Genomic DNA, 115,343 nt, shown 5'->3' on the forward strand with positions numbered 1-115,343 from the left:
TCACACAACAAGAAGGCCGGTGCAGTCACAACAAAGATGCCGGGGGAAGGGTCGGCGGGTTTGGGGTCGTCTTCGTCGCAGCCGACCAGCCAAGCAGACAACACTCCGAGCAGAATCAACACTCTCCACATCATACTCACACCTCCAGTCTGCCGAAATGAGCCAGCCACAGGCCGTGCCGCAGTCCGCGCTCCGACACCTTGCCGGACTCGATACGAAGCACGTCAAACAACTCGCGCAGAAGCAATGTGCCGGCCAGAACAAATTTCCCGCGACCCGGCGGCATGGCGGGCAGAGCCTGCAGTTCATCGGGATGCCGACCCGCAAAGCGGCCAATCATCGTGTCGAGGTCCTCAATCGTCAATTCGACACCCGCGATTTTTTCCGGTTGATAGCGCGTTAGATTGATTTTCAGCATCGCGAGCGTCACCGGAGTTCCTCCGACCAGCACCCACGGCACGTTTTCATGCGTGTCGGGAGAGAACAAATTACCTTGCACGGTGCGCACTTCGTGGCGCAGACGCGTAATCTGCTCCGGCGCGGCGGGTTCGGTCAGCGAGAGGAAGCGCTTCGTCAGCGTCACGGCTCCGGCCTCCAGACTCACGCTCTGTCCGGGCTGCGTCCCCTGTCCACTAATGACTTCCGTGGATCCGCCGCCGATATCAATCACATTCACGCGCTCGTGCGGCAGCAACTCCATCGCGGAAACCGCTCCGGCGTAGGTCAACGTGGCCTCCTGCGAGCCGGAGAGAATGTGCATGTCAATCCCGACAATATCGCGCACCGCCTTCTGAAATTCTTCGCGATTCTTGGCCATGCGCATCACGGCGGTCGAGCACGCCACGACTTCCTGCGCGCCGTTTGCGCGAAACTCCCGCACAAGCTCGTGCAGCAAATTCACGTTCAGCAGAATCGAATCCGTGGGCAGCATCCCGTCCTCGGTCAGCGCTTCCCCCAAATGATTGGGAGTCAGCGAGTCCTTCACAGGCCGCAGCGTTTCACCTTCGCCTTCGGCCAGCAGGGCGAGCGTGGTATTCGTGCCAATATCAATTGCACCGGCTCTTATCATTCAAAAGTCTCCGTATAGAGCACTTCCATAACTGTTCTGCCGACCTCGCCCATACTGTGGGGCGAACACTTGTCCGGCGTGTCTTCCAGCGTATGCCAGTATTTGTAGTCCAAGTCAATTATGTCAACAACGGGGATTCCCTTTTCCAGAAATGGAATGTGGTCATCCATCACGGCTTGACCGGGTTCGCGCACAAACGACATGGCTTTCACACGCTCAGCGGCGGCGAACACCTTGTCCACAATCGGGCGCGCATAGACATACGAATTCAGCTCGTAGGGGATGCGCAAATCCTTCTCGGAAATCAAATCAAGCAGAATCCCGTAGCGCGGCTGGGGAATTGGCTGCGTGCGCACGAAGTGCCGCGAGCCGAGCAGATAGTCCTCTATGACTTCTTCGCGGCCGTAGTCCTCCCCATCGAAGAACACGATGTCCACTCCAAACTTCACCGGCTTTAAGTAAAGCTGCCGCGCGATTTCGAGCAGGATGGCAATCTGCCCCGCTCCGTCATTGGCTGCGGGAATCGGTTTGCTGTGATTCTTGGGATCGGGATCCCTGTCTGCCGTGGGCCGCGCGTCCCAGTGTCCGCAGAGCATCACACGGTCAGCGGCCTTTGGATTGATTTGTCCGATGATGTTATACAGGTTCAGCGTCACGCCGCGATCGACGCTCGTATACGTAAACGGCTGCACCCACGCCGTATCACACCAGAAACTCAACTCGCGCAACAGAAACTCGCGGCAGGAGTCTGCTTCCGGAGAATTCGGCACCCGAGGTCCGAACGCGACCTGCGTTTTCAAGAGCAGCATCGCGCGATCCTGATCGAAGGCGGATGCGCTGTTTCCCAAACTTAGAGTCGCAAGCACAAGCAATAATATTATTTTCACAGGTTACCCGCGAATGGCGATGGACACGTTGATACCGAATTCAAATAGGCGCGAACCGCGATCCGATACTTTATCCTTGGTCTGCTGGAATTGCAATTGCGCGCCGCCGTTCACCGTATTCGAGAAGCTGTAGTTCAAGCGCGGCTGAATCGACCACTGCACATCTTCGCGCTGCGGCGAGTAGCTCGTGCCGGACAAAGAGCGTTCCTGCTTGTTGGTCTGATAATCCACATTCAGCGAGAGTGTCGTCTGGTTCTGCAGACGCATGGCGCCAAACCACAGAATCGGCAGACGGAAACCCGTGCGCATGGTGTAACTGACTGTTGCGTTGGCCCCGCGCGTCGTCGTGCGTTGTGCGCTTCCCTGATTCTCAGCTTTGGTCAGCGCGTTCGCCGCATTGATGCGCACTTGTGTGTCAATGCTGTTCAGCCACGACACATTGACTCCGACCAGCGGACTCCACTGACGAGTATAGGTGCGCGTAATGATGTTGCTGCTCTTGTTTTGCCAGTCTTCCTTGACGGTGGACTGTAAACTGCTGGTCAACGAAACCGTGCGCGCGACTTTCGAGAGAAAACCGACCTTTTCGAACCCCGACCAGTCCACCGACACGTTGGCAAACGGCAGTACTGTTGCGGAACCCGAATCGGCGGTCATCCAGAACGCTGTCTGCTCAAGACTTCCGGTTCGCTGCGAGTTGGCGTCGTTCTCACTGTCTCGCATATTCCAAACAAAGGACGTGCGGATATTTCGAGTCAGACGTACGCCCGTGCGCGCGCTGTAGTCATCGGTGGTTCCAATCGCCGGTCGCGATTGTATCGTTAGTGACGTATCCACTTTCGGGTCATTTGAGAATCCGAGTCGATACGGCAGTTCCGCTTGCCCGAGCACGCCAGCCTGAGAGTGGCGATAGGTGTTATCATAACTTAACTGCACCGGATCGAGCGTCTGTAATGCAAGTTTGACCGGCTTGAAAGCATATCCGACTGTTCCCAACGGAGAGAATCCCGGACCGCGATCCGCGCGCCCGACGGCGCTCGAATCCGTGCCAGTCGAATCCCCTTCAGCTTTGGGTCGAGCCGGTTCCTTGGGCGGAGGAGCATCTCTCCGTCTTCCGCCGTCACGCCCGCCGCGACCACCACCGAACACTTGTTTGAAGTCGAGACTTAGATCTCCACCCACAACGCGGTTATTGGACACCGTTTGATTCTGCGAACTCTGCCGATTGCCATTCGTCCAGTTATACGTGCTGTTGTAGTTAAAGGTTGGCGCAAACCAGCGTGCCAGACTTGGCGCGTAGGAATTGGTCCAGTTCCAGCCTTCCGCATTCAAATCGCTGCGGCTGAGATTCGCCAAATCGCTCCACTTCTTCGCGACGGCGAAGGTCGTGTCCACATTCCCGCGATCATCATAAACGGTGTCCGTCCGCACCTGCGTCCAGCCGTAACTCTGGGACAGGCCGGTGCTGATCGCGTCTGTGATGTCGAACGCGATACTTCCCGAACCGGTCACTTGGAAATTCGGGGAATTGGTGCGCCTTCCTTCGCGCGTCTCGCTGTTCGCAAGCGATCGTTGCGCACTCATGGTTCCCGATAACTGTTTCGGTTTATAATAAAACTTCGGACTGCCAAGCAGAGACAGCAACGGCATATCCTTCAGGAAAAAGATCGGTGCCAGACCGCGCCCGCGTGCTGTGGGGAAGTTGTAGTCCGCACGCACACCCGTCTGCGACTGCTCTTGCCGGATGTAAGTGTAGTCTTTGCTCTGGACCTTGGAGTGATCCCAACTCAGCCGCAAGCGTTCCATTGTCCAGCGCACGAGCGGATTCGGTGAATTACCGGTCTTGGAAAAACTCGCCGTGTAGTTCGTGCGCGTTTCTTTCCGAACGACTGACGTGTCGGGATGATCCTGATCCACGCGGACGTCGGTATTGGGAATGTACTTCGGAACGCTCTCGTTTTCGGAACGAGTGACGACCACAGGCAGCGCGAAACCGTATTGATCCAGCCCGAACTTCGCCGCGTTCAGATTCATGGATCCCATGACGGTTTCCGAACTGTTTTGTCGGCCCGTGCGTTCGTTGACGTTGTGGAAATCCGCGTCCTGTTTGTTGAAGGTTCCCGAAAATGCCACGAGGTCCGCAATGCGCAGCGACGACGTGATTTCGCCCGCCGTGCCCGGATCTTTGTAGATGTCCGACACCCGCAACTCGTCCACCCAAATTTCGTCGCCGGCGTTATACGGATACTTTTTGGCGCGGATTCCCAACGCGATAAACCCGACGTTCTGCAAACTCGGAGTGCCGGCAATCACAAGACTGTCCGCCGGAAAACGCAGCGAGTCCAGCACGACGGCAAACCTTCGCAGGTTCGCCTGCGCACTCGAATCGCCGCTCATGCGCCCTGCATCCTCGCGCAGTTTGCGCAGGATTGAGAGATCGTTCATCCCGACATCAATGTGGTTGCGCGAATCCCAGCCCTTGTACACCGTCTTGACGATTTCGTAATAGTTCGTATTCGTATTCGTATACGACGTGCCGAGCCGCAGAATCAGCTGGTAGCGTTCGTCTTCGAAAAGTCCCTGATCAAAGCCTCCGCCGTGGATGAACATCTTGAGTCGTTTATACTCAATCATGTTGATCTGCTGATAGAGGTTTTTCGAGACGAAGAACTCGTCCGGCGCGCTCGAGCCGCCCAACTGCTCGATTTTCAGAACAAGGCTCTGCTCGCGCTGCCGCAGATTTGTGATCGGATCAATCTCGCCCTGCACACCCGGCGGGCTGATGTAGCCGGGGTTTTCATGGTTGTTGATGACGGCTGTGCTCACGAATTCGGTCGAGTCGGCGTCCACGTACTCCGGCAGCCATTCATTCGAGACGATATCGTTCTGCACGATTTCCACGCGCGTCGTGCGAGTCACGCCGGTCAAATACATGCGCGCCCACCGCACATTGGTCAAACTCGCCGCGCCGACTCTGCGGCGCACGGTCTCTTCGTCAATCGGAATCCGGAACAATCGCCAGTTGTTGTTATTATTCTGACCTCCGACGATGAAAGGACTGGTCAACGAAAGTTCGATATCATAGCTGTAGTAATCATTCGCCTGATCAAGGTTCTGATTCCCGTTCAGGTCTTCGCTGTCCGGGATATTTCCCCCCTCGTCGTTGAGACTGCCCTCCGATCCGTTGATCTTCTCGTAGTTGTTTGAGCCGACGGAATAGGACCAGTCATCCCACGAAGGAATCTTTGGACGATTCAAGCCGTTCCAATGCGCGGAGTCCGCGGGGTCTGTGGCGAAGAAGCCGTCAATACCTGTGTCTTCGTCCGGACTGAGCACGCCGTTGCCGTATTCACGTTTCGCCGAGCTGACGATTTCGTCCGGCATCGGCTTGTCTTCTGAGTCCATCGAGTCGTTGGGCAGCGCGTCTTCGGAAATCGAACCGATATCCACGACCAGCCGACCTTCCTGCTGACTCGGAACTTTGATCCAGAATTCAATGAACTGCGCTCTTGATTGATCCTCGTAACCGGCGCCGAGGTAGCGCATAACACCACCCCAACTTTGCTCGGGAAAGCCGGTGCTCTCATCCGGAGTGAATTCCAGCACAAGTGATTGCAGACGATCGGCGACCTGTGAATTGATCTCACGTTCCGGGAACACGTCTTTCACGCGCACCTGCTGATCCCCGACGGGATTCCACCACTTCAGCCGACCGCGCAGCGAATCTATGCCCGGGTCTTGCACGGGAATCGACGAAATGCTCCAGTTGCGGCGGAGCAGACCCAAGGGAGTCGAGCGGCGCGAGGCTTCAAAGTCGTCCAGAAACGCCACGCCGTTCGGATCGCCCGTCGCGTTATTCGACAGCGAATTCGGATTCGGATAGACTTTCGCGACTTCCGCGTCTATGACAAAATCTGATGCGGCGTTCGTCTTGACCAGCGGCAGGCGGTTGGCCACCGCCGTCAGGAAGTTCGGAGTGAACTTCAGACGAGAGTTTACGTCGTACAACGTATTGCTGATCGGTTCACTGCCGATGCGCACGCGGCGGTCGAGCGATTTTTCGTCGAGCTTCAGCACCATACCGCCGATGTATGAGTCCTGCCAAAGCTCGTATTCGGCACGCGCGCCCATCAGCGTCTTGCGGTCAAGCTGAAAGACCTGACCGGATTCATACGTAATCACCAGATTCGCATTGGGCGCTTTTGCCGCTTCATTGAGAATCCGCAACTGACCGGACAGATAATCAATCGTATAATCCGATCCGCGCGTCAGCGGCACACCATTGAGCGTAACCTCTTCGGAGCCCTCGAGCACGAGCGGTCCCAAATCGTATTGCGACGTCGAACCGACTGATTTCGTCACGAATTTCCACGCCGCGCCGCGCGTCACGACCTGCGAGTAGGGCAGCGTATAGAGTGATGAGTCCAACACGGCCGTCGAGTCGCCGTTGGCCCGCCTCGTGGAATCAATTTGCCGCAGTGGGAAAACCACCGTCTGTCCGGTGTTGACATCGAAGTAGCCGGAGGGGTTGAACGGGGTCAAGTCGAGAAAATGTAACTCGCCGTGCGTCCAGTTGACGATGGCACCGTAGTTGTCAAGATAGTTGTCGGCGCCGCTTGAACCGTTAGGGCCTTCGGTGTCAAACTGGAAGAACTGCAGGTAGGTTTGCGTATTGTCCGGGCCTGTTTCCGGAACGGACGAACCGGTCTCGCGGATGATTTCAAGCTCAAAATTATTCGGGCTGATGTTGGTCGCCTGCATCGAGTAGACGTGACGGAACATCAGATTCCACGTCGGGTCAATCAACGTATCGGGATTAGGCGCCGAACTGCGCAGCATGATTAACCGCAACTCGCCGGTCGGCGCACCGAGGCGACCGAATGTGTCACCCTGCACAGTCACAAACGAACAGGCCAGCACGTTGTCTCCCTGAATCTGCCTGCGCAGGCGGACGTAGCCGAAATTCGGTTCGAAGGTGTAATCCGTTTCAGGAATCAGCTTGCGGAATGTCTGGTCCACTTCATCCAACTGCGACAGGTCAATCAGCGACGGGTCGTGAAGCTTTTCAATCTTCCGCAACGACACCGCGAAACCGTTGTTCACGTTTACGTCATGCTGCGTACCGCCCGCCGACGTGCTCACCCACAGTTCGAGTTCGGCCACGGGAATCGGCGCAATCAGATGCTCGCGGAAGCTGATTAGCCGGTAGTTGTCGCGATAACCACTTACGGATAAAGTGTCGGGGCCGCTGCCGGTCTGCCGGACATACTGGAAGTCGTGTTCAGTCAGCCAGAAGTAGGTATTCTGCAGAAAGTCGTTTTCGCTCCACTGCGCGCGGCGTTGATCCTTGTTTGGCTCCTGTCGGTTCTTTTGACCGCGCTCCAAAGATGCGATACCGGTCAGTTTCAGCGCACCGACCTTGGCTTCGGTCTTTAACCCGAACAACCCCTTGTTCTGTCCCGAGAAGGTGGCAAGCCTCGTGCCCAGGCTGAGATTGACATTTCCGGCCTCAATCTTCTGGACAATCTCGTCGCGGTCGCCCGTATAGGTAAGTTTCAGCGAGTTTTCAAAGTCGAACAGACGTTCGGAGTCCTGATTGACGTCCACCTGCACCTTCTCGCCGATTTTTCCGGCGATGGTGAAGCGCTGCGTCATGTCAATGTTGAAATTCGTGTTGGTGTTGCGCTGATTTGCAGCCTGCAGCTCGTCAAACTTCTGCTGCCGGATTTTGCCGTCAATCGTGATATTGCCCTGCACGCGCAACCCGATATTGTCGCCGCCGAAGATTCTGCGGAAGGTCTTGGACTTGATGCGGAACGGGACGTCAATCGCGATTCCCTCTCCCGCACTTCGCTGCGCCTGCTGTTTGAAATTCTGAATCGTGGCAGCGGCCATGGCTCGTCGCACGTCCCATGTCATGCGCAGGTCGCGATAGTCTGCATAGTCCAGCACGAGCGGCGGGATCATATGGGTTTCGGCAACTCGGAAAGAGACAATCGCTCGCGTGAACAACGAGTCGAATTCCACGTATTCCCGAAGATTGGCCGCTCCGAGCTGCAGGATAGGACGCTCAACGATAGTCGTGATCCCCAACTGTGGCCGCTTGACCAGGCGATGTTGAGAGGCGTTGCTTTTTAGAGAGAACGAAAAGCCCACCTCAGCACGTGCGGGGAGTACGCATGCGCAGAAGCAGGCCAAAAAGAGAAACAGGACTCCTTGCGGGGTCTTCAAACTCCGTCCGATAGGTGTAATTTTATGGAGATCCGGGGAATTTATTGAAGGACATAACAGTCCCTGCCGAGATTTGCCCGGCCCCGGGGTAATCCGCCATTACGGCAGCCAAACCGTTCTCAAAAAATCCGCCCGCATCCTCCATAACTAATTGAAGACCCAAAGATTACTCAACTTATCAAAATCAAGGCAGAGTTGCAATAGCCTCGGGCAACGGTGGTGTTTTGCAGTCCGTTGCCGGATAGGCTTGCGAGGGCGGTTTCAGAGTAGTTATCGTCATAACTGACCCATAACTAAACTTCTGAGACCTCTTGACAAACTGAACAACGTTTATTATCATAAGTCAAGACAATACATTTTCAAACTGCCAGAACAACCTCAGATGTTCCCAACTCTCATCAAGAATACAGCCGTGGCCAACGTGTTCGCGGACGCAAAGCGCGTCACGGATGTGCCCCAGGTTTCCGGCGATGGGAGATTGCGCGCGAGCTGAAATCCTTGTAAGCTCAATATAATCAAGCCCATCGCACAACAACGCGATGGGTTTTTTGTTTGGAAAGTCCCATGTTATCCGTTATTGAATCGAAACTCCGCCGACCGATAGAGAAACTGACCTCGAATCAGGGGCCATCGCGCGAGTTTGCCACGCCTCCTGCGGGGCTGCAAAAGGTTCTCCTGCGGCGCGTGCTCGATATGGGCCTGCCGTCCATGGCGAGTTTCCTCCTGCTCAGCACCTATGATGCGGTCAATATCTTTTGGTTGGCTCAAATTGGCGCGGCTCCGGTTGCGGCGGTAACGGTGTTTGGCGCATTTTCGTGGGTGTTGACCTTCCCAAATCACATCATCGGGTCCGGAAGTGTGGCCGTCATCAGCCGCCGCTATGGCCAAGGCGGAGGAGATCCGACTGCACAGGCGATCCGGGCTACATTTTTTCTGAAGTTCTTCATTGGAACTTTGTTGGGACTACTGGGGCTGACGATTCTGCCGTTTGCGCTCAGTCTTTACGGCACGGAAGAGGATGTCTCGCGGCTGGCTTTTCAATATGGCATTTTGAACTGCCTGAGTCTCGGATTTGCGATGGTGAGCTTTTCGGTCTACACAGCGTTCCGGGGAATTGGGCGACCTCAGGCGGGGATGTGGGTGTCCGTCGTAGGTGTCGCGGTGAACATGATTCTGGATCCGTTTCTGATTTTTGGCATCGGCCCGTTTCCAAGATTGGAGATCATCGGTGCTTCGATTGCAAATTCGATTGGCTTTATGACGGTCGCGGTAATGGGTGCCTGGATGTTGTCGCGGCCTTCCTCTCCCGTTGTGGTCAAGTGGCGGTTGCGGCCGTTGCCGACCGCAGAGATGAAACGAATCATCCAGATAGGATTTCCCAGCGGGTTCAGCGCACTGAGTTTCGCATTAATGAATTCGACAGTCGTTGGCCTCTTCGCGCACTTCGGCACACTGGTCGTAGCGTTGTTCGGCATGGCTCAGCGGATTTTGAGGTTCGGCCACATGGTGAATGTGGGCCTCGGACTGGGAACCGGTGCACTGGTCGGGCAGTATCTGGGAGCACGCGAGCGGGAGAACGCATGGCACACGTCACAAGTGGCGATTCGCCTCTCGATGATCTGTATGTTCGTGTTTGTGGTTTTGATTTGGCTATTCAGCGAACCGCTGGTCAAGATGTTTTTCAACGAACCCGAAGCCTTGACTCTCGGCCAATGGTATTTGCGGATTCTGGTGCTCGCGCTGCCGTTTCGCGCCGCATTGGAAATGATGACCAATTCATACAATGGCGCGGGGCGTAACCTGCCACCGATGATATTTGGCATTCTGCAGGACTGGGGGCTGGTGGTCAGCTCCATGTTCATCTTCGGACGCTGGCTCGGCTGGGGGCCATACGGAATGCTGGCAGGTTACGCACTCGGTCATGCGTTGGGGAACGGCGTGTTTTATCTCATCTACCGGCGCGGCCACTGGCTGGTAGATGAGGAGTTGTAGCCATCGGGTGGCCGGAGTGACATCAGAGGTTGTCCTGCGACGCCCAGTTTTTTTGAGTTTCTCATTTTCCAAATATGTTACCGATAGTACCTTCAGATAAAATATCGAGAGTGATGACGCTGCCGCCGGAGGTGGCGGAGGTTGCACACATCTCAAAAGAGCAACGCCGCTCCATCATCAAGGAGGTGGTTGCCTACGGCATCCCATCGATGGGCGGATTTATGGTCGCCTCTTTCAACGAGATGGTTGACCTCTTCTGGCTGGCGAAAGTCGGCACGGAGCCGGTTGCCGCAGTGACGGTGTTCATGACCATCTATTGGATGATCATGACATTTAACATTATCACGGGAGTCGGCTCCAACACGATTATCGCTCGTCGCTTCGGAGAGGGAGCGCACGACAAGTCGGAGCTTGCGATTCGGGCGGCGTTCACGATGAAAATGGTGGTCGGGACCGCGATTGGTCTGGTGACGTGGAGTGTGATGCCGATATTTATGCCGTGGATGGGCGTAGAGCCTGCAGTAGAAGCAATGTGCTACACGTACGGCGGCTGGTTGCTGGCTTCGGCAGGAGTGGTGGGCTGTTCCTATTCGGTCTATTCGGCTTTTCGCTGCATCGGGATGCCGAAAATGGCGTGGTGGATGCAGGTACTGGGTGCGGGATTGAACATTGTGCTCGATCCGTTCTTGATTCTGGGTTGGGGTCCATTTCCGGCGATGGGGATTCAGGGCGCGGCCATCGCGACGGTGTTTTCATATTTTGTGGTGGTGGTCATTGGTCTACTGGTGCTCGCGAGTAAGACATCACCAGTGAGAATACGCTGGTTCAGCAGTCCGTGGCCGAGCATGACGGAATTCAAACTGATTTGGAGTATCGGTTGGCCGGTGGGCATCAACGTGTTGAGTTTCTCAACCGCCATGATGATCGGTGTGCGGCTGGTGGCAAGCTACGGGACGGACGTGGTGGCGATTTTCGGCGCGGCGCACAAGGTGCTGCACTTCGGTGTAATGTCGATTGTGGGATTCAATCTTGGGACGTCCGCGTTGATCGCACAGTTTCTTGGAGCCAAGGAGTTTGTCAAATCGTGGATCGCGGGTGTGCAGTCGATTCGACTGGCGGGCTATGTCATGTTGGCGTATGCGGCTTTCGTGTTCATCTTCGCGGAGTGGATTGTCGACGCTTTTTTCGACATGGCTGTTCTGCGGGACATGGGTGCGACGTTGATGCGGATTATGGCCATCTCGATTCCATTTGCGGGAATCCATGTCGGCGCGGAAACGGTGTTTGAAGGAGCGGGCCACAACCGTCCGATGATGCTGTTGAGCATCGCACACGCATGGATGCTGATGGTTCCGTTCATGTATGTGTTCGGGCACGTTCTGGGATGGGGTCCGGTGGGGATGATCAGCGGGGCGACGGTGGCTCACACGCTGGGTGGACTCATCGCGGTATGGCTGTTTTACAAAGGGTCGTGGCTGCGAATCACCGTGTAGGGTAATTCTCCTGCACCACAAGCAAGGCAAGATATTCAGGAGAGGGAACGGCGGCTCGCGAGGGTCGCCGTTTCAGTTTGCGTAGAGGGGAAACTGAGGCTTAGGTTAGGGGTTGCGATTTGTTATGGTTGTAATATAATACAATATTTACAGAAAGTCAAGATATTTCCGTAAAAATGTTGTAAACATTTGGGCAGAAAGCAGTTAGATTAGCTGGGCGGCTGCTCTGACACAACCTGCAGGGTAGGCACGCCAAACACGGTGGCTGGGAGGTGGAGAAACGAAGGATGGATGGATGGAGGATGGGCTGTGGGTGGAACATCCTGCCGACTCTATAGACAAAGCGGCCGCTCTCAGAAGAAAGCGGCCGCTTTTATACCCGGCGGGACCCATGATCGCCGATTGACAGAAGATACTACAACTCAGGCGCGGAGTAAAGAGGTAAAGCACACCTTTTTCAATTTGTTGAGGTAGAGTGGAGGTTTAAGATGTCATAGTAAAAGTACACAAAGCTGGCAATTGTTAGAGACCCACTTTGAAAGTGGTCCACTGTTTGAGTTAAGAGCTTTCCGAGGTCGTATGAACAGACTTAGGGAAAAGCATTACAGTGGCACGCAACACAATGGGTAAACAGCAGCTTAGACACATGTGGGCAATGTGTTTGTGGGTTAGCGTTCTTGCGATTGGCATGACCCCATTCCGCAACGCGTTGCAGGCTGCCGACGGTCAGGTTGATTACTTCGCACAATTCCAGCAGCAGGACTCAGCATTCAGAACGGTTTTTGACCCGAACGAGAGTCCGGGCAAAGGGATGGGTTGGAAGCCCTACAACCGGTTCATGTGGTTTTACGGCCAGCGGTTGACACCGGGAGTGGACATTGATCCGGTCGCACGCCGGATGGAAGCATGGGAAGTCAAGCAGGCGACGAGACAACCGAACTCGCCGCTGGATGAGAATTGGACTTCCATCGGCCCGACGAATTTCGCGGGCAGGATGCTGTGCATTGCGTGGCATCCGACGAATACGAGTATCATCTACGTTGGTTCGGCTTCGGGAGGATTGTGGAAGACGACCAACGGAGGCACGTCGTGGACTCCGCTGACGGACAATCTGCCCAGTCTTGCCATCGGCGCGGTGGCCCTTGACCCGAGCAATCCCAATATCATTTACATCGGCACGGGCGAAGGCTCGTTTAACGTGGACGCAGTGTACGGCGCAGGTGTATTCAAGTCGACGGACGGCGGAGCGACATGGAACACGACCGGTCTGTCGTGGACACAATCGCAGAGCCGCGCGGTCAACGAGATCGTGATTGACCCAACCAATACTCAGATTGTGTATGCCGCCTGCAACAGTTCCGTTGGCGGCATTTTTAAGTCTACCAACGGCGGCACGACGTGGACGCAGTATCACACGGGCGACGTGAAGGACTTAGCGATGCACCCCGATTCGTCGAACGTGCTGTATTGCGCACTGGGCTATCCGTGGGGCACGACGAACAACGGAATATACAAATCCACGAACGGGGGCGTGAACTGGACACAGCTTACGAGCGGCCTTCCGACCGGCACGGGTCACGGACGGGTCGAGCTTTCGATCAGCCGCAGCAATCCGCTGATCGTTTATGCGGGGATATCGCAGACGATATCGGCGGGTGCGGGACTGCTCGGCATCTATCGAACGACAGACGGCGGAGCAAATTGGTCGTTGCGTTCGACGTCCCCGAACATGTATTCGGGTCAGGGATGGTATAACCTGGTTTGTGAAGTTAATCCGACGAACTCGAACGAAGTGTGGTCGAACGGGTTGGACGCGTATAAGTCGACAGACGGCGGGGCGAACTGGACGCGGATGACGATTTGGAGTTATCCGGAGGGAAACAGTCAGTATGCGCATGCGGATCACCACGCGATGGCGTTCATGCCGGGCAATCCGAGCACGGTGCTGTTGGGGACTGACGGCGGGATATTCAAGTCCACGAACGGCGGAACCTCGTGGACGGGATTGAACAGCGGACTGGTAACGTATCAGTATTACGCCATCTGCAACGACGCATTACAGCCCAACGTGGCCTTTGGCGGCACGCAGGACAACGGCACCAACAAGTACAACAACTCTTCGACGCATACTCGTCCGCTGGGCGGCGACGGCGGCTATTGCAATGTAGACTTCACGAATTCGAACATCGTCTATGCCACGACACAGCGCGGCAATCACTATAAGTCCACGAACGGCGGCACGTCGTTTTCGGCGATTCAGTCAGGCATTTCGGGTGCGGGTGCGTGGGTCACTCCGCGTGTGATGGATCCCAGCAATCCGAACATTCTGTATACAGGCACGAACCTCGTGTACAAGACGACGAACGGAGGGTCGTCGTGGACGGCTATCTCGGGTGCTCTGGACGCATCATATATCAGTTGCCTTGCGGTAGCACCGTCTGATCCGCAGACAATTTATGTCGGCTATGAAGGATATGACGGGAAGGTATTCAAGACGAACAACGGCGGCACGAATTGGACGAATATCGAGAGCGGGATTCCGGAGCGCTATCCGACCTACTTGGCAGTCGATCCGCTCAATCGGGACATCGTCTACTGCACGGTGTCGGGATACGGCTCCGGTCATGTTTGGAAATCCACGAACGGCGGAGCGAGTTGGAGCAACAGCTCGACGGGACTGCCGGACATTCCGGTCAACTGCATTGTAATTGATCAGAGTGACGGGAACAAGCTCTATGCGGCGACGGACCTCGGAGTATATTACTCGAGCAACGCGGGCGGCAGTTGGTCGGATTATTCAACGGGATTGCCGAACGTGGTGGTGGACTTTCTGGCGCTGCATCCGACAAGCGGCAAGCTGCGGGCAGGAACTCACGGGCGCGGGATGTGGGAGACTCCGACGTCTGCACCGTCCATCACAGTACTGTCTCCGAACGGCGGGGAGCAGTGGAATACGTCGGTGCAGCAGACGATTACGTGGGCCACAGGAGGAATCGGCGGGAACGTTTCGATAGAAATCAATCGCAGCTACCCGACCGGTAGCTGGGAGAGCATTTCCTCATCCACGGCGAATGACGGAACGCATACATGGACACCGACGCTTGCCGCAAGCGCGGCGCGGATTCGCGTGATTTCGACATCACAGCCAAGCATCGGCGATACGTCGAACGCAAACTTCAGCATTGCGACGCCGTTTATCACGGTTATCTCTCCGAATGGCGGGGAGAATTGGACGGTCGGACAAACGCAGACAATCCGCTGGACGAAATCGCCGACGATCGGCAACGTGCAAGTGCGGATCAAGCGGGATTTCCCGAATGGTGTATGGGAGTTCATCGCTCTGACGTCGGACACGTTCTACAATTGGACAGTCAGCTCGCCCACAGGGAACAACTGTCGCATTTACGTTTATCAGGACGGCAATCAGTCGGTCGCAGATACGAGTAACAGCAATTTTGCGATCAGCGGGCCGTATCTGGTTGTGAATCAGCCGAACGGCGGAGAAGTTCTGTATCCCGGACAGAACTACAGCATCAAGTGGACACGCTACAATTTCAGCGGGATATGCAAAGCTGAGGTCAACTATGCATATCCGTCGGGTTCGTGGATACTGATTGACGATTCGGTCGCGGTGGACTCGCTGGTCTGGCCGGTCGGCGCGCAAGGCGGCAACAGCGTGCGGGTGCGCGTGACTTCACACCAGTATCCTACGGCGGGCGACACATCCAATGCGAATTTTGTCGTTCAATATCCATTCCTGCAGGTAACGTCTCCGAATACAGCCGTGACATGGTTGACGGGAACGACACAGAGCGTGACGTGGAATCACAGCAACATCATCGGTAATTTTAATGTTTATGTCAATCGAGCTTATCCGACGGGAAGTTGGGAGCTGATTGCATTGAATCAGTCGGGAACTTCGTTCGCCTGGCTGGTAGACGGCCCGCCGACGACAACGGCGCGGATTCGTGTGACGTCGGTCAATCTCCCGACTTACTATGACGAATCCAACGTAAACTTCACGATCGGTGACGGAACTCCGGGGATCACAGTGACGGCGCCGAACGGCGGAGAAAGCTGGATGGTCGGCACGAATCAGACAATCACGTGGTCGCGCAACGTCGCGGACGGACCGGTAACGGTTTCGTTGAATCGCGGCTATCCGACGGGCACCTGGGAAGATATTGTCACGAACAACACCGGCAACAGCCAAGGCTGGACAGTAACGGGTCCGGTGACCTCGAATGCGCGCATCCGTGTGACGCTGAATTCGAACGGCGCGATTACAGACGTTTCGAATTCAAATTTCTCCATTGTTCAGCCGTCGCTTTCGCTTAGCGTGCCGAACGGCGGCGAGAGTTACAACGTGGGAGCCACGATACCGGTGACGTTTATGCGCACGAACGCGACGGGTAACGTCACGGTTCAGTTGATGCGGAACTTTCCCGGAGGTTCATGGGAAACTCTGTCGACCACAGTTTCCACCTCATCGTATAACTGGGTGGCAACAGGCCCGGGCACGAGCACGGCACGGATGCGAATAACGCTCAACAGCGATCCGTCGGTGGGGGATACGAGCGCGGCAAACTTCACAATTGTTCAGCCGTCACTCACGCTGGTGACACCGAACGGCGGCGAAGTTTGGAGCATCGGAACGACGCAGACGATTCGTTGGACGCGGCAATCGGCTGCCGGCGGGGTGCGGGTGATGCTGAATCGCGATTACCCGACGGGAAGTTGGGAACAGCTCGCGAACTCCGTGACGGTGGATACGCTGTCGTGGGTCGTCAACTCACCGCAATCAAATGCGGCAAGAATTCGCATTTATGTGGTTAACACACCAACATTAGCGGATACGAGCGCTGCGAATTTCACGATTAACGCTCCGGCGTTGACGATTGTTTCACCGAACGGTGGAGAGAATCTGCTCATTAACGCACCGCATACGATTCGCTGGTCGCGACAGAACGCGAGCGGGAACGTCACCGTTCAGTTCATGCGGAACTATCCGAGCGGATCATGGGAACAACTGGCCAACAACGTCGCGGTTGACACGCTCGTCTGGACGCCAACCGGCGCGGCAAACAGCAACGTCCGTGTGCGCATTTTTCTAACGACGCAGAGTTCCACAGGCGACACGTCGAACGCCAACTTTGCGCTGGTAGCGCCATCGCTTACGGTAGCTTCGCCGAACGGCGGAGAAGTATGGCCAATCGGAACGCAACAGGTAGTGCGTTTCACCCGCAGTAACGCCGGCGGGAATGCAACGGTGCAGTTGAACCGCAACGGCGGAACAGGAGCATGGGAAACGCTCACGACGAATTGCGCAGTGGACACGTTTGCGTGGACAGTCACGGGAGCTGCGAGCACAAACTCCCTCGTACGAGTGCGTTTGAGTAGTGACACAACCATCACAGACGTTTCAAATGCGACATTCACGATCGCACAGCCCGCTCTTACGGTAGTTTCACCGAACGGCGGAGAGCAATTGACAGTCGGTGGGGCTTCAATCGTGAGATTCTCGCGCAGCTACGCGAGCGGTGCAGTCACCATAAAACTTAACCGGAACTATCCGGCCGGTGCCTGGGAAACGCTGACGAGTTCTTGCGTTGCCGACACATTCGTCTGGAATGTCAGCGGGGCGGCCAGCACAGCGGCGCGGATCAGCGTAGAGTTAACTGCAGGCGGCGCGACAACCGACGTATCGAACGCGAACTTCTCGATAGTGCAACGGACACTCGCACTAACTTCGCATCACAGTGGAACGTACTACGTCGGCACGACGAGTCCCGTTACTTTCACGCGCACGAATGCGGACGGTGCCGTCACAATTCAGCTAAACAGAAGCTATCCAAACGGAGCTTGGGAAACGCTGGCGACAGGCGTCACGGTTAACAGCCATAATTGGACGGTCACTTCTCCCGTTAGCGCGAGCGCGCGGATCCGTATCCTGCACGAGACTTATGCCTGGATCGGCGACACGAGTGACGCGAATTTCGCAATAGAAAATGCAAGTCTGGTGTTGATCACGCCGGCAGGCGGCGCGGTTTGGCCGGTTGGATCGCAGCAGAATGTTGCGTGGACAAAGACGGGAACGACCTCGCCGGTGAGAGTGGAGTTCATGCGCAGCTATCCCGGCGGAGCATGGGAAGTGCTGTCCGCATCCGAGACGGACACGATTTACACGTGGAGCGTCAGCGGTCCGGCAAGTACAACTGCGCGATTCCGCGTAGTTGCAACTGCAAATGCCGCTCTATCAGACACATCAGAAGCAGTAGAGATCGCTCAGCCGACACTGACCATCAGTGCACCGGCGGCAAACAGCACGCACAATATCGGCTTCCCTGTTGCAATCCGATGGAGCAGAACACTGGCACCCGGCAATGCTACCGTGCAGTTGAACCGTAACTATCCCGCCGGTGCATGGGAAACTCTTGGAGCAACGACAGCGGATTCGTTGCTTTGGACGGTGACAGGTCCTGCGAGCGCGGCTGCGCGATTCCGTGTCTATTTGACTGCTCAGACGAGTGTGGGTGATACATCGGGGAATCAAACGCTGTTCCTTCCGTCGCTGACTGTAACATCGCCGAACGGATCAGAACAGCTTCGATACGGGGTCACGGCCACGGTTACATGGACGCGGAACAATTTGAGTGGTCCGGTTCGCGTAGAGTATAACGGAAACTATCCGAGTGCTAACTGGAGTACGATTGCCAGCGGCCAGACGACGAACAGCTACGCGTGGACTGTTGACCAGACTCCGACCACAGCGGCGCGAATCCGCGTGGTTTCCGAGCAGGTGCCGAGTTACGGGGATACGTCGAACGCGAACTTTACAATCATTCGCCCGACTCTGACCTTGACTTCACCGAACGGCGGCGAAGTGTGGGCCACAGGTGGCGTTTACTCGATACAGTTTACCCGATCAGATCATCCGGATCCTGTGACGATTCGCCTGAATCGCAATTATCCAAACGGGAGTTGGGAAACCATCGCAACGAATGTCACGGGCAACAACTTCAATTGGACTGCTGCGGGAACACCAACGACCAGCGCGCGGTTACGGGTGGAAAGTTCTGTTTACAGCGGCGTTGGCGACACGACGGATTCAAACTTTTCTATTCTGAATCCGGGGGTCACGCTGTTGTCGCCAACCGGCGGGCAGACGTTTGCGATCGGACGTACAGAGGTCATCCGGTTCCAGCGCGTGCAGGTTAGTACTGTGGACATATTCCTGAATCGTAGTTATCCTGCCGGAAGCTGGGAAACACTCGCAACGAACGTGCAGGCTGACAGTTTTGTATGGACGGCCAGCGGCCCGGCCTCGGCCAGTTGCCGCGTGAAAGTCCAGAACACGGCAAATAGCTCACAGGCAGACATCTCAGCGAGCAATTTCTCGGTCTTGCAGCCGTCGATTTCGCTCCTGACACCGATTGCGGGCGACACGCTGGCAATCGGTCTTCCCAATCAGATCACCTTCTCGCGAAACGCTGCGGCAGCCGGCAACGTGCGAGTGGATGTCGCCCTTAACTATCCGAACGGGCCTTGGCAACAAATCGGAAACACGATGGCGAGTGAATTGTCGTGGACGCCGATGGTCGCGCCAACCAACAACGCCCGTTTGCGGATCGTGCACACAGAGATTCCAAACGTCAGCGACACGCTCGACTTTAACGTGCCCATCAATTATGCGTCGCTTGAGCTCGTACAGCCGGCGCTTCCGGGAAATCACTTCGTCGGTGACACGCTTCGACTCACGTGGCAACGGCTGCGAGTCGGGCTGGGAGTGCACGTTCAACTGAACCGCACGTTCCCTTCCGGTACCTGGGAGACGCTTGCGAGCAATGTTCAGACCGACAATTATGATTGGATCGTCAGCGGGCCTCGAAGCACTAATGCCGTGTTCCGTATCGTCTCTTCACGAAACGCTGCACTAGGGGACTCCACACCTGCACAGACGATATTGGTTCCCGCTGTTACTTTGAGCGCACCGAACAGCGGGACGCTCGGGATAGGCAATATCGAAACTATCAGCTTTGCGCGCACGGATTTCACTAGCGCGGTCGCAATTGACATCAATTACAGTTATCCGAACGGTGCGTGGCAGAACATCGCATCGGGAATCGTCGCGAACAGCTATCAGTGGACCGTTTCGGGCAACGAGACTGTCACAGCGAGGCTGCGCGTGCGTTCAGAGGAGTTTGGCGTTCTCGATATCTCAGAGAGTAACATTGCACTGGTTACACCTCGCATTCAGATAACAACTCTGAACAGCCCGCAGCTGTTCCAGATGGGCGATCCGGTTTCGGTAATCTGGACCAAGACCGCAGCACCCGGTGGGGTCACTCTTGAGCTGAATCGAGACTTTCCGGGCGGGGCATGGGAACAGCTGGCGACGAACGTAACTCAGAATAACTACACGTGGAACATTAACGGCAGCGGATTCGCGCACGGCCGTATCCGCGTGTCCATGACGGGACGCAGCGACGTGTTTGACGTCAACGATGCAGACTTCGGGACATTTCTGCCCGCCCTGCAAGTGCTGACACCGAACGGCGGTGATACCCTTACTCTCGGACGGACCCACACGATTCGATGGGCGCGCAATGGAGCGACCGGTTCCGCACGTGTCCAATTGAATCGCGATTGGCCTAACGGAAGCTGGGAAACTTTGCTATCACAAACCGCTGCGGACAGTTTTGTCTGGACAGTCAGCGGAACATCCACGCAGAATGCGCGGATACGCATACAACTTGTGTTCGACACGCAAGTCTACGATGTCAGCGACGAGAATTTCGCGATACTACCGGAATCACTAGTGCTGCTGTCACCGCAGAATCAAGACTCGATTGCAATCGGTGACACAGTAGTGTTCCGCTGGCAGCGCGTGGGAATCAATCCGGGTGTGACGATCTACGTGAAGCGTAATTATCCGTCGGGGCAGTGGGCAGCAATCGCGAACGCCGTTCAGGCGGATACGTTTGCCTGGGTCGCCACGGGGGATCCCGCACCGAACGCACACTTCCGCGTGCTGTCATCGTGGAACGCGCAATTGGGAGACACAGCGGGAAGCTGTCCGATTGGCACACCTGCTCTCTCGATCACTCAGCCTGCCTCTTCGCAGTTATATGTTGTCGGGAGCACCGCACAGATTGCGTGGTCCCGCAGTTTCGCTCAAGGTGCGGTGCGAGTTGAACTGTCCCGAAACGGAGTAAGCGGACCATGGACGCAGATTGGTGAGACGGCAGAGAGCACATTCGACTGGGTGGTGACTGAGCCGGTTACGTCGAATGCGCGATACCGAGTGACGCTTGTCAACAAGCCGTGGGTGCAAGGCGCAGTGACATTCAACAGCAGCATAGTGGTTCCGCGACTGCACATCGTGTCGCCTGCGCAAGGCGATACATTGGTTACGAATCGAGACATCACTTTGTCGTGGACTCGCGAGCATGTCAATGTGCCGGTAGATGTTTGGTTTGATCGCGGTTTGCCTGTAAGCGATATTGAGATCTTACGCGAAGGAGTTACGGGGGACTCGATTCACTGGACGGTAACACCTCCGCTTTCGGCCCACGCACGCTTCGTCCTGCGCACTTCGTCCGGAATCTTTGTTGAAGAGGATGGCGACCGGATGTTTATCATCGCGGACCCGCTGCTTTCTGTGCTCACGCCGAACGGATCCGAGCAGTGGACCGTCGGTCAGTCAGCCACAATCACATGGACTCGCGCTGCAGTGAACGATCCGGTTCGTGTAGAACTCAATCGGGACTACCCGAGCGGGAATTGGGAGAATCTGGCCTCGGCCGTCGCGGGAAGCGAATTGATTTGGACTGTCAACGGGTCGGCATCCACTAATGCGCGGGTTAGAGTTACCTCGACTGTAGACGAAAACCTCAAAGACGCATCTGACGGACCGTTTACGATTATCATGCCGGAGATCGCTTTTACATCCGCATTTCCGGAAAGGGTTCCGATTGGATTCGCGCAGAGTTTGAGTTGGCATACGGGTGATCTGACTGGAACCTTCAGTCTCTATCTTTCACGGAACGACGGTGCAAGTTACACAGAGACGATAGCTTCAGGCTTAAGCACAACACAGTTTAGCTGGACGCCCTCAGGTTCAACGGCGGCACAGGCGAGACTGAAGATCCAAAGCGATGCCTTCCCGCAAGCGTATGCGGAGTCGCCGAGCTTCGTCCTTGCACAGCCTGCCCTGACCGTGACTTCACCGCAGAGTGGGGAGACGTTTGCCTTGCGTGTTCCACTGACGATGCACTGGACGCGCACGGATCATCCGGCGGCAGTGAGAGTTGACCTGAACAGGAACTATCCGAGCGGCGCTTGGGAGACAATCGCAAGTTCCGTGAATGCCGATTCGTTCGTCTGGTCGGCAACTGGAGCCGCGACGGCCAACGCGCGCTTCCGTGTGACTTCACTCGTGAATGGAGCATGGAGTGACGTAGGCGACGGGAGCTTCGCACTTGCCGAAGCGAGCGTTTCGCTCGTATCACCAGAGTCGAGCACAGAGTTGGTGCTTGGTTCGCCGGTTCATATTGAATGGCAGCGCACGGCTTGGAGCGGAGCCGTGTCAGTGACTTTGAACAGGACAGGTGGCGCGCAGACCGTCATCAGTGCGTCTGCTGTTCTTGACACTCTAACATGGACAGTTGGCGGAGCAGCCGCCGAGAATTCCTGGCTCGTGGTTCGTGCCCTTGCACAACCGGACTGGGCAGATAGTGTCATGCTATTGGGTCCCTATTCACCGAGCCTCGGCATTTCAGATCCGAGACAGAATGAGCGCTGCATTATCGGGGAAGCACACACAATACGCTGGACACGAAGCCACCTGCCGGAAGGAGTCGAGGTCTACTTGAATAGCGGCAATGGCTTCACTTTGCTGGGAGTTACAATTGCGGACAGCTTGAGTTTCACACCGCAAACTGAGGAAACTGAGGACGCACGTGTGTTGATTCGATCTGTAGCGCGTCCGGATGTCACGGATACAAGCGGAGTATTCCGGCTTGTGGCTCCAAGGTTAACGCTGCTTGAAGGGACACCGCACGATTATCGCATCGGCATCGCCCGCGAGCTGTCGTGGCAGGCACATGAGATAGTCGGTGAAGTCTCAGTTCAGTTATCGCGGGACGGAGACTCGGGACCTTGGGATGAGCTATACCGAGGCACAGGATCATCACTTGAGTGGATTCCCGAGTTGCCCGAAACGGAAAGCGGGAGTATTCGAGTCATCAGTATCGAGGAGCCTCAATTCGCAGACACGCTCGATCAGATGATAACGCTCTATTGGCCGACGCTGGAGATTTCGAGGTCGCTCACAGCGGACACGCTATACACGGGTCAGACAGTTGATGTCCACGTAAGCGGCGCGCATATCTCAGAGCACATCAGCGAAACCGTGAGCATTGCGCTGGAGCGCAATGGCATTCCGGAAGTGTTGGGCGAAGTTGTGGTGCCGGGAACACTATCAGTATTGCTGACGGCACCTCTGAGCGATCACGTGCTCTTCCGGGCCTTTGTGGACGGAGACGCCGACTTGAATGCGGCGACACCAGAGTTCGTGCTGCGAATGCCGACACTTCAGTGGGAGTCCGCGCCTGAGGGCGAGGTGTTTGCTGGAGACGAGGTATTGATCACATGGAACATCGAAGGATTACCATATGCCGTCGAACTCCTGCGGTATGATGTCAATGGAGAAACGGTTATTGTGCAGAACCTGACGAATGATAACTTCACGTGGACGGTGGAGGGACCAAGAGGTGAGACACAATTGATTGTCCGAGTCCCCGACGACCCGCAATGGGCGGACACGACTTCGCCTTTTACGGTGCGAGTTCCGGAACTTCTGTGGGCAACTCCAGTCGAAAGCGGCACGGATACGTCTGGTCAGAGTCTGCTTCTAAGCTGGAGTGCTTTGGACGGAGCGTCACCTGTGCAACTTGAAGCGGCATTTGACGGTGTTTGGGAAACGCTTGAAGCAACGCAGCAGGATACGAGTTATCTGTACGAACTTCCCTATCGCTCAGCTGAAACTCTACAGTTCCGAGTAACTTCACTTGTGCATTCAGGAGTCGCCGCGCTGTCACCAATAAGGACACTCGTCGCACGTTCACTGGTTATTAATGCAGGCGGCGATGAAGTGTGGTACGTCGGAGAACAAAGGTGGATTCGCTGGTCACGCGAGCATGCGGAGGGTGAGGTTGAACTTGATGTAAGTTACGGAGATCGAGCAGAAGGCAGTTGGGTGGAACTTGCGACGAGTCAGTCGGACTCATTCCTCTGGACAGTTGAAGGTCCGGCAACTGAGTTTGCCGCGCTGAGAGTAAGGCTGGCAGGCGAGATTTCCGTTTTCGACACGACGGATGCTCCAATATCGATCAGATTGCCGAGCATCACAGTGATCGAACCAAACAATGGCGGCAGCTACGACATCGATCAGCAACTTCGTATTCGCTGGTCGAGCGAAGGCATTCCCGCGGGCGTGCACATCGGCTTGTGGCGTGGCGCGCCTGTGAATGCGCTCGATACGCTTTTCCTCGCAGTGGAAAACGACGGAGAGCAGAACTGGCAGATAACAGGCCCTGAGGCGGACAGCTGCTATATTATCATCGTCTCCGAAACGGATACAAGCATTCACGACATCAGCGACGCACCGTTCCGCATCACGGGTGGCGTTAGCGCAAATCCACGCAACGGCGAGCTGCCTACGGTGATCGCACTGGGTCAACCATACCCGAATCCGTTCAACGCGACGTTAACAGTACCTTTCGACTTGCCGCAACCAGCGCATGTCACGATTACCGTGTTCGATGTGTTGGGACGTGAAGTCACACAACTCGTGAATGAGCTTAGGCCTGCTGGCAACTTGCGCGCGCAGTGGCAGGCGATGCATGCGAGCAGCGGGATGTATTTTGTCCGCATGCAGGCTGCTGAATTCACAGATGTGAAGCGAGTCCAGCTAATAAAGTAAAGTGCCCGGGCCGCTCCTTTGCCCAGGAGTGGCCCACTTGCCCAGGTGCGTCGGATGCCCTCCCGACGCACCGCCCTTATCAAGAGAGCGGTTCACTCATGTGAACCGCTCTCTCCGTGCTAATGAGCAGATAACATATTATTGCGGCTAAAAAAAGGCGACTCAGAAGAGTCGCCTTTTCTCGAAGAACTTCAAAAGATTAGTTCACGGGCGGAGTGACATTAACGTAGGTCACTTGCGTCGCAGGCCCGCTTCCAAAGTCATGGAAGAGATGCAAGGAATCATCTGACGCGTAGAGTTGCGACTCCCATGTGAAGGTGGTGTCGGCGGCAACTCCGTCGATGTGGTCTACCATGAAGGTAATATCGCCGGCTGAGTTTGCGGAGTAGTCACCTTCCCAAAGCACGTTGGCATCAAGCAGCGTGAACCACTCTTGGTAGGTAAATGTTCCGGACGAGGTGAAGCGCACTTTGACGCTGTCTGAACCAAGCTGCGGGCCGGCGTCCGTCGCCTGCCAGAAGCCCACGAGTCGCTCGCTGTAGGTCGGGGTAGGCGGGTTATTGTTGTCTTCATCGTCGTCATTCGAACATCCGACGGCAACGGCGATAACAACGGACAGACCCAGCGTAAGCAGGATGCGGCTAAGTTTCTTATTCATATATGTTGTCTCCTTATTGACGTGTTAAAACAAGGCAATCAGCCTACATCTTGGCGAGTTCTTCAGCGGCCTTCTTCGCGGCGGCCGTATTCTTGTACTCTGCCTTGGCCACAAACTCTTGCAAGGCTTTCTTCTTGAGGGCAGGATTCTTGAGATTCATGATGCGCTTGAATTCGCTTTCGGCGGCAGTCTCGGCCATCCCAGCGGTCTCGCCCTTCGCCTTTTCGACCTGCTTCTTGGTGTCACTGATCTTCTTACCCATTGAATCAGCGGCCATGGCAAGCGAATCATTGAGCATTTCCTGCTGCTTCAATTTTGCCTGCAGAGCCGCAGGAGACTCAGGATAGCGTGCAATCACTTCGTCATACTTGCCTTCGGCAAGAAGTGCTTCGGCCAACTTGTTCTTGGCTTCGCGTGCCAAGCGGTGGTCGGGGTACATTTCGATGATCGAATTGTACTTGCCTTCATTAAACATCTTCTCCAGCAGCTTGTCGGTCGCCTGTTGAACAATGGCCGCAAGTTCGGGCTTGTCTTTAAACTTGGCGATCAATTGTTCGTACTGACCGGCATCCATCATTGACTGAGCTTCCTTCATCGGCGACGAGCATCCAACCAAGAATGCCATCACGGCGCCGGCCAGAAGCAGGGTAATCCATCCACGCTTCATATTCACCTCCGGGTGTTTGTATATAATAAACAAATGTTTAGGGTTAGCTATTGGCGTGGGCTATTCCCACCTGCTAACAATTTATAGCATTTTCTCACTAAAGTCAAGCCTTATCAAAGGGTTGAGTCCTCATGAATCGTGCCATCCTGCACTCTTAACACTCTCTGCATTGAGCGTGCGAGTTCCAAATTGTGTGTGGCAACGATCAACGTTGTACTGAGATCACGCGTTAAGGACAACAGAAGCTCTTGAACAGCATGTGCCGCTTCGCCATCGAGATTGCCAGTCGGCTCATCCGCAATGACTAACGCAGGTGAGTTGATGAGCGCGCGTGCGACAGCCACACGCTGGCATTCGCCGCCTGACAGCTCGCCGGGCCGATGATGCAGGCGATGGCCAAGTCCGACGAGAGTCAGAAGCTCTGTGGCGCGTGCCGAAGCACTATCGGCCGACTGACCGGCGAGTTGTGCAGGCATCAGCACATTTTCGAGCGCAGTGAACTCGGGCAACAGATGATGAGCCTGAAAAACGAAACCGACCTTGCGGCTTCGCAGTCCGGCGAGGCCATCGCTTGAAAGTTCAGAGAATGCCTGACCGTCCAGAGAAATTTCACCGGAAGTCGCACGATCGAGCGCACCGAGCAGATGGAGCAGCGTGCTCTTCCCCACTCCGCTGGGTCCGACCACGGCAATTTGTTCGCCGCGCTCGATTGACAGAGTCACGTCGTGCAATACCGGAACGATGACGGCACCGAGAGAATACGATTTAGAGAGACGTTGTGTGGACAGCAAACTCATGCGGACTTTCTCGCCACTCCGGCGTAGATGTACCCTTCGCTGCGCGGTATTCCTTGGGCAAAGAAGTTTTCGAGATGAACGATTTCGAGTCCTGAACTCTTGATGTATCCAGCGATCTGCCGATCAATCGTGCAGCCGTCGAAGAGATATCTTGTAACACGACTGATCCGGCGTTGCCACTTCTGTAATTCCGGATCGGGCGAGAGTCCGTGTTCGAAGAACACAAACTCTCCACCGGGTTTCAAGACTCGCACGACTTCCGAAAGAGCGCGGTCAATCTGTCGAATACTGCACAACGTCCAAGTCGAAACAACGCAGTCGAACTCTTGGTCATCGAACGACAGCGATTCGGCCCTCATGTCAAGAAGTGTGACCGGAAGTACCGACTCGTGAATGGCCTTGACGGCTATTCTGCGCAACCCGGGATTGGGTTCAATTCCAACGACGGATTTCACGTCGCTCGAGTAGTGCGGCAGATTCAACCCCGAACCGAAGCCGATTTCAAGAACACTTCCATGCGCACGTTCCACCGACTTTGCTCGATAGCGCTCGTGCCGATTGGCACGCATGGCCCGATGGCAGAGGCGGGGCCATAGGGAGTCGCGCCAAAACCCCATAACTACTCGAATTTGATTTCGATTGCTTTCGGTTCCGTCCCGATCTCGAACATCATGTCTTCCCACTTCGGCGGACCGAAGGTCTGTGCCTTTGCGCCGTTGGAGGCTGCACCCTTTTCTCGCGGCGGACCGTACCAATGGCGATCCATCTTCATGTTGGAGTTCTTATCGTGGTAAACCGTCACGGCATACTGCCCCGGCGCCAGGTTTTCCGCAGTCCACGTTGCGCCGCCATTCACGATCGGAACACTGTAACGGCCGAGAGGTTTCTTATCTTTCCAAGCGTCGGCACCGGGCCACACGGAAACCACGAATTGCCCTTTATCCGACTCCAGTCCGGAAATGTTGACGGTGAGTGTCGCTCCGTCTTGTGCGTACAGGCTCGTCACCAGAATCAAGCACAGCATTCCTATTCGCATGCTTTATCCTTTCAAGAGATGGTTTACTTTGTTTTGAAAGCGGGTTCGAATGTCCTCGACGCGTTTTCGGTTGACTCCAAGATCACCTCTCCCCAAACGGGAGGCAGAGCGAATCTCTATGCGCCCCGAAGTGTCATCGAGCCAGAATTCCGTGTCATCGCGAAATCCCCAGACCAACGAACGAAACTCCACATGCACATAGTCAACACGACTGACGAGCACATTAGCACGGGGAAGCTCGTTGATACACTCGAGGAGAATCTGATAGGCGACTCTGCGGTCCATACCGATGAAGGCAATCGGTTCAATCTTGTGCAAGTCATCAGTTGCCTGGGATGACACACAGTTCGGAGTATCCGGGCATGGCTGCAGTCGGCCGTAAAAGACACCGAGTTTGGGCGGCATCGGACTCATGGCCTTGATCGACAGCCGCACGCCGATGAACAGGACAATCACAAGGACGGTAAAAAGGAGCGAGATGGTCAGTCCTTGCTTGGTAAGCTTCATAAGTTGACTTGGTTCAAATTGCAATCCAAGGCAAATCTATGATTTTCGGAAGCATCCCCTGCGAACGTTGTTTGGAGAGATAAGAGCAATTTGACAACCTCTCTTACTGTCCCACTACGCGCTTGGCTCCCGAATCATGGTCAGAAGCATTTTCAGCGGTGTTAGGGCTTTGACCGCATGCGGGATGTTTGCAGGCATTACTACGAATTCACCCGCAGAGGCCCGAACAGGCATGCCGCCGATCAACAGTTCGACCTCTCCGTCCAAAACATGGACCATTGCATCAAAAGGTGCAGAGTGCTCAGAAAGTTCTTGACCCTTGTCAAAAGCGAATAGGGTGATTGTGCCTGTGGTTTTTTTGACCAAAGTCCGGCTGACAACAGCCTCTGTGTTGACCTGAATGGAATTTGCAAGACTCACTTTCTCTGTCATAGTAGCGCCTTCTGATGCCGAAAACGGTGTGTTTTGCCTAAAGATAACAACTTGCTGACTGTGGAGCAAGCGGCTCTGACCCCGAAGGGGCAAATGGTACCAAAGTTGCGAAAAATCTACGGAAACAACCCCGAGGTGCTGAAATGAACCGCTCAGGATGGCAATTACTGCTTTTCACACTCATTGCTGTGGCAGGGACGATGTTGACAACCACCTTTCACCAGACGGCACAACAGGCTCAAACGAAGAGCAAGAGTCGAGCTCACAGCGAGGCCGAGAGCGGCATGGGAATCTACGATGCTCAAACAGCATCGTTGACGCCAGCAGTCCAGCGGGCGTTGAACGTAAGCCTTGAAACCCAGCGACGGTCAATTCATTCGCGTTACCTGATCGACGGCCTGACCAAGCAAGATGACGCGGATTTGGCCTGCGAGGTGGCTGAAGGGCGTGCGCAGGTTGCAGTCAGCGATCGTGTGCAGGACCACAGATAGCTGATTAGCATAATCACACTTGAGACGGGTAGCCTAATCGGCTGCCTGTTGCTTCGTTCAGACTTTCACTATCAACGGAAGGGAACTGTTTCCAAAGACGGGAACTTACGTACCCAATAGTTTTGCCAATTCAGCAATGGCTCTTCCTTCCCAAACCGCAGCCTGTTCCACTTGCCTCGCAGCCTGTTCTCGACGGCCCATGTCTCTCCAATGATGAACATGCGCGTCAGGTCCCCTCAGTGCTTTTCCAGACTCTTCTCTTTCGTAGACGCGGCCAAGGTGCTTTTGGAAGTCGCGCCAAGCAATAGCTGACTGACCGTAGTTGGAACTTGCCTTCGCCAGGACTTGCCGTGGTTTTCCGCCAAATCGAGGCGCGACGCGGTCCAGAAACTGTTGCATATGAAATCGCCCGGTAGACTGATAGTGCAGCAACGGACCCATCCAGGACGGCGCACCGGATTTGGTGAAGTCCACCTCGCGATTGCGAAGGTCTTCGGCGAAGGCGTGGTATGCCGTAAGACCTACCTCGACGTCATGAATAGACTCATGCCTCCAATTCGCGATTGCGCGGCGAACGATTTGCGGCAGTAGCTCCAACCAGTCCGGAGTCGTGGATTCCACGTAGTTCACACGCAACAGACTGTTGCTTTCATCGAGGTCGAGCTTCCATTCATGGCGGTCGCAGTCTTCACGAGTCAGCTCTTGATCGGGCAGCCGGTGTTGGAGCCGCAGAATGCTGTATGTCGGTTCAAACTTGGTTCTGACGGTACCGAATAGCAAAAGTGGATGACGAAAGCGCGCGAGACATATCGCTCCTGTCTCCAGCCAGTCACCTGCAATCTCGAATGCCTTAATCGCGGAAGATGGGGTCACTTCCGTCCATGTGATTCCAAGCGCACGTGACAAGGCCTGCAAAGGCTGGATGACGGAAGTTTCAGCAGCCCGAGCTGCCTCTCGATGATAAACAAACTGCAATGCCTGACCGCTCAGAACCTCCGTATCCCCCCAAGACAGCCTCACTCCATGCTGCTCAAGCAACACCCAGAGTCCAAACACGTACCCCGGCTCGTCTTCACCACAGAGTTGCCTAAGAACCTGTATCTGACCCGGGTAATTCTTGACGTAACTTATAGATTTTGTGCGGCTTGGCATAACTACACGATACGAAACCTGTGATTGAGACTCAAGTAGGCTAAGATTTGCACGGGGAGGCACAAGCTCGAGAAGCCCGTGAGGATATCGCAAATGAATGAGAATAATATGGCTGGCCTGCTTGCCCTCCGGCGAGATCGTTTGTAAATTGTAGGTTACGGTGTCGAAAAAAACCTCTTGACTGGAGTACTTGGAAATGCAACGTTGGTTATACTGGGGTCTCTTAAGTTTGCTGATTGCCATGACTGCGCAGGCCGCGCCGAACGTCGTGCCGGGGCAGGCGTTGGTCCGTTTTACTGAACCGACTTCCCTTGAAAATGCGAAACAACAGTTCAATCCGAATGAGTTTGAGATTGATCGCGTGCTTGTACAGAAGTTGGATATATACTTGGTGAAGTTTGACGAAAAGCTCGAGGTCGAGCTTGCTGTCGAAATGCTTCGCGGCTATCCTCAGGTCTTGTGGGCGCAAGCTGATCACGTTTTGGAGCAACGTGCCGTCCCAAATGATCCGCAGTTCGGGAGCCAGTGGGATATGAGTCAAGCTTCAGATGCGGACATCGATGCGCCGGAAGCGTGGGATATCACAACCGGCGGAACGGACATCCTGGGCAACCAGATTGTCGTGGCTGTCGTAGATGGCGGCTGCCTGACAACACATGCAGACCTGGCCACGAACATCTGGCAGAATCTGGCAGAAGTGAATGGTGTGAACGGCGTGGATGACGACGGCAACGGCTACGTCGATGACAAGTATGGCTGGGATGCCTTTGCCAACGATGGAACTATTCCCACAGACAATCACGGCACACACGTATCCGGGACGGTCGGAGCCAAAGGGAATAACGGTTCCATGGTTACCGGCGTCAACTGGAATGTCAAAATCATGCAGGTCGCAGCCGCCAGCAGTACGACGTCAATCATTTCGATAGGCTACGGCTACGTGCTGAATCAGAAGACGTTGTGGCTGAACTCAGGCGGCACACAGGGGGCAAACGTTGTTTCGACAAATTCGAGCTTTGGAGTTGACTTGGCGAACTGTCAGTCCGGCAGCTATCCTGTGTGGAACGATCTGTACAATGCCATGGGGGAGGTCGGGATTCTCTCGGCTGCGGCGACGGCGAATGCCAACTACAATGTGGATGTGCAGGGTGACGTCCCGACGAGCTGCTCGAGTCCGTACATTATCTCGGTAACAAATACGACAAGCACGGATGCAAAGAATTCCGGTGCTGCATACGGGGCAACGACGATTGATCTTGGAGCACCCGGCACGAACATTCTCAGCACAACTTCTAACGGCAGCACTGGCAATCTGACCGGCACGTCGATGGCAACGCCTCACGTCGCGGGCGCGGTCGCGCTCATGCATGCGGCGGCCAGCGCGGGTTTTGCGAACTACTACATGCTTTATCCGGACTCTGCCGCACTGGCACTAAAACAAATGCTGTTAGACGGCACAGATCCGATTGCTGCCTTGCAAGGAATCACGGTGACAGGCGGCCGATTGAATCTGTTCAACGCCTGTCAGGCCATCAGTCAGTTTGTCGGATTAAACCCTCAAGAGCCGTTCATAACGTTGACCGGTGCCACGCAAAGTGACGCGATGACTGGAGACAACGACGGTAATTGGGAGCGTGGAGAAAGTGTGGCGATAGTGGTCACGCTTCTGAATATCGGTGAAGATGCACTGAATGTTACAGCGACTCTTTCGTCAGCCAGTCCGCATGTCACCATTCTTGACGGGCAAGCGTCATTAGGCAACATTCTGAACGGTGGAACAGGCGACAACGGGGCGGATTTCTTCATCGTACAACTTGCCGTGAACGCTCCGCTCGAAGTGCAGATCGAGTTTACGGTAACCGTGGCAGCCGACAGTGGATACACAAGAGAGTTGGCATTCTCGTTGGATGCCGCTCCGAAGGAGCAGTACTACCTTGAGACTTTCGAATCCGGCGCGGCCGGTTGGACACATCAAGCAGTCTCAGGAACGATTGACCAGTGGCATTTGTCGACTGAACAGGCAAACTCTCCTACCACCGCTTGGAAATGCGGAGACACAGGAACCGGTAATTATGCGAACGCGCAGGACGCCGGTTTGGTTTCGCCGCCGCTGCTAATCAGCGCAGAGAGTGAGTTACGTTTTTGGCATTCCATGATCAGCGAACTCTCCGGCTTCTATCCGGACTCTGCATATGACGGAGGAATTGTCGAAATTTCGGTCAATGGTGGGGCATTCACACAGATTGTTCCATCCGGCAACTATCCCAAGACCTATCGCACGACTTCCGGTGGCGGGAGTCCATTTACCGGTCCGCTACCCGGAGTTGCATGCTTTGCCGGAACCATTAACGGAACTGAGTCCGTATTTGATCTCGCGGCCTATGCAGATGAGACCGTGCAGTTCAGATTCAGGTTTTCGAGCGACGCCAGCGGGAATCGCGAGGGATGGTATGTCGATGACATCCGGTTGTTCGGCGCGCCATTGGTTCTTGGCACTCCGGAACCGCCGGATGCTCTTGTGATTCTGAGCGAAGGGAGCGATGTCACTTTGCATTGGGCACCTTCATCCACAATCGGGGTGGTCTATACTATCTATATGAGCACAGATCCTGAAGTGGATCCGATCAACAATACGATTATCGCGCAAACAAGCGATACAACCTTCACGCACGTCGGCATATTGGACTCTGAAGATTTCGTGACCTATCAGGTCGTCGCGACACATCCGTAAACTGGTTGTTTCTCGCAATAATTGTCAAGCCCCGATGTGTGTGCATCGGGGCTTGCCTTTTCACGAGGAGTGTAGTGAAAGAGGTGCTTTAGTATCTTGGGAGTGAAGGGTCAATTTGTTCTGCCCACGCGCGGATACCACCTTCAAGGTTGTAGACCCGTTCAAATCCCGCCGCGCGCAACTGATGCCACGCGCGGGCGCTGCGCACACCGGTGTGACAGGATATAACAATTTCACGCTCTTTAAACGGATAAAGTTCCGCTAATCTGAAGTCCAGTTCCGCCAGTGGAATATGCAAGTCTTCATCCAGTCGAGAAATCGCAAGCTCTTCATTATTGCGCACATCGAGCACCAGCGGTCGCGAGCCGTTTCCCGTCTGACGGCGCGCCTGCAGCTCATGCACCGTCATTTCGCGCACTTGCGTCAGCGCCTGTTCCTCATTGCGCAGTCCGCAGAACTGCACATAGTCAACAGGTTTCGTAATCGTCTGGTGCTTGCCGCACAACGGGCAATCCGGATCGCGCTTGAGTTCGAACTTTCGAAACGACAGGTCAAGAGCATCGAAACGCAGCAGTGATCCTACGAGCGTAGTGCCGATTCCGAGCAGCAGTTTCAGCGCCTCATTTGCTTGAATGGAACCCACTATTCCCGGGAGCACGCCCAAAACTCCGCCTTCCGCGCAGGAAGGGACGAGCCCTACGGGCGGCGGTTCGGGGTAGAGGCACCGGTAGCAGGGACCATCGGCATCGCAGAAGACGGAGATCTGCCCTTCGAACCGGTAGATACTCGCATAGACATTTCGTTTCTTGAGCAAGTAGCTCACGTCATTGACCAGATAACGCGTCGGAAAGTTGTCCGTGCCGTCGAGAAGCAAGTCGTAGGAAGCGGCTATGTCCATTGCGTTTTCCGACGTGAAGAATACGTCGTGCGTTTCGACATTCACATACGGATTCAAATTGCTGATGAACGCCCGCGCGCTTTCAAGTTTGGACACGCCGACGGTACGACGTCCGTGGATGATTTGCCGCTGCAGGTTTGTTTCGTCCACGACGTCCGCATCGACAATTCCAATTCTCCCGACACCTGCAGCGGCAAGATAGGCCAGTAAGGGCGAACCCAAGCCGCCGGCACCCACAACCAGCACGGAGGAACGTTTCAGCTTCAACTGACCGTCCACTCCCACTTCGGGCAAGAGCAGATGGCGGGAATATCGGCGGTACTCTTGAGTCGTCAGTCCATGCCCGTTCGACTGGGAGCCGCCCGCGATGGACGGAACTATTGTCAATTCTGCTCCTTTGACAAGTGCTGTCTCGTGCTTGTCCGGCAAGTGGCGAACATCCTGCTGCCCTAAATAGATGTTGACGAAACTCCGCAGCTTGCCGTCGCCGTCATACAGGTGTTTCTGTAACGCGGGGAATGCCGCGGTCAGGTTTAGCAAGGCTTCATTGACTGTGGCGGCATCCAGCTCTACGGAGGATTGGTCGCCGGTGAAACGGCGCAAGACGGTCGGTATTTGTATTGTGACGTTCATCAGACGGCTACTCGCTTGTGAATGATTACCTTTTCTTCGTGATAGCTCGCGCGGTCGTCGGACAACTGGTAACTGCGCAGTTCCGCAGGCAAGGTATTGCGCACCGAAATAATGACATAGCTGTAATAGGGGAGCGCATGCTCTCGGTCATAGTCGGATGGTATCGCCGGATGATCGGGATGACTGTGATAGAAACCGAGCAGGTTCAGATCGACTTGCAGTGCATGACTCTCGGCATTCTGAAAGTCCTCCGGCGTAATCAAGAACCTGCGTTCCTTGTTGTCTGCGCGGCGGTTGTCGATTGGGTGCACTTCGTGAATCGTGCGCTCACTTCCGACTTCATGTCCGAACAGAAAGCCGCAGCACTCCTCGGGATAGGTGCGGGCCGCATGCTCTTCGATAGCCCTCCATTGCCGGTCGTGAAGATGGAGAATCCTGCGGCTGCTCATGCCTTGCCCTCCCAAAGAGGTGTGGACAGGTATTTCTCAGCACCGTCCGGGAAGATTGTTACGACAATGCCTGAGTCCAGTGTAGCTGCAAGTTGCAAGGCTGCGGCACATGCCGCTCCGCTCGAAGTGCCGACCAGCAGCCCTTCTTCGGCGGCCAATCGCCTGCAGCACGTATACGCATCTTCGGTCGTGACTTCGAGTTCGATATCGGCAAGCGAGCCATCGTAGATTTCGGGGATATGCACGGAGGGGAGGTGCTTCAGTCCCTCCAGTCCATGTAATGGAGAGTCAGGTTGGAAGCTTGCGATCGTTACACGAGGGTTGCGTGCCTTCAGGTAGCGGCTGACTCCGGTGAACGTACCGGTGGTCCCCAGTCCAGACACAAAGTGCGTGATACTCCCATCGGTCTGCCGCCAGATTTCGGGGCCGGTCGAAGTGAGGTGTGCATTGACATTGGCCGGGTTCGCGTATTGATTCAGGTAACAATACTGTTCGGGGTAGCGTTGCGAGAGTTCACGCGCGACGACCTGCGCGCCGTCCGTTGATAGCAGCGGATCCGTGAAGATCAACTCGGCTCCATACGCGAGCAGCATTTGCTTTCGCTCGCGACTTGCGTTATCCGGCAGGCATAACGTCACCCCGATGCCCAGCGCTGCTCCGAGCATTGCCAGCGCGATTCCCGTGTTGCCACTGGTCGCTTCCAGAATGCGGGTTCGTTCGCTGATTCGACCGTCGCGCATTGCCGCAGACAGCATCGCCCAAGCGGCGCGGTCTTTGACTGATCCTCCCGGGTTCTTCCACTCCGCCTTCGCAAAAACTCGCACAGCTGGAGAAAGCCTCTCGGTCAGCGTTGTCAATTCTATCAGTGGAGTGTTTCCAATCAAGTGCACAAGCGGCGGGACACCGTGCTTTTGTCGCGCCGCGTGCGGCGCGAAAGTCATACTTGTCGCGGGGATGCTCATCGTTTTGTCGTTTAGGCAGATTGCTTGTTTAGTGTTTGTTGACTTGAGGCCGATACAGGATTCCTGTCACAACAAAAAACCCCTGCGCATCTGCGAAGGGGTTTTGCGATTCAGATTCGAATTTCCGCGGGTCAGTCACGGGCATAAGAAACTACACCACCTTCGCACATAGAGGGGCTGTGACAACAACACAGACAGGTGGCCAGTTTTTGGGTACGCATAAATACAAGATAACACCGCAGAGGGGGCGAAGTCAAGGCTGCACCGCGAGATTCTCAAATTTGCATTCCAGCCTCACACAATTCTAACAGAAGTTTAACTCATTATATGAGTAATGCATGAGATACTTCTCATCCAGAGACAGAAACTTCCTGAAAACAAGCAATTCCAGAGTTTGAGAAAGTGAGTAAATTGTGATAATTTGTGGTCATCAACTCTCTCTGACCCCTGCCACAACGCCTCCTCATAGAATGTTGCGACTTACCCTCTTAACTCTTGTTTTTCTTGTGCCTCTGCTGGCCACAGCCGAGGATGAATTGCCCGCATGGCTTACAAAAACAAAGCTTTCCGGAGATTTTCGCTATCGCCACGAGGGAATCGACTTCGAAGGGGGTTCGGCAAGGTTCCGAAACCGTATTCGTTACCGCCTCGGTATCGAAACCATAGTAAATGAAAAAGTTAGAGTAGGTGCACGGTTCGCGAGCGGCACAGGCGACCCTCGTTCAACAAATCAGGACCTCGAGGACGGTTTCTCAGCAAAATCAATGAATTTGGATCGGGCATACTTTGAGTTGACACCCTCTGACTCGTGGTGGGTCACTGCAGGCAAGTTCGGAAGCCCATTTGTTTACACCGATTTGCACTGGGATCCGGACGTAAATTTTGAGGGTGGAGCCGCCAAGTGGATAAGTGGCGAAAACGTGAAACTCAGCGTAACCGGCGGTGCTCTATGGTTGGAACCGTACAAAGCGGAACACGGCAGTGGTATCTGGGTAGGACAGGTCTCAGCAGAAGGCAAACACGGATCGCAAGGGACATGGCTTGCAGCGGCGGGCCTTTACTCGTATGTCAATCGTGATATCTTGGCGGACTTGGGGGGATATGGGAACACTATCCTCCCAAACAATTCATTTCGTACAGATTTCGAGATTCTGGACGTTGTGCTTGGAGTAACGATGCCCGTAGGAAAGTCTAAGCTGACTGTAACCGCCAATCCGGTGCTGAACACGGCAACATCCACGGATAATCTGGGCTGGATGGCCATGCTTAAGCTGAAAGGCAAGGTCTGGAAGCGCTCTTCATCCCTAACATATGACTATCGCCTGCTCGAGCCGGATGCGGTTTTTGGTGCGTTCACCGACAGCGATGCGGCTGGCGGAAGAACCGATCAACGCGGACACCGCATTATGGCCGATTGGGAAATTCTGAAAGGTTTCACAGCCGGAGCAACTGCCTGCTTTAACACGCTGTCCGCTTCAGGCGATGGGGCTTGGTATCAGAGGTGGATGGTCGACGGAGTAGTGAAGTTCTGAGTTATGCTCACAGAACTCTAACAATCAATCGCTACTCTAACAATTCACCAAACAATGGAGCAGAACATGTTTACCTTTAGACGCAGTTTCATAGTAACGACAGGCTTAATCCTGCTTTTCGCCGTAGTCGGATGTGGCAAGAAGTCACAGGATGCCGCCTCAAAGACCTCGATAGATATCAAGGGTTCTGACACGATGGTTAACCTGATGTCCGCGATGGCAGAGGGTTACATGAAAACACATCCGGGCAAGCAGGTTGCGGTAACGGGCGGAGGATCAGGAACCGGAATCGCGGCGCTGTTGAACGGCACGACAGATATCTGTGCATCTTCGCGCGAAATGTTGAGCAAAGAAATTGACCTTGCTAAACAGAAGGGTCTTGAACCACGCGAGTTTGTCATCGGGATGGACGGTTTAGCGGTGTTTGTTCACCCAAGTAATCCTGCTGATAGCCTGTCAATAGAGCAAATCAAGCAGATCTTCCAAGGTCAGATTACCGACTGGGCTCAAGTTGGCGGAAAGCCGGGGAGCATTGTTGTTCATTCACGCGAAAGCAATTCAGGCACGTACGTCTATTTCAAAGAGCACGTGCTAGGCAAGGGGGACTTTGCCAACTCGGCCCGTCTGATGACTTCGACGGCTGCGCTGGTGCAGGAGATTTCGACGAATACCGGTGCAATAGGTTACGGCGGAGAAGCGTATGGCCATGACAGCAAGGTAAAGATGCTGCATGTGCGTAAAGACGCCGAGTCTCCGGCAATCTTTCCGACTGAAGAGACCGTCCGTAATAAGGCGTATCCGATTGCCCGACCGCTGTTTCTATATACCAATGGCGAACCAAGCGGAGTGTTGCAGGAGTTCATCGAATTCTGTAACGGTCCGAGTGGACAGGCGATTGTGCGTGAAGTCGGCTACGTTCCACTGAAAGGATAGCAACCTTGCCCGGACTGCCACGGCAGTATTGGAAAGCGCGGGCCATCCGCTACTTCTTCCAGATTTGTGCGGCGACATCTATTCTGATTGTCGTGCTCGTGTTCCTATTTCTCGGACGCGAGAGTCTGCCGTTCATCAGCAAATTCGGGATTGACGAACTCTTCAATCCGGTCTGGCAGCCCGTGTCCTTTGAAGATGAACAATTCGGGATTCTTCCACTCATCACAGGATCGCTGCTCGTCACATTCCTGGCGACGTTGTTTGCAGTTCCGTTTGGAGTTATTGCCGCAATCTATATCGCCGAGATGGCTTCCTCCGTGGAACGTGAAATCTGGAAACCTGTGATTGAGATGCTCGCGGGTATTCCGTCCGTCGTTCTCGGATTCTTCGGGCTGGTCGTCGTGGCACCGCTGGTCAAAGATGTCTTAGGTTTGGACTCCGGCCTGAATGCATTAACCGGCGCACTGCTCTTGGCCCTGATGGCGATTCCCACGATAATTACCATCTCAGAAGATGCGATACGCAACGTCCCGCAGTCTTACAAGGAAGCCTCCTATTCACTCGGCGCATCCAAACTTCAGACTATCTGGAAGGTGACCGTGCCCGCCGCGCTTTCGGGAATCGTCGCGGCAGTCATGCTGGGAATCGGACGGGTCGTTGGCGAGACGATGGCGGTTATGATGGTTACCGGCAATGCTGCGATTCTCACACTCAGCCCGACACAGTCCGTGCGCACCATGACGGCGACGGTGGCGGCAGAAATGGGCGAGGTGCCGTTCGGGAGCGACCACTATCACGCGCTGTTCGTAATCGGTGTCGTGCTGTTGCTGATGACGTTTTCGCTGAATATGATCGCTCAGCGCGTGCTTAAGAAATACCGGATCGGCTGATCACCATGAGCATGAAACCGCGCAATCTGACCGAACGCATCGTCTTTCATTCGATGCTGGGTATTACGTATGCGATCCTGCTGGTCGTCGTGTATATCATTGCGGATGTGGTCGTCGGTGGTATCGGGACTATCTCGTGGGAGTTCCTGACCGAAGCACCACGCAAGAGCGGCGAAGAGGGCGGCATCTGGCCGGTGATTGTCGGAACATTGTATCTGGTGATCGGGACGATAGCCTTTGCGCTGCCGCTTGGCATGGCTGGAGCGATATACCTCAGTGAGTATGCCAAGCAAGGACGATTGTCGCGCATGATCCGACTGTCTATCGTGACGTTAGCGGGTATTCCTTCGGTTGTTATTGGATTGTTTGGATTAGGCTTGTTTGTGATCTTTCTCGGGTTTGGCGCATCGATTCTTGCGGGCAGCATGACATTGGCCTGCATGATCCTCCCGACGATTATTGTCGCGAGTGAAGAAGCGCTGCGCTCCGTGCCGCAGTCGTTTCGTGAAGCGAGTCTCGCGCTGGGTGCGACTAAGTGGGAGACCATCCGCCGCAACGTTTTACCCTATGCGGTGCCGGGCATGATGACGGGGTCGATACTCGGTGTCGGCCGCGCCGCGGGGGAAACCGCACCGATTCTTTTGACTGTCGCGGCCTTCTTCCTCCCCACTCTTCCGCAGTCTGTGTTTGATCAGTGCATGGCCCTGCCCTATCACCTCTATATTCTGGCTACACAGCTTCCTGATATTGAGAAAGCCCGGCCCATGCAGTACGGCACGGCGCTTGTGCTGATTGCGGTCGTGCTCGGCTTCAATATGGCTGCAATCGTCATCCGATCCTACTTTCGTCGCAAGTATCGCTGGTAAAAATGTCCTCACAAGAATTCCATATTGTTGCTAAAGAGCTGAATTTTTATTACGGTTCTACGCAGGCGCTGTTTGATATCTCGATTGAGCTCAAACGGAGCAAAGTCACCGCACTAATCGGCCCCTCCGGCTGCGGCAAGTCAACGTTCCTGCGCACGCTGAACCGGATGAATGATATCATTGACGGGACGCGGCTGGAAGGCAAGATTCTGGTGGACGGGCTGGATATCTATACGGCATCCTCCAACGTGATTGACCTGCGGCGGAGAGTCGGGATGGTCTTTCAGAAGTCGAATCCCTTCCCCAAGTCCATTTACGAAAACGTCGCCTACGGCCCGCGCATTCACGGCGAGAAGAATCGCAGGACTCTTGATGACCTTGTGGAAGCGAGCCTGCGGCGGTCGGGGCTTTGGGAAGAGGTCAAGGACCGCCTTGCGGATAATGCGATGGGACTCTCGGGCGGCCAGCAACAGCGCCTTTGTATTGCACGAGCACTTGCGGTGAATCCGGAAGTCCTGCTCATGGACGAGCCGGCTTCGGCACTGGACCCGCGCTCGACGGCGCGAATCGAAGACTTGATTGGAGAGCTGCGCGGCGATTACACAATTGTCATAGTGACTCATAACATGCAACAGGCCGCGCGCGTCTCGGATGACACCGCCTTTTTCTACGAAGGCCGCTTGATCGAAGTCGGCCCGACAAAACAAATCTTCACGAACCCGAGTGAAAAGCAGACAGAAGACTACATTACCGGACGTTTCGGATAAACCGGACCTACTTGGCGCACGACGTATACGGGGCGCGGGAACGCCCTCTTTCTCTCACCTGACGGAAGGACCTCAATCATGCCTGTACACCTGAGACGCGACCTTGACCGGCTGAAGCGCAAGATTCTGTCTTTTGGCGCCGCCGTGGAAGAGAACGCGCAGCTCGCGGTGACAGCCCTGCGGAATTTTGATCCGCAGCTTGCCCAGCGCGTCATCGAACGCGACGACCAGATTAATCAGGACGAAGTGGACATCGAGGACGAGTGTCTGAAAATCCTCGCGCTGCATCAGCCGGTTGCGATTGACCTACGCTACGTCATTACGGTCCTGAAAGTCAACAACGATTTGGAGCGCATCTCCGACTTCTCGGTCAACATCGCCAAGCGTGCGCGAACTTTGGCCAGACAGGAACCTGTGGCCCTGCCCAATGACCTGCTGGTTATCGCGCAGAAGTCTACGACCATGGTGAAGGCAGCGTTGGATGCGTTGGTCGAGCAGGATCCTGCTCGTGCGCGGCACGTCTGTGCGTCGGATGACGAGGTGGACGACCTGCAGCGCAAACTGTACGACATCATCGTCCAGGAAATCCGCAATCATCCCGACCACGCCCCGCAATGGATGCAGGTCTTTTCGACCGTGCGCTATTTCGAGCGCATGGGTGACTTGGCCACGAACATCGCCGAAGACGTCATCTACTTGGTCGAGGGCGAAGTCATTCGGCATCGCGAGGCCGGAGCATAGTCCTCGAATTCTTTGAAATGCAAAAGCGGCGGCCCCATAGGGCCGCCGCTTTGTTCAGTGAATGTATCGGTCTTGGCTATTAATTGCCACTGCAATCTGCAGTCACGACGTAGTAGCGATAGCCGTCGAAGCCTGCAGCGCCATCGTAGACAACCGAAGCACCGTTCAGAGCAGGCACCGTGTCGTCGAGGATGAACTGCGGATCAAGACCGTCGTCCGGATTTCCATCGTTATTCGGGTTGGTCGAGTACCAGATCTTGTAGTTTGCATCCTGCGGGGCCGTGAAATGCAGTTGAATGAAGTTCGGGGCATTTCCGGCCGACACCACATACGCGCGGAGGTCGGTCACCGGCAGGCACGGGACCACAGTCACAGGACAGGCCACTGTCGGCTGGCACGGAGTACCGTCATCAGACACCGTGAACGCGAACGTTCCCGTACCGCTGCCAAATGCCGTAATCAACAGCTTGTACTCAGCATTCGCGACCGAACAGAACGACAACTGCGAAGCCAGAGCCGGCGTGGTGCAGAAGTCGTCATCGTTCGCGACACACAGCAAGCTTTCGCAGGTCTCGCCGCAGAACACGCCGATTTCAGAGTCATAGATGGTCAGCGCGTCACACAGTGCTACCGTCATCGTATTGCCCGTGCCGATGATGTTGTACCAGACACCGCCGACCGTCGCACCGTACCACGTCGCACACGCGGGCAATCCGGTTTCGGCCGTATAGCCGACATTCGTACCGACATACGTCTGACCAAGCGCCGGGACTAAGACAGCGCCGGCACAGGCATCGCTTCCTTGCAAAATCTGCGGGCAGGGATTGGCCTCACAGGTCAAGCCTGCGTCCCACAGTCCACCAAGTGCCGTGCACTCAATCTGCATCAGGTTCGCGCACGCATCACCGTTGTCATAGCAGCAGCGGCCCACCGGGCAGGGAGCGGCCTCGCAAGTTGTCGTGGATGTCCATTGACCGGAAAGAGCATTACACTCTAACTGGGTATTGGTCGCACACGCCCCGATACCGTTGTCGAGATAGCAGCAACGACCCACCGGGCAGGGGCTGGTTGCGCAGGAGGCAGCATCATTCCACTGACCACCGAGTGCGGAACATTCGGCAGCCATGTTGTCCGTACAAGCAGCTACTCCGTTAAGCAGATAGCAGCAGCGGCCCTCCGGTGCGCAATCAACATAGTTTACGCAAGGGACACTATCGCGGATGGCAAGTTCGTACGGGCCGCCCGTACCGGAGCCGTAGCCGTCCACCATGACGTAGTATTCTCGGCCAAGTTCTGAGCAGAACCACTCTACCGACCTTGTTGAACTGACAGTGCATCCTGCGGTAAACGCATCGTCATTACCGCCCACACAGGTGAAGTTCTGACAATCGCTACTACATGTAACAAGGAGTTGCGAATCGAACGTCGTGTAGGAATTACAAAGCGACACAACAATAATGTTCCCGGTTCCGACTACCTTGTACCATTTGTCGGGAGCGGTGTTCGATCCCAGATAATCATCGCCGTTAAAATTGGACTCACAGTCAAAGTTCGGATCGTTGTCCGTGCCTCCCACCAACGTGCCGCGGACAGTTGCCGGCACCGGCAGCAGTGGTGCTTCCGCGCAGGTATTGCCGCCGTCAATGAACAGCGGGCAGGGGCTGGCTTCGCAGGTCGTCGTGCCGTCCCAAACGCCGCCGAGGACAGAGCAGTCGTAGGCACCGTTGTTCGCACAGCTATTCCCGCCGTCATAACAGCAACGGCCGATGGCGGTGCACGGCGAAGTGGTCAGCGTATAGGCATCGCAACCCGTCGAACGGTCCACCATGATGTAATAGGTTCCGGCTGCCAACGGCACACACGACAACGTCACGGTGTCCTGAGAGATGTTTGCAAACCGAATACAGTTAAAGCTGTCCGGCGGACAGGACGTCGAAACCACGAGACCGCGAGTCGTTGTGGTCGAGGCAATCAACTGAATATTCCACGCACCGTTCGTCGACGTCGTCCAGCGATAGATATAATCCTCGCTGGCATCGGCGGTGCCCAAGCAGGTGTTGGCCCAGTCGTTGATTGCGCCGCACGTCGTGCCGGCATCCACAAAGGCATCGGCCTGCGCTTCATCGTAACAGTCGCGCACCTGCACGGTCACGCGAAGAGTGTCGTTGGTCCGGTCCTGATCCGTTGCCAAATCCGTGTACATCAAAAGTTCATAGTCGCCGACAGATGCCGGAGCAGTTTCGGTTCCGGCAAAGTCGTGATCTTCACTCTGATTCAAGGCGAGCACGGCCGTATTCTCCGAAACCACCGGACCGCCGTTAAAACGATACTTGACCGGAGCGGATTGCGCATTGTTTCCAATGTTGCGGAACTGACCCACGATGTTCATCACTTGGCTCGGACTGACCCGCAGCGGACTCGGTGACACCACGCTCACGGTCCGGAAATCGTTGTTGTTGAACAACTGATAGAACCACACCGCGCGGCCGTCCAGGTTGTTCGTGTAAGCGGAATCGGCTGCCGTGCTGCAATAGTAGTTCAGTTGGTCAAGTCCGGCGGCAGAAGTATTCTGAATACCGATTGTCGGCGAAATTCCGTTCGCGCTCGTGCCGGAGATCTTCTGGATTTGACGATACTGCAGCTTGATCCTGCCGTCGTTCCAGAGTTGAAGCTGATAGTCGAGCAAATCGGTGCCGTTAGTGCAGCACGTGCCGACCGAGTCCCACGTAATCGTTACGTGGTCGGCGTATTGCTGATAGACTACGCGGCCGCCATCTGAGCTGGCGCCGGTGCTGGTATTTCCGTCGTCGAAGTACGGCATAATCGCAGCGACCGTGATTCCCGATGCGGGGCAGCCGTTGGACCACGAAGTGTTGGAGGCAGAAAGGCCAAACACACCGTTGGTGGAGGCCCAACCGGATGTGTAATTGGTTCCGAAGAAGTTGAAGGTAAATCCAAACGGCACACTTGCGGACGCATCGTCCGAGCTGGAAATTGCCGTCAACTCGATCGGAGCGTTCGGCTCTTCCCATGCGTAGGTCGCGGTGTCACCGCCGAGATTGTCCACCCAGCGGTAGCCGTAGACGTTCGGTCCGCCCTGGGCGTCCAGCGGCGTACGACCGTCGCGCGATCCTTCGATCTCAGCCAGAAACTCGCTGGCCACCAGTTCTTCCTTTTCCGAAGGAGTAAGTTGCTCTCCGGTCTGCATCCTTGCATAGAGCGACGCATGGCGCGCTTCCGGACCGCTGCTCTGGCTGACCAATGCGATGTAAGCAGGATCGTCTTTGCCTTTCAACAACCCGCTTTGCAGCAATTCGAGCCGCTCACGGTCAGACAGGAGACTGCCGTCGTTGTGCCGCTCGAGCAGCCGCTCATAATACGCGGGGTCGGTCGAAGCACGCTCCTGCTCTTCAGCCAAGGCCCGGAACTTGCCTTCGTCTGCGCCATTGCTGAAAGCCGGCGCGGCTTCGCCAAGCTCGGCCAGCTCGGCAACCACTGCGGCGCGCTTGGCGAGCAGTTCATCGTTGCTCACGTCTTGGATGAGCATCGCATCAATCTCAGCAAGCGCAGTGCGCGCAGCCTCAATGCGGGACATTTTTCTTGCCGACTCGGTAGCGGTCGCGAAATACGCCGCACCCAGCAGCACGCTGGACATCACAATCAAGGATAGCCACTTCTTCATACAATCACCTCAGGCGGTTTGGGTTTTTGACCCGGGACGGAACAACAAAAAGGGTCTGATGGACAGACTGGAAATTTCAGGTAGCAGATCTTAGGCGGGACATTCTAATCTACAAATCTAATGCAAAACTTGCCGGATTACAAGAGCTTTGGCGGGGCCGCAAAATTTCTCTTCCCGTTTCAGGCCCGCACAATGTTCAAGCGGCCCGCGCATAACTGCACGGGCCGCTTGAGTTTACATTTCAACGGCCATTTCTGACCGAGGTGTCGGAGAGGTTACTGTGTCACAGTCAGGACAAAGTCACCCGTCTGGCCGCCGAAGCCGCTGACGCGGATGTAATACTGCGTGCCATTGGTGGGCGTCGCCACGGTTCCGATCGTGTACAAGCCGTTGATTGGGCAAGCCGAATCGTCGATACAGAACACTTCGGTTCCGCCGCATGATCCGTCGTAGCAACCCATCTTCGTGTCGTAGTTTGTGCCGTTATCGCACAGCGACATCGTAATCGGATTCGTGGACGTTGACGTATAGACGTACCACACATCAGGCACCGTGAAGATGCAGGAGGTCGGCTCTGCGCTGAACGTCGCACCAACGGTCGTTCCGGAAACCGGCGTGTTGTTAAACACTTGGATTGCGTTGGCACATTCGTCATTCGGTCCCGCCACAGGGCACGGATTGGCAGCGCACGTTTGGAACTCGTTCCAAACGCCACCGAGCGCGGTGCATTCCGTCTGGAAGTTATCCACACAGTTCAAACCGCCGTTGTAGCAGCAGCGGCCAGTCGGCAGCGGCGGCGGACACGGATTCACTGCGCAGCTCTGGAACGGTCCGCCCCAGGTGCCGCCGAGTTCGGCGCAATCAGCCTGAGTCAGGTCGTCGCAGTTGTTGTTGTTGTTGTAGCAGCAACGGCCAACCGGTTCAGTGAACGGCGTGCAACCGGCCGTCACGACGAAGTAACGGTAGTTGTCGAAGCCCGGCGAAGCCTGATAAACCACCGGACCAGCCGTGACGCCCAACAGGACGGTTTCAATCACGAAGTTGGGATCAGATCCGTCGTCCGGATTTCCGTCGTTGTTCGGGTTGTTCGAGTACCAGATGGTGTAGTCTTCATCCTGCGGAGCCGTGAAATACAGCTTGTAGTTGTTCGGCAGGTTGCCGGCGGATTCCACCAGAATCGTCAGGTCGGTCACCGGATCGCACGGAGCTTCCTGACACGGACCGAAGTCGTAGATTGTCACGTTGTAGACACCACTGTTGCCGCTGGAGTAGTGACCGGCACGGATGTAATATGTGCCCGGGTTGAACAGACCGGCAACCATCGAACCGAATCCGGCAACCGGACGGAACAACGGATCGAGCCACGGAATCAGGTCGAGATCGGGGTTGCATCCCCAGTCATCGTTGCAATAGAGCGCCGTGCCGCAACAGGCATTGCTGACCGACAGATGCGGGTCGCAGAACGTGCTGTTGTCACCGAGGATCGCAATCCTGCGGCACTCGGTCAGCGTGAAGTAGTAGAACTGATCCGGGCCGGTGGAGTTCGGGAAGCCCGGACAATCATCCGCGCAAGCCAGTCCAACACAGGTCGGCGTCGCTGACGGGTTGCCGGCGGCGGCAGAGGCGCTGCCCATCGGCGGCACGACCATCAAGGTCGCCGTCGCGCAGTCGTCGTTGGTCGGCGGCGGCGGCGGGCACGGGCTGCCTGCGCAGGTCAGACCCTGCGTCCAGTTGCCACCCAGGGCGGTACATTCGGTCAACGTGTTGTCAATACAGCTTGAGTTGTTGTCATAGCAGCAGCGTCCCTGCGGCTCGCCGGCCGGCGTGCAGGTCAGCGTCAGCTTATAAAGCGACGGCGTCGGCAGACCAGTAAAGTTCCCATACGAACCGAACGCGACATAGCTTCCCGGTGCGAGCTGCAGCGCCGAAACGGACTGCGGTCCGGCTGCGCAGCTGGTAATGAAGGCGTTCGTGATGAAGAATGCCGAAGCGCAAGGATCGTGATCCACAATACCGAAGAGCAGGTTATCGAAGGACGACTGAGCCGTCAAGGTCACATCGCTGAACTCGGTAATCGTGAACAGGAACCAGTCCGTGTCACGGTAGCCGGTCGCATCACAGGTAAACGTCTGGGCACAGACCGTCTGACCGCACGCGATAGCGCCATAGAGCGGAGTCGCGAGGTTGCAACCGCCGTTGATGTCGCTCGTACCATTGGTGGCGCAGTAGTTCGGGAAGTCATCGGGTTCAATGACGTCATTTCCACCGCACGTCAGCGCGCAGAGATTCACGCACGGCTCCGCCGCGCAGGACGTGCCGGCAGTCCAGACTCCGTTCAAGGCTGAGCAAGCCGCCGGAGAGTTGTCTGCGCATGCGGCACCATTGTTGTAGCAGCAGCGGCCGATTTCCGGAGTCGAGATGGACAGCGTGTACAGACCACTGCTTCCGCCGTAACCGTCTACCACGAAGTAGTACGTGTTGCCGGCAACAAGGTTAAGTCCCAGCAGCTGCGAAACAAATGGACTGGCATAGTTAGGTGCCGTGCAAGCGTCGTCGTTGCAGGCAAACGGAGTTCCCGGAGTTACCGCGTTCTCGTAAACATACATCTTGGTGTCATAGGCCGTCTGGCCTCCGCACAGCGTCGCATCGACCACCTGATTCGCACCCGGAGTATAGGCATACACCACATCCGGCGAGGTCGAACCGGTGAAGGGACAAACTTCGTCGTAGTTGTTCGTGAAGCCGACCGTCGTGCCGTTAGCCGAGTAAGGCAGCGAGGGGATGACAAAAGCATTGCAGACGAGATCGCCAGCCACTGCTGTCGGGCACGGCGTTGCACAGGTGATATCAGCGGTAAATGTCCCGCCGAGTGCGGCACAATCAGTGATAAAGACACCGTCTACACAATTCGGTGCGCACGGGTTGGGGCCGTAGCAGCAGCGACCAGGAGTTGCTCCTCCCAAATAGAACCACACGGCGCGGCCGTCGAGGTTGTTCGTATAGGCCGTATCACCAGCCGTGTTACAATAGTAGTTCAGCTGGTCAAGTCCGGCGACAGAAGTATTCTGAATCCCGATCGTCGGCGAACTGCCGTTGGAACTCGTGCCGGTGATTCTCTGGATTTGACGATACTGCAGCTTGATCTTGCCGTTGTTCCAGATTTGAAGCTGATAGTCGAGCAAGTCGGTGCCGTTGGTGCAGCACGTGCCGACCGAGTCCCACGTAATCGTTACGTGGTCGGCGTATTGCTGATAGACTACGCGGCCGCCATCTGAGCTGGCGCCGGTGCTGGTATTTCCGTCGTCGAAGTACGGCATAATCGCAGCGACCGTGATTCCCGATGCGGGGCAGCCGTTGGACCACGAAGTGTTGGAGGCAGAAAGGCCAAACACACCGTTGGTGGAGGCCCAACCGGATGTGTAATTGGTTCCGAAGAAGTTGAAGGTAAATCCAAACGGCACACTTGCGGACGCATCGTCCGAGCTGGAAATTGCCGTCAACTCGATCGGAGCGTTCGGCTCTTCCCATGCGTAGGTCGCGGTGTCACCGCCGAGATTGTCCACCCAGCGGTAGCCGTAGACGTTCGGGCCGCCCTGGGCGTCCAGCGGGTTGCTTTCACGGCCGTTGGGGAACAGCATCGCTTCGAGGCGCTCGAACTCCGCCTTCTCAGTCGGCGTCAGTTGATAACCATCATTCAGACGGTCGAGCAACGCGTGATACTGCACCTTTTCGGGCGCCACACCCAGCTCTTCCGCAGTTGCGGGAGCGACGTAGCCGGCCGGAGCTTCAGCAGAAACCGAAGGTCCGTCCATGCGCTGAACCTGCGCCGGAGCCTTGACCTCATTCATGCTGCTCAAAGATTGAATCTTTGCGTCAATTTCGTCAAAGCGCCCTTGCTGGGCGAGTTCTCGCTTGGCCTGAGCCAGTGATCTCTGTGCCTGCGGACTCAAACGCTTCGCGCTGTCGCTTTGGGTCGCGTAAGAATAGAACGCGAGCGAGCCACAACACAATAGCACGGCACACACATACCATAGCCATTTCTTGTTCATCTTCACTCCTTCATGTTTTGGGGGGTCAGATGTCTTAACCCCGTCTACGGATGGACAAAACCTGCACGCCTGACGGCGAACCGTCAGTACCCTTTACAATATCAAATATAATTGCCAGCAAAATAGGATGTCAACAGGAGATTGGTTGAAATGACACAATTCTCTCTTTTGCATCTACTATTACAAACTCTTAAAATTCAATCAGATAAATTGAAAGTCATGTTGATTTAATTCTCGGTAAAAATCTTAACTTTCGCTATTCTATCTATTTATTATACTTGACCCATTCATTCAACAATCTGCGTCAAACTAACGCCTCCTCTACACTGTGAATCATTTTGCGCAGAATGCAACCGCCTCGATGGTCGTCGAGGCGGATCATCGCGTTTCCCGAAGGTCTTGAAGAGTCAGACGTGCGCCGCACTCCGCAAGGCCTGAAAATACGATTTCGTGAACAGGCTCAGATCGTTGCCGGCAGGCGAGAAATCCTTGTACAGAATCGCGCTTGCGCCAAGCGATTTGAGTTCGTCCGACACGGACGGTTGATCAAAGATCGGCAATCCTGTCACCACCACCACGCCCGCACGCACATTGTCTTCCAGCAGTTTCATCAGCACGCTGCGCCCGCTCATGCGCGGCATTTCGAGATCGAGGGACACGACGTCCGGCTTCACGGTCTTGACAGCTTCGAGACACTCGTCTCCGTCCGCCACCGACCCTGCAAACTCGAACCCTTCCTCGCGCTCCACCAGCGCCTGCAACACCCTGCGCACAACCGGATTGTCATCGGCAATCAAAACTCTCACGTTGCGTCCCCCTTTTGGAACGGACATTTACAATTACTCCGCAGTTGCCATCTTGATAAACTCACGGGCACGGTCAATATTTTCTTCGATGTCGGTGACAAACGCCGGGATGTCGAGCGACAGGATTGCGGGATTCTCCTGCGCCACAACTTCCCACGCGGGGTCCTGCGCCAGATGGGCGTTCACACGTTCGCGCAGACTCTTGCTCAGAATAGCACGCGCCAAACTGGACGCCAGATGCACGATTGCCGTCAGGACGCTGTGTTCCGGTGCCAGATGCGGCTGATGATGGTAGCGGATGCTTTCCACAATGGAATTCGGCAGCGACCACTTTTCAGCCAGCCACGCGCCGACTTCCGCATGGTCCGTGCCGAGCACCTTCTGCTCCGCGACGATTGAGGGAAGTCCCTCCTGCTCCGCGATTTTGAAAGCCTGCCCCAACTCATTGGGGAAGTATTGATGCAGGACAATTTTACCGATGTTATGCAGCAGTCCGGACGTGAACTCGATACCGTGCAGTCGCATTTGCAGCTTCGAGGCCAGCACGCGCGCGATTTCACCCGTGCCCGCGCTATGTTCCCAGAATGTCTCGCGCGAAAAAGCCGTGCCGCCGTCCAGCACGGGGAAAGCCTTGAACACCGAAATCGATGTCACCAGATTTGAGACTTCGCGCATCCCCAGCACGACAAGCGCCATGTTCAGCGATTCGACTCGCCGCGGCATGCCGTAGAACGCGCTGTTCGAAACGCGCAGGATTTTGCTCGTCATGGACGGATCGTTGCGAATGATCCGCACGATTTCCGACATCCCCGCCAGCGGATCGTTCGCGAGCCGCGAGACTTCCATCGCCAGCAGCGGCAGCGTCGGCAAGTCATGCGCATCCCGCAGCCGCTGCATCACAAATTTGCTCCGCGCGGAGTCTCCTGTGATCAGGTCATCTGCCGTCGGGACGGAAACGAAACTATGCGAAGAGTGATTCATGAAATCTCCAATAATGATCATACATCGAGAGATGTATTTAACTTGTCCAGGTTCAGCCAGAATACGTCGCCGTAGCGCGTGACGGTGCGCGCGCGGACGGGCAGCGGGGCGACAGACAGCTCCTGATGCAGCCACGCGCGCGGATGAACCGGGATCACTTCATCGGCGTGATCAAACGCCAACCCAAGCGGACCGTCCACCGTGTCCACCAGTGCGATAGTCGCAGAGCCGTTACGGTGTGAATTTTCTGTTCCGATGACATGACGCATGTCAAGCACCGGCACTCGACCGAACGCCAGTTGAACTTCTCCGGAATAGTCCGGATTCGACGTGGGAATCAGGGGTAATCCTACGAACAGACCGCGCACTTCGTCCACGGTCAGGCCAACCCGCCAGCCACCTAAGCGGAAGCACACGAGTTTTGTGGGGGGTGCGGCGGGCGCGGCTGCGGGCCGCCGGCGAATGGGAGGTGCTGAGACCATCTTATTGCTGCTTTAGTTTTTTCTCGAGTCCCAGCAGCAGACGTGCGGCAATTCTGTTGGGGCTGGACTTGCCGTTCTCCCAACGGTTGACCGTTGAAAAGGTCACGCCGATGAGATGTGCGAAGTCTTCCTGTGTCAGCTGCATGCGCTGCCGGATCTGGCGGATACGCTCAGCGTCCATTCTCATTTGTTCCAATGGTTTCTCCGGTCTGAAGGTACTTTGTGTTCATAACCATGACTCAATGTGCAATCAGTGGGCCATTGCGAACCCTATAGCTCGCACGTGTTCGGGATTACACATAAAAGTATATAAAATCAGTAAGTTAGAAAATGATGGGTGCGCCATACTGTGACTTATCTTAGAAAGTCTACCCTTCCTTCTGCGTCTCTCGCGAGCGCGTTGCCCTGCAACTCGGGCAAAAAAAAGACCCGGCAGCGGACGGGTCATGAACGGTTAGTTACAGGATAGCATGCGGGTCCGGCCCGCCGGAATCAGTCCGCATACAAACCTCCGGTTTGCTCCAGCCAATTCGCGATCTCGTCTGACAGAGTGGGAATATCATCAGACGTCACATCCAGTCTGAGCACCGGCAGCATGCTTCGTTGGGCAAGTTCGATCAAATACTCCTGTTCACGAAGGAAAATGGATAGATTGTCATACTGCGCAGGATTGCCGGACACTTTCAGACGTTCTTCGCGCGCCGCCTCGAATGTTCCGGGACGCCGCACACAAAGGATAATCCGGAAACCGAGCGGCAGCAGACGCTCCTCCAGCCAGCGGAAATCATAGTCGCGCTGGCAATACAGGTGCTGGTGCATGATAGTTGAGAGATGAAAGCGGTCGACAATCCACGAGTAGTAGCGCAGCAATTCAAACAGTCTCGCCCACGTGGCATACGTTTCCAGTGCCATTGACTCTTCCTGCGGCTCGAAGTTTATCAATCCTCGACCCCACGGAAAATTCGAGAACGCGCACCACTCGCCGGACACGAGCGGTGACGGATAGCGATACTTGCGCGGCCCGACGATACGGGGATGCTCGTTCAGGGCAAACGCCAAGTCAGTTTTGTGCGTCAGGCGGGTGCCTTCGAGCAGGATCTTGGGAACGAGCTTTCGGCTCATGAGGGCTTGCTGGTCTTCTTGCGGCGCGCTTCCAGCAGCACACCGATCCAGATGGCGGTTTCATAGAGAACAATCATGGGCGCCACCATCAGCATCATGGTCAGCGCGTCGGTGGTGGGAGTCGCCAGCGCGGCCAGAATGAAAATCACGACAATCGCGATGCGGCGATGCCTGCGGAAGAATGCCGAACTCACCAGACCTGTGGCTATCAATAGCCCCATCACCAGCGGCAGTTGGAAGATGACGCCAAACGCCAGCAGCAGGAACAACACCAGACTGATATAGCTGTTGAGCGACCAGAAGTTCTGCAGGCCCACTTCGGCGAACGAACCCAGAAACTGCAGAGCGGTAGGCAGAATCATCCACGAGAACGCCACGCCGCCCCAGAACAGTATCGTGGAGATGGCCACAATCGGCCACAGCCAGAGTTTTTCTTTCTTGCGCAGTCCCGGTCCCACAAAACCATACAACTGCCAGGCGACAAACGGTGAGGAGACCAGCAGCCCCAGCAGAATCGCAATCTTGATCTCGATGACGAACCCTTCAGACGGCCCGAGCAGCGAGAGCGTGCCGGGCACGGCCTCGCGAAACGGCTGCATCAGGAAGTCGCGCGCGCGGTCTGACAGGGCAAAACCGACTCCGGCACCGACGGCCACGAACAGCGTGCTGCGCAGTATTCGCTTACGCAGTTCGTCGAGATGGTCCCAGAAAGTTACAGCTTGGTCAGTCACGTGACGGGGTGGATAGGGCGAAGGTGGTGGATCTGGTTTTGGGGCAGACTTGCTTTGTTGAGTGTCAGGAGTTACTTTGCAGGAGCGGTGCCGCCTAATCCGAACGGATTGAAACGGGTGCCCTTATCGTAGATGTCCACCTGCTCGCGCCGCTTCAGGAAGCCGACGATTGCATAAGTCATGGGCGTCAGCACGATTTCGACACCGCACTTGAACATGTAGTTAAAGGCAATCATCAGCCACAGCTCACGCGCGGGAACGATGCCCGCGAAAGCGATCACCACGAACAGTCCGGTATCCACCGCCTGTCCGGCGAGCGTCGAGCTGATGGTGCGCAGCCACAACACGCGGCCTTGCGTTGCGACTTTCAGTTTAGCCAGAATTACGGAGTTGGTGAACTCGCCGAACAGATAGGCGATTAACGAAGCGAGCACGATACGCGGCACAAATCCCAGTATCGCCTCGAAGGCTTCCTGATTCGGCCAGATTGAGGCGGGCGGCATTGCCGCGACGACTGCGAAGGTCAGAGCGGCGAGCACATTGGCCGCAAATCCCATCCAGATAATCCGCCGCGCCCGTCCGAAGCCGTAGACTTCGGTCAGCACATCGCCGAAAATGTAGCTCAACGGGAACAGGAACGTCCCGCCGTCAAAGGGAAAGATTCCGAATCCGACGAGCTTGGTTGCCGCGACATTCGAAATCAACAGAATTGCGACGAACAGTCCACCGATGAGGTCATAGTAGCGCAGACCTTGCGGGAGATCACCGGGCAGAACGATTCTCTGGGAGTCGGGCATGCGGGCTTGGTTAGGGAAGGGACTTGAATTCAATGCGTAGGGAATCTATCAACTCTTGGCGGGAAAAGCAACTTTGCGCGACTTCAGCTTTGAGCAGCAGATAGCGGTGCGGGCGAGCGAGCTGGGGTTCGACCTGTGCGGTGTATCGCGAGCCGAAGCCCCGCAGCGCGGTGCGCATTTCCGCTCGTGGCTTGCCGAAGGCATGGCCGGCACGATGACCTATTTGAACCGCACGGCGGAACGCAGACTCGACCCGCAGAAGGTGCTGCCGGGAGTTCGCAGTTTCATTTCGGTCGGACAGTCTTATTTCACGGGATTGTTGCCCGACGAGGTGCGGCAGGACCCGTCACGCGGGATAATTGCCAGCTACGCATGGGGTCAGGACTATCACGACTTGATGGGGCATGCGCTTGCAGAGCTTGCCGACTTTGTGCAGTCACTTGCGCGGGATGTTCAGACGAAGAGCTACGTGGATACAGGGCCGGTGTTGGAGCGCGAAGTCGCAGAGCGCGCGGGGCTGGGATTCATCGGGAAGAACACGCTGTTGATTCATCCGCGCATGGGCTCGCAGCTGTTTCTCGGAGAGATCTTGACGACACTCGAGCTTGTGCCGACAAGTGCGCCGCGGATGCCGTCCTGCGGGAGTTGCACGAGATGTTTGGAGAGTTGTCCGACGTATGCTTTTCCGACTGCGTATGTGCTGGATTCGCGAAAGTGCATTTCTTACCTGACAATTGAGTATCGCGGCTCTATTCCAATTGAGCTTCGCTCAAGAATAGGCAATCATGTCTTCGGCTGCGACGATTGTCAGACTTGCTGTCCGTGGGTGAATCGTTTCTCAACCCGCACACGCCAGCAAGCATACGAGAATGTGCTGGAAAGGAAAGCTCCGAGACTGACAAGACTTGCCAAGCTGACCGAAACTGAGTTCCTGGAAATGTTCAGAAGGAGTCCGGTGCTCAGACCGAAGTATGAAGGGTTCATGCGGAATGTGGCTGTTGCCCTCGGCAACTGGAAGTCGCGTGATGCGCTGGATGCGCTTGCGCCGTTGGCAAATCATGAGAGTTTGCTGGTGCGCGAGCACGCGGAGTGGGCGGTCCGAGCTATTCTTGAAGCGATTGAGGACAAGTAACGGAAGAAATTCTGCGGACAGCGGAGACCTTGGCGGCAGCGAGGGCCTGGAGCTGAGGTAGAGAAGGCAGACGAATTGGACATAATATACGACAGAATATAGAAGTTGTCAAGAAAATTTTGGCAAATTAACAAACAAATGTAAACATTTGTTCAGTATGTTATTGCACCGGATTGGCACTGGACTTACACACAAAACTACCGAAGCCGAGAGGCGTTCGAGGATAGAAAAGGGCAGCCGTCGGGCTGCCCTTTTTCCGTGGTTTTAGTCGGGATTTACTCGTCTTCGGGATGAAGGTCAATCCCTAAGTCTTTGGCCTTCTTCCAGAGAGTGGTGCGGTCGATTTGCAGCACGCGCGCGGCTTTCAGCACATGGCCGTTGGCGGCGAGCATCGCATTCTCGATGAATTGCTTTTCGAAGGCACGGACTGCCTGCTTCAGCGGGCCGAGGGTCATCGCGGCCTCCGGCAACGTGCCGTTTCCGTTGTTCGAGGCCGGTGCGGAATGCGGCGCCGCCTGGGGCAACGGATAATTGGTCGGCGGAGTCAGACTGTAGTTTTCCGTCGAAGCAATCGGCTGTTTGAGGAACTGCATGGTCGCCGCAGTGATGGTCGTTCCCGATGACGCGAGAATGGCGCGTTCGATGACGTTTTCCAGTTCGCGGACGTTGCCGGGCCACGGATGCGAAAGCAGCATGGCCATCGCGTCGTCAGTGAAGGTGAAGTGTCCCTTCTGCAGGCGGCCGCCGATTTTGTCGAGGAAGTGCGCGCAGAGCATCGGGATGTCTTCCTTGCGCTCGCGGAGCGGCGGAATCGTGATGGGTACGACATTCAGCCGATAATAGAGATCCATGCGGAAGCGCCCTTCCTGAATCATTCGTTCGAGGTCGCGGTTGGTCGCCGTGACGACGCGAATGTTGACAGGAATTTTGCGGCTGCCGCCGAGCCGTTCGATTTCGCGATCCTGCAGGACGTTGAGCAGTTTGACCTGCGTGGAGAGTGAGAGCTCGCCGATTTCATCCAGAAAGATCGTGCCGCCGTTGGCCTGTTCAAACTTTCCGATGCGGGTTTGCTTGGCATCGGTGAAGGCGCCTTTTTCGTGACCGAAGAGCTCGGATTCGAGCAAGGTTTCTGGCAACGCGGCGCAGTTGACCTTGACGAACGGCTTTTCAGAGCGCGGGCCTTCGAAGTGCAGGGCACGGGCAACGAGTTCCTTGCCGGCGCCGGTTTCCGCGCGAATCAGGACCGTCGTATCGACGAACGCGACTTCGCGGATAGCATCAAAGACTTTGTGCATGGCGGGCGAGCGTCCCACAAGTCCGCCGAGTTTGTGATCCCCGCCGAGCCGGCGCTTGAGCTTTTCCACTTCCCCCACGAGGCGAAGATTGGAAAGCGCAGCCTCGACCGTCCGCGCGAGCAGACGTGGTTCGAGGGGCTGGGATACAAAGTTAGTGGCGCCGTTCTCCATGGCTTCGACAATCCGCTCGGAGCGATCATTCTCCGAGTAGATGACGACGGGCAGGCGCAGGTGACGTGAGCGGATGTCCCCGATCAGGGAGACACCCGAAGTCCCCTTCAAGTCCAAATCACAGAGGACGACGTCAACGGTTTCGGTCTCCAGGCGGTTGAGCACATTGCCCGGATCAGTTTCCGTGAGGACGCGATATCCTCCCTCGGCGCGCAGCGAACTCGAGACGTGTTCGAGCGCGGAAGTTTCCTCGTCTACAATCAGCAGTGTCGGTTCCGACATTTTCCGGGTCTCCCGTTTCCAATGTCCATTCGTTACTATCCATAATACATCCTTTCCCTCGGCAAAAGCTGGGCCGAGCTGATACATCGCAACCTCCTTGTTCATCCGTTACAACATCGGGAAAGCCCCGAGAACTGAATCTGCTATCCTCCTTGAAATACAGGGGAAGGGTTAGTTTGTCAACATAACAGTTTGCAGAGCAAAAGCCAAAGAGTCAAGGGAAAAGGGCTAAAAATGTCGAGAACTTTCTACGGGGAATAAAGACTCCAAATTTGACAATTCAGGCTCAGGAAGGTATATTTCTAATTCGGGAATTTTGGGTATGTTGCAAAGGGCAAACGTACCGGACGGGCTTACAAACTCCATAACAACATGAATTTCTATACTGGTTTATGGGTCGCGGTGGTGACCCCGTTCAGAAAAGGGCAGATTGACGAGGCGGCCCTGCAAAATCTGGTCACTGAGCTTGCGAATCGCGGAACAGACGGGTTTGTGCCGCTGGGGACAACCGGGGAAGCATCCGTCCTCTCACGGGAGGAGCGGAGACGGGTCATCCAGTTGGTTTTGGAGGCTGCAAAAGGGCGGCCTGTCGTCCCGGGCTGTGGCACAAATTCCACAGAGCAAACGATAGAATTGGTGCGGGAGGCCAAGCAACTGGGCGTCCAAGGTGCTATGGTTATCACACCGTATTACAACAAACCGACTCAAGAGGGCCTGTATGCCCACTTCAAAGCGGTGCACGACGCATCGGATTTGCCGCTGATGCTCTATAATGTGCCGGGTCGGACCAGCGTCAACATGCTTCCGGAGACCGCAGTGCGGCTGGCCGAGCTGCCGAGAGTAGCCTCTTTGAAAGAGGCTTCAGGCAATCTTGACCAGATTTCCGAGATTTGCCACCGAGTAGAGAGCAAGATAACTGTCCTCTCGGGCGATGATTCGCTGACCCTGCCGATTCTGGCGGTGGGAGGCGTGGGGGTTGTGTCGGTTGCCGCGCACGTCTGCACGGACGTAATGAAAGGGATGTTGAGCGCGTTTTCGCGGGCGGATCTGGAAACCGCAAGGTTGCTGCATCATACGCTGCAGCCGCTGGCGAAGGCGATGTTCCTCGAAACGAGTCCCGCTCCGGTGAAATTCGCACTTTCGGAATTAGGGAAGATCGCGAACGAACTGCGCCTGCCGCTGGTGCCGGTCAAGGCCGAAACGGAGGCCAAGATTCGCGCAGCTATCGCAGCGTATCTGGAGCCGGTCTATGTCGCATAGCAAGCAGCCGATTCATGCCGCACTGTTCGGTGCAGCGGGGAGAATGGGGAAAGTAATCTTGCACGAGACCCGGCTGAGCGGCCGGATTAAAGTGACCAATGCCTACGATCCTGCTGGTGCGGGGATGTATTTTGACGACTTGCTGATCCAGCCGAACTGCTACGGCATGCACGACCACGTGGAAGTGGCGATTGATTTTTCTCTGGCCAAGGCGGTGGAGGAGAATGTCAGATACTGCCGCAAAGCCGGAGTGAACTATGTGTGCGGCGTGACGGGACTCTCGGAGACGACCCATCACGCGCTGCGTGAGGCGGCCAAGGAGATTGCCGTGCTGTGGGCACCGAACATGTCTCCGGCGATGAATGTGCTGTTTGCACTGGCTGCGGAAGCCACGGCCGCACTGCCTGAATACAAGGTCTATCTATCCGAGTCGCATCACACCCAGAAGCTGGATGCGCCGTCGGGCACGGCGGTGCGCATAAGCGAGATTGTGCAGGACACGATTGGCCGGAAGCCGGAAGTGTTCTCTCTGCGCATGGGAGACGTGGTCGGCGAGCACACGCTGGTCCTGGGCGGACACGGCGAACGGTTGGAAATCACGCATCGTGCCGATTCGCGCGCGGTGTTTGCGCACGGTGCCTTGCGCGCGGCGGAGTGGCTGGTCGGACAACCGGCAGGGTTTTACAGCATGGCGGACGTGCTGGGGTTATGATCAAGGCGCGTAACATGCGTTACGTCTTACTCTCTTTGCTGCTTTCTTCCATTTCTTTCTCCCAGTCCATCCCACCGGATTCGGTGTGGACGTTTGCGTACGATGACGGCGGGGATGAATTCTTTTACGACGCATTGGAATTGGAGGACGGATATCTGCTGTGCGGCAGGGCTGGCGCAGATGCGTTGTTGCTCAAGATTGGCCGTGACGGGCGTGTTGTTTGGCAGCAGAGGTTTGCCTTCGACCAGCCGCGCAGGTTCACGAAGCTACCATCAGTCGGCCGCGTCTGGGGAGAAATCACGAATTCAACCGGCACCGGGCAAAACATCTTCAAAGTTCATTTTGATTCTTTGGGCCGGTTTGTTGAAGAGGAAGTCATTGGCGATGAAGCCGCACCTCTGCGTGTGCTGGCTGAAGCAACGACGACATACTCTGACGATGAAGAGGGTTACTTATTGGTTTACACAAGCCGCGTGGCGGGTGAAACCGAAAACTCGATCTTCCGGTATGAGTGCTGCGGCACAGTTTCCAACACGCAGCTGACCAGCGGACGCGGTGACCTTGCGCTTGCGGAAGACAGGCATTTCGATTTTGCCATCTGCGGGAGGACTCGAGAGCAGGATAGCTACAGTCTTGACGGACTTCTTGTTTGGAGACGCTATCCAGAAGATCCGGCCGACTTGTTTCGACGTGCGGAATACGGCGGTTCGGAAGATGATTGGTTTAACGATCTCACGGGACAAGACGGTTTGACACCCTATGTTTTGTGCGGCGGCAGTCGCAGTGAATCAAACGGATCATCGGACTTGTGGGTAATGGGCGTATCGGACACGGGAGCCGTGCGCTGGTCGCGCCACTTCGGCGGTCTTTCCTATGAAGACGGCGTGGAAATTGTCAGCTCTGACGATGACGGTTTTATCATCGCGGGGAATTTTTCATCTGAAGATATCGACTTCGAGCAATCGGATTTCTGGCTGCTGAAGGTTGATGAGAACGGCGACAGCGTGTGGTCGGTGCTGGCGGGCGGAGAAGAAGCGGATCGTTGCGAGGGGATGATCCAGACGGAGCACGGATTTCTGCTGTTCGGCGCGTCGCAATCATTTGCCGTGCCGGGGTGGGACGCCTGCGCGATGCTGTTGGCCTATGTGCCGGACCTTGCTGCGGCGCCATCGAGTTTGAATTTCGGACCGGTGCAAGTCGGAGACAGCGCGACGCGGGTGCTGCATCTTATCAACACGGGTTCGAACACGCTGACAGTGACGGATATACAAGGGACGGATGCCTATCACGCGAATTTCAACGGTCCCGCGACCATTGCACTGGGCGAAACACTGAGCGTCACGACGGTATTTACACCGCCGAGCACGGGGAATCACGTGGACACACTACGCATATTCAGCGACGCGATTTCCGGAGTGAAGATTGTGCGTTGTCTGGGCGCGGGACTTGTAGCGCATGCCGACGACGCCGGCTTGCTGCCGCGAGCGTTTGCCTTGCATCCTCCCTACCCGAATCCGTTCAACCCCGGCACGAGTATCTCGTTTGACTTGCCGCGCGATTCGGAGATGACAATGGAAATTTACGATGTGTCAGGCCGGTTGGTCCGAACGTTGTTCGCAGGGTCGCTCCCGGCCGGCAGCCATCGCATGGTGTTTGAGGCGGACGCGTTGGCGACAGGACTGTATTTCGCAGCACTGCGTGCGGGCGAGTATCACGGTGTGCAAAAGCTGATGCTGGTGAAGTGAGAATCCTGCTTGGGGTGCTTCTTGGCGCACTGCTGCTGGCGGCGTGCGAGAGCGATGATAAACCATCGCAGGGTCAGTCTTACGAAATCGTTGCGGGGGACACGCTGATTACGATTCCCGCAACAGCAGCGGCCTTTGCGACCGAGCGCTTTGAGCTGCAAGCCTATCTGTTGCGCGAGTATCAGGTCGCGCGCGATCCGAATCTTCCGCGCGACGGAGGCTCGCCGTTCGCCGGCACGCTGCTCGAGTGGAAGTCTCTACCGTGGAGCGTCCGGCAGACCTTTCTTATCGCGCCCTACACCCACGACGTGTTGACGGACTCACTCGCGCTCTATTTCTACATGATCGGCACATACGGCACGCAATTCGGCTACGGCTGGAGGGATACGTACGATTCTGAGGCGGACTTGTGGAATAGTGCTCTGAGGCCGTGGCTCCGCCCTGCGGATTCGACCTTGACACCGGACAACCCCGGAACACTTGAGTTTGACGGAGGATTGGGCGACATGATTGAGTATCGGGGAATGTGGGGATTTGAATTGCTAATGGAAATTTCTCGAAATTGAATAGATGCCGAACCTGATCATCCAGAAATACGGTGGGAAGACACTCGCGACGCCCGAAGATATCTTGCAGGTGGCGCGGCTGGTGCATGAGCGCGTTAAGAACGGAACTCAAGTCGTCGTCGTGGTTTCGGCACTGGCGGACACAACGGATCAATATGTGGCGATGGCGCGGTCGGTCAATCCGCAGCCGCGCGGCCGTGAATTGGACGTGCTGCTCTCGACTGGTGAACGCGTGGCGATTGCGATGCTCGCGCTCGCATTGAATTCAATTGAGAACGACATCGCCGTCTCCCTGACGGGTGCGCAGGCGGGCATCATCACGGATACGCTGCACACAGCGGCACGGATTGTGGACGTGCGGCCGTTACGGGTGCGTGAAGTACTCGAGCAGGGCAGGATACCGGTGATTGCGGGCTATCAGGGAATTACTACCGACAAGAATATTTCGACGCTCGGACGTGGTGGCACGGACGCAACGGCTGTTGCATTGGCCGTGGCGCTGGGCGCGGAGCGGGTGGAATTTATGAAAGATGTCGCCGGAGTGGCCAGCGCAGATCCGAAGCTGGTTACTACGGCACGGATTCTGCCCAGTCTTGACTATCAGGATGCGCTGGCAATGATGGGTTGCGGGGCAAAGATTTTGCAGGTTCCGGCAGTCGAGATGGCCGCCGAATTCAAGATGGAGCTTGCGATCGGCAACTCCAAGACCGGCGTGGCGGGCACGATTATCACGGATAAACCACTGGCGCGCCGGACACTTGCGGCGATTGTGCATACGCCGGCCGCACTTCTGACAATGGACCGCATGGAGTTCAACTTTGTGGAGCGCGGCTTGCGGGAACAGGGGATCCTGCCGCTCTACCTGCGCGGCGGCGAGCAGCCGCTGGCCGTCTTCAAGGGCAGCGATGAGCCTCACCTGCTGTTTCCACGGTTTGCGGCAAGATTGGAGCGGTCTTACGACGCGATTTCGCTGTTCGGACCGGGTGCCGGGGGTGTTGGGATGCTGGCGGATCGCGTGGCGGGTTGCCTTGAACCCTATCGAGCAAGTTTGCGGGAAGAATTGTATCTTGAGGATCGTCTGATTTTGCTGGCCCCTCATTCGATTGCCGGTGAACTTGTGCGCCAATTGCACGAACTATGTCTAAGCATTGACCACACCGACGTTCATGCACAAAAATAACTCTTGCGTCACCGGCTGTGTTGGGGAGAGCTTCGCCGATTGACCTATTGCTACTCATTCTAAGAATCACACCGTGACAACGCAACTTTACCCAGACACCCCGCCCGTGACTGTGCGTGTCGGATTGCTCGAAGGTTATGAGCGCGCGACATTCAAGTACTCGGGGCGCTATAGGATCGAGACGCGCTCCGGTCAGCTTTTGCGCGAATCGGACGAGTCGGACTTGAAGTGGCGAGTCCTTCGGGAGAAAAGCACACCCACGAAGTTCCTGTTCAGTGTGCTGGCAGCGTCGTTCAAGTCGAATGCTGAAGCCATGGAGCTCGCCGAGTCGTTCGAAGCGAAAGGCCTATCAGCGGCCATCCGGCAGGTCGGTGGACCGATTGAAATCGACGGTGAGATTATCGGGGACAACACACTGTATCGCGTGCAAGTCGGCAATTTCACAGCAGAAGAGCCTGCGCGTGAACTGCTGTCCAAGCTTGAACTGGAGTTTGCGCCGCGATTGGTCCGCGAGGTTTTGGTGCATGCGTCCGGCAAACTTGAGATGTTCGACCAAAGCCTCGAACAGCATTTTGAGAGCGAGGATGGTTTCCGCTTGGTGCCGGACAACCGCGACTGCCGCGTGACGATATACGGCGTGCGGATGAATTCGGGATTTTCCTACGAGCCGACGGAAGACCGAGTCTACAGCGGCGCGATCGAGTTTTACATCGATCACGAGGGGTATATTGCCGCGCTGACGGAAATACCGATCGACCGGTATTTGCGGGGAGTTGTCGGAGCGGAAATGCCGCCCGAGTTTCCGGACGAGGCACTGCGTGCGCAGGCGATTGCCTCGCGGAGTCTGGTGATTGCACAAAAGAGCTACAAGCACCTCAACGATCAGTTTGAACTGTGCGCACACGTGCACTGCCAGATTTACAGCGGCGTGACACACGAAAACGACCGGATCGTCGAAGCGGTGACCGCGACGCGCGGATTGGTGCTGACGCATGAGGGGTCGCTCGTGGACGCGCACTTCACTGCAGTTTGCGGTGGTCACACGGAGGATGTGCAGACCACCTGGATGACACCTCCGCTCTTTGACGGGAAAGGCGTGCCGTGCGATTGCACCGGCACGCTTGAAGTTCCGGATTTGCGCACGGAGACAGGCGTCCGCAAGTGGATTCAATCGCGACCGAATTCGTGCTGTAATCTCGAGAGTTCGGATTTGCCTGTAACGCGCAATTACGGCCGGAGACACTTTCGCTGGGAAACAACCCTGCTCCGTTCCGAATTGGAAGAGATTCTGATGACGAAGACGGGAGTTGACGTTGGCATGATCTACGACATCGTGCCGATCAAACGGGGCTGCAGCGGCCGACTGATGGAGGTCGAGGTGCTCGGCTCGCTGACCAACATGCGCATCAAGCGTCAGCTTACGATTCGCCGGTTGTTAGCACACACGGCTCTCGAAAGTTCGGCATTTCTGGTCGAGGTGTTGTACGACGACAAGGGGAATCCGATGGAACTCGTCCTGACTGGGGCGGGTTGGGGGCACGGTGTGGGGCTGTGTCAGGCAGGCGCGGCGCGTATGGCGCTGGACGGCAAGAGCGCCGAACAGATTCTCGCGCACTATTATCCGGGCTGCAAAATTGAAAAGAAGTATTAGGACATCATGAAGTCAGAAGAATTGTCACAGTTGATTGGTGAGCATCGCTCGAAGTTAGAGACGCTGCGGAGGTCGCTTTGACTACGGTCGAAGGCTTTCCGAAATAGAAAAACTCGAAACGCTGTCCGGCGGCGCGGGATTCTGGGACGACCAGGAACGCGCGCAGAAAGTGCTCAGGCAGATTTCCGAACACAAATCGTGGGTGGAAGCGTTCAAGAAGGTCGAAGCCGCGCTCGGTGACCTCGACGCGTTGCGCGAGTTAGCGGAGGAGTCACCCGACGCATTTGGTGCAAACGATTTGGACAGCGAAGCGCAGAAGTTCGTCGTTCTGTTCGATGAACTCGAAACCCGCGCGATGCTGAAGGATCCAAACGACTCCAAGAACGCGATTATCCATATTCATCCCGGTGCGGGCGGCACAGAGTCGGCGGATTGGGCCTTAATGCTCTACAGAATGTATCTGCGTTGGCTGGAAGCACGCGGCTGGAAGGTGGATGTTCTGGATTTTGAGCCTGCGGAAGAAGCGGGGATCAAATCCGCAGTCTTGGAAGTGCAGGGTGAGTTTGCCTACGGTTATTGCAAAGCGGAGACGGGTGTGCACCGGCTCGTGCGAATTTCTCCGTTCGATTCCAACGCGCGGCGTCACACGTCATTTGCCAGTGTGTTTGTTTATCCTGAAGTGGAGGAGGTTCCGGAGATAGAAATTCGCCCGGAGGACTTACGGATAGACACGTTTCGCGCATCGGGAGCGGGCGGACAGCACGTAAACCGGACAGAGTCGGCGATTCGCATCACGCACGTTCCCACGAACATCGTCGTGACGTGCCAGACGGACCGCTCGCAACACCGCAACCGCGACTCGGCGATGAAAGTGTTGCTGGCGCGGCTGTATCAACGCTATCTGGACGAAGAGAAAGCCAAGAACGCAAACATTGAGAATCAGAAAACCGACATTGCGTGGGGGCATCAGATTCGCTCCTACGTGTTTCAACCCTATCAGATGGTAAAAGATCACCGGACCGGCGTGGAAACTTCGAATATTCAAAAGGTGATGGACGGAGACCTGGACGAGTTTGTGCGCGCCTTCCTGCTGCTTGGAGCACAGGGCAAGTTCGCGCGCTCGCGCGCACAGGCGAGTAGTGAAGACGAAGAATTGTAGAGTCCTTTTCTAAACAATATTCGAGGAAACACATGAAGCGAATTGCGGTATTGTTGTTGATGCTGACCTTGTTTGTTGCGGTCGCCTTGGCCAAACAGAAGTCCAATACGGGCGTTGAAGAGCCGTACTACGAGTACGTGCAGAATCAAGCTCTGGTGGGGTTCAGGCAGGAGGCAACGCAAGCGAAGATTCAGGAAATCGTGTCTCGCGCCGGCGGAACGATTGAACAGTACTCAGACTTGCTTGATTTCTACCTGATCGAAGTTGCCGACGTGAAGTCTGCGGTTCAGTTCTTCCGTTCGCAAAGTGAGGTGTTGTGGGCAAACTACAATTACATCGCCCGCGCACATTGGGTGCCGAACGATCAGTTTTACTCGTTTCAGTGGCACTATCCGTTGATCGGGATGGAGCAGGCCTGGGACATTTCGCGCGGCAATCCGAACGTAGTGGTCGCCGTGCTGGACCAGGGATACCAGTTTGATCATGAGGACTGGACGGGAATTCAGACAACCGGCCCGTACGATTTCATCGGCAACGACAACAACCCGTCAGAACCGAATCTGGAAGACTCACACGGGATGCATGTCGGCGGGACTATCTTTGCGCGCACGAACAACACGACGGGAGTTGCAGGCATCGCGCCGCTTTGCACGCTGATGCCGATCCGCGTGTTGGATAATGAAGGATCCGGTTCGCTGGCGGCGATTGCCAACGGATTTGCATGGGCTGCACAGCAGGGCGCAGATGTGCTGAACGCGTCGCTGGGATTCAGCATTCAGAACAACCAGCCGCCGCAGGACCCGGGACAGCCGCTGACCGGTGCTATTCAGCAGTGCGCCAACGCGAATGTGATCATGGCTGTTTCCTCGGGCAACGATAACGCTGATTACGTTTCGTATCCTGCGGCTTACCCCGCCTGCATCGCGGTCGGCGCCACAGCCTATAACAACGCGATCGCGCCCTATTCCAACAGGGGCACGGCGTTGGACGTCACAGCGCCCGGCGGAAACACCGGCGAGGATTTGAATCAGGATGGTTACATTGACGGCGTGCTCTCTACCGTGCGTGCGGCCTCGCAAGGCGGCGATTACTACACGTTCTGGCAAGGCACATCGATGGCGTCACCGCATGTTGCAGGATTGGCGGCGTTGATTTTGGCAAACGGCTGTCCGCCGGATCAAGTGCGCAATGCGATCGAATCCACGTGTGTTGACCTCGGCGCACCCGGCTGGGACGTTGTATTCGGTTACGGACGCATCAACGCGCATGCTGCGTTGCAATACAACTGTCAGGGCGGCGGCGGTGAAACGACGCTCTTCAGTGGACCGATGGACAGCGCCCAAGAAGGCTGGACGGTGGAAGAGGACGGCGCCGATGGCGTCGGCTGGCGATTCCTGAATTCGGGCAATCCCGACTGCGGTAATCAGCCGCATAGCGGACAGAATGGGCTGTGGCACGACGACGAGCAAGGAGTCGGCATGCAGGACGATTGGCTGTTCACTCCGCAAATCGCAATTCCCGCAAACGCAACGCAGGTCACTCTCAGTTTCTGGCAGCGCAATTGCTACGTGCCGGGCTACTATGTTCTGCACGCGCTGTATTATTCGACGAACGGTCAGCAATTCACGCAGGTGGCCGAGTTCAACGCAAACGTTCCGGCGTGGGAGCAGATCAATGTGAACGCGACATCGCTGGCCGGAAACAACGTGTATTTCGCATGGCGTTATCGCGGCGATTACGCAACCGAGTGGTTTCTGGACGACGTAGTGGTCACGGCGCAAATCGGCACGGGCGTGTCGCGCGATGCGGATATCACGATTCCCGAACAGTTTACGCTGGGTAATCCGTATCCGAATCCGTTCAACAACATGGTGCAAATTCCGTTTGAGCTTGCGACTCCGCAGGAGATCACGCTTGCCGTCTATAACGTGCTCGGTCAGCGCGTCGCCACGCTCGTGAATCACGAGAAGCTTGAGGCCGGGTCGCATCGCATGACTTGGAATGGTGAAAGCGCGGCGAGCGGTCTATTCCTCGTGCAGCTGCAAAGTGGAAGCAAAGTCGCAACGCAGAAGATTCTGCTGGTGAAGTAGCCTAAGCTTGACTCCCCACACGGTAACGCTACCGGCAGTAATGACTGCCGACGAGGCGAAAGCGCACCGGCCGACGTTCGCCCGCATATTTCGTGATGCGATCGCCGAGAACTTTGAGCGGTTTCGCCAACTGGCACCGGAGTCAATGCTGATGGCGGTCGTGAAAGCCGATGCCTACGGGCACGGCCTGCTGCATTGCGCGCGACTCTTCGGCGAGTTGGGCGCAGATTACCTCGGAGTTGGCTTTGTCGAAGAGGGAATCAAGCTACGACAGACGGGAATTCAAGAGCGGATTCTCGTGCTGGGTGGCATCGTCGGATCGCAGATCGACTTGTTTCTTGAGTACGATCTCGATCTGACGGCCAGCTCGGTTTTCAAGCTCGAAGCGATTGAGCGCGAGGCCGGCGCATCGGGCAAGATTGCGCACGTTCATTTGAAGATTGACACCGGCATGAACCGTATCGGGCAGAACTTCCGAACGGCCGAGCAGTTGTTCAGAGCAGCACGTGCGTCGCGTCATGTGCATGTGGCGGGCATCTATTCGCATCTGGCGACGGCAGAAGATGCGGATACAGCGTTTGCTCGAATGCAGATTGAACGATTTCGGCAGGTGTGCGAACTTGCCGAGAGTCTGGGGTTGCGCGACACTGCGTATCATCTGGCGAATTCCGCCGGAGCGATCCGGTTTGCGGATGCGCGGCTGAGCATGATTCGACCGGGCATCGGGCTGTATGGCCAGCACGCCGCACCATACCTTCAAGCGGAATTTCCATTGCGTGCCGCACACCAATTGGTTAGCGAGATCGTGTTCGTCAAAGGTGTGCGAAAAGGCGAGGGAGTCAGCTACAATTTGAAGTGGACGGCCCCGGAAAATGTCTGGGTGGCCACCGTGCCTGTGGGATACGGAGACGGTTATCCGCGCGTGCTGTCGAACAAGACGCACGTGCTGATTGGCGGAAAGCGTTATCCGATCGTCGGAACCGTGTGCATGGATCAGTTCATGGTCAACCTCGGGCACGACAAGCACGACATCGGCGAAGAAGTTGTGCTCTGGGGCAGACAGGGAAGTGAAGAGATCACGCTCTGGGAGCTTTGCGAAGCGGGTGGATTCATTCCTTATGAATTGCCGATTTACCTGACGGGCCGTGTTCCGCGGCTGTTCGTGTGATTCGTCTTGCCAACCCCGCTGATGCGGAAGCCTGTCTGCGGATTTATGCACCGATCATCGAGCGGACGGCTATCAGCTTTGAGTTGGTTGTGCCCTCCATCGAGACATTCGCCAAGCGCATCGAGACGACTTCGCGCGTCTACCCGTATCTGGTTTGGGAAAAAGATGGCGACGTGCGCGGCTTTGTCTATGCGACGCGTTATCGCGAGCGCGCGGCTTACGATTGGATTTGCGAGTCGGCAATCTATCTCGAAGAGAATATGCAGGGCAGAGGGCTCGGAAGGAAGCTCTACAGGAAGCTCTTCGAATGCCTGAGGGCAATGGGCATGGTTTCAGTCGTGGGCGGGATTCGTTCAGGCTCTCCAAGCGCGGAGTTCCATCGTCGAATCGGGTTCAAGCCGGTCGGCCGTATTCCCTACGCGGGTTTTAAGTTTGGCGAGTGGCACGACGTGGAGTTCTGGCAGTTCGAGTTGCAGCAACCTGTGCCCCTCTCCCCTGCTCCGCTTAAACCGTTTCCACAGGTTGCGCACCTGATTACTTTCGATGAATAAAGTCGCGTTGATTACCGGCGCGTCGGGCGGCATCGGACTGGAGTTAGCCAGAGTGTTTGCCCGCGACGGAGTGAATCTCGTGCTGGCGGCACGCAACCGCGAGAAATTGGATTCGCTTGCCGCAGAGCTAAGCAAAGCTCACGCAGTAGAGGTTCGCACCATTGCCGTGGATTTGAGCGAAGCCGGTTCAGCACAGCGGCTCTTTGAAGAAACCACGCGGGACAATCTTGAGATAGACTACCTGGTGAACAATGCGGGATTCGGGAAGTTCGGCAGATTCGTCGAGCTGCCGACGGAGGAAGTGCTGGCCATGCTCGAACTCAATTGCCGGTCACTGACTGTCTTGTCTCAGCTATTCGGTCGCACGATGAACGCTCGGCGCTCCGGGAGAATTCTGAATGTCGCTTCGACGGCGGCATTTCTCCCCGGTCCCTTGATGGCTGTGTATTATGCAAGCAAGAGCTATGTGCTCATGCTGTCCGAAGCCTTGAACAACGAGTTTCGCGGCAGCGGCGTGACAGTTACCTGCCTTTGCCCAGGGCCGACGCCGACAGGTTTTCAGGCGCGTGCCGGCAATCGTACATCCGGCGTGCGTGCCTTTGCTGCGACTTCGGCCGAACAGGTGGCGATGGCGGGTTACCGCGGGATGCTGAGAGGCAAGTCCGTCGTGGTTCCGGGAGTAGTGAACAAAGTAATTACTCTTGGTGTGCGCTGTTTGCCGCGTGATGTCGTCACTGCACTTTCCCGTTTTGTGTCCGAGTCGCGTTAAGATTCTTTCAGAATAACTGCCACAAAGTCCTGCTTCACGTACTCTCTTTGTCAGGAACGGTTGGGTGTCGCCGTCCAAAGTCTAATTTCTCGAAAGATTCAGGAGGCGGCATGCCGTTGTTGGGACTACTCTTACTCATGGTGTTTGCGGGAATTGCGGCAGCGGATCGGGACGGCTACGAAATCACCGCGCAACTTCGGCGCGAACCGCTGGTGCTGGACGGCCGCCTCGAACCTGCGTGGTTCTCGGGCGGAAAAGCGGAGAATTTCGTGCAGCGCGAACCGGGCTATCCGGCACCGTCTACGCTGGCATCCGAAGTATATGTTCTGTACGATGCGGATGCTCTCTACGTCGGCTACATGCTCTTTGACACCGCGCCGGACAGCATTCAAGGACAGATTCAGCGACGCGACAACGATGCGAACTCGGATTTTGTGGACTTCTATTTAGATACTTTCCACGATCTGCGCAGCGGCTACTGGTTTACCGTCACGGCAGCGGGAGTGCAAGCCGAAGGCACGTTCTTCAGCGAAAACAATCTGAGCAATTCGTGGGATGCCGTGTGGGAATCCGCCGTGGCCCGAACGGATAGCGGCTGGAGCTGTGAGTTGCGCATTCCGTTTCAGATTCTGCGGCACGGCGGACCGCGCAGCGACGGGTGGGGAGTCGGATTTGCTCGCAAAATCTTTCGCAAGAATGAAGCGGGGTTTTGGCCGCCGGTAGATCCGGAAATCGGTTGGAAGGCTTCTAATATCGGCGTGCTGCACGGACTCGACAAAATCGCGCCCTCCGCGCACGTCGAGATCCTGCCGCATGCGGTGGGCCGCTGGGATGCTCCAACAGGCGAACCTTGGCGAACGGAAAACGAATGGGAGAATCTCGGACTTACGGTCAAGTATGTCCCCTCGGCTGCGCTGAGTATTGACGCGGCCTATCAGCCCGACTTTGCGCAGGTGGACGTAGACGAGGCTGTGATAAATCTGTCCGACTATCCGGTGTTTCTGGAAGAAAAGCGGCCGTTCTTTCTGGAGTCGAAAGAATACTTTGAGGAGACTCCTTACCGCTTCGTCTACACGCGGCGCGTGACGGACCCCGACTACGGCGGGCGAGTGAATGTCCAGCACGGGCGATTTAAACTCAGCGCACTGGCGGCAAAGAACCGTCTTTCCTATGGGGATATGTTCGGCGAACGGCACGAGATTCTGCAGGACGCGGTGACCGGAAGGTCCTCTGTCGATTTTGCAAGGCGTCACCGGCTTGGAGTGACGTGGACGTATTTGAATCAAACCGGTTACAGTTCCGCTGCGGCAGGCGTGGATGCGCGGTTCAGATTCAGAGAGCGGGATAGGCTGTGGTTTTGGTTGGCAGGAGTCGAGCGCTCTGGGGATCCCGATCAGCATTGGTGGCGCACGCACGAGGTGAAGGACGAACAGCCGGTGGAAGCACGAACGTCCTATCTACGAGATTGGGGACCGGTGCGCACAGATCTCGCGTTAGCCTATCGCGGCACAGACTTCGATATCAATGACTTGGGCTGGGGCGATGCGTCAAACACCATACGGCAGTCCTTCTGGTTGGGGGACAACTATTTTGTCAATAGCAGATATCTGCGTAACATCGGCTTCGATGTCAACGCGTTTCACGCAACGCTGACTGACCGCACGGCATCAGAAGGTTGGGCAAATTTCAACATTTTCGCCACGACCAGCTCCAATTGGAGCTTCGGCGGAGGTGGAGAGTGGGGCGATGTGTTCCGGCGACGCTACGTGGGACCTGCAGGCGGCGAGTTTCGCGATAATTTCGGCAGCTTCGATCTCGAGTATTACAAGCACTTTTACCACTGGGCGTGGCTGTGGAGTGACGAAACCAAGCCATACCGCTACGGCACCGATGCGCGATACCGGAGCTTTCGCGACGGAGAGTTGGTCAATTTGGAGCCGGAAGCGTCTTGGCGACCACGTTCCAACATTGAACTCGCAGGCGGCATGTCATGGAACCGCGTTTGGCATGCGCGGGATTTTGACGACCAGACAACGGACTTCCGCAATTGGATACTCAGAGGTGTATGGTCACCAAGTCTGCACATGTCGTTTCGCGGAACTCTGCAATGGATCGAAGAAAGTTACTTTCCCTCTGAAGTCGGGCTGTTTTTCGCCAATCTCCTGATGGCTTACAACTGGCATCCCGGCAGTTGGTTTTATTTGGTCTATGACGAATCCGCGCGCAGCATCGACCCGCTCGATAAGAGCATGCCCGGCGACCGCACGCTGCGTGCGAAGTTGACATATTTCTTCACGGTGCCTTAACGCTTTTCGGACGATTGGCCCGCGCTCCGGCACGACTTTATCCCGCACAAATGTCTGAACATAACGAAACACAAGAACTCTCTGATCTCCTGAGACTGCGCCGCGAAAAGCTGGATACGCTCCGCAGTCACGGAGTCAACCCCTACCCGTATTCGTTCGCCAAGACTGTTCACATTCCGGAACTCATCGAGAAGTTCGAGAGTATTCAGGAAAATGAAGAGCACGCAGGACCCGAATTCGCCATCGCCGGCCGGATCGTGTCCGTGCGCATCATGGGCAAGGCTGCTTTCTGTCATGTGCGCGACGAATTCGGGATGATACAGGTCTACGTGCAGCGCGACCGCATCGGCGACGAAGCCTTCGCCCTGTTCAAGCTCTTTGACATTTCCGATTGGATCGGCGTGCGCGGCACGGCTTTCGTCACCAAGACGGGCGAAAAGTCGTTGCGCGCAATCGAAGTGGTGATGCTTTCAAAGAGTGTGCGTCCGCTGCCGGTCGTCAAGCAGCAGGGCGACGATGTGTTCGACGCGTTCACCGACAAGGAATCGCGCTATCGCCAGCGCTACATAGACCTTGCGGTGAATCCCGAGAATCGCGAAATTTTCCGCACTCGCGCAAGAATCATCAGTGCCGTGCGCGAATTCCTCGATGCGCGCGGCTATCTGGAAGTCGAGACTCCCGCGCTGCAGCCACTCTATGGCGGCGCGTTGGCGCGGCCCTTCATCACCCACTACAACGCCCTCGACCGTACGTTCTATCTGCGCATCGCCGATGAGCTATACCTGAAGCGGCTACTCGTCGGCGGTTTCGAGAAAGTCTATGAAATCTGCAAGGACTTCCGCAATGAGGGCATGGATCGATTCCACAATCCGGAATTCACGATGCTCGAGTTTTACGAGGCGTTCGCGGATTTCGAGATGATCATGAATCTCTCCGAGGAGCTCTTTCGCCACGTCGCGCGGCGCGCGCTCGGCACCACCGAAGTCACCTATCAGGGCAAGACTGTGGACTTCGGCAAGCCGTTTCGGCGGGTGAGATTTTTCGACTTGCTGAAGGAAGCGACGGGCAAGGATCTGCTCGGGATTCCGCTTGCGGAATTGGGCGAGATTGCCAAAGCACACGACGTCGAAATCACGCGCGAAATGGGCGAGGGCAAAATTCTGGACGAGATGATGAAGACGCTCGTGCGGCCCAAGCTGCTCGAACCGACATTCATCTATGACTATCCGCTCTCGCTGTCGCCGCTGGCCAAGAAGCATCGCAGCGACCCTCGTCTGGTCGAGCGTTTTCAACCTTTCGCACTGGGTTTTGAGTTGGGCAACGCCTTCTCTGAGTTGAACGACCCGATAGATCAGCGCGAGCGCTTCGAAGCTCAGCGCAAGCTCAAGGAAGCCGGCGACGAAGAGACTCAGCCGATTGACGAGGACTTTCTCGCGGCGCTCGAATACGGCATGCCCCCCACCGGCGGCATGGGTATCGGCATTGATCGTCTGACGATGCTCTTGACCGATCAGGATTCGATCCGCGAAGTGATTTTGTTTCCGCACTTGAGAAGCTAAAGCTGTCCACTCCTCTTTTCATCGCCACACGCTACCTGAGAGCTCGCACGCACGGCGGGTTTATCTCCTTGATAACCTACCTGTCGGTGGGTGGAGTGACCATCGGCACCGCCGCGTTGATCATTGTGCTTTCGGTGATGAACGGTTTTGAAACGGAAGTGCGGGCGCGGATTCTCGGCGCGGATGCGCATTTGCGGCTGGAGACGTTCAATCCAGAAGGATTGCCCGCGTGGGACGTGGCGCGCGACATCGTGCGCGAATCGCCTGACGTCACAGGAGTTGCGCCATACGTATTTGAAAAGGGGATGGTGCGCGCGGGGAAACGCTCTGAGGCGGCGGCGTTTCGCGGTGTGGATGAAGCTTCGTTGAGCGAAGTGTCCGATTTGCCGAAGCACATGCGCCGCGGTGAATTGATTCTTAAGCGTGACGGATTGCCCGGCATCGTGTTGGGTCGTTTCCTTGCCGAACGTCTGGGCGTAGCGCCGGGCGATACGGTGGCCGTTTTCTCGCCCGCCGGGGTCACCGGCCCGCTCTCAACCCCGCAGGTCAAGCAGTTCGTGCTCTCCGGCATCTTTCAGACGGGGCTGTTCGAATTCGACGACGTGCTGGCCTATGTGGATCTCGAGACGGCGCAGAAGGTCTTTCTTCGCGGAGACAGAGTCGACGGTCTCGAAATCAAGATCAAGGACATCTTCGCGGCGGATCGTGTGCGCGAAGAGATTGAAGACAAGTTCAACGCGGAGTATTTCGTCCGCACGTGGCAGGAGTTGCGCTCCACCCTCTATTCATGGATGAAGATCGAGAAGTGGATGTGGACGATTATCCTGTCCATTATCATCATCGTGGCGGCGTTCAATATTCTGTCCACGCTGATCATGGTTTCCATGGAAAAGCGCAGGGACATCGGCATACTGAAAGCGATGGGCGCGCGCGACCGCGACATCGCCGCCGTGTTTTCGTTGCAGGGACTGATCGTCGGAGTCAGCGGCGCGGTGCTCGGGACTCTGCTCGGATTCCTCGTGTGTTTCGGACAGCTGCGATATAAATGGGTGTCCCTGCCTTCCGACATCTATTTTCTCGACGCGCTTCCCGTGCAGATGCAGCCGCTCGACTTTGTGATTGTCATCGTGATTGCCATCACTCTCGCCTATCTGGGTTCGCTCTATCCGGCGCGCAAGGCTTCGCAGCTCTCGCCCGTGGAGGCAATTCGTGAAGGCTGAGCTTGAACGGCAGGCCGTTCCCGGGTATGTGATCTTCGTGGTCGCCGCGGCGGCATTGTGTGTAAGAGTTCCCTATCTCGACTATAGTTTCTACGGCGACGAGGGTTTCTCGATCCTGCGCGACAGCAGCAGGTTGATTACGGATACCGAGGACCGCTTTCGACCGCTGTTCTTTGCATTGCTGTATGTGTGGCGGCAAATCGGATTTGAGGGAGAACTTGGCCTGCGGCTGCTTCCTCTGTTCTTTGGGATTCTGCAGGTGCCGTTGGCGTTCCTCGTGGGACGTAAGCTGCGCGACGACCGATTGGGTGTGATTCTGGCTGTGCTGGTTGCCGCGTCGCCGATGCTGATTGAGTTCTCGCAGGAATTGCGAATGTATTCGATGGTCGCGGCGATCGCGCTGACCCAAGCCTACGTGCTGCTGCTCCTGCTCGAGCGCTTTACTTGGCTGCGCTGGGCGGCGTTTGTCCTGATCGCATTAGCCGGAGTCTACACTCACCTGCTTTACTGGCTCTTTCTGGCGGGCACGGCAATCACGTTTCTGCGCGCGTACGGGCGAGTGCCGCTCTGGAAAGGCTGGGGCGCTTTGGCGGTAACGGTGCTCCTTTACTTGCCTAATCTGCCGAATCTGCTGCGGTTTCAGGAGCGCAGAGGCGGTGAGTATATCATGGATTTCGCAAGTTCGCTGCCGAAACTTATCGCGGCGTTCACTGTCGGCTTCAATTATTTCTTTCTGGGTGAACAGGGAGCGGGACGGGCGGTCGGCATCAGGGAATTGGTGATGAACCTGCCTTTAGCGATGATTGCCATCGTCGCAGGGGGCATCGTGTTGTGGAAGTTTGTGTGGCTGCACACGCGCAGCGAAGGTAAAGACGGGCTATGGCTGGGACACGAGCTGTTTACCTTCCCCGTTCTGCTGGCCACGCTGGCCAGTGCAATCACAGGACAGTATTTCCTGCAGCCGAAGTATTTGATCTTCTCGACACCGTTCGCGCTGTTGTTCATCGCGTTGGCCTACGACGACCTGCGCAACCTTCGTGCGCGGCAGGTGTTGACTGCGCTGGGCGGATTGATCGTGGTGATCGCGCTGGTGCATTACTGGCAGCCCGCAAACTACGGACGCAAGGAGAATTGGCGCACGGCGGCGGAGATTCTCTCAACATCGGTCGGCGATTCAACCGCGCTGGTGCTTCTGCCTGGTCACTACAGATTGTTGAACTACTACGCGCCGGGTATCCAGCAGCACTGGACCCAGCTTGACATACGGAACGATGAAGCTGAAACCGCCCGGAAGCTCTCGGAGCTTGCTGCGACGAAGCAATATATCTATTATTTGCGGCACGATGTTGTGCAGAATCTTCAGGACCCACAGGACAAAATTATACAGTATCTTGACCGTTCCGGCAAACAGCGGACGGCCACGCAACTGAATCCACGATTCAAACTTTATCGCTGGGGTTAGATGTTACTTTCACGTCCCACTACCTACGCCATTCGTGCGGTGCTCTGCCTTGCCAGACACAATTCCGATCAGCCGTTGCTCGCGCCATCGATCGCCCAGGCGGAGCAACTGCCCTCATCCTTTCTCTCGAAGCTGCTGCGTTCGCTCTCCGAGGCGGGCATCCTTCAGTCGTCGCGCGGACCGGGCGGCGGCTTCAAGCTGGCGAAGCCGCTCGATCAAATCAGATTGCGGGATATTTCCGTGCTGTTTGACGGCGTGTCGCTGGCGAACGAGTGTCTGCTCGGTTATGGCAAGTGTGAAGATACGACACCTTGCCCCGTGCACAAACTCTGGGGACCGCGCAAACAGCAGGTCGAGGACTTTCTGAATACCACGACGATCGCGGACCTATTGGCGCTCGATACGCGCAGACTGGCTCCGATTCTGGAAGAACCCAAACGCGGCAGGCGACGCATCAAACCGCGACCCGGCGAAGCGTAGAGCTTCACAGAAGTTCGTTGGGGTTGAGATGGATACTAAGCAGGCCGCGCATACGCACGGCCCGCTTCTTTTAGCTGTGTGGCAGTCGCCTATCTGCCGTCGGCAATGAAGAAGAGGTAGTATACATTGGCAACGATAGCGAGCTGTCCGGCCACCGAGGCGATATCGGCGACAAGCTGCCAGCCGGAGCCGTGAACGACGATCGTGTCTTCGGGTTTGAGGTCAGGTATCAACCGCTTTTCACCGGTCTTGGTATACTTGCGCACGTTAACTGTGATAACTTCTTGGGATCCGGTATCCTCGCTGCGCACAACCTTGACGTCCGAGAGTCGCGAGCGCGGGCTTGGTCCGCCGGCCAGCGACATCAGCGAAATCAAATCGGTCTTAGCGGGCACGTAATACTGCCCGGGCCGTCCGACCCGTCCCCAGATATTGACACGGATCAGCAATTCGTTCGACTCGTTCAGATAGTACTTGCTGCCTTCACCCACGCGCCGCACCTGCGGGATCTTGTAGGGAACGGCCCCAACCTCAACACTCGACTGCGCGAGCAGAGGGGCAGTCACACAGACGAGCAGCAGCGCGGAAATAACAGCGCGCACGTAGAAATTGTTAACCAGCCTCATTGGGCCTCCAGTTTCCTCACTCCTGATAGACAAAAGTCGTATAGACAGATGAACCAGCCAGCGCGACATCGTGCGTGTCGGAAGCGGCGAGGCTCACGGCGTTCAGTTGCCAAACATACGTGCAGTCATTCACCATTGGACCCGTAGCACCGCCCGAGCCAAGCCCGACGGAGTTCTGCTGGCCGTAGAGAATCACCTGATGGTCCCAGACGAGCGAATCCCGACCATACCACTGCGAATAGACACGCAGCTTGTAATAGGACAGGAACGTGCTCACACCTCCGATGGGATAACTCCAGCTTAGCCGGTAGTCATCCGCCGCGAATCGTGAAACCGTCAGATTGTACGGGTTCCACATTAACCGGTAATAAACGGAGTCGCTCCAGCCACTTCGATTGCCGGCTGTGTCGTAGGCCAGCACCTGCCACCAATATCCGCGCATCGTTCCCTGATCATTTGGCGCAAGCGCGTTCGACGGATTGCCGAACTGATCAAACCCGCGATCAACCCACGACAGAATTTCCGTGTCCGGAATCTCCACGCCCACTGCAACGTCCGCAACGGTGATGGCATCGTTCGAACCTGTGTGTTCATGCCAGCGCCGGACCCGATAACCGACCACATCCGGCTCCGTATTGCGGTACCATTCGAGCCTCACCCAGTAATTGCTTTCACTCGGAGTCGGCTCTGCGCGGATGCCTGACTGCGGATAGCTGGCGTCATCCGAACGCGGCACCAGCACCGGGTTCTGCGGTGGAATGTTATCAGTGCTCTCTGTGTCATCGCCGCAGCCAACGAACACGGCAAAAACACATACGAGAATTGACAATGTCAGGACTTTCATAGGCAACTCACTTCAGCTTGATGGATAAGCTGACTCGGTGCGTGGTGCCCAGGTCGCGCGCATAGTAGGCGTAATCGGCGGTCACGCGCCACAGAGCGATTCCCGCACCGGCGGACCATTCGTCGTGCCACAGTCCACCGCGCAGAAACAGCACATTTTCGAACGCATACTCGATTCCCGTGTGACGGCGGCGCTCGTAGCGCTTTTCCGTTTCATAAGCCAGCGTCAGGCGGCTGTTGCGGCCCGGCATTTTCTGTTCGAGCGAAATTGAGCTGTAGATATTTCGCGGCACAGCATCCTTCACTCCTTCACCCCAATCCACTTCTGTCCGCGTCGCGTCCTTGACAACGATACCGTAACTAAGCCGTGCCTTCCACGCTTCGTAAACGATCTCATCCATCGGGAAACGCACCTGCGCGCCAGCGTCCACGCCGATTCCCGTGCCGGAAGCCGTACCCAGTTTTTGATTGATGAGCTTGAGATTGACGCCGATCGGCACTTCGACGGGCATGGTGAAGTACGACCAGCCCCAGTCAATATTAAACTGATTGTATTTGGCGAACGTAAAGAAAAGAGCGGATTCGCTGTCCGAAAACAGTCCGCGCGGCGCGGCACCCGTTGCCAGCAGATACTCCTGCACCGAGTTGACGTAAATCGTATCGCCGTTCACAATGACGTAACGCAAGGACGGCGGGCGCGAGAGAATGTCGGCCACAACTTGATCGTAATTGGGATGCTGTTCAATATCCGGCACGCCCAACCGCACATAATTCACGGCAAAGACCGAACCCGTCACGGGCAGCGTGATGCCTGTGGACGAGAAGTTCGCCAATCCATCCCACAAATCCGCGTACATTCCGGTAGCCTGAATGCCGGAAACAAAGCCCATTCCCGCGGGGTTCCAATAAAAGCTCGACCCGTCGTAGGTATGCGAGGCCATCGCTCCGCCCATGGCAATTCCGCGCGCGCCTACACCCAGTTCGAGAAACTCTCCGGCGTATTTCGCGGCAATTGCAGGAAGCGATAGAAGCAGCAATAGTGTGATGCTGACAAAGAATCGTTTCATTTGCGCACCTTTGCCAGCTTGACGATGGTCTCGATCTCTTCCTTGCCTTGCTTGGCGATGATCTTCGCGAAGTAGACACCGTTTGCCACTTCCTCGCCCTTGTCGTCGCGGCCGTCCCATTGCAGCGTCCGGTAGTTGACCGTCGCGCGTTCAATTTCGCGCAATGTGCGGATATGTCGTCCGGACACGGTGTAGATCTTGGCTTCCGTGAATTGATCCGTGACTCCCGTCAACACATAAGCAATGGTTGTGTTTTGCGCAAACGGGTTGGGATAGTTAATCGCCCATTCAAAACCGAAGTCCCGCCGCACGTCAAACTGCGCGTCGTAGGTCGACGTATTGCCGTGATTGTCTGTGGCGATCACCCGCAGCACATGCGTTCCGGGTTCAAGGTCGGGTTCGATCATCGCACTCAGCGTGTTCGCGGTCCACGACTCGTCGTTCCATGTGATCAAACTTGGTGAAATTGTATCACCGTCGAGAATCAAATGAAATGCCGTGTCGTTTCGCATCACGCCAGCCGGATCACGGAAGGTCGTAAAGATCTGTGGACGGCTGGGAACAATGGCTCCCTGCGTGTAGCGCAGGCCGCCGATACTGACTTCGATGGTCGGTCCCTGTGCGTCAAAGACGCGAAACAGAGCCAACTCTCCAAGCGTGGCAACTTCCCCTGACACGCGCAGGTGCCACGTCACCAATGTGTCAAGCGAAGGATTTCCCGGATTCAGTATGCGCGTCGAGTCGGTTGGAATTCGCGTGACCGTCGTATTGCGCGCGCGCACCCACTGTTTGAGCTTCGGGTCTCGCGCATATATCGCATAGTTTGCCGACGGAACCTGACTGCGCAGCGTGTCGCGGCCATCAAGCGATATGGTCACCATCGCGCGGAAACTGTCGGACAGCGAACCGAGCGAATCGTCGAACAACGCCGAAAAGACGCCGTGGGTGCTTTGCGTGAACGGCCTGCGCAGACCCTTACTCGAGAGTTCCGCCTGCTGAGCTTGTGTTAGCAGCACGGGCTGCGAATAACCTATGGCTGCGCTGTCCCGCGGCAGAATTCCCGGGAAAACGCGCACTTCGAGCGTATCATTGCCGGTCACGGACCAGTATTTGTGCGGCCCGACGTTTAACGGTCTGGTCAGGAAGGTTCCCAGCTGCCGCGTGGCCGGATAGTAGCTCGGCATGTTGATTTCGAACGTGCGCGAGTTGTTGCCTTCGCGGGTTTCGCGAATCAGATTGTCCGGATCGATGGTGATGTTGACGTTCCAGAGTCCGGGACGGAATTCCGTGGGAATCCACGCTTCGCGCTCATATTCACCGAACGACAGGTTGGGCAGCAGATGATTCACCGTAAACGAGTCGACGCGCACGGTGATGGTGTTCCCGCCGGACGTGTAGGTTGAATCACGCGTCGCGGTCAAACGAATCGTGACATTGTCCAACTGCGCGGTGCTGCCCGTGCGCTGTACGGAAAACGGCTGATAATAGTAAGGCCGGCGGCCTCCGCGCTGTGCGGGCGACGCCGAAATCACGAACGAGAGATTAAAATCGGGAGAGCGTTCCAGCGGCAGACTGAAATAATCTGATTCGAACTCCGTGCCGCCGACAGGCGTCACAAAGAACTTCACACGATAGGTCGCGCCTTCAAAGTCATACGGGCCGATGTCTCTCACAGTTGTGTATACGCTCGGCGCGGTCTCCACCATACTCATCGTGTCCAGTCTGACTGGCCCCTGCGCCGGAGTGTAGAGTCCACGGAATCTCACGCTCTGAATTGCGTCCAGATGCAGGATAAGCGACTGGACACGGAACGGTTCACCGCTGAACGCGACCGAATCCGGAACGGCTTCGATATCGAGAAACTGCACGGTGGAGAGACTATCGGCAAGATAAATTGGGAATCTGCCGATGGCGTTGCGCCTGAGCGCAGGATTAGTCACATAGACCACCACATTGCCACGCGGAGTGACAAAACGATTCAGCGGTACGGCATCCGATGTACAGATTTGAGTCGTGTAGAACTGCGGGTCTATCTGATTCTGATTGAAGGCCGGACTAAACGTGGTCACCAGCACTGGTGAGCCGAAGTTCGACGGCCGGCGCCGGTCGCCGTTGTAGGGCAGCACATAGGCGTAAGTCACGGTGGACGAATTCTGCTGCCACGGCAGGGTCATGATAACACGCAGGGAGTCCGGATTTCCCAGGCTGTCCCGCGATCTGACGATGTTGGATTCAGCAAAAATGCGCGGCTCGAACTCTTCCTGAGGAATCTGCAGTTTTACACCCGGGTCACCGAGCAGATTCATCATCATCATCATCGAGTAATTCGAACTCCAGCCGAGCGGAGTACTGCTCGCGCTCCACCAGCGCGCTTTGTTCAGCGCGGCGGCTTCGCCCATCGTGTAGCCCGGCTGCTGGAGGAAGAAGTCGTAAAGCCTGCGCTGCATGGATTGCCCGGCGATAGCCCATCCGACTCCTGAAGAACTGTAGAATCCAATCGCGCCGACAATGTCGTTGTTGTTATTGCGCGCAAACAGGAAGGCTTCGCCGAGTACCGAAGCCTGGCTGCGGTCATCGAACGCGCCGACATAGCAGGTGAAGTTCGTGATAAAGGGGAACGACTCGCGGTTGTTCAACAGGCGCACACCGCCGACGTTAATCAGCGAACTTCCCGACCACACACCACCGCCGCCGTGTCCGTTGTAATTTGCTGCCACACAACCGTCGCGCAAGGCGTCCCGCAGCGCAATCGGCCCCTGTCCGGCGGGAATGCTGTCGAGATACACGCGGGTCACATTCACCGTGGTGTTTTCCACCATGGCCTTCACCGCAGGTTCGGAAAACGCGGCGACGAAATCGAGCGGAGGAGGACCGGAGTCGTAGTAGTCCGCAACCATCAGCACGTTGCTCGGGGTGCGGTTCTCAAAGTCCGGGTCGGTCTCGTAGATGAACACCTTTCGGACGTAAGTGCCCAGTTCCTGCGGCGTCCGGCAGGAGATTCGCCCGACGGCGATGTCCGGTATGATGTCCCAGTGCGGTCCCGAGATGCAGCCCATGATATAGTCGGCGGAGGAGACTCCGAAGGCATAGGTCGGAATAGCAAAGGTGGGAATCTGATTTCCCGGAATGTTGTTCTCTCGCTGTTCCAGCACGGCGTCGCCGACCAGACAGAGATGCGTGGGCCGCACACTCCAGTGGTCGTAGGCGTACATCATAAAGTCGCGCAAAGCGTAGGGCGTTATCAGTCCGCCGGAGAACTGTTCATAGACTTCAGACAGCGGAATCGTTAACACAGAGTTGTTGAAGTTGATACGCCGCAGACTGTCCAGCAGCCGCACAGACGTATCGGCATAGAACGGGTCGTAGACGACCATCACATATTCCGCGCCGGGATGATTACGCAAGTCCACTTGCACGGAGTCCGGCACCACCAGAAATGGCTGCGCGATGTAATTTTCGCCGAACACCAGCACATCACGCGGCCCGTCGGACACAAGCGGGAATCTCACTGCCCAGCTTGCGGACTCATCCGCGGGAGTGACGCGGCGCGTTTCCAGATTGGTCAGGCGACTGTGTCCGAGCTTCCAGACTTGAATATTCTGTGACGGGAAGCCGCGAATATCGTACGCGGCCGTGTCTCCGACGTTGCGATTGAAGTCGAAGCGAAATTCGCCGTTGCGCGAGCGCATGTCACGCTCATACTCAACCTCGAACCAGTTGACCAGAATCTTGTCGGCGGTACCGGCAATTTGATTTCCCGGGACGTGAACGGTAATCACGTTGTTGCCGTTCACAAGGTTTGAGGTCAGGATGTTGTTTGTCCCCGCTGTCCGGTCGGTTTCAAAGATAATCGGAGCTTGGCCTCCCCATTGCGGTGCGGGGTCGCTCGCGTGCTGCCGTCCGGCGGTTAAGCCGTTGTCCGACAGGCCGTTCAAGGAGACACGGACGTAATGGTTATACCCCGGAGTCGAGCTGAATCCGGTCAGACAGGCGCGCACAACCACCGGTTCAAAACTGAAGGGAGCGTTGGGATTGGGAAATGGCAGATAGGCTTCGAAATCGCGTGACGAGAGTGCGTCAATGCGCTCGCCCCAGAACCAGTGGTCCTGCAACAGATTATGCGGGCCTTTGCGATAGAGGTCCGCTCCGAGCACGCTCGAGAGCTGGCTCAGTCGGTCAAAATAGCGATCGCGTTCGAAGTGCAGCTTCACACGCACGCTGCGCACCGGCTGGAGATTCCAGACGGACTGCCACGTGCCGTTGACTTCGCCCATGCGCAGCCCGGGCCGCCCGTCGCCCCAAAAGAGCTGATAGCAATTTTCGCTGGAGAACGGGTCCTGCCAGAGCGATGGAATACTTTCTACGTACGTACGCTCATTGCGTTCGCCGAAGAAGTCGATGTGGTCAAACTCATCGAAACGTCCGTCTTCCTGACCTTCGACAACGATAGGAATCTCGCGTCCCTTATTCCAGATATGCAGGTCCCACGGGGTAATCTGGTCAATCGGCACACCCATCGTCCGCAGATACTCCCCGGTCAGCCGGATGATACTGGTTTCGCGGACGTAGATGCGCCAACGATTGACGTTGAAAATCGGGAAGTCGTCATCCAAAGCGAAGCGTTCGCGCTCTTCGCGGACGTCCGGCCGACGAGTGGGCAGGGCAGTATCTGCGAACTTCCCCAGCATTTTCCGCAGAGTGTGGTTCTCATTGTAGCTGTCCGGCAATCGCATTTCGTTATTTGACGAAATAGGCAATGAGACTTGCAGCCTTGCTCTCGTGAGAACCCTGCCAACTCCCGTTAATGTATTGATTTGCACGGGATTGACGTGTAGTGACATGAGCCGATGACCGCGGTAAATCCCGGCCTCTGTGACTTCTGCCACACGTTCAGGACGCGTGCCGGAGACTTTTTCGGTCCGGCGCATCCGTTCCCGCATAGACAAGCCCGCCAGCGGATCAACCTTCGCCCAGAAGGTGTCGGGACTCGACGAGCTGGGGCGTTCATCCACAATGAAGTCCTCAGGCATCGGCAAGCATTCACCGAGATTCAGCGGTTCATACTCCGCTTCCACCAGCGTGACCGTCACCTGACCTGGCAATGCCTCGAAAAGCTCGGCCGCCCTCGGCAGCAACAGCACGCCCGGTTCGTGCACAGGGTCGAGTGTTCCCATTTGCACTTCGGTCACGGCACCGCTTTCCTCGTCCCGTACGAGTTCAACGGGCGGAGCGTTCCACTCCAGCAGAATCCGGTCAGGTCGGATTTCCAGCACATTCAGCCCGGGCTTGACCTTCTGCGCCAAAGATTTGCCTGTAAACCCTGCATTCTTTTGGGCATAGGTGAAGCCCTGCCAGACCAGCACGGCCAAACAGGTTAAGAGTATGATTTGTATTTTCTTAGACTTCACAGATGCCATAGCAAGTGCAATAAACGAGAAATTCGCTAACCACCCCTCCGCTCCATGCATGCCTCAAACAGACCACTCCCGTTGCGGAACACGGCCTGACCAATCGCGAGGTTACATCGAACGGAGAAAAGGTTAGCGAATTTTCGCTGTGGGACTCTCAATATCGATAGACTCACGAGTATAGGTATCTTTTTCCAACATGTCAAGCAGATTTGGTCCCTTAACCGTAGTGTTTATGGGATAATGGGACCCGAACGGGCAGTCAGGGGATGCAGTGCAAATGCCGCACCTCATTTGACCCAGAGCGGGGGTGCGAATCGGCGGCAAATCGGGGCGGTTGCCTTGAAGTCCTGCATAAAATTCGCTATAATTCAAGTTCCGCAAACCTGATTTTTCTCGACTTGGCCATCGGAGGGCCAACCCGGTATGTCTCTGTCCCTGAACTTCAGTTACGCCCATTCTAAAAAGCTTGCCGGTCACGGCATTTCCAATGAGATGCTCAAGCCGACCATTGAGCGCACTTCCAAGGCTCTGGAACACTTGCGCCGTGAGCGCGAGGCGGGTAAGCTCCCGTATCTCGATTTGCCGAACGATACCAAGACCCGCGACGCCTGCAAAGCGATGGCGGCCAAGTTTGAAGGATTTGAGAACTTCTTTTTGTCCGGTATCGGCGGCAGCGCGCTCGGACCGAATGCGATATTCAATGCGCTGGCGCACCCGCTGCATAACCTGCTCTCGCCGGCCAAGCGCAAGGGTCGTCCCCGTTTTTTTGTGCTGGACAATGTGGACCCCGTGCAAACGGATGCATTGCTGTCAGCTTGTAAACCAGAAAAGACGGTCTACAATATCATTTCCAAGAGCGGTGCGACAGCGGAGACCGCCGCAGCCTCTCTGCTGATCATTGATCAGTTGAAAAAGCGTGTGGGCAGCGATTGGAAGAAGAACATCGTCTGCACGACGGATCCGCAAAGCGGGGATTTGCGCAAGCTCTGCAACGATGAAGGACTACAGACCTTGCCGCTGCATCCGGGAGTGGGCGGTCGCTTTTCGGTTTTAACTCCGGTGGGGCTTTTCCCTTCATACGTGCTTGGTTTCGACGTGGAGGCGATGCTGGCCGGAGCGGCGGAGATGCGCGAGCGGTGTCTCGATAGCGACGTGCAGAAGAATCCTGCCGCGCAGATGGCGGCGCTGCTCTATCTGTTCGACAGCACGCAGCACAAAAAGATGCACGTAATGATGGCCTATGCGAACGGGCTTTACGGGCTGGCGGACTGGTTCCGTCAGATTTGGGCGGAATCCCTCGGAAAGGAAACGGACAACGAAGGGCGCGTGGTCAATGTCGGTCCGACGCCATTGAAGGCTCTCGGTGCGACCGACCAACACAGTCAGGTGCAGCTGTATATCGAAGGGCCATACGATAAGGTCTTCCTCTTCCTCGAATGCAAAAAATTCGGCAAGCGGCTCAGACTGCCGGAGCTTTATTCCAATGTTTCGTCGTTGGGCTACTTGGGCGGCCAGACGATGAACAAACTCATCGCCGCGGAATTTGCGGCAACGCGTGAAGCGCTGGCGCAGCGCGGCCGCCCGTCCATCACGCTGACATTCCCCGAAATTGATGCACACGCAGTCGGCGAATTTTTCATGCTGTGGGAAATCGTCACGTCGCTGTCCGGCTCGCTCTATCGTATCAATCCTTACGACCAGCCGGGTGTGGAACTTGGCAAGGTTTTGACTTATGGCCTGATGGGCCGCGCAGGTTTCGAAGACAAGGCCAAGGGGATTAAGGTGTAACCTCGAAGGAGGGACCATGCGCGTCGCACTGCTTGGGCTGATTCTGATTTTCTCCGGTTGCGCGCATACTTTGGTGATTGAGAAGAGCTCGCCGCCGGAACGCTATCTGCAAGCGAATCACTTTCTGCACGACAGGACGGCGACGGTGAAGTTGCGCACGGGGAGCGACCTGCGGGTGACCGATCTGCACATCGGAAGAGATACGACCGTTTTTTCGATTGACGGGCAGACGGACAAAGTGCTGATGATGAACGAGCGGATTCGCGCGATTGCGACGCGCGACCGGGCCAATGCCCTGCGGAACGGTGCGCTCGCGGGAGGAATGGTGGGCAGCGTGGTCGGATTTTTCGTCGGTGCCTTGGTGGCAGCGATCGATCCTCAAGTTCGCTATAGTGAGCCGAGCGGGCTGCACGGCAAAGAAGAGAACGACCTGGCCGTCATCCTCGAAGGCGTGGGCATCGGCGCGGGTGTGGGAGCTTTTTCCGGCGGACTGCTGGGCAGTCAGCTGGCAGGTGTTCGTTGTGTTGAATATCATTTGGACCCGAAGGACCCCCGAAGATGGGAATATTTGCCTCGATAATCATACTTCTGATGCCTTTGATCATGACCGCATCTGATCTCTCATCCATTCCGTTTCAGACGAATTCCGGCGATACGACGACTCTGGCAGCGTACAAAGGTCAGGTCGTGCTAATCGTCAATACGGCCAGTGAATGCGGACAAACTCCGCAATATGCGGGACTCGAGAAGCTTTACGAAACTTACAAGGAACGCGGCCTGACGGTGATTGCCTTCCCGTCCAACGACTTCGGAAAACAGGAGCCGGGTTCGAATGAGGAAATCAAGGAATTCTGCACGACGAATTACGGCGTGACGTTTCCGTTGATGGCGAAGATTCCGGTGCTGGGCGAAGGCAAACATCCGCTCTACAAGTATCTGGTCGAGCATAGTGAGCCTGCGGAAGAGATACAGTGGAATTTTACGAAGTTCCTGCTCGATCGGAGCGGGAACGTCGCCGCAAGATTTCACTACAAAGTTAAGCCCGACGCGCCGGAAGTGATTGCCAAGATTGAAGAACTTCTGGGAGCCGCATCGTCGGAATGAATCGGAACACAGTGTTTCGACCGGCGGCGGACCGCTATCTGCCGACGGTCTTCGCGCTCGCTTCGGCAGCCGTCATATTGGTCGTGACTCAGACGTGGGGAATCACTGTTCTGCGCGAGCAGTTTGCGTTTCTTCAGACTGCCCGCGCGTTGTCGGGCGGCGCTTCGTTTGATTTCTTTGGGACTCCCGCTCCGGCCGGGCCGCTGTGGCCGCTGTTGTTATCGGTTTTTGCGCGACGTGGCATTGAGTTGGAACTCGCGGCGCGACTCTGGCAGGCAGCGATGGCCGCGCTGCTGGTCTATGTGGTTACACGCTTTTATTTGCGGCACATTCGCTCGCGTGCGGTGGTCGCGGGAGCGGTCATGGCCTTTGCCTGCGGCGTGCTGCTGTTGTCCGAAGCGTTTGCCGTTTCGCCGCTTCTGACGTCGTTGCTGCTGCTTACGTGCGGGACGCTGGCTTTGGCGCGGTTCCTTTACAATGAAGGCGTCTTTGCGTTCATCTGCTCAGCATTGTTGTTTGGCGCGGCGGCTTTGCTCTGGATTCCGGCGACGGTGCTTGCACTCGGCGCAGCCTTTGCGATTTTGCTTGGCGGACGCGGTGTGCTGGCGCGGCGTTTTTCGGGAGTGGTGTTCTTCGCGGCAATCGCGGTGGCACCGGCAGCGTTGGTGTGGATTGCTACGGGACTTCCCAAGCTAACCTTTGACATTTTTGCTTTACGTGAAGCACTTGAAAGCATTTCGGCGTTCGCATTGATTGCCGGTTGGCCGTTGTGGTTACGCGCGGGCCTGACCGTGCTGTTGTTCGGCGGTCTGCTGTATGTCTATCTCTCCACGCGCGGCCCGGCGGGTATCGGCCCCGCACTGAAACGACGTGAGCTGCAAGTCTGGGTTCTCTTGAGCTATGTCTGGCTCGCGCACTTGTTGTTGTTTCCGACGGCCAATACCTTTGTGCCGCTACTCCCATGTTTGATTATCTGGCCCGCGCTGGGTATTGACAGTTTTCGCGATTTCAATCCGTTCAGCTCACTGCTGCACGGGCGCGGAGCGAAACTTGCGGCGGGACTCTGCGTCGTGCTGTTGCTTGCTCCGCTGTGGCAGACGGTGCTTGCGGGATTGAAACAGTTTCAAGCAGGAGACGGGTTGCGCGGATTTGCATGGCAGACCGCTCCGCTGTTTCAGGAGCTGCGGGCGTCGGACGGGCAGTTGCTGTATACCGATGCACCTGAGATGCTTCGCTATATCACGGGGCGAGAGGCGACGGCACTTCCAGCGGATTTGCGGACGCTCAACTTGAGTGAAGGCCGCATTGTGATTCTTGGAGATTCCTGCCCGCAAGGGCTTTGTCAGGGCGACTCTACGTCGCATCCAACTCTGTCTTTCGCACCGGCACTGACCACACGCGAAGGCATGCTCTACGACATCCGGTTCCGTCCTCCCGAACCCGCCTTGACGGTCTCGGACACTCTCACAGTTCCGTAACATACTTTCCCTACTTTTTTGCAAATCATGAAACTGCTGCACTTCATTGTCGCATTGTTGCTGTTGTGTGCTTCGGCGTTCGCGCAAGCGACACAACCCGACGCCTCAGTCGGCACACGTCCGGGCGCGTTTTCGCCGCGGTCGCTGGGTCTGGGTCACACGTTTGTCACCAACCAGTTGGGTTCAGCCGCGCTGATGGGCAATCCGGCGACTCTCGCTCATCAGACCTCGCGCTGGCACATCGGATTGTCGGCGGACCTGTCGCGCGTCAAGGAAACGCGTTCATATCCGTTTTACGACGCGTTCGACGGTGTGCTCGGCTACAACAACTACGCGTTGAACGACCACCTCTATTCCAAGCTTGACGGCGGCGCATCGTATCTGCTCAAGCAGGATCAGCTCGATGTCATGGTGCTGTCGGCGGGAACATATTCGGCGTATCAGTTTCAATACACGTATCACGAAGAGGTGAGAAACCGCTTCACGTCCGGCGGCGTGCAGGACTTGATACTGGGGAAGAACCTTTTGGAGGTGGACGGCGACTTGCGCGCGTTCGCCTTTGGCGCGGCGGCAGCTCAGGGGAAGATGGCGATGGGCTTCAGTCTGGCTTTCTTGACGGGTGACTGGGGCTACGTCAATGGAGTGTATTACGCGAGCGAAGATTCGGCAGATCAGGTTTATCGTGCGGATTACTCACCGGACGGGACTCCGGCGGATTTGAATTTTGGAGCGACTTACGATTTGAACGAGCGGGTGCGATTCGGCGCACGCGCGCTGTTCCCGACGGGCAAGATGAAGTACGAGTTTACGGCGACGAACAGCGTCGGAGATTCGACGACGCGGGTGAAGGGGACCTCGAGTGCGAAGTATCCGTCGCACATCGCGGCGGGCGTGCAGTATCGTCCGCGCAACGAATACCGTCCGTTGATTTACGGAGAGGCGGAGATTCACACTTACAGCGAAGTCGCAGAGGGGTTTGACGACGTGATCGAGTTTCGCGCAGGCGCAGAGCAGCAGATAGTTCCCGGGACTCCGGCGAGATTCGGAATTGTCTACGCGACATCGCCGACGGACAAGGATCGCGCGACGACGCTGTTTACGGCGGGAGTGGGTTTCGTGCTGCGCCGGATGCACGCGGATTTCGGTTTGGAGTTCGGCGAGATGAACTACTCGTCCGACGATCTCTTCCCGCAATCGCTGTATGGCGGCGTGAACCGCAGCGACCGCGATCGCGTGGAGACGGCGCTGTTTCGCGGCATGCTTTCGCTGAGCTGGGAACTCTGATCGCGTGACGCCGTTGCTGACGGTGGGGCTTCCGATTTACAACGCGGAGGCCTATCTTACGGAATGCCTGCAGTCTATCAAGACGCAGACACTCAAAGAATTCGAAGTGATTGCGATACTGGATTGCCCGACCGACAAGTCGGCGGAGATTCTCCGGCAGCACGCGGATTCACGGTTCAGGATACTCGAGAACGAACGGAATCTCGGCACTGCACGAACGATTAACCGGATTATCGAACTCAGCTCGACGGAGCTGCTCGCGCGGATGGACTCGGACGACGTCATGTTTCCCGAGCGTCTGCAGCGGCAGTTCGATTATTTGAACGAGCATCCTGAAATCGCGGCGGTCGGGAGTTATTTCAACAAGATTGACGAGCGGAGCAGGGAAATCGAGAGTCCTTTTGTGTTTCCTGTGACGCCGGACGAGATTCGCGAGAGGTTTCGGGAGTATGTGTGTTTTCAACACGGTGCGGCGACGTTTCGGCTCGCTCCGCTGCGCGCGGTCGGTGGATTTGACCACACGCTTGCGGAAGACCTGTATGTCACGCTGAAGCTGTTAGCCGGCGGGTATCAGCTGGCGAATATTCCCGAGCCGCTGCTCAGCTATCGCATACACAGTCAATCCATAACTTTTGCAGCGGAAGAGGCGACACTTCGCGCCGCGGATGAAGCATACCGGATTTACGGGCCGAAGATTTGGGGTGAACGTGCGCCGGATTATGTCGGGGGACGAACCCGCTTGCAGCGATTGAGGCGCCGCATGAAGAGAAATCTATCAAGAATGTTTACGAAATGAAGAATTGCCTAATTGTCCTGATTCTGATGGTTTGCGCTGTCTCCGCACGGAGCGGGGAAACGTATTCGCTGGTCATCTGCAATACGAACGACGTGCACGGCGGAGTGGATTCATCGGAAGCATCTTTTATGAATCCCGAGTTTCCGCCCGCATTGGGCGGCGGCGCGTCGCTGGCGACTTTGGTCAAGCGGATGCGTGCGTATGCCGCGGAACAGGGCAAGGGGTTCCTGTTGCTGGACACGGGCGATATTTTTCAGGGGACGCTGGTCGGGACGAAGAGCGAAGGCACGGCGGTGATGCGTTTCATGAATGAAGTGAAGTATGACGCGTGGGTGCTCGGCAATCACGAGTTCGATTTAGGCAGAGACGTCTGCGAACGGTTGATCGCGCAGGCGGAATTCCCCACGTTGTCGTCCAACATCTTCGAGATTGCGGGCAACGATACGCAGCTATACGTCCAGCCGTATCTGATCAAGGAATACGGTCCGTTGAAGGTGGGAATTGTGGGGATTACGACGAGCGGGACGCAGCGCGCGAGTTTTGAGGGAAATGTGCGCGATCTCTACTTTGCGCCAGAAGTGACGTCGCTGGCGGCCTATCGCGACACGTTGCTGAACAAAGGCTGCAACGTGATAATTGCCGCGTGCCATTTAGGGTTGCCGTTCGACCGCTGGGAAGCTTGGGACGAACTCGAAAGAAAGGCGGCGCAGGGATGGAAGTCGGATTACACGCGCAACGCGTTTGAGTTGGCGCGGCGCGTGCCGGGAATAGATGTGTTGTTTGCGGGAGACATTCACGTAGGCTATGTGGAGCCGTGGGTGGATCCGGTGACGCACACACCGTGTTTTCAGGGTTACGGACGCGGCACGAATTTAATGTGCGTCGAATTCGAGTTTGACGTCGCGACGGGCCAGCTTTTGGGCTGGAAGAATTTTGCCGACGAGAGCACGTTGATCACACTGTTTTCGGATCAGTTTCCGCGCGACCGTGCGATCGCGGAGTGCATAGATACAGTGGTGGCGCGAGTTGAAGTCGGATTCAACGAGAAGATCGGCGAATCGGAGCAGCCGATTACACGTATCGGTGAAGGCGAGTCGGCGATGGGGAATCTGGTGAGCGACGCGATGCTGTGGCGGTTGCGGGGGGATATCGCACTGACCAACAAGGGGGGGGTGCGGACAGATTTGCCGGCGGGAAACATCACGCCGCAGGACGTGTTCAATGTCCTGCCGTTTGACAACACGCTCGGATCGGTGGAAGTGACGGGCGCATTCATCAAAGATTTGCTCGAGGATAAGGTAGCCTACGGCGGGAGTGGGCTCTACGTGGCGGGGATGCGCGTGAAAATAGACCGTTCGCGCGAGCGCGGAAGTCGGGTGATTTCACTGGAGATTGGCGGGAAGCCGTATGTCGCGGAGCAGAGCTACCGGCTGGTGACGACGGATTATTTATTGGAAGGCAACTCGGGGATGGAGAAGCTCGCGGCGCTGCGCAGTCAGGCGGCGGTTGAATCGGGCATCTACATGCGCGAGGCTGTTATTGAATATATCAAGTCGCATTCTCCGCTGCGTCCGGTATTGGACGGCCGCTGGCAGTTTGTGGACAGAAGTTGACGAATTTCATTTCAATTCAGAATAGACTCAGGAGACTGGACATGCGTTTGCGAGTGTTTTTGTTGCTGTGTTTGATGGCTCAGGTGGCTATCGGGCAGGTGATGATCAACGAGGTTCTGTATGATACTCAGGGAACCGACGATACATCCATCATGTATACGGAGATTTACGGGCCGGCTGGAACGAACTTAGCGGGTTGGTCGCTGGTGGGCGTCAACGGCAATGGCGGCGCGGTCTACCTGACGGTGAATCTGACGGGCACGATTCCGAATGACGGCTACTATGTGGTTGGCGGATCGGCCGTGCCGAATGTGGATCAGGTGACACCGCACGATTGGCAGAACGCGGGCGGAACGAGTGGTCCGCAATGCGACGGTCTGCGTTTGTTGAATAACAGCGGTCAGGTGGTGGATCGGGTTTGCTACGGCGAGTGCGGTGCGAGCGAGACGTGTGACGGCGAAGGAAACTCCAACGCACCGGATCCGTTCCCGTCCGCGGGAATCAACTACGCGATCGCGCGCATCCCCGATCACACGGACACGGACAACAACGGAGCGGATTGGGCGCAGACGGATATTCTGACGCCGGGCGAACCAAATGACGGCGCACCGTGCGATCCGACGGAAGTGACGCTGGAAGAGATTCGCGAGAACGACGATCAGGGTGTGCCTGCGATGATTGGCACATTTGTGATTGTGCGCGGGATTGTGAACGTCAACAACTACACATTGGATAGTTTGACAGAATCGAACTTCTTCATACAGGATGACAACGCGGGCTGCAACGTCTTTCGCGGCACGGTTCCACAAGGGATTATGGAAGGCGACTGTGTGGAAGTTTCCGGCTGGGTCGCGCAGTTCAACGGCTTGACGGAACTGGTTTCTTCCGGTGCGGGCAACTGCACGTTCCGCGTGCTGGACCTGGGACACAACGTTCCACTGACACCGCTGGTGCTGACCAGTGCATCGTCGTTTGAAGCCTTTGAAGGGATGCTGGCGGAGATTCGCAACGTAACGATAACGGGCGGGGATCCGTGGCCGTCGGGCGCGGGCCAGAATGCGACTATCACAGCAACGGATGCGAGCGGCACAATCAGCATTCGGATTGACGGGGACACTCAGGTAGGGACGGTTCCGGCACCCTCCGGCACGTTCACGGTTCGCGGTATCATCACACAGTTTGACAACACGGCGCCCTACACGGGCAACTATCAGATTACGCCGCGCTATCCGTCGGACATTATCACGGGCACGTCTGCAGATGATGCGCCGGAGCTGCTGGCGGAGAGCTTCAAACTGTTGTCGAGCTATCCGAATCCGTTCAACGGAGTGACGACGATTGAATTGCTGGTGGGAAGTGCGCGCGATGTAGACGTGACGATTACCGATGTGCTGGGGCGCGAAGTGTATCGCCGCGTGCTGACGAATCTATCGCCGGGCAATGTCCGCTTCCAGTGGACGCCGGAAGGTGCGGCAGGACTTTATTTCCTGCGTGCGCAGGCCGGTGCGAAGATGGAAAGCGCGAAGCTGCTGTACTTGAAATAGTTTTTCGAAGCAGGTTGCTGAAGCGGGCGGCTCAGGCGAGTCGCCCGTTTTGCTTTGGGGGGAAGCTATGCGGGATAGGCACCGAACATCCACTTGAATTCGTGGGTGCGTGGAGCGTCGTCGTCGTGATATTTTGCGGTGAGGGTGGCAAGGGTGTCGGCAAGTTCCTGAGCAAACGCCGCGCTGGACTCGGGGGACGAGAAGCGAATTTCGCCGGTTTGCGCAAGCGCGGGGATGTTGCGGTTTTTGGCGGCGGCTGACGTGAGACTCTTGGAAAGATCGCGCATCAGATTTGCGGCCACATGGAACAGGTAGGTTGCGGAGAATTTGTCCGGCCGAATCTCCGGCTTAGGGGCGAGCGGTCCGAGCACCTCGGGACTGATGTAGATGGTATCTGTTGAACGGACGAGCACGCGCTCGATGCAGTTTCCTTTACGGCGGTCTTCGATGTGCTTGAGAAAGCCGCGCCGCTCGAGTTCGCGCAGGTGGTAGTTGATCTGTTGGCGGGGCTTGCCGGTCAGGCGGGCGAGGGAGCTTGCGGAGTTGGGTTCACGCAGGTGTGATAGCAGGTCCAGACGCTCTTCATTAAGGAGAGCTGAAAGCTGGTCTGGGCGGGAGATGAGTTGCGGCGCATTCACGAGGACCAATATACAACCGAAAAATCAATTTGTCAAGACAAATTTGAAAATTTAGTAAATAGATGTTTTATAAATAGAAAAGACGACACTACATCGTCTTTTTAAGGATTTACGCGATATGGTGGCGACCCGAGGAGAGGCCTGCAAGGAGGCGGCCTCGAGGGAGGGTCAGTATTTCTTAAGCCGTTGAAATCAGAAGAGCTCGACGATGGTACTGCCGAAATCATCCTGATTTGCGCCGCCGTCATACATCTCTTTGACAAGCGGATGGGTGGCGAGGAACTCGCGGACGCGCACGCGCAGCGCGCCCGTGCCCTTGCCATGCACGATTTTGACAGACGGATAGCCCTGCTCGGCGGCGACGGCGAGATAGTGGTCAATGATGGGTATGGCTTCGTCACCCAGCTTGCCGCGTAAATCGAGCTGTCCGGTGATACGGTCGCCGGACATTTTGACATTTACGTTCACGTCGGCACTCTTGGGCTTTTTGGGCTGAGCTTGCGGCTGGAAGAGTTTGTGCGCATCAAACCAAAGCCGCATGCCGTTCATTTCCACTTCGACGCGCTTGCCGTTACGCTGCAGAGCCGTAACAACGCCGTCACCCTCCACCCCTTCGACAGCGACACGCACGCCGGGTTCGATTTTGGGGAGCGGCTTGCGCTCGGGTTGCGGCTGTTTCAGTTCCTTGGCGGTCTTGTCTTTTTCGGTATCGACTCTCGAGCGAAGCTCGCGGAGTTTTTCGCGGGCGGATTGGACGGCAGCCTTTTCAGCCTGCTTTTCCTTGATGTCGCGGACGAGTTTTTCGATTTCGCGGCGCGACTCTTCGACCAGTTCTTCAGCTTCATCAAGCGCCTGTTTGCGGGCCTGCGCTTTCGTCTTCTTGAGTTCTTCACTGCGCTGCTCGTAGAGCCTCGCGAGTCCTTCATACTGAGTCATCTTCAGGTCGCTCTCGCGGCGCAGCTTTTCGTATTCTTCGATTTTGCGCGAGAGTTCGCCGACAAGTTCCTCCAAACCAAGTGCGCCGCGATCAAGATAGCCGCGCGCACGCGTCAATACATTTTCGGGGAATCCCACGCGCTGCGCGATTTCCAGCGCATAGCTTGAGCCGGGCAGACCGGATCGAAAGTGATAGGTGGGCATGAGGCTCTCTTCGTCGAAGGCCATCGAGCCGTTGACCATGCCTTCGGTCTCGTGGGCGAAGGCTTTGAGCGCGCCGTGATGTGTAGTGACCAGACTGACCGCGTTCTGCATCGTCCATTCGAGCAGCGTAGCCTGCGCGAGCGCGGCGCCGATGGCGGGGTCGGTCGAGGAGCCGATTTCGTCCACGAGCAGGAGTTTGGGACGCGTGTCGTCTTCGGTCATCTTACGCAAGCGCGCGACGTGACCGGTGAAGGTGGAGAGGTCGCCTTCGATGGATTGCGCATCGCCAATGTCGGCCCAGATAGTTGCGAAGTGCGGGAGCATGCTGCCGGGAGCCGCAGGGATGAAGAAGCCGGCACCGGCCATCAGACTTAAGAGTCCAACGGTTTTCAGTGCGACGGTTTTGCCGCCGGCATTGGGACCGGAGATGACGACGGTGCACACGGGGGCGACTACTTCGACGGAGAGCGGAACCACTTCCTTGAGTTTGCGTTCGCGGACGCGTTCAATCAGGAGCGGATGTCGTGCTTTCCAGAGTCGGATGACGTTATGGTCATTCAGTTCGGGCGCGACAGCTTCCCAACGCAGAGCGAGCCGTGCTCGTGCGAAAAGTTCATCCAGCTCGGACATGACCTCGAGCGAGATGACGATTTCGTCGAGATGTTCATGCACGAGCGCGGTGAGCTTGAGGAGAATTTTGTGGATTTCGCGCTTCTCTTCAAGCTCAAGCTGGCGCAGGCGATTGGAGAGTGGAAGAGTCTCAACAGGTTCGAGAAAGACGGTCGCACCGGACGCGCTGGTGTCCACCATGACACCCTGCACGCGGTGCTTGGCTTCATCCCGCACGGGCAGCACGAGTTTGCCTTCGCGAAAGCTGACGACACTGTCCTGCAGATAGCCTTGCTCCGCCCACTTCTGCATGATGGAGTTGATGCGGTCTTCAAGCTGTTTGTTTTCGCGGCGGCGCTCGGCGCGGATGCGCTTCAGATCGTGTGAGGCATCATCGAAGAGTTCGCCGTCCTGATCGATCGCGGATTCAATCTGGCGGGCGATACGGTCATGATCCCAAAGCCGATCAGCGAGACCGGAAAGTTCTGGCAGTTCCGCAGTGCGGTTGTGTAGTTGTCCGCGAACGCGCGCAATACAGGAGAGAGTCTCGGCGATTTTGCGGAGTTCGAGCGGATCGAGGCTCGCGCCTTCGATACCGGCCCGCGAGAGACTTTCGCGGATATCCGAAAGTCCGTCGATCTGCAATCCGCCGTCGGTTTCGGTAAGGACGCGCACCATTTCGTGCGTGCGGCGAATGAGAAGTTCGGCGCGTTGGCGCGGGAGGGGCACTTCCAGTGACAAAAGCCGCTCCGTCCCAAGAGAAGAAGCGGCCAATCCCGCGGCAATCGTCAGCACGCGCTCCCACTCGAGCGCCTGCAGGGTTTCTTCGCCGATCACACCCACTTCTTTTTCTCCGCCGGTTCCCAGTGCGAAATATCGAAGGCGATTTGTTTGCCGAGTCGGATCAATTTGGATTTGTTCATGTAGGAGCGCATGTTTCCGCTTTGATCGGCCCAGAGAATGACCATGACGAGCACGCTAATCAACAGGATGCCTTTGGCGGTTCCTCCGAAAAGACCGAGGATGCGGTCAGGCCATTTGAGTTTGGTACCGTCGATCCACGTATGCAGCCGATGACCGAAATATGCAAAGATGAGATAGACGAGCAGAAAGAAGAGCAGAAAGACCAGACCTGACGCCCAGCGCAACTCCCAACCGGGTTCCGCGAGCCGACCGGCGAGTGCCTGCAGTTCATCGCGAAAAATGAGGGTCAGGGCCAAACTGACAGCAAGGCCGATGGAGATCATCAGCTCGAACAGGAAGCCTCGGCGAATTCCGCTGATGCCGAAGCCGATGATAAGGAAGATGATGAGGATATCGAGAAGATGCATATGATGTGGTCCAGCCTCAAAATAGGCAAGCTGAGGCACTGGTGCAAGGGTTCAAGAAAAACGCCCGGCGGGAGACTCCGGCCGGGCGAAAGAGGCAGACTTGAACCGATTAGCGGTTTCTCAGCATACGACTGATTTTGCGGATCTTACGCTGACGCTGTCCTTCATCGCGTTTGGCGATTTCGGAGGGTTTCTCATAGAACTGCCGACGCCGGACTTCAGACAGAACTCCGGACTTCTCGCAAGACTTTTGGAAGCGGCGGACCAGCCGTTCCATTGGCTCGCCTTCGCGTGCTTTTACGAAGGGCATATTTGCGTTCACCTCCTTTCGCGTGCGGTTAGGACTTTGGGGTTACGGAAATTTGAATATACGGAGAGCGGTTTTGAGAGTCAACCGTGAGAATGGGTGCAAACATGAACAATAATAAACGATAGAATGCCTCCCGATTGCGCGACTGAAAAATCCGAAATTAAGTTTTTTCATAATTTAGGACATCAGAAGTCCATTTAGGGTTGAATTGACAGGAGCAGGGGAGTTGTGTATCTTAGAGCCTATCATTTAAGGAGATTACTCATGAGAATAGACTATTCCGCACGCGGCGCCGCAGCCACCTGGATATTGTTCGTAATAAGCTTGATTGGTGTGCTGTTTGTTGTTTGGCTGCTCACTGATATTTTTGAGAAGAAACAGGAATCGCGATATTCGTATATCAAGACGCAGGAGCTGGCGTGGGGTGAACCCGACCCCGAAAAGTGGAAGGCGAACTTTCCACGGGAATACACGGCCTATATGAAGACGTTGAAGACGTCTGAGCTTGCGGAGATCAGTCCGTACGCGCGGTACGGGGGGTCGGAGTCTTTCTCGAAGCTTGAGAAGGATCCACGGATGGTGCGGCTGTTCGCGGGGTATGCGTTTTCGATTGACTATAACGAAGAGCGCGGACACATGAACGCGCTGCAGGATATGCTGGAGATCAAGCGTCTGGGCGACAAGAAGCCGGGCACGTGTATGTCCTGCAAGAGTCCTCAGGTGCCGTTGTTCATAGAGGAGCATGGTGCGGAGGCTTTTTACAAGACTCCGGTGAAAGAGCTTGTGGAAAAGCACGGCTTCAAGCATTCGGTGTCGTGCGGGGATTGCCACAATTCCGAGACGATGGAACTGTTGGTCCGCAGGCCGGCGTACATCGAGGCACAGGCTCGGCGCGGCATAGACATCACGAAGCACGACCAGAATTTGAAGCGGACGGACGCCTGCGCGCAATGTCACGTCGAGTATTACTGGCCGAAGGAGACGAACTATTTGACGTTCCCGTGGGATAAGGGACTATCGATCGATTCGATCGAGGCCTATTATGACGCGATCGGGTTCTACGATTGGGTGCACGCGGAAACGGGTGCCAAGATGGTGAAGATGCAGCATCCCGAGTACGAGATGTGGAGCAGTGGAATTCATTCGCGTTCGGGGGTCGGCTGCGCGGATTGCCACATGCCGTATACACGTGAGGGATCGATCAAGATTACGGATCACTGGATCCGCTCGCCATACATGAATCTGACAAACGCTTGTTTGACGTGTCACCGCGAGAGCGAGTCTGAGATGGCGATGCGGATTCGCGAGATACAGGATCGGACGTGGCAGTTGATGGATCGGAGTGAGACGGCAATTATCGCGGCGATTGACGCGATCAAAGCTGCGATTGAAGCTGGAGCGAGTGACGCGGAACTTGAAGAGTGCCGTGCGTTGCATCGTCGAGCGCACATCCGCTGGGATTTTGTGTCTGCCGAGAACTCGATGGGATTCCACAGCCCGCAGGAAGCGACGCGAATGCTTGGTGATGCGATTGATTTCGCGCGGCAGGCTGAACTTTCGGCCACGAAGCTGTTGGCCAAACACGGTAAGCTCGACGTCGCCGCGAACACCCGCTAACTTACGGAGGGCAAGATGAAGAAACCCTCTGGTTTGGCAAGCCTGACGGCGATACTGACGGGCGCATTGTTGGGGCTGGGGCTGTACACGGCCTACTACAGCAAAGCCTATTCGTATCTGCAGGATGATCCCAAGGCGTGCATGAACTGTCACGTGATGAAAGACGCTTTTGACGGCTGGCGCACATCGAGTCACCGCAACGTGACGTGCAATGACTGCCACACGCCGCACGACATTGTCGGAAAGTACTTGACGAAGGTCGAACACGGTGCGCGGCATTCATACGTGTTTACGTTTGAGGATCCGCAGATCTTTCGTTTGAAGAAATCCGGCGAGGAGATTGTGACCAACAACTGTGTGCAATGTCATCAGACGATGGTGAATTCCACACTGCCAACACACCCTGAGGATAGGCGGTGTCTGATTTGTCATGAAGGCATCGCGCACGGCAGATTGGCCAACAGGAGAAGATAACAGCATCTATAATCGGGCGGCTCAGGCGAGTCGCCCGATTTCTTTTTGAATTGTTTCGAAATCAACTGATTAGGGCGCATCGACGCTGATAAAGCCGTTGCATTGAGTCCTCAAAACTTTGTGGACTGAAGAACGTTGGACTCTTGACAATCGTCGAGGGGAGACGTAAATTACTTTCGGTGCACCAAGGGGAATAGTGCATCGGGGAAACTCGCCCAGTCAGGAGGATTTGCATGAAGAGAGCACCATTCACCGTCGCCGCAGGGTTGTGTCTTGCGGTTTTTTTGTGTCCGGGAATCGGGCGTGCGGATCTTTCGCAGGCGGATTGCTCCGACTGTATCCGCATCACCGATGCCACATGCTCGGATGACGGATGCACGACGTTCTTGACTTCGAACTGCAGCCGTCGCGAATTCACTCCGGCCTGCGATGGGATCTATGACCTTTATGCGGCGGTAGTCTCCTGCAGTGATGTCTGCGGCAAGTGCCACAGTTGCGTCAACATATTCAAGCTGGATGGCGCAACTGAGACTTTTCTTGCGAATTGCCACACGCATGAATGTGCGATTGACGATTGCGAAACACCGTGCATTGGTTCTGTGGAGTTGAATACAAGCAGTGTTTATGTCTTGTACGTCTGCAAGCTGTATTGTCCCGGCTACGCAAACGACTGTGTGGATTGCAATGAGTCGTGCGAGGCTATTGGCTGTGTTTCCTACGGGCATACGAGCCTGCCATGCACGCCATGAGTGTACAGTACCTTCGAATAATCATTCTGATGGTTTGGGTGATTACTTTTGAATCGGGTATGTGCGAGGTCCTTTCTGTGCCCGGGGAATATCCCACAATTCAGACGGCGCTTGACTCTTCGGCGAGCGGCGACACCATCCTTGTCGCACCGGGCGTCTATCATGAGTTTCTGCTGGCACCGGCTCACTCGCTGACGTTGAGCGGCTGGTATTCGGGGGATACGCTGCCTGAATTCAGAACGGTTCTGGATCCGATCCCGACCGGTCTGGATACACCGTCCGCCGCAGTCTTCAGCGGCGACTCGGTTTCCATCATGAATTTCGCCTTTTATAATCGGCCGGAGTATCGCGCGTTCGGAGCCTCGACCCGCACGGGCGGTGTGCATTTCAACGGAGTTGCGCTTTTCCTGAAAGATTGCCGCTTTGACTCAGTCTCCCGCGCGATCAAAGGCGGAGACAGGATCTATGCGAGGCGGTGCATCTTTAACGGCTGTTTCCGGCAATGTATAATGCCGGACGTGGGAGCTATGGTGGATTGCCATGACTGCTCGTTTGACGGTGAGGGACTCTGGTTTGTGTGGTGCTACAGCGGCTCCACGCTGCGCAACTGCACATTCCGCTGCAACCGGCTGCAGACGGAGTTCGTGCTCTTTCACGGAAGCAACATCACAATCGCAGACTGCAGGTTTGGCCCGTGTGTAAGCGCCTTTCCCGTTGTGAGTGCCAATCCAATCGAGAATTGCATAATCGAGAATTGTGTCTTTGAAGGAATCGAACGGGCGAGTTCGATGATTTGGGTACTTGCGGATTGCGGAGTACCAAGTGAACACATGCAGATACGCATCCGCGGCAATACCTTCACGGATTATCATGGAATTTCACCGGCGACCGGAACAACAGCAATAAAAGTGGATTGCGACGAACAAGGTCCTTTCATGGTGGGAATCATCGAAGACAATGTTTTCATGGATGGCAGTTCGAATCTCGCCACAGGAATAATGGCGAGTGCCACGATACTGGCAAAAGGAAACTTGTTCTTGGATTTACTTCCAGTGCAGGTTGCGGATGTTCGTGCCTACCATTCCATTACCGACACCCTTTTCGCCCGAGAAAACGAGTTTTACGGTCCCGGAATTGCGGCTGTCTCATCTGCTCCCTATTTCGACGCAAGAGAGAATTGGTGGGGGGACTCGACCGGACCATATCACCCGAACTTGAATCCAAACGGTTTAGGGACGGAAGTTGGAAACGGAGTGGTGTTCGAACCCTGGCTGACGATGCATCCCGATTCCAGCGAAGACACGACCGAAGTCGAGAGTGACAGATTGCCGGCCGCTCTGCCGCAGGTATTTTCGCTGAACGCATTCCCGAATCCGTTCAACGGAGTGACGACGCTCTCGTTTACGCTCGGTCGCGAGCAGGCCGTCGAGATCAGGATCTTCGACCTGCTCGGGAAGCAGGTGGAGTCATTGGTCAATGAACGGTTCACAGCGGGAACACATCACATCATGTTCGAAGGAAGCGAATTGCCCAGCGGCCTATACTTCGCGAGATTGGTGACTCCGCAGACTTCCACCACGACGAAGCTGATTCTACTCAAGTAGCCTCGCCAGAGGAAAGAGAAACAAAAGCCCGCTCGAATGAGCGGGCTTGTCAGTTTTGCGAAAGTGCGGAAGAATTACTTCGCGGTCTCTTTCTCGTAGTTGGCGAAGTTGTAGACAATCCCGACTGAGAGTGCCTGCTTCAGGCGGCCACCGAGGTCCACTTCTTTGTCGTACAGCAATTGCCATGCGAGTCCGACATTGATCAGCGAAGAAACCTTCACTCTGAAGATGTTGTCCCAATTGGCATCCGCGGTTTTCCAGTAGTCATTGGGAAGCTCATCTTTCTTCGAATTAAAGAGCGCCTGAAACAGCGTCAGTTTTGAGTTAAAGCTGTATTTGCTGTTAGCGGAACCGAGGAGCAAGTCCGTGACCCATTCCACACCGCCGTCCACCGTAGTCTCGGAAAGTGTAGCGGGTTCCGCGCTCAAGGTATCCGCAGGGTCGTCAAATCGTACGATGCGTTGACGCAAACCGAGACCGAGTCGGGTGGTCAGCTTGGTCTGGTCGGGCACTTCAATAATCGTTCTGGCAAGACCGGACGATTCGGTCAGCTCAATCGGATTCACGTAACGAGACGTGTACGGACTGGAGGCATCCAGAAACTGTGATTCGAAGGTGAATGCGAAATAGGGATCGGCGAACCAACCCTTGGTCAATTTCATGATCGCATCGTAGCGAATCTTATCTTCCGATTTGGTCGGTTTCTGCCAGTCTTTGGTTTCCTTGTGCTGAATGTGAGTCTGTCCAAAGGACAACTTCACGTCATGCTGCGTGTACCAATTGCGCGTGAGTTGACGGCTGGAGATACTGTTGTAGAAGGCAGTCCAATTGATCGAACCGGCTTCGCCACCCGTCCAGTTGTCAGAATACGAAGATTGCGTTGTCACGAGGCCGGTTGAGATGTCCGTTTTCCACGGACCCGGATCCGGTTGTGCGGCATGAGCAAGTGCGCAAATCAGACAAGTCGCGAGGAAAGCCAACGGCATTCTCATAGACATATTCATTTCCAAGGTCAATTACTTTTTCAACAAATCACGAATCTCTTCAAGCAGCATTTCGGACTTCGGCGGCGGCGGCGGCGCGGCGGGCGCGGCCTGTTCCTTGCGGCGAGCGGCATTCATGGCTTTGACGAGAATGAAGATTGCGAACGCAGTGATCAGGAAGGTGACAATCGCATTGAACCAGTCGCCCCACGCCATGACCACCGCACCGGCAGCCTGCGCGGCAGCTAATGATGGATACGGCCCAGCCGTGGTTCCCTGCTTGATAACCAGGAATAGATTGGAGAAATCGACATTGCCCAGCAACAGTCCGATAGGGGGCATAATGATGCCATTTACCAGCTTGGAAACAATGGGGCCGAAAGCGGCGCCCATGATGATACCAACGGCCATGTCCAGGACATTGCCGCGCATCGCAAACTCTTTGAATTCCTTTAACATACGTAACTCCCTGTGAAGTGAGGCGGTATATTGTAATATATGGCTATCTATGTTCAGAAACAAACATCCTGAAAACAAGCAGGGCCGTCACAAAGTGACGGCCCTTGCTGCAAAATATTTGCAATCGCCTACATTCCGGCCTGCACGTGCTCCGACAGCCAGATGGTCGTCTCGAGCAAATCAGTCTCGTGTCCTGCCCCGTAGACAAGAGCATGCACAAAGCCATCGGCGCCGATTACGTAAATGCAGGGACGCTTGGCCGCATTCAAATCGAGATCCAAGGCTTCCTCACTCTGCACAAAGTTGATGCGCCAGCGCGTGCCGTTGCGGTCCGTTTCGGAAATGACTTCAGGCGCATTGGCAGCATTCCCGCCGACATTGATCGCATAGACCGGCCATTTGATCTTGTTCTCGCCGATAGCCTTGTTTATCTCTGCAAGCGAATTATTTATGCAGATCTCCGAACCCATTGACCAGTAAATCAAGAGCGAAACATGCCCGCGCAAGTCCGACGGTTTCACCTTCTCGGCGGGTTTGCCTACAGTCGCGAGTTCCACATCTATCGGGTGATCAGGGACGATGCCATTGATTAAAGCGAAGTATGCTTCGGCGTCGCGCTGAATCAAGTAGATATCGAGCAGTCGGGTGCGGGTTGTTTCATCCTGTGAATCGGCAATTAAACTGGATTCATAGGCTTCTCGCGCACGCGCAAGATCTCCCTGCTCGTCGTAGAACATTCCCAGAAAATTGTAGCCTTCAGGCCGTGAAGGATCCTCGAGGATGGACTGCTCGATCCGCGCGCGCACCAACTCGTAATCCGGCTGCTCCTTGTGCCACTCGGTGGCCATGTAGCACAGCCAGAGGAAGGAATTGTGCGGTTCCCGTTCGACCCACGCCGCAACTTGCTCTTCCGGCAACTGGAAATTTGTCGCACGCGCGTACAGATAGAAACTCGCAGCGTTGTTCAGCCGCTCATAACGCTGGCGAAAGAACTCAGGTGCGTCAGGAAGAAGTTTAGCAATCGCGACTTGCACTTCCTTTCCCGCCGCGACATCGTTGGGAAACTGCTCAAGCAAGGCCAGTCCACGTTCCAACCGTGTCGCGGAGTCAAGAGCGAAGAGATTCGCCTCTGCTACGGCTTGTTCGGCACGAGTTCGCACAACAGGCACCGGAGTGGCGGCATGTGACGTAAACGCCACAATCAACAATGTGATGAGGATTGGCATGAGTGGCTCCTGAATAGTATTACAAGATAGCACTCCCGCAGGTCCTCGGCAAGACGCGCAGACTAAGAATCTCCCGAACAGAAAGGCCCGCTCTGAAGAGCGGGCCCGAAACTTAGTAATCGTCGTCTCCACCGGAATCATCGCTGCCGCCGTATCCGGAATAGTCTTCATCGCGTTTACGAGCGGCAACACGGCGTTTCAGACAGTTGAAACAGACACGCTCAATCGACAACCATCCAAACTGCTGTCCGCAGTCCACACAGGTCTGTTGGCGGGGCGGCAGCCGCTTGGGACGCGGAGGAAGCGGCGCGGGCGCAGGCGGGCCGATCAGGTCCGGGTCTAGAATCAGCGTGCCGGACACCGGATCAAGGTCATCAATGAGATCTTCAACCTCCTCGATCTCTTCTTCACCCTCCATATCCTCAACCAGAAACTCCTCGGTCGCACTTCGCTTCTTGCCGCGCACCGGTTTGCGGGCTGCGTCGCGCTTGCGCTTCTTCGCTTGGCTCGAACCTTCATCCTCATCGTCTTCACCGTCCGAGGCGGCAAAAACATCCTCAATCGAAGCTGGATCAAACAAGACCTCATCTTCATCGAAGAGGTCATCATCCTCGATATCAATATCCGGAACAATTGCTTTCACAGGGGCGGGTTCTGCGCGATCTGTTTTCGGCTTGCGACCGCGTGGTGCAGGGGACGGCTCTTTCTGAGTGGCAGGAGGGGCTGTCGTTTTTGCGGCTTTCACCGGACTTGCCGTCTTGACTGCCGGCTTCGTCGTTTTCGTGGCTGCCTTGCCGCTCTTCTTTGGGGTGTCTTCCCCGCTCTTCGGAGTCTTAGTCAATTTCGTCTTAGTCGGCTTTTCAGGGGTTTTCTTTGTGGACTTGGCAGTGTTCGGCTTAGCCCCCTTTTTCGGAGCGGACTTCGCAGAGGAGTCAGAACTTTTCGACTTCCCTTTTGTTTGGGGGGGCGGATTCTTGCGCGGAGCCATCGCGAATTTTACCTCGCTTTCGAACGAATTTGGGCGGCCATTTGCCTCTACCTGTGCAGTAACGTGAACCTGCCTGCACAAGTTCCCGGACACTTGACCGGGCGCTCGCTGTCTGCGGGCAGAGCGAACCAATATAGCCGACCTGCAGGCAAGCTGTCAAGTGACGAGTAAGGGGCTCCGAACGAAGTTTCTGCTTGTTGTATTATTTATTATATTGTAAAAATTATACTTAAATGACTGCAATTCACTTCGGCATCGTACCCCAAGAGGCATAGCCTGGGATCACGGGATACAAGTGGACTTGGCACCTTACTTGCGACAGTTCCTAAGATGCAAATGACCGAGATCCCAAGAGGACCAAGTTCGGAAAAGGCTGTTCAGATCGGAATCTCAGAACCGGCCGAGGAAATCGGAGCCGCAGCAGTGGGAAAACTACTGTTTGTCTCGATGAACCCGGACTCCGTCAGAACCCCGATCCAGCAGCTTAAGTGGCACGGCCTCGAAGTCCGCATAACTTCCAGCACGCTGAATGCGCTGGGGTTGATTGCCGACTACGACCCCGAAGTGCTCTGGCTGCACGATTTGGACAGCGAACTGTCGCTCGAAGAAATTCTGGACGCTCTGAAGATACCGCGACAGATCAACCCGATTGCGGTGATCATCTCGCCCGGACTGAATGCCCGAACACGTTGCATCGATTTTGGACCGAGCGACGAGGTACTTGATCTGCAATCGTGCGCCGATGCGCCGACGCAGTTGCTGCAGTTCGTAAAACTTGCGAAACTTGAGCGGCAGGTCATCCGGCGCGAGCGCGAGATCTTTGATTCGCTTCCCAATGCGTTGCTGGTTGTCGACCGTAAACTGACCCTGTGGAAAGTGAATCGCCGTGTCAGTCAACTTCTCGAGATCGCTGATCCCGACTTCCGCCGGAAAGCCCTCGGCCGACCGTTGGGATCCGCCTTCGCTGCGGCGGGACTTGCGAAAGACGAAAAGTCGGCATTCCCGCAGTTAGTGGGAAGCATCAAAGAGTGTATGCGATCCGGGCGCGAACGATTTCGCGCAAAGGAGACGATCGGCGGTACGGAGCGACTCCTGTCGGGCGAGATCACGCCGCTCGTGCATAGCCCCGAACATGTGCTGATTGACCTGCGCGACATTACCGCCGACGAACAGGCCGTGCTTGCCGGTGCGCGCCGCGAACGACTCGCGACCATCGGTAATCTTGCGGTCGGAGTCGCACACGAAATACAGAATCCGAACACGTTCAGCCGCGTGAATGCCGCAAACTTGAAGATGATGTTTGATGCGCTTCGTCCGCTCCTTGCGCAAACGGCGAAGGATGTCGGAAGCAGGATTGGCAATCTGCCTGTGGACGTGTTTTTGAGCAAGATGAGCGAAGCCATTTCCGCAGTGGACATGGCAAGCCGTCGGATTGAATCCGTGTTGGGCACCTTGAAATCATTCGGCCGCGAGGATGACGGTCAACCGGACTCGGTGGAACTAAAGTCAGTCATCGGCGAGGCCGTGATGCTGGTCGGGCACGAAGCCCGCGGCAAGGCGGAGATTCAGATCACATTGCCCGATACGCTGCCGCCTGTCACGGCTCACGCGACCGGATTGTCACAGGTGTTGGTGAACTTGCTGCAAAACGCATTACAGGCGTTTGACGCGCCGGGTCCGCAGGCGAGACGGAACGGCCCTGCGTGCATTCGCATCACCTGTGAAGCGATTAATGAAGATGAAGTGATTCTTGCGGTGGCGGATAACGGTCCGGGAATACCCGAATCGCTTCAACAGAAGATCTTTCGCCCCTACTTTACGACGAAGCCTCAAGGTCAAGGGACGGGCCTCGGGCTTTCGATATCTACGGATATGCTGCACGGGTTCGGCGGGGATATGACTCTGCGCAGCCGTGAAGGCGAAGGGGCTACCTTTTACATCAAGCTGCGGCGGTTCGAAGCACCGCCGGTCAATTCATAAGGAGCAGGCATGGCCTACAAGGTAATGATCGTGGACGACGAGGAATTGATTCTGTCCTCGCTTGAAACGTTTCTCACGCTGCGCGGTTTTGAGGTCGCGACGTGCAAGGATCCTCTCGAAGCGCTTGAGCGCATCGAGTTCGAAAAGTTTCACGTGATCCTGATGGATATCAATATGCCGCAGATGACGGGCATCGAGCTGTTGAAACGAGTCAAGACGGCGCGGCCTACGGTGCAGGTGATCATGATGACCGCATACACCACAATTCAAAAGTGTATCGAGTGCGTCGAACGCGGCGCCAGCGACTACCTGCTGAAGCCCTTCGAGAATATGGAAGAGTTGGGAGACTTGATCGAAGAAACCAGTCGCCGCGTGGCGCGCTGGGAAGAAATTGCCAAGGAGAGTCTGCGCAATCCCCGCGACGTCACCGCACATCAATTGTAATGTATAGAGGCGGAATGCCTTCCGCCTCATTGTGGATTTCCTCGCGGCAACGAAGGTCGCGACAAAATGAAACCGCAAGCACGGGATGTGTTTGCGGTTTTTTGCGTTTGATCTGCACGTCCGGAGGCCGCACTGGGCTTTGGACTCTAAAAGTATATCTGCGCGCCGAGCAGGTAGGTCAGATAGGAAATTTTGAACTCAACATCTATGTTGTCCGACTCGAAGGCTGCCGTATACCGATGATACTGCACGCCCGCGTTAAACATCAACGGCAACTCCGGCAGCCGCGCGGACCCGCCGCCTTCGATGAACCAGCCCCACGTATTGTCGGAGGTCAGCTCTTCAATCAAATCGTCAACCGGACCTTGCTGCTTGAAAACTCCCTTGGTCTTGCCGACACTGACACCTCCGCCCACAGTCGGAGTCAACGGAGTGGCCAGCGTTCCCAAGATGTGCCAGCGAAAACCTGCCAGCCAGCGGCTGTTATTCCTCCATTCGACATCACCGTCGGGTTGCCGCTCATCGAAATCCACGATACGATAACCGACATACAACTGTCCGTTGTCCGATACCGCGCCAATGTTGAACTCTCCGCCCATCACTCCGGCCGCATTGCCGTTAAAGGTTCCCTCGACATCGTCGGCTGCTTCTCCAAAATCACCGGTCGGAGCATTCCACTGCGCACTCGCTCCCAGAAACAGGTGCGGAACTTGAGCTTTTGCGCACGAAGCGCTAAGACCGAGAACCGCAAGCATCATGAGTATTCTCTTCATGCTGCACATGGATCACCTCGTCGCTTATGAGACATCATGTTCATGCAAGCAAAATCACATTCATCCGACTTCCTGTTAAACCTCACACGGTCTGCAATGGTTCCTCACGACTGAAACACCTGACACATCTGTCCGTACAAAATTGAAACCGCAAACTCTAACTGAGTTTGCGGTCTTTTGCTCCGGAAAAGTCTTTTATTCACTTAGTCGAGGAGGCCGCATGCCTCTCCAATTCGGCCCCTTGGTGCGTAACTTCAATGCCAATTCGTCTCAATTAGTTATTGAACAAATGGTTACTCGTTACGCTATTTTTGGGAACAAACACTTGACAACAGGCGTATGATGTATTATATTGACACCACTTCACGCGCCCCACCGCTCAAGCCCGCTCCAACGGTTTGTAGTGCTTTTCCATCCAAGCCTTGTAGTCCGCCTGTTTTAGTTTGATATCCCGCCACCACTCTTCGTGCTCGAGATACCACTTCACGGTCTTCTCAAGTCCCTGCATAAAGTTGTGTTTCTTCACCCAGCCTAACTTCTGAATCTTCTCGGTATCCACCGCATAACGGCGGTCGTGGCCGGGCCGATCCTGCACATACGTGATCAGCTCTTCCCCCTTGCTCAAGAGCTTCAGAATCGCGTGCGTAACGTCGATATTATACTCTTCGTTGTGCGACCCGCAGTTGTAGATCTCGCCGACCGCCCCTTTCTGCAGCACCAAATCCAGCCCGTCGCATTGATCTTCCACAAACAGCCAATCCCTCACCTGCTTGCCGTCTCCGTAGACAGGCACAGGCTTATTCTCGATTAGATTCGTGACAAACAGCGGGACCAGCTTCTCGGGATATTGATACGGCCCGAAGTTATTCGACGAGCGCGTGATCAGCACGGGCAAACCGTAAGTGACAAAATACGAACGCGCGAGCAATTCGCCGCCGGCTTTCGCTGAGGAATACGGCGATGACGGCGAGAGCGGATCGGTCTCCTTGAAGTAGCCTTCCAGCCGCGAGCCGTAGACTTCGTCGGTCGATATGTGCAGAAAGCGCTCGACTTTTCGCCGCCGCGCCTCTTCGCACAGCACATACACGCCTTTGACGTTAGTCATCACAAACAGATCGCCCGCGTGAATCGAACGGTCAACGTGCGTTTCGGCGGCGAAGTTCACCACCGCGTCGCAGCCCTCCATCGCTTCGGCCACCTTCTTCTCGTCGCAGATATCGCCGTGCACAAACCGGTAGCGCGCGTCACTCTCAACGTCTTTCAAATTGTCGAGATTCCCCGCATATGTCAGCGCGTCCAGATTCGTAATTTTCAAGTGCGGATACTTTTTCAACATATACCGCACAAAGTTGGAGCCAATAAACCCGGCCCCTCCGGTTACAAGCAGGTGGTTCATGAAATGCTCAAGACTCGTGTCCAAAGTCCATCAAATAGAGATCTCCATCAATCTTATAGAAAGTTACGTCGGTTCTACCGTACCTCTTCAAGTCTGCGAGAGTAACGGGTGCACCTGACGTCACTCCTAATCGCTTCCGGAAGTATTTACCTAATATACTGTTATTCTCTGGCGTATGAATTCCCTTTCGATTATCTTGAGCCATAGTACACCAGAAGATCTCACCATCGTCTGTTTGAACAAGAAACCAATGCGATCTCGGAGGGAAGAAGTAAGGATCAGCCTTATGAATGGAAGCCTGCACTGGAATGTACGCCTGATCCGGGTCCCGACCGGGCCGTTGTCCCCAGTTCAAGCCTGAGTGCCAGTGCATGCCACCCCTGGTAGGCAGCAAACTTACTTTCACTTGCTGAACGCTGTCGTCCCTATCAGCGATGCCATGATCAAGTCTCGCTCTGTTTATGGCTACTTGATCTCTCGTTACCTTAGTGACATACTCCTGCGCCTTCTCTGAACGGCATTCAACAGAGCGAATGTTTTGCGCAAGTAGAGCATGATACCGCCTTATTGCAAGAGGGTCGCATTCAACGATACACTCACGGTTGTCCCTAAAACCTCCCCAAGTGAAGTTCGCCGAACCTGCGAACCCTGCACGCGAAGTTGCGCCATCGAAATATGCGTAGCACTTTGCGTGGCATGGCGTCGCATCCAAGAAATACCTACACTCAAACCTCTCTTTGAATCGATCTGACAAATCGATAAAACCTCTGTGGTCGGGCTCTGCTACGCCCGACCGTGTTACCATTCCTACAAGTAACTGAACGTTGAGCTTGGAAGAAGTTTCCAAGATGTGTTTTGCAAACGCCGCACTGGCAAAACCACTTACGCAATATAGCGTACTTGAAGACTTCACTATCGAATCACCAAAAACAATATCATATAGATTTTCCGTTAACATTCGTCTAGAGTCCTCACTGTGTCAAGGAAGTCTGATTGAGTATGAATGTGATCTAGATTCGCTTCTACGTGATCGTAGGATACGCCTACAAGTGTTTTGAGAACAGACGTGCATATCAGTCGCGCCGCATGTGGAGGTACCGCCATGCCAATTTGTTTTCGAACAGATTCTTTTGAACCCTCAAAGACAAAAGTATCGGGAAATGTTTGGAGTCGTGCGCGCTCTCTGTTCGTTAGCGCCCTCGGTTCCTTCCAATGATACACATGCGTGCCACCTCCGCCACTACCTGTTACAGTATAAGCCGGCTTATAGGGGTCGAGCCTTTTATAAATGTGGCTCATTCTGACGTTCGGCACGTTTAGACGAAGATGCCTTGGAACGTTTTCGTGCCAAGCATTCCCGCCTGGAGGTATGTGGCGCAATCTCTCAATTACAGATTTGGATTGGCGCGTGTGTTCATGATTTGCGGCGTCATGAGGAATTGGAGGACACTCCAGAGCATCATAGGCAGTCTTCCTAAATTCAGGGGTTGTTGGTGCTGGCACCTTGAATTTGAGGTCAAGATCTGTTCTTATGCCGACTATGAGCACCCTGTGTCTGGTTTGTGGAACTCCGTAATCTTCAAATTTATAGAGATGCGCCGTTAAATTGTAACCAAATCCAGCGTGTTTGAGGTCATCTAGAATCGAGACGAAAGCTCTTCCTTCATTAGCGCTTCGCAGTCCAGAAACGTTCTCAGCAACAAACCAAACTGGCTTGTGCACTTCTAAGACTCTTACTCCGTAACGATACAGAGGACCAAAGTTTCCATTAAGGCCAAGTTGTTCACCAACCATGCTGTAGTCGTTGCACGGAAAACCGAACGCAAGTGCATCTATACTGCGTAGAGAATCAATGTCCAAACTCCGCACATCACGATTAATAACGAGCTCTGGTGATTGAGGACAAATGTTTCTACGAAACGTTGCACAAGAGTCCGCATCAATGTCATTCGCCCAACAAGAAACGATTCTATACTCAACACCCTTGTACCTAATGCACGAGTTTGTCGCTCCTAGTGATAGTCCACCGGGTCCGCTAAACAACTCGCCAAGTCTGAAACTGCATGTCCCCTCGCTAATTTGCACAGCGCATCCTCTTTGCCAAAAGCCTTCTAAGTTTGTAATCCTCTTTCGTCTCGCATTCCCACACTATGACAACTTTCCATCCCATCGTGGTCAAGACCTCGCAAACCTCTCTGAATCTCAAGACATTCCGTTTGAGCTTCGTTCCCCAGTACTCCGTGTTAGTCAATGGCATGCTTGCGCGTCGACATCTTTCGTGCTGGTGCCAAAAGCAACCATTCACAAAAACAACTACTCTGTGCGACTTAAGGACAATATCAGGCTTCCCGGGCAGATTCGCGTCATGTAGCCGAAAACGGTACCCCATACAATGTAGAATAGATCGAACTCGCAACTCAGGTTGTGTATCTTTCGATCTAATCCGAGACATATTCCTGGATCTTTGAGAACGCGAGACCATGTCAGCCTCTCCATCCCTCTACTTAAACACAATATCCCAGTTATACGGAATCTTCGGGTCGTCGAAGGCAGCGCGGTGTTCGTCGGGATTCTGATAATCATACAGATGATCCGGACAATTGACCACCACGCTTTCCGATTCGCTGATGCACTTCCAGCCGTGATAAACTCCCGGCGGAATAACGATCAGCATCGGATTGTATTCCCCCACGAAAAACTCGTTGATCTCACCTTTCGTCGGTGAATCCTCGCGCGCATCGTAGAGCACGACCTTGATCATCCCCTTCACGCACGTCATCTGATCCGACTGCTTCTTGTGAAAGTGCCACGCCTTGACCACACCCGGATAGTTGGTGGTCATATAAACCTGCGCAATCGTCAGATAATCCGGATCGTCCTTGCGCAAAATCTCCATCAGCCGCCCCCGCTCGTCGGGAATCAGCCGCAATTTCTTTGTTACAACGCCTTGAATCATGTCTCTCGGTTTCTTCCTCTATCTTACCTTTTCAAATAGTCTTTCAAACCCTCTTCCCACGTCGGCATCTCGTTGCCCAAAGCCAGCGCGTAAAGCGCAGGGGACAGCCGCGAATTCTTCGGACGCGGCGCCGGACGCGGATGCTCCTTTGACGTGCACGGCATCACCGGAGTCGTCACGCCTTTCAACTCGAGCGCTTTCTTCGCAAATTCATACCATGTCGTGTAGCCCTGATTCGTGACGTGATACGTGCCGAACGCGCCGCTCTCGCTGATCCGGATCAACTCCGGCACGAGATCGGCCACAAACGTCGGTGAACCGTGCTGATCGTTCACAACTTTCAATTCGTCGCGTTCGCGCGCGAGCTTCAAAATCGTCTCAATGAAGTTCGGGCCGTTCTTTCCGCACAACCACGACACGCGCACGATATAAAACCACGGACAGATTGCACGCACGAATTGCTCACCCGCGTATTTCGACTTGCCGTAGACGCTGCGCGGATTGCCCGCATCCCATTCGTCGTAAGGCGAGTCCTTCGTGCCGTCAAAAATGTAATCGGTCGAAACATACAAGAGCGGCACACCGAGCGACTCGGCCGCCAACGCCATATTCTGTGTGCCGATCGCGTTGACGCGCATCGCCTGCTCGGGATCGGTTTCACACTGATCGACGTTTGTGAACGCGGCGCAGTGGAAAATAAACTCCGGATCGGCTTCGCCCGCAAGTCTCAATACGCGTTCGCGGTCGGTGATGTCCACTTCCGGCAGACTGAAACCCGTAACTTCGTCTCCCTGATCTTCGCAGGCCAGCGACAGCTCGCTGCCCAGCATGCCGAGCTGTCCGGTGATAAGAATGCGGCGCATATTCTAAGCTGTTGTGCGTGGTGTGATATTCAGCAAAACAAA

General features: G+C 55.8%; 87 protein-coding genes and 1 pseudogene (2 of these 88 cut by a window edge). 43 read left to right on the plus strand and 45 right to left on the minus strand.

Features of this window, described 5'->3' with window-relative positions; all coding sequences use genetic code 11:
* The 4 genes in view from KJZ99_04805 to sprA are tightly spaced (at most 3 nt apart) and all read right to left on the minus strand, a layout consistent with a single transcriptional unit that may run on beyond the window.
* Positions 1 to 134, minus strand: partial view of a hypothetical protein gene (locus KJZ99_04805; GenBank protein MCL4305211.1) — the 5' portion only. The gene continues 1,081 nt to the left of window position 1, outside the view; the window shows 134 of its 1,215 coding nt (coding positions 1-134); its start codon is at positions 132 to 134; its stop codon lies beyond the left edge, outside the window.
* A gap of 2 nt (positions 135 to 136) precedes the next feature.
* Positions 137 to 1,069 (minus strand): hypothetical protein, encoded by a 933-nt coding sequence (locus KJZ99_04810; protein MCL4305212.1) that lies wholly within the window; start codon positions 1,067 to 1,069, stop codon positions 137 to 139.
* A complete protein-coding gene (locus KJZ99_04815; protein MCL4305213.1) occupies positions 1,066 to 1,956 on the minus strand; it encodes a M28 family peptidase in 891 nt (296 codons plus the stop codon). The genes KJZ99_04810 and KJZ99_04815 overlap by 4 nt, the downstream gene beginning before the upstream one ends.
* Positions 1,957 to 1,959: 3 nt before the next feature.
* On the minus strand, positions 1,960 to 8,187 hold the full coding sequence (gene sprA / locus KJZ99_04820) for a cell surface protein SprA (GenBank protein ID MCL4305214.1): 6,228 nt from the start codon (positions 8,185 to 8,187) through the stop codon (positions 1,960 to 1,962).
* A 564-nt stretch (positions 8,188 to 8,751) separates the two neighbouring features.
* On the opposite strand from sprA, the gene KJZ99_04825 reads away from it, so the two are divergent.
* From KJZ99_04825 to KJZ99_04835, 3 genes are all read left to right on the plus strand, one after another.
* Positions 8,752 to 10,179 carry an MATE family efflux transporter gene (locus KJZ99_04825; protein ID MCL4305215.1) on the plus strand — a complete coding sequence of 476 codons (1,428 nt, stop codon included), beginning with the start codon at positions 8,752 to 8,754 and terminating at the stop codon, positions 10,177 to 10,179.
* A gap of 113 nt (positions 10,180 to 10,292) precedes the next feature.
* On the plus strand, positions 10,293 to 11,672 hold the full coding sequence (locus KJZ99_04830) for an MATE family efflux transporter (protein ID MCL4305216.1): 1,380 nt from the start codon (positions 10,293 to 10,295) through the stop codon (positions 11,670 to 11,672).
* Between the two features lie 688 nt (positions 11,673 to 12,360).
* Positions 12,361 to 24,657, plus strand: coding sequence for a T9SS type A sorting domain-containing protein (locus tag KJZ99_04835; GenBank protein ID MCL4305217.1), 12,297 nt, complete (start codon positions 12,361 to 12,363; stop codon positions 24,655 to 24,657).
* A gap of 199 nt (positions 24,658 to 24,856) precedes the next feature.
* On the opposite strand, the gene KJZ99_04840 is transcribed toward KJZ99_04835, so the two are convergent.
* The 7 genes from KJZ99_04840 to KJZ99_04870 all read right to left on the minus strand — a co-directional run bounded on the left by KJZ99_04840 (position 24,857) and on the right by KJZ99_04870 (position 28,754).
* Entirely contained in the window at positions 24,857 to 25,315 is a 459-nt protein-coding gene (locus KJZ99_04840; GenBank protein ID MCL4305218.1) for a hypothetical protein, read from the minus strand.
* 43 nt (positions 25,316 to 25,358) lie between these two features.
* Positions 25,359 to 25,982 (minus strand): hypothetical protein, encoded by a 624-nt coding sequence (locus KJZ99_04845; GenBank protein MCL4305219.1) that lies wholly within the window; start codon positions 25,980 to 25,982, stop codon positions 25,359 to 25,361.
* Positions 25,983 to 26,095: 113 nt separating this feature from the next.
* Complete coding sequence (locus KJZ99_04850; protein ID MCL4305220.1) at positions 26,096 to 26,779, minus strand: ABC transporter ATP-binding protein; 684 nt, start codon at positions 26,777 to 26,779, stop codon at positions 26,096 to 26,098.
* On the minus strand, positions 26,776 to 27,396 hold the full coding sequence (locus tag KJZ99_04855) for a methyltransferase domain-containing protein (GenBank protein ID MCL4305221.1): 621 nt from the start codon (positions 27,394 to 27,396) through the stop codon (positions 26,776 to 26,778). Before KJZ99_04855 ends, KJZ99_04850 begins: the two co-directional genes overlap by 4 nt.
* 2 nt (positions 27,397 to 27,398) lie before the next feature.
* Entirely contained in the window at positions 27,399 to 27,815 is a 417-nt protein-coding gene (locus tag KJZ99_04860; protein ID MCL4305222.1) for a DUF2141 domain-containing protein, read from the minus strand.
* A gap of 3 nt (positions 27,816 to 27,818) precedes the next feature.
* On the minus strand, positions 27,819 to 28,229 hold the full coding sequence (locus tag KJZ99_04865; GenBank protein MCL4305223.1) for a DUF1499 domain-containing protein: 411 nt from the start codon (positions 28,227 to 28,229) through the stop codon (positions 27,819 to 27,821).
* A gap of 207 nt (positions 28,230 to 28,436) precedes the next feature.
* Positions 28,437 to 28,754, minus strand: coding sequence for a cupin domain-containing protein (locus KJZ99_04870; protein MCL4305224.1), 318 nt, complete (start codon positions 28,752 to 28,754; stop codon positions 28,437 to 28,439).
* A gap of 143 nt (positions 28,755 to 28,897) precedes the next feature.
* Between KJZ99_04870 and KJZ99_04875 the strand changes: the two genes are divergently transcribed.
* Positions 28,898 to 29,245 (plus strand): hypothetical protein, encoded by a 348-nt coding sequence (locus KJZ99_04875; protein ID MCL4305225.1) that lies wholly within the window; start codon positions 28,898 to 28,900, stop codon positions 29,243 to 29,245.
* 105 nt (positions 29,246 to 29,350) lie between these two features.
* Here the strand turns inward: KJZ99_04875 and KJZ99_04880 are convergent, their stop codons facing one another.
* A complete protein-coding gene (locus tag KJZ99_04880; GenBank protein MCL4305226.1) occupies positions 29,351 to 30,301 on the minus strand; it encodes a hypothetical protein in 951 nt (316 codons plus the stop codon).
* A gap of 292 nt (positions 30,302 to 30,593) precedes the next feature.
* Here KJZ99_04880 and KJZ99_04885 point away from each other — a divergent pair, with 292 nt between their 5' ends.
* Positions 30,594 to 33,128: a S8 family serine peptidase gene (locus KJZ99_04885; protein MCL4305227.1), complete on the plus strand. Its 2,535-nt coding sequence runs from the start codon at positions 30,594 to 30,596 to the stop codon at positions 33,126 to 33,128.
* An 88-nt stretch (positions 33,129 to 33,216) separates the two neighbouring features.
* Here KJZ99_04885 and moeB read toward each other — a convergent pair whose 3' ends face one another.
* From moeB to KJZ99_04900, 3 genes are read right to left on the minus strand one after another with little or no spacing between them, the layout of a single operon-like run.
* The gene (moeB, locus tag KJZ99_04890) at positions 33,217 to 34,659 is read right to left on the minus strand and encodes a molybdopterin-synthase adenylyltransferase MoeB (protein MCL4305228.1); all 1,443 of its coding nucleotides are present in this window, start codon (positions 34,657 to 34,659) and stop codon (positions 33,217 to 33,219) included.
* A complete protein-coding gene (locus KJZ99_04895) occupies positions 34,659 to 35,108 on the minus strand; it encodes a M67 family metallopeptidase (GenBank protein ID MCL4305229.1) in 450 nt (149 codons plus the stop codon). Before KJZ99_04895 ends, moeB begins: the two co-directional genes overlap by 1 nt.
* Positions 35,105 to 36,049: a pyridoxal-phosphate dependent enzyme gene (locus tag KJZ99_04900; protein ID MCL4305230.1), complete on the minus strand. Its 945-nt coding sequence runs from the start codon at positions 36,047 to 36,049 to the stop codon at positions 35,105 to 35,107. Before KJZ99_04900 ends, KJZ99_04895 begins: the two co-directional genes overlap by 4 nt.
* Positions 36,050 to 36,606: 557 nt before the next feature.
* Here KJZ99_04900 and KJZ99_04905 point away from each other — a divergent pair.
* The 6 genes from KJZ99_04905 to phoU all read left to right on the plus strand — a co-directional run bounded on the left by KJZ99_04905 (position 36,607) and on the right by phoU (position 41,799).
* Positions 36,607 to 37,602 (plus strand): putative porin, encoded by a 996-nt coding sequence (locus KJZ99_04905; protein ID MCL4305231.1) that lies wholly within the window; start codon positions 36,607 to 36,609, stop codon positions 37,600 to 37,602.
* Between the two features lie 66 nt (positions 37,603 to 37,668).
* A complete protein-coding gene (locus KJZ99_04910; protein MCL4305232.1) occupies positions 37,669 to 38,535 on the plus strand; it encodes a phosphate ABC transporter substrate-binding protein in 867 nt (288 codons plus the stop codon).
* 14 nt (positions 38,536 to 38,549) lie between these two features.
* Complete coding sequence (gene pstC, locus KJZ99_04915; protein MCL4305233.1) at positions 38,550 to 39,425, plus strand: phosphate ABC transporter permease subunit PstC; 876 nt, start codon at positions 38,550 to 38,552, stop codon at positions 39,423 to 39,425.
* 11 nt (positions 39,426 to 39,436) lie between these two features.
* Positions 39,437 to 40,291 (plus strand): phosphate ABC transporter permease PstA, encoded by an 855-nt coding sequence (pstA, locus tag KJZ99_04920; protein ID MCL4305234.1) that lies wholly within the window; start codon positions 39,437 to 39,439, stop codon positions 40,289 to 40,291.
* 2 nt (positions 40,292 to 40,293) lie between these two features.
* Complete coding sequence (locus tag KJZ99_04925) at positions 40,294 to 41,058, plus strand: phosphate ABC transporter ATP-binding protein (GenBank protein MCL4305235.1); 765 nt, start codon at positions 40,294 to 40,296, stop codon at positions 41,056 to 41,058.
* A 78-nt stretch (positions 41,059 to 41,136) separates the two neighbouring features.
* Positions 41,137 to 41,799, plus strand: a complete 663-nt coding sequence (gene phoU, locus KJZ99_04930) for a phosphate signaling complex protein PhoU (GenBank protein ID MCL4305236.1) — start codon at positions 41,137 to 41,139, stop codon at positions 41,797 to 41,799.
* Positions 41,800 to 41,878: 79 nt separating this feature from the next.
* Here phoU and KJZ99_04935 read toward each other — a convergent pair whose 3' ends face one another.
* From KJZ99_04935 to KJZ99_04975, 9 genes are all read right to left on the minus strand, one after another.
* Positions 41,879 to 45,481: a hypothetical protein gene (locus KJZ99_04935; protein ID MCL4305237.1), complete on the minus strand. Its 3,603-nt coding sequence runs from the start codon at positions 45,479 to 45,481 to the stop codon at positions 41,879 to 41,881.
* Between the two features lie 275 nt (positions 45,482 to 45,756).
* Positions 45,757 to 49,530, minus strand: a complete 3,774-nt coding sequence (locus KJZ99_04940) for a hypothetical protein (GenBank protein ID MCL4305238.1) — start codon at positions 49,528 to 49,530, stop codon at positions 45,757 to 45,759.
* 407 nt (positions 49,531 to 49,937) lie between these two features.
* Complete coding sequence (locus KJZ99_04945; protein MCL4305239.1) at positions 49,938 to 50,363, minus strand: response regulator transcription factor; 426 nt, start codon at positions 50,361 to 50,363, stop codon at positions 49,938 to 49,940.
* Between the two features lie 6 nt (positions 50,364 to 50,369).
* The gene (locus KJZ99_04950) at positions 50,370 to 51,317 is read right to left on the minus strand and encodes an HDOD domain-containing protein (GenBank protein ID MCL4305240.1); all 948 of its coding nucleotides are present in this window, start codon (positions 51,315 to 51,317) and stop codon (positions 50,370 to 50,372) included.
* Positions 51,318 to 51,334: 17 nt separating this feature from the next.
* On the minus strand, positions 51,335 to 51,799 hold the full coding sequence (locus tag KJZ99_04955; protein MCL4305241.1) for a chemotaxis protein CheW: 465 nt from the start codon (positions 51,797 to 51,799) through the stop codon (positions 51,335 to 51,337).
* A 1-nt stretch (position 51,800) separates the two neighbouring features.
* Positions 51,801 to 51,986 (minus strand): helix-turn-helix domain-containing protein, encoded by a 186-nt coding sequence (locus KJZ99_04960; GenBank protein MCL4305242.1) that lies wholly within the window; start codon positions 51,984 to 51,986, stop codon positions 51,801 to 51,803.
* Positions 51,987 to 52,291: 305 nt separating this feature from the next.
* Positions 52,292 to 52,921, minus strand: coding sequence for a hypothetical protein (locus tag KJZ99_04965; protein ID MCL4305243.1), 630 nt, complete (start codon positions 52,919 to 52,921; stop codon positions 52,292 to 52,294).
* The gene (tatC, locus tag KJZ99_04970) at positions 52,918 to 53,652 is read right to left on the minus strand and encodes a twin-arginine translocase subunit TatC (protein ID MCL4305244.1); all 735 of its coding nucleotides are present in this window, start codon (positions 53,650 to 53,652) and stop codon (positions 52,918 to 52,920) included. Before tatC ends, KJZ99_04965 begins: the two co-directional genes overlap by 4 nt.
* A gap of 71 nt (positions 53,653 to 53,723) precedes the next feature.
* Complete coding sequence (locus tag KJZ99_04975; GenBank protein MCL4305245.1) at positions 53,724 to 54,449, minus strand: queuosine precursor transporter; 726 nt, start codon at positions 54,447 to 54,449, stop codon at positions 53,724 to 53,726.
* A gap of 55 nt (positions 54,450 to 54,504) precedes the next feature.
* Between KJZ99_04975 and queG the strand changes: the two genes are divergently transcribed.
* A complete protein-coding gene (gene queG / locus KJZ99_04980) occupies positions 54,505 to 55,581 on the plus strand; it encodes a tRNA epoxyqueuosine(34) reductase QueG (protein MCL4305246.1) in 1,077 nt (358 codons plus the stop codon).
* A 275-nt stretch (positions 55,582 to 55,856) separates the two neighbouring features.
* Here the strand turns inward: queG and KJZ99_04985 are convergent, their stop codons facing one another.
* Positions 55,857 to 57,329, minus strand: coding sequence for a sigma-54 dependent transcriptional regulator (locus KJZ99_04985; GenBank protein ID MCL4305247.1), 1,473 nt, complete (start codon positions 57,327 to 57,329; stop codon positions 55,857 to 55,859).
* A gap of 372 nt (positions 57,330 to 57,701) precedes the next feature.
* Between KJZ99_04985 and dapA the strand changes: the two genes are divergently transcribed.
* The 16 genes and pseudogenes from dapA (at position 57,702) to KJZ99_05065 (ending at position 77,207) form a co-directional block, all read left to right on the plus strand.
* Positions 57,702 to 58,589: a 4-hydroxy-tetrahydrodipicolinate synthase gene (dapA, locus tag KJZ99_04990; GenBank protein ID MCL4305248.1), complete on the plus strand. Its 888-nt coding sequence runs from the start codon at positions 57,702 to 57,704 to the stop codon at positions 58,587 to 58,589.
* A complete protein-coding gene (locus KJZ99_04995) occupies positions 58,579 to 59,301 on the plus strand; it encodes a 4-hydroxy-tetrahydrodipicolinate reductase (GenBank protein MCL4305249.1) in 723 nt (240 codons plus the stop codon). Before dapA ends, KJZ99_04995 begins: the two co-directional genes overlap by 11 nt.
* 14 nt (positions 59,302 to 59,315) lie before the next feature.
* Complete coding sequence (locus KJZ99_05000; protein ID MCL4305250.1) at positions 59,316 to 61,046, plus strand: choice-of-anchor D domain-containing protein; 1,731 nt, start codon at positions 59,316 to 59,318, stop codon at positions 61,044 to 61,046.
* Positions 61,043 to 61,612 carry a hypothetical protein gene (locus KJZ99_05005; protein MCL4305251.1) on the plus strand — a complete coding sequence of 190 codons (570 nt, stop codon included), beginning with the start codon at positions 61,043 to 61,045 and terminating at the stop codon, positions 61,610 to 61,612. Before KJZ99_05000 ends, KJZ99_05005 begins: the two co-directional genes overlap by 4 nt.
* A gap of 4 nt (positions 61,613 to 61,616) precedes the next feature.
* A complete protein-coding gene (locus KJZ99_05010; GenBank protein MCL4305252.1) occupies positions 61,617 to 62,792 on the plus strand; it encodes a hypothetical protein in 1,176 nt (391 codons plus the stop codon).
* A 73-nt stretch (positions 62,793 to 62,865) separates the two neighbouring features.
* On the plus strand, positions 62,866 to 64,443 hold the full coding sequence (locus KJZ99_05015) for a SpoIID/LytB domain-containing protein (GenBank protein MCL4305253.1): 1,578 nt from the start codon (positions 62,866 to 62,868) through the stop codon (positions 64,441 to 64,443).
* Positions 64,444 to 64,449: 6 nt separating this feature from the next.
* Positions 64,450 to 65,602: pseudogene (gene prfB / locus KJZ99_05020) on the plus strand (peptide chain release factor 2).
* A gap of 32 nt (positions 65,603 to 65,634) precedes the next feature.
* Positions 65,635 to 67,692: a S8 family serine peptidase gene (locus tag KJZ99_05025; protein ID MCL4305254.1), complete on the plus strand. Its 2,058-nt coding sequence runs from the start codon at positions 65,635 to 65,637 to the stop codon at positions 67,690 to 67,692.
* 40 nt (positions 67,693 to 67,732) lie between these two features.
* Positions 67,733 to 68,860: an alanine racemase gene (gene alr / locus KJZ99_05030; protein ID MCL4305255.1), complete on the plus strand. Its 1,128-nt coding sequence runs from the start codon at positions 67,733 to 67,735 to the stop codon at positions 68,858 to 68,860.
* A complete protein-coding gene (locus KJZ99_05035; protein MCL4305256.1) occupies positions 68,857 to 69,411 on the plus strand; it encodes a GNAT family N-acetyltransferase in 555 nt (184 codons plus the stop codon). The genes alr and KJZ99_05035 overlap by 4 nt, the downstream gene beginning before the upstream one ends.
* Entirely contained in the window at positions 69,404 to 70,180 is a 777-nt protein-coding gene (locus KJZ99_05040) for an SDR family oxidoreductase (GenBank protein ID MCL4305257.1), read from the plus strand. The genes KJZ99_05035 and KJZ99_05040 overlap by 8 nt, the downstream gene beginning before the upstream one ends.
* A gap of 110 nt (positions 70,181 to 70,290) precedes the next feature.
* Positions 70,291 to 72,486: a carbohydrate binding family 9 domain-containing protein gene (locus tag KJZ99_05045; protein ID MCL4305258.1), complete on the plus strand. Its 2,196-nt coding sequence runs from the start codon at positions 70,291 to 70,293 to the stop codon at positions 72,484 to 72,486.
* 50 nt (positions 72,487 to 72,536) lie between these two features.
* On the plus strand, positions 72,537 to 74,045 hold the full coding sequence (lysS, locus tag KJZ99_05050; GenBank protein MCL4305259.1) for a lysine--tRNA ligase: 1,509 nt from the start codon (positions 72,537 to 72,539) through the stop codon (positions 74,043 to 74,045).
* A 68-nt stretch (positions 74,046 to 74,113) separates the two neighbouring features.
* Positions 74,114 to 75,265, plus strand: a complete 1,152-nt coding sequence (locus tag KJZ99_05055; protein ID MCL4305260.1) for an ABC transporter permease — start codon at positions 74,114 to 74,116, stop codon at positions 75,263 to 75,265.
* Positions 75,255 to 76,727, plus strand: coding sequence for a hypothetical protein (locus KJZ99_05060; protein ID MCL4305261.1), 1,473 nt, complete (start codon positions 75,255 to 75,257; stop codon positions 76,725 to 76,727). The genes KJZ99_05055 and KJZ99_05060 overlap by 11 nt, the downstream gene beginning before the upstream one ends.
* Positions 76,728 to 77,207 carry an Rrf2 family transcriptional regulator gene (locus KJZ99_05065; GenBank protein ID MCL4305262.1) on the plus strand — a complete coding sequence of 160 codons (480 nt, stop codon included), beginning with the start codon at positions 76,728 to 76,730 and terminating at the stop codon, positions 77,205 to 77,207.
* Between the two features lie 89 nt (positions 77,208 to 77,296).
* Here KJZ99_05065 and KJZ99_05070 read toward each other — a convergent pair whose 3' ends face one another.
* Genes KJZ99_05070 through KJZ99_05085 form a run of 4 tightly spaced genes read right to left on the minus strand, consistent with a single transcriptional unit; the run spans position 77,297 to position 85,160 of the window.
* Positions 77,297 to 77,833 (minus strand): SLBB domain-containing protein, encoded by a 537-nt coding sequence (locus KJZ99_05070; GenBank protein ID MCL4305263.1) that lies wholly within the window; start codon positions 77,831 to 77,833, stop codon positions 77,297 to 77,299.
* A gap of 16 nt (positions 77,834 to 77,849) precedes the next feature.
* Positions 77,850 to 78,677: a hypothetical protein gene (locus tag KJZ99_05075; GenBank protein MCL4305264.1), complete on the minus strand. Its 828-nt coding sequence runs from the start codon at positions 78,675 to 78,677 to the stop codon at positions 77,850 to 77,852.
* 7 nt (positions 78,678 to 78,684) lie between these two features.
* On the minus strand, positions 78,685 to 79,743 hold the full coding sequence (locus KJZ99_05080) for a hypothetical protein (GenBank protein MCL4305265.1): 1,059 nt from the start codon (positions 79,741 to 79,743) through the stop codon (positions 78,685 to 78,687).
* The gene (locus KJZ99_05085; GenBank protein ID MCL4305266.1) at positions 79,740 to 85,160 is read right to left on the minus strand and encodes a T9SS type A sorting domain-containing protein; all 5,421 of its coding nucleotides are present in this window, start codon (positions 85,158 to 85,160) and stop codon (positions 79,740 to 79,742) included. Before KJZ99_05085 ends, KJZ99_05080 begins: the two co-directional genes overlap by 4 nt.
* A 417-nt stretch (positions 85,161 to 85,577) precedes the next feature.
* Here KJZ99_05085 and KJZ99_05090 point away from each other — a divergent pair, with 417 nt between their 5' ends.
* Genes KJZ99_05090 through KJZ99_05125 form a run of 8 tightly spaced genes read left to right on the plus strand, consistent with a single transcriptional unit; the run spans position 85,578 to position 94,761 of the window.
* The gene (locus tag KJZ99_05090; GenBank protein ID MCL4305267.1) at positions 85,578 to 86,942 is read left to right on the plus strand and encodes a glucose-6-phosphate isomerase; all 1,365 of its coding nucleotides are present in this window, start codon (positions 85,578 to 85,580) and stop codon (positions 86,940 to 86,942) included.
* A 16-nt stretch (positions 86,943 to 86,958) separates the two neighbouring features.
* Entirely contained in the window at positions 86,959 to 87,522 is a 564-nt protein-coding gene (locus tag KJZ99_05095; protein MCL4305268.1) for a hypothetical protein, read from the plus strand.
* Between the two features lie 23 nt (positions 87,523 to 87,545).
* A complete protein-coding gene (locus tag KJZ99_05100; GenBank protein MCL4305269.1) occupies positions 87,546 to 88,046 on the plus strand; it encodes a glutathione peroxidase in 501 nt (166 codons plus the stop codon).
* The gene (locus tag KJZ99_05105) at positions 88,043 to 89,524 is read left to right on the plus strand and encodes a hypothetical protein (protein ID MCL4305270.1); all 1,482 of its coding nucleotides are present in this window, start codon (positions 88,043 to 88,045) and stop codon (positions 89,522 to 89,524) included. The genes KJZ99_05100 and KJZ99_05105 overlap by 4 nt, the downstream gene beginning before the upstream one ends.
* A gap of 27 nt (positions 89,525 to 89,551) precedes the next feature.
* A complete protein-coding gene (locus KJZ99_05110) occupies positions 89,552 to 90,808 on the plus strand; it encodes a hypothetical protein (protein MCL4305271.1) in 1,257 nt (418 codons plus the stop codon).
* 4 nt (positions 90,809 to 90,812) lie between these two features.
* Positions 90,813 to 91,604 (plus strand): glycosyltransferase, encoded by a 792-nt coding sequence (locus tag KJZ99_05115; GenBank protein ID MCL4305272.1) that lies wholly within the window; start codon positions 90,813 to 90,815, stop codon positions 91,602 to 91,604.
* Positions 91,601 to 93,217 carry a bifunctional metallophosphatase/5'-nucleotidase gene (locus KJZ99_05120; GenBank protein ID MCL4305273.1) on the plus strand — a complete coding sequence of 539 codons (1,617 nt, stop codon included), beginning with the start codon at positions 91,601 to 91,603 and terminating at the stop codon, positions 93,215 to 93,217. Before KJZ99_05115 ends, KJZ99_05120 begins: the two co-directional genes overlap by 4 nt.
* Before the next feature lie 41 nt (positions 93,218 to 93,258).
* The gene (locus KJZ99_05125; GenBank protein MCL4305274.1) at positions 93,259 to 94,761 is read left to right on the plus strand and encodes a lamin tail domain-containing protein; all 1,503 of its coding nucleotides are present in this window, start codon (positions 93,259 to 93,261) and stop codon (positions 94,759 to 94,761) included.
* A gap of 65 nt (positions 94,762 to 94,826) precedes the next feature.
* On the opposite strand, the gene KJZ99_05130 is transcribed toward KJZ99_05125, so the two are convergent.
* From KJZ99_05130 to rpsU, 4 genes are all read right to left on the minus strand, one after another.
* On the minus strand, positions 94,827 to 95,408 hold the full coding sequence (locus tag KJZ99_05130; protein ID MCL4305275.1) for a winged helix-turn-helix domain-containing protein: 582 nt from the start codon (positions 95,406 to 95,408) through the stop codon (positions 94,827 to 94,829).
* A gap of 183 nt (positions 95,409 to 95,591) precedes the next feature.
* Positions 95,592 to 97,985 (minus strand): endonuclease MutS2, encoded by a 2,394-nt coding sequence (locus tag KJZ99_05135; GenBank protein MCL4305276.1) that lies wholly within the window; start codon positions 97,983 to 97,985, stop codon positions 95,592 to 95,594.
* Positions 97,982 to 98,479, minus strand: coding sequence for a CvpA family protein (locus KJZ99_05140; protein ID MCL4305277.1), 498 nt, complete (start codon positions 98,477 to 98,479; stop codon positions 97,982 to 97,984). Before KJZ99_05140 ends, KJZ99_05135 begins: the two co-directional genes overlap by 4 nt.
* Positions 98,480 to 98,588: 109 nt before the next feature.
* A complete protein-coding gene (rpsU, locus tag KJZ99_05145) occupies positions 98,589 to 98,789 on the minus strand; it encodes a 30S ribosomal protein S21 (GenBank protein ID MCL4305278.1) in 201 nt (66 codons plus the stop codon).
* Positions 98,790 to 99,098: 309 nt separating this feature from the next.
* Here rpsU and KJZ99_05150 point away from each other — a divergent pair, with 309 nt between their 5' ends.
* The 4 genes from KJZ99_05150 to KJZ99_05165 all read left to right on the plus strand — a co-directional run bounded on the left by KJZ99_05150 (position 99,099) and on the right by KJZ99_05165 (position 103,233).
* Positions 99,099 to 100,406, plus strand: coding sequence for an ammonia-forming cytochrome c nitrite reductase subunit c552 (locus tag KJZ99_05150; protein ID MCL4305279.1), 1,308 nt, complete (start codon positions 99,099 to 99,101; stop codon positions 100,404 to 100,406).
* Positions 100,407 to 100,421: 15 nt separating this feature from the next.
* Positions 100,422 to 100,880 carry a cytochrome c nitrite reductase small subunit gene (gene nrfH, locus KJZ99_05155; protein MCL4305280.1) on the plus strand — a complete coding sequence of 153 codons (459 nt, stop codon included), beginning with the start codon at positions 100,422 to 100,424 and terminating at the stop codon, positions 100,878 to 100,880.
* A gap of 233 nt (positions 100,881 to 101,113) precedes the next feature.
* A complete protein-coding gene (locus KJZ99_05160; GenBank protein ID MCL4305281.1) occupies positions 101,114 to 101,629 on the plus strand; it encodes a hypothetical protein in 516 nt (171 codons plus the stop codon).
* Positions 101,617 to 103,233, plus strand: a complete 1,617-nt coding sequence (locus tag KJZ99_05165; protein MCL4305282.1) for a T9SS type A sorting domain-containing protein — start codon at positions 101,617 to 101,619, stop codon at positions 103,231 to 103,233. Before KJZ99_05160 ends, KJZ99_05165 begins: the two co-directional genes overlap by 13 nt.
* Positions 103,234 to 103,307: 74 nt before the next feature.
* Here KJZ99_05165 and KJZ99_05170 read toward each other — a convergent pair whose 3' ends face one another.
* From KJZ99_05170 to KJZ99_05185, 4 genes are all read right to left on the minus strand, one after another.
* On the minus strand, positions 103,308 to 104,231 hold the full coding sequence (locus KJZ99_05170; GenBank protein MCL4305283.1) for a hypothetical protein: 924 nt from the start codon (positions 104,229 to 104,231) through the stop codon (positions 103,308 to 103,310).
* Between the two features lie 18 nt (positions 104,232 to 104,249).
* Positions 104,250 to 104,675: a large conductance mechanosensitive channel protein MscL gene (mscL, locus tag KJZ99_05175; GenBank protein MCL4305284.1), complete on the minus strand. Its 426-nt coding sequence runs from the start codon at positions 104,673 to 104,675 to the stop codon at positions 104,250 to 104,252.
* A 128-nt stretch (positions 104,676 to 104,803) separates the two neighbouring features.
* Positions 104,804 to 105,901 carry a hypothetical protein gene (locus KJZ99_05180; protein MCL4305285.1) on the minus strand — a complete coding sequence of 366 codons (1,098 nt, stop codon included), beginning with the start codon at positions 105,899 to 105,901 and terminating at the stop codon, positions 104,804 to 104,806.
* A 112-nt stretch (positions 105,902 to 106,013) separates the two neighbouring features.
* Positions 106,014 to 106,544 carry a hypothetical protein gene (locus tag KJZ99_05185; GenBank protein MCL4305286.1) on the minus strand — a complete coding sequence of 177 codons (531 nt, stop codon included), beginning with the start codon at positions 106,542 to 106,544 and terminating at the stop codon, positions 106,014 to 106,016.
* Positions 106,545 to 106,611: 67 nt separating this feature from the next.
* Between KJZ99_05185 and KJZ99_05190 the strand changes: the two genes are divergently transcribed.
* From KJZ99_05190 to KJZ99_05200, 3 genes are all read left to right on the plus strand, one after another.
* Positions 106,612 to 106,956: a hypothetical protein gene (locus KJZ99_05190; protein ID MCL4305287.1), complete on the plus strand. Its 345-nt coding sequence runs from the start codon at positions 106,612 to 106,614 to the stop codon at positions 106,954 to 106,956.
* Positions 106,957 to 107,225: 269 nt separating this feature from the next.
* On the plus strand, positions 107,226 to 108,869 hold the full coding sequence (locus KJZ99_05195; GenBank protein ID MCL4305288.1) for a hypothetical protein: 1,644 nt from the start codon (positions 107,226 to 107,228) through the stop codon (positions 108,867 to 108,869).
* A gap of 9 nt (positions 108,870 to 108,878) precedes the next feature.
* Entirely contained in the window at positions 108,879 to 109,313 is a 435-nt protein-coding gene (locus KJZ99_05200) for a response regulator (protein MCL4305289.1), read from the plus strand.
* A gap of 146 nt (positions 109,314 to 109,459) precedes the next feature.
* On the opposite strand, the gene KJZ99_05205 is transcribed toward KJZ99_05200, so the two are convergent.
* From KJZ99_05205 to KJZ99_05240, 8 genes are all read right to left on the minus strand, one after another.
* On the minus strand, positions 109,460 to 110,086 hold the full coding sequence (locus tag KJZ99_05205) for a hypothetical protein (protein ID MCL4305290.1): 627 nt from the start codon (positions 110,084 to 110,086) through the stop codon (positions 109,460 to 109,462).
* Positions 110,087 to 110,465: 379 nt separating this feature from the next.
* A complete protein-coding gene (gene rfbB / locus KJZ99_05210; protein ID MCL4305291.1) occupies positions 110,466 to 111,482 on the minus strand; it encodes a dTDP-glucose 4,6-dehydratase in 1,017 nt (338 codons plus the stop codon).
* A 7-nt stretch (positions 111,483 to 111,489) separates the two neighbouring features.
* The gene (locus KJZ99_05215) at positions 111,490 to 112,395 is read right to left on the minus strand and encodes a phospholipase D family protein (protein ID MCL4305292.1); all 906 of its coding nucleotides are present in this window, start codon (positions 112,393 to 112,395) and stop codon (positions 111,490 to 111,492) included.
* Positions 112,396 to 112,433: 38 nt separating this feature from the next.
* Positions 112,434 to 113,561, minus strand: coding sequence for a DNA (cytosine-5-)-methyltransferase (gene dcm / locus KJZ99_05220; protein MCL4305293.1), 1,128 nt, complete (start codon positions 113,559 to 113,561; stop codon positions 112,434 to 112,436).
* Entirely contained in the window at positions 113,557 to 113,964 is a 408-nt protein-coding gene (gene vsr, locus KJZ99_05225) for a DNA mismatch endonuclease Vsr (GenBank protein ID MCL4305294.1), read from the minus strand. Before vsr ends, dcm begins: the two co-directional genes overlap by 5 nt.
* 18 nt (positions 113,965 to 113,982) lie before the next feature.
* Positions 113,983 to 114,438 carry a dTDP-4-dehydrorhamnose 3,5-epimerase family protein gene (locus tag KJZ99_05230; GenBank protein ID MCL4305295.1) on the minus strand — a complete coding sequence of 152 codons (456 nt, stop codon included), beginning with the start codon at positions 114,436 to 114,438 and terminating at the stop codon, positions 113,983 to 113,985.
* Between the two features lie 23 nt (positions 114,439 to 114,461).
* Positions 114,462 to 115,301 (minus strand): dTDP-4-dehydrorhamnose reductase, encoded by an 840-nt coding sequence (gene rfbD, locus KJZ99_05235; protein MCL4305296.1) that lies wholly within the window; start codon positions 115,299 to 115,301, stop codon positions 114,462 to 114,464.
* A 3-nt stretch (positions 115,302 to 115,304) separates the two neighbouring features.
* On the minus strand, positions 115,305 to 115,343 hold the 3' portion of the coding sequence (locus KJZ99_05240; protein MCL4305297.1) for a hypothetical protein. Its footprint extends 1,101 nt past the window's final position; only the last 39 of its 1,140 coding nucleotides appear in the window; the start codon falls outside the window, past its right edge; the stop codon is at positions 115,305 to 115,307.

The sequence above is a fragment of the bacterium genome (genome assembly GCA_023382385.1).
Classification (GTDB): Bacteria; Electryoneota; RPQS01; order RPQS01; family RPQS01; genus JABWCQ01.

What these genes read in the sequence shown, in the direction of transcription:
- KJZ99_05140 (MCL4305277.1), bottom strand. Translation starts at nt 98,479, where the DNA reads ATGCATCTTCTCGATATCCTCATCATCTTCCTTATCATCGGCTTCGGC.
- KJZ99_05065 (MCL4305262.1), top strand. Translation starts at nt 76,728, where the DNA reads ATGTTACTTTCACGTCCCACTACCTACGCCATTCGTGCGGTGCTCTGC.
- KJZ99_04830 (MCL4305216.1), top strand. Translation starts at nt 10,293, where the DNA reads ATGACGCTGCCGCCGGAGGTGGCGGAGGTTGCACACATCTCAAAAGAG.
- KJZ99_05165 (MCL4305282.1), top strand. Translation starts at nt 101,617, where the DNA reads ATGCACGCCATGAGTGTACAGTACCTTCGAATAATCATTCTGATGGTT.
- KJZ99_05010 (MCL4305252.1), top strand. Translation starts at nt 61,617, where the DNA reads ATGCCGAACCTGATCATCCAGAAATACGGTGGGAAGACACTCGCGACG.
- rfbB (MCL4305291.1), bottom strand. Translation starts at nt 111,482, where the DNA reads ATGAACCACCTGCTTGTAACCGGAGGGGCCGGGTTTATTGGCTCCAAC.
- KJZ99_04885 (MCL4305227.1), top strand. Translation starts at nt 30,594, where the DNA reads ATGCAACGTTGGTTATACTGGGGTCTCTTAAGTTTGCTGATTGCCATG.
- KJZ99_05160 (MCL4305281.1), top strand. Translation starts at nt 101,114, where the DNA reads ATGAAGAGAGCACCATTCACCGTCGCCGCAGGGTTGTGTCTTGCGGTT.
- KJZ99_05000 (MCL4305250.1), top strand. Translation starts at nt 59,316, where the DNA reads ATGCGTTACGTCTTACTCTCTTTGCTGCTTTCTTCCATTTCTTTCTCC.
- KJZ99_04850 (MCL4305220.1), bottom strand. Translation starts at nt 26,779, where the DNA reads ATGAGTTTGCTGTCCACACAACGTCTCTCTAAATCGTATTCTCTCGGT.
- lysS (MCL4305259.1), top strand. Translation starts at nt 72,537, where the DNA reads ATGTCTGAACATAACGAAACACAAGAACTCTCTGATCTCCTGAGACTG.
- KJZ99_05045 (MCL4305258.1), top strand. Translation starts at nt 70,291, where the DNA reads ATGCCGTTGTTGGGACTACTCTTACTCATGGTGTTTGCGGGAATTGCG.
- KJZ99_04940 (MCL4305238.1), bottom strand. Translation starts at nt 49,530, where the DNA reads ATGAACAAGAAATGGCTATGGTATGTGTGTGCCGTGCTATTGTGTTGT.
- KJZ99_05070 (MCL4305263.1), bottom strand. Translation starts at nt 77,833, where the DNA reads ATGAGGCTGGTTAACAATTTCTACGTGCGCGCTGTTATTTCCGCGCTG.
- KJZ99_04855 (MCL4305221.1), bottom strand. Translation starts at nt 27,396, where the DNA reads ATGGGGTTTTGGCGCGACTCCCTATGGCCCCGCCTCTGCCATCGGGCC.
- KJZ99_05125 (MCL4305274.1), top strand. Translation starts at nt 93,259, where the DNA reads ATGCGTTTGCGAGTGTTTTTGTTGCTGTGTTTGATGGCTCAGGTGGCT.
- KJZ99_05105 (MCL4305270.1), top strand. Translation starts at nt 88,043, where the DNA reads ATGAATCGGAACACAGTGTTTCGACCGGCGGCGGACCGCTATCTGCCG.
- rfbD (MCL4305296.1), bottom strand. Translation starts at nt 115,301, where the DNA reads ATGCGCCGCATTCTTATCACCGGACAGCTCGGCATGCTGGGCAGCGAG.
- KJZ99_04860 (MCL4305222.1), bottom strand. Translation starts at nt 27,815, where the DNA reads ATGCGAATAGGAATGCTGTGCTTGATTCTGGTGACGAGCCTGTACGCA.
- KJZ99_05080 (MCL4305265.1), bottom strand. Translation starts at nt 79,743, where the DNA reads ATGAAACGATTCTTTGTCAGCATCACACTATTGCTGCTTCTATCGCTT.
- KJZ99_04840 (MCL4305218.1), bottom strand. Translation starts at nt 25,315, where the DNA reads ATGAATAAGAAACTTAGCCGCATCCTGCTTACGCTGGGTCTGTCCGTT.
- rpsU (MCL4305278.1), bottom strand. Translation starts at nt 98,789, where the DNA reads ATGCCCTTCGTAAAAGCACGCGAAGGCGAGCCAATGGAACGGCTGGTC.
- KJZ99_04960 (MCL4305242.1), bottom strand. Translation starts at nt 51,986, where the DNA reads ATGAGAATGGACGCTGAGCGTATCCGCCAGATCCGGCAGCGCATGCAG.
- KJZ99_04845 (MCL4305219.1), bottom strand. Translation starts at nt 25,982, where the DNA reads ATGAAGCGTGGATGGATTACCCTGCTTCTGGCCGGCGCCGTGATGGCA.
- KJZ99_05025 (MCL4305254.1), top strand. Translation starts at nt 65,635, where the DNA reads ATGAAGCGAATTGCGGTATTGTTGTTGATGCTGACCTTGTTTGTTGCG.
- KJZ99_04965 (MCL4305243.1), bottom strand. Translation starts at nt 52,921, where the DNA reads ATGAGCCGAAAGCTCGTTCCCAAGATCCTGCTCGAAGGCACCCGCCTG.
- alr (MCL4305255.1), top strand. Translation starts at nt 67,733, where the DNA reads ATGACTGCCGACGAGGCGAAAGCGCACCGGCCGACGTTCGCCCGCATA.
- KJZ99_05230 (MCL4305295.1), bottom strand. Translation starts at nt 114,438, where the DNA reads ATGATTCAAGGCGTTGTAACAAAGAAATTGCGGCTGATTCCCGACGAG.
- KJZ99_04825 (MCL4305215.1), top strand. Translation starts at nt 8,752, where the DNA reads ATGTTATCCGTTATTGAATCGAAACTCCGCCGACCGATAGAGAAACTG.
- KJZ99_04870 (MCL4305224.1), bottom strand. Translation starts at nt 28,754, where the DNA reads ATGACAGAGAAAGTGAGTCTTGCAAATTCCATTCAGGTCAACACAGAG.
- KJZ99_05195 (MCL4305288.1), top strand. Translation starts at nt 107,226, where the DNA reads ATGACCGAGATCCCAAGAGGACCAAGTTCGGAAAAGGCTGTTCAGATC.
- KJZ99_05095 (MCL4305268.1), top strand. Translation starts at nt 86,959, where the DNA reads ATGCGCGTCGCACTGCTTGGGCTGATTCTGATTTTCTCCGGTTGCGCG.
- KJZ99_05200 (MCL4305289.1), top strand. Translation starts at nt 108,879, where the DNA reads ATGGCCTACAAGGTAATGATCGTGGACGACGAGGAATTGATTCTGTCC.
- KJZ99_05110 (MCL4305271.1), top strand. Translation starts at nt 89,552, where the DNA reads ATGAAACTGCTGCACTTCATTGTCGCATTGTTGCTGTTGTGTGCTTCG.
- KJZ99_04950 (MCL4305240.1), bottom strand. Translation starts at nt 51,317, where the DNA reads ATGAATCACTCTTCGCATAGTTTCGTTTCCGTCCCGACGGCAGATGAC.
- KJZ99_04995 (MCL4305249.1), top strand. Translation starts at nt 58,579, where the DNA reads ATGTCGCATAGCAAGCAGCCGATTCATGCCGCACTGTTCGGTGCAGCG.
- KJZ99_04955 (MCL4305241.1), bottom strand. Translation starts at nt 51,799, where the DNA reads ATGGTCTCAGCACCTCCCATTCGCCGGCGGCCCGCAGCCGCGCCCGCC.
- KJZ99_05040 (MCL4305257.1), top strand. Translation starts at nt 69,404, where the DNA reads ATGAATAAAGTCGCGTTGATTACCGGCGCGTCGGGCGGCATCGGACTG.
- KJZ99_05120 (MCL4305273.1), top strand. Translation starts at nt 91,601, where the DNA reads ATGAAGAATTGCCTAATTGTCCTGATTCTGATGGTTTGCGCTGTCTCC.
- KJZ99_04900 (MCL4305230.1), bottom strand. Translation starts at nt 36,049, where the DNA reads ATGACTTTCGCGCCGCACGCGGCGCGACAAAAGCACGGTGTCCCGCCG.
- moeB (MCL4305228.1), bottom strand. Translation starts at nt 34,659, where the DNA reads ATGAACGTCACAATACAAATACCGACCGTCTTGCGCCGTTTCACCGGC.
- mscL (MCL4305284.1), bottom strand. Translation starts at nt 104,675, where the DNA reads ATGTTAAAGGAATTCAAAGAGTTTGCGATGCGCGGCAATGTCCTGGAC.
- KJZ99_04865 (MCL4305223.1), bottom strand. Translation starts at nt 28,229, where the DNA reads ATGAGTCCGATGCCGCCCAAACTCGGTGTCTTTTACGGCCGACTGCAG.
- KJZ99_04810 (MCL4305212.1), bottom strand. Translation starts at nt 1,069, where the DNA reads ATGATAAGAGCCGGTGCAATTGATATTGGCACGAATACCACGCTCGCC.
- KJZ99_05100 (MCL4305269.1), top strand. Translation starts at nt 87,546, where the DNA reads ATGACCGCATCTGATCTCTCATCCATTCCGTTTCAGACGAATTCCGGC.
- KJZ99_05090 (MCL4305267.1), top strand. Translation starts at nt 85,578, where the DNA reads ATGTCTCTGTCCCTGAACTTCAGTTACGCCCATTCTAAAAAGCTTGCC.
- vsr (MCL4305294.1), bottom strand. Translation starts at nt 113,964, where the DNA reads ATGGTCTCGCGTTCTCAAAGATCCAGGAATATGTCTCGGATTAGATCG.
- KJZ99_05180 (MCL4305285.1), bottom strand. Translation starts at nt 105,901, where the DNA reads ATGCCAATCCTCATCACATTGTTGATTGTGGCGTTTACGTCACATGCC.
- KJZ99_05085 (MCL4305266.1), bottom strand. Translation starts at nt 85,160, where the DNA reads ATGGCATCTGTGAAGTCTAAGAAAATACAAATCATACTCTTAACCTGT.
- KJZ99_04875 (MCL4305225.1), top strand. Translation starts at nt 28,898, where the DNA reads ATGAACCGCTCAGGATGGCAATTACTGCTTTTCACACTCATTGCTGTG.
- dapA (MCL4305248.1), top strand. Translation starts at nt 57,702, where the DNA reads ATGAATTTCTATACTGGTTTATGGGTCGCGGTGGTGACCCCGTTCAGA.
- KJZ99_04935 (MCL4305237.1), bottom strand. Translation starts at nt 45,481, where the DNA reads ATGAAGAAGTGGCTATCCTTGATTGTGATGTCCAGCGTGCTGCTGGGT.
- KJZ99_04975 (MCL4305245.1), bottom strand. Translation starts at nt 54,449, where the DNA reads ATGCCCGACTCCCAGAGAATCGTTCTGCCCGGTGATCTCCCGCAAGGT.
- KJZ99_04910 (MCL4305232.1), top strand. Translation starts at nt 37,669, where the DNA reads ATGTTTACCTTTAGACGCAGTTTCATAGTAACGACAGGCTTAATCCTG.
- KJZ99_05075 (MCL4305264.1), bottom strand. Translation starts at nt 78,677, where the DNA reads ATGAAAGTCCTGACATTGTCAATTCTCGTATGTGTTTTTGCCGTGTTC.
- KJZ99_04925 (MCL4305235.1), top strand. Translation starts at nt 40,294, where the DNA reads ATGTCCTCACAAGAATTCCATATTGTTGCTAAAGAGCTGAATTTTTAT.
- KJZ99_05170 (MCL4305283.1), bottom strand. Translation starts at nt 104,231, where the DNA reads ATGTCTATGAGAATGCCGTTGGCTTTCCTCGCGACTTGTCTGATTTGC.
- nrfH (MCL4305280.1), top strand. Translation starts at nt 100,422, where the DNA reads ATGAAGAAACCCTCTGGTTTGGCAAGCCTGACGGCGATACTGACGGGC.
- KJZ99_04895 (MCL4305229.1), bottom strand. Translation starts at nt 35,108, where the DNA reads ATGAGCAGCCGCAGGATTCTCCATCTTCACGACCGGCAATGGAGGGCT.
- KJZ99_04985 (MCL4305247.1), bottom strand. Translation starts at nt 57,329, where the DNA reads ATGTCGGAACCGACACTGCTGATTGTAGACGAGGAAACTTCCGCGCTC.
- KJZ99_04945 (MCL4305239.1), bottom strand. Translation starts at nt 50,363, where the DNA reads ATGTCCGTTCCAAAAGGGGGACGCAACGTGAGAGTTTTGATTGCCGAT.
- KJZ99_04835 (MCL4305217.1), top strand. Translation starts at nt 12,361, where the DNA reads ATGACCCCATTCCGCAACGCGTTGCAGGCTGCCGACGGTCAGGTTGAT.
- pstA (MCL4305234.1), top strand. Translation starts at nt 39,437, where the DNA reads ATGAAACCGCGCAATCTGACCGAACGCATCGTCTTTCATTCGATGCTG.
- phoU (MCL4305236.1), top strand. Translation starts at nt 41,137, where the DNA reads ATGCCTGTACACCTGAGACGCGACCTTGACCGGCTGAAGCGCAAGATT.
- KJZ99_05205 (MCL4305290.1), bottom strand. Translation starts at nt 110,086, where the DNA reads ATGAAGAGAATACTCATGATGCTTGCGGTTCTCGGTCTTAGCGCTTCG.